The 115,343-nt window shown below is 37.6% G+C and carries 97 protein-coding genes, 1 pseudogene and 1 riboswitch (1 of these 99 running past the window's edge); of the genes and pseudogenes, 55 read left to right on the top strand and 43 right to left on the bottom strand.

Going from position 1 to position 115,343, the window contains the following annotated elements; genetic code table 11:
* Positions 1–2,507, bottom strand: the 5' portion of a protein-coding gene (locus D0T08_RS22315) for a VCBS repeat-containing protein (RefSeq protein WP_116984971.1). 799 nt of this gene lie to the left of the window's left edge; 2,507 of the gene's 3,306 nt are visible here — the first part of the coding sequence; it begins with the start codon at positions 2,505–2,507; its stop codon lies off the left edge, out of view.
* A gap of 122 nt (positions 2,508–2,629) precedes the next feature.
* On the opposite strand from D0T08_RS22315, the gene D0T08_RS22310 reads away from it, so the two are divergent.
* Positions 2,630–2,968, top strand: coding sequence for a transmembrane 220 family protein (locus D0T08_RS22310; protein WP_116984970.1), 339 nt, complete (start codon positions 2,630–2,632; stop codon positions 2,966–2,968).
* Positions 2,969–3,085: 117 nt separating this feature from the next.
* On the opposite strand, the gene kdsB is transcribed toward D0T08_RS22310, so the two are convergent.
* On the bottom strand, positions 3,086–3,820 hold the full coding sequence (gene kdsB / locus D0T08_RS22305) for a 3-deoxy-manno-octulosonate cytidylyltransferase (RefSeq protein WP_116984969.1): 735 nt from the start codon (positions 3,818–3,820) through the stop codon (positions 3,086–3,088).
* Between the two features lie 106 nt (positions 3,821–3,926).
* On the opposite strand from kdsB, the gene D0T08_RS22300 reads away from it, so the two are divergent.
* The 4 genes from D0T08_RS22300 (at position 3,927) to D0T08_RS22285 (ending at position 7,329) form a co-directional block, all read left to right on the top strand.
* Complete coding sequence (locus tag D0T08_RS22300) at positions 3,927–5,018, top strand: LysM peptidoglycan-binding domain-containing protein (protein WP_116984968.1); 1,092 nt, start codon at positions 3,927–3,929, stop codon at positions 5,016–5,018.
* A 31-nt stretch (positions 5,019–5,049) separates the two neighbouring features.
* A complete protein-coding gene (locus D0T08_RS22295; RefSeq protein ID WP_147322831.1) occupies positions 5,050–5,244 on the top strand; it encodes a hypothetical protein in 195 nt (64 codons plus the stop codon).
* 55 nt (positions 5,245–5,299) lie between these two features.
* Complete coding sequence (locus D0T08_RS22290) at positions 5,300–6,070, top strand: TIGR02757 family protein (RefSeq protein WP_116984966.1); 771 nt, start codon at positions 5,300–5,302, stop codon at positions 6,068–6,070.
* Between the two features lie 74 nt (positions 6,071–6,144).
* Positions 6,145–7,329 carry an acyltransferase family protein gene (locus D0T08_RS22285; RefSeq protein WP_229239026.1) on the top strand — a complete coding sequence of 395 codons (1,185 nt, stop codon included), beginning with the start codon at positions 6,145–6,147 and terminating at the stop codon, positions 7,327–7,329.
* 112 nt (positions 7,330–7,441) lie between these two features.
* Here the strand turns inward: D0T08_RS22285 and D0T08_RS22280 are convergent, their stop codons facing one another.
* Complete coding sequence (locus D0T08_RS22280; RefSeq protein ID WP_199538205.1) at positions 7,442–8,503, bottom strand: zinc dependent phospholipase C family protein; 1,062 nt, start codon at positions 8,501–8,503, stop codon at positions 7,442–7,444.
* A 121-nt stretch (positions 8,504–8,624) separates the two neighbouring features.
* Between D0T08_RS22280 and D0T08_RS22275 the strand changes: the two genes are divergently transcribed.
* The 7 genes from D0T08_RS22275 to D0T08_RS22250 all read left to right on the top strand — a co-directional run bounded on the left by D0T08_RS22275 (position 8,625) and on the right by D0T08_RS22250 (position 13,088).
* Positions 8,625–8,837 (top strand): hypothetical protein, encoded by a 213-nt coding sequence (locus D0T08_RS22275; protein WP_147322830.1) that lies wholly within the window; start codon positions 8,625–8,627, stop codon positions 8,835–8,837.
* A 20-nt stretch (positions 8,838–8,857) separates the two neighbouring features.
* Positions 8,858–8,995, top strand: coding sequence for a hypothetical protein (locus D0T08_RS27650; protein WP_158561331.1), 138 nt, complete (start codon positions 8,858–8,860; stop codon positions 8,993–8,995).
* Between the two features lie 349 nt (positions 8,996–9,344).
* Complete coding sequence (locus D0T08_RS22270; protein ID WP_116984964.1) at positions 9,345–9,755, top strand: Dabb family protein; 411 nt, start codon at positions 9,345–9,347, stop codon at positions 9,753–9,755.
* 212 nt (positions 9,756–9,967) lie between these two features.
* Positions 9,968–10,222, top strand: coding sequence for a 30S ribosomal protein S20 (gene rpsT / locus D0T08_RS22265; protein WP_116984963.1), 255 nt, complete (start codon positions 9,968–9,970; stop codon positions 10,220–10,222).
* 98 nt (positions 10,223–10,320) lie between these two features.
* Positions 10,321–11,001: a RadC family protein gene (radC, locus tag D0T08_RS22260; protein ID WP_116984962.1), complete on the top strand. Its 681-nt coding sequence runs from the start codon at positions 10,321–10,323 to the stop codon at positions 10,999–11,001.
* 75 nt (positions 11,002–11,076) lie between these two features.
* Complete coding sequence (locus D0T08_RS22255; protein WP_116984961.1) at positions 11,077–12,696, top strand: ABC-F family ATP-binding cassette domain-containing protein; 1,620 nt, start codon at positions 11,077–11,079, stop codon at positions 12,694–12,696.
* Positions 12,697–12,803: 107 nt separating this feature from the next.
* A complete protein-coding gene (locus D0T08_RS22250) occupies positions 12,804–13,088 on the top strand; it encodes a rhodanese-like domain-containing protein (protein ID WP_158561330.1) in 285 nt (94 codons plus the stop codon).
* Positions 13,089–13,363: 275 nt separating this feature from the next.
* On the opposite strand, the gene D0T08_RS22245 is transcribed toward D0T08_RS22250, so the two are convergent.
* The 10 genes from D0T08_RS22245 to D0T08_RS27645 all read right to left on the bottom strand — a co-directional run bounded on the left by D0T08_RS22245 (position 13,364) and on the right by D0T08_RS27645 (position 28,756).
* Positions 13,364–13,906, bottom strand: coding sequence for a hypothetical protein (locus D0T08_RS22245; protein WP_116984959.1), 543 nt, complete (start codon positions 13,904–13,906; stop codon positions 13,364–13,366).
* A 44-nt stretch (positions 13,907–13,950) separates the two neighbouring features.
* Positions 13,951–14,238, bottom strand: a complete 288-nt coding sequence (locus D0T08_RS22240) for a transcriptional regulator (RefSeq protein WP_116984958.1) — start codon at positions 14,236–14,238, stop codon at positions 13,951–13,953.
* Positions 14,231–14,836: a hypothetical protein gene (locus D0T08_RS22235; RefSeq protein WP_147322829.1), complete on the bottom strand. Its 606-nt coding sequence runs from the start codon at positions 14,834–14,836 to the stop codon at positions 14,231–14,233. Before D0T08_RS22235 ends, D0T08_RS22240 begins: the two co-directional genes overlap by 8 nt.
* 70 nt (positions 14,837–14,906) lie before the next feature.
* Positions 14,907–16,073, bottom strand: coding sequence for an NRAMP family divalent metal transporter (locus D0T08_RS22230; RefSeq protein WP_116984956.1), 1,167 nt, complete (start codon positions 16,071–16,073; stop codon positions 14,907–14,909).
* 96 nt (positions 16,074–16,169) lie between these two features.
* The gene (locus D0T08_RS22225; protein WP_116984955.1) at positions 16,170–22,514 is read right to left on the bottom strand and encodes a LamG-like jellyroll fold domain-containing protein; all 6,345 of its coding nucleotides are present in this window, start codon (positions 22,512–22,514) and stop codon (positions 16,170–16,172) included.
* 318 nt (positions 22,515–22,832) lie between these two features.
* Entirely contained in the window at positions 22,833–25,706 is a 2,874-nt protein-coding gene (gene gcvP / locus D0T08_RS22220) for an aminomethyl-transferring glycine dehydrogenase (RefSeq protein WP_116984954.1), read from the bottom strand.
* Between the two features lie 410 nt (positions 25,707–26,116).
* Entirely contained in the window at positions 26,117–26,974 is an 858-nt protein-coding gene (locus D0T08_RS22215; RefSeq protein ID WP_116984953.1) for a sugar phosphate isomerase/epimerase, read from the bottom strand.
* Between the two features lie 121 nt (positions 26,975–27,095).
* The gene (locus D0T08_RS22210; RefSeq protein ID WP_116984952.1) at positions 27,096–28,013 is read right to left on the bottom strand and encodes a sugar phosphate isomerase/epimerase; all 918 of its coding nucleotides are present in this window, start codon (positions 28,011–28,013) and stop codon (positions 27,096–27,098) included.
* Positions 28,014–28,117: 104 nt separating this feature from the next.
* Complete coding sequence (locus tag D0T08_RS28005) at positions 28,118–28,270, bottom strand: hypothetical protein (protein WP_229239025.1); 153 nt, start codon at positions 28,268–28,270, stop codon at positions 28,118–28,120.
* A gap of 330 nt (positions 28,271–28,600) precedes the next feature.
* Entirely contained in the window at positions 28,601–28,756 is a 156-nt protein-coding gene (locus D0T08_RS27645; RefSeq protein WP_158561329.1) for a hypothetical protein, read from the bottom strand.
* A gap of 519 nt (positions 28,757–29,275) precedes the next feature.
* Here D0T08_RS27645 and D0T08_RS22200 point away from each other — a divergent pair.
* The 13 genes from D0T08_RS22200 (at position 29,276) to D0T08_RS22140 (ending at position 46,808) form a co-directional block, all read left to right on the top strand.
* Positions 29,276–29,902 carry a hypothetical protein gene (locus D0T08_RS22200; RefSeq protein WP_116984950.1) on the top strand — a complete coding sequence of 209 codons (627 nt, stop codon included), beginning with the start codon at positions 29,276–29,278 and terminating at the stop codon, positions 29,900–29,902.
* 148 nt (positions 29,903–30,050) lie between these two features.
* Entirely contained in the window at positions 30,051–31,466 is a 1,416-nt protein-coding gene (locus tag D0T08_RS22195; RefSeq protein WP_116984949.1) for a hypothetical protein, read from the top strand.
* Between the two features lie 285 nt (positions 31,467–31,751).
* On the top strand, positions 31,752–33,398 hold the full coding sequence (locus D0T08_RS22190) for a TldD/PmbA family protein (RefSeq protein WP_116984948.1): 1,647 nt from the start codon (positions 31,752–31,754) through the stop codon (positions 33,396–33,398).
* 29 nt (positions 33,399–33,427) lie between these two features.
* On the top strand, positions 33,428–34,744 hold the full coding sequence (locus D0T08_RS22185; protein WP_116984947.1) for a TldD/PmbA family protein: 1,317 nt from the start codon (positions 33,428–33,430) through the stop codon (positions 34,742–34,744).
* 458 nt (positions 34,745–35,202) lie between these two features.
* Entirely contained in the window at positions 35,203–36,843 is a 1,641-nt protein-coding gene (locus D0T08_RS22180) for a TldD/PmbA family protein (RefSeq protein ID WP_116984946.1), read from the top strand.
* 126 nt (positions 36,844–36,969) lie between these two features.
* Positions 36,970–38,307 carry a TldD/PmbA family protein gene (locus D0T08_RS22175; RefSeq protein WP_116984945.1) on the top strand — a complete coding sequence of 446 codons (1,338 nt, stop codon included), beginning with the start codon at positions 36,970–36,972 and terminating at the stop codon, positions 38,305–38,307.
* A 140-nt stretch (positions 38,308–38,447) separates the two neighbouring features.
* Positions 38,448–39,062: a DUF4159 domain-containing protein gene (locus D0T08_RS22170; protein WP_116984944.1), complete on the top strand. Its 615-nt coding sequence runs from the start codon at positions 38,448–38,450 to the stop codon at positions 39,060–39,062.
* Between the two features lie 3 nt (positions 39,063–39,065).
* Positions 39,066–40,046, top strand: coding sequence for a MoxR family ATPase (locus tag D0T08_RS22165; RefSeq protein ID WP_116984943.1), 981 nt, complete (start codon positions 39,066–39,068; stop codon positions 40,044–40,046).
* Positions 40,047–40,327: 281 nt separating this feature from the next.
* A complete protein-coding gene (gene tnpA / locus D0T08_RS22160; protein ID WP_116984942.1) occupies positions 40,328–40,789 on the top strand; it encodes an IS200/IS605 family transposase in 462 nt (153 codons plus the stop codon).
* 17 nt (positions 40,790–40,806) lie between these two features.
* Positions 40,807–41,667 carry a DUF58 domain-containing protein gene (locus D0T08_RS22155; RefSeq protein ID WP_116984941.1) on the top strand — a complete coding sequence of 287 codons (861 nt, stop codon included), beginning with the start codon at positions 40,807–40,809 and terminating at the stop codon, positions 41,665–41,667.
* A 2-nt stretch (positions 41,668–41,669) separates the two neighbouring features.
* Positions 41,670–42,896 carry a BatA domain-containing protein gene (locus D0T08_RS22150; protein WP_116984940.1) on the top strand — a complete coding sequence of 409 codons (1,227 nt, stop codon included), beginning with the start codon at positions 41,670–41,672 and terminating at the stop codon, positions 42,894–42,896.
* Positions 42,893–45,112: a DUF4175 family protein gene (locus D0T08_RS22145; RefSeq protein WP_116984939.1), complete on the top strand. Its 2,220-nt coding sequence runs from the start codon at positions 42,893–42,895 to the stop codon at positions 45,110–45,112. The genes D0T08_RS22150 and D0T08_RS22145 overlap by 4 nt, the downstream gene beginning before the upstream one ends.
* Before the next feature lie 160 nt (positions 45,113–45,272).
* The gene (locus D0T08_RS22140; RefSeq protein WP_147322828.1) at positions 45,273–46,808 is read left to right on the top strand and encodes a hypothetical protein; all 1,536 of its coding nucleotides are present in this window, start codon (positions 45,273–45,275) and stop codon (positions 46,806–46,808) included.
* 12 nt (positions 46,809–46,820) lie between these two features.
* Here D0T08_RS22140 and D0T08_RS22135 read toward each other — a convergent pair whose 3' ends face one another.
* Together D0T08_RS22135 and D0T08_RS22130 are read right to left on the bottom strand one after the other, a co-directional pair.
* A complete protein-coding gene (locus D0T08_RS22135; RefSeq protein WP_116984937.1) occupies positions 46,821–47,264 on the bottom strand; it encodes a hypothetical protein in 444 nt (147 codons plus the stop codon).
* Positions 47,265–47,269: 5 nt separating this feature from the next.
* A complete protein-coding gene (locus tag D0T08_RS22130) occupies positions 47,270–47,629 on the bottom strand; it encodes a hypothetical protein (RefSeq protein WP_116984936.1) in 360 nt (119 codons plus the stop codon).
* A 133-nt stretch (positions 47,630–47,762) separates the two neighbouring features.
* Here D0T08_RS22130 and D0T08_RS22125 point away from each other — a divergent pair, with 133 nt between their 5' ends.
* Positions 47,763–48,230: a DUF3299 domain-containing protein gene (locus D0T08_RS22125; RefSeq protein WP_229239024.1), complete on the top strand. Its 468-nt coding sequence runs from the start codon at positions 47,763–47,765 to the stop codon at positions 48,228–48,230.
* A 55-nt stretch (positions 48,231–48,285) separates the two neighbouring features.
* Here D0T08_RS22125 and D0T08_RS22120 read toward each other — a convergent pair whose 3' ends face one another.
* The 3 genes from D0T08_RS22120 to D0T08_RS22110 all read right to left on the bottom strand — a co-directional run bounded on the left by D0T08_RS22120 (position 48,286) and on the right by D0T08_RS22110 (position 52,738).
* Positions 48,286–49,527, bottom strand: a complete 1,242-nt coding sequence (locus D0T08_RS22120; RefSeq protein WP_310586287.1) for a DEAD/DEAH box helicase — start codon at positions 49,525–49,527, stop codon at positions 48,286–48,288.
* Between the two features lie 177 nt (positions 49,528–49,704).
* Positions 49,705–50,766, bottom strand: a complete 1,062-nt coding sequence (locus D0T08_RS22115) for a YncE family protein (RefSeq protein WP_116984935.1) — start codon at positions 50,764–50,766, stop codon at positions 49,705–49,707.
* 4 nt (positions 50,767–50,770) lie between these two features.
* Positions 50,771–52,738 (bottom strand): TonB-dependent siderophore receptor, encoded by a 1,968-nt coding sequence (locus D0T08_RS22110; RefSeq protein ID WP_147322827.1) that lies wholly within the window; start codon positions 52,736–52,738, stop codon positions 50,771–50,773.
* Between the two features lie 23 nt (positions 52,739–52,761).
* Positions 52,762–52,960: riboswitch (cobalamin riboswitch) on the bottom strand.
* Positions 52,961–53,106: 146 nt separating this feature from the next.
* Between D0T08_RS22110 and D0T08_RS22105 the strand changes: the two genes are divergently transcribed.
* The 5 genes from D0T08_RS22105 to D0T08_RS22085 are packed head-to-tail and all read left to right on the top strand — an operon-like array spanning position 53,107 to position 57,298.
* On the top strand, positions 53,107–53,646 hold the full coding sequence (locus D0T08_RS22105) for a 5' nucleotidase, NT5C type (RefSeq protein ID WP_116984933.1): 540 nt from the start codon (positions 53,107–53,109) through the stop codon (positions 53,644–53,646).
* A 36-nt stretch (positions 53,647–53,682) separates the two neighbouring features.
* Positions 53,683–54,552, top strand: a complete 870-nt coding sequence (locus tag D0T08_RS22100; RefSeq protein ID WP_116984932.1) for a hypothetical protein — start codon at positions 53,683–53,685, stop codon at positions 54,550–54,552.
* Positions 54,553–54,590: 38 nt separating this feature from the next.
* Complete coding sequence (locus D0T08_RS22095) at positions 54,591–55,736, top strand: M28 family metallopeptidase (protein WP_116984931.1); 1,146 nt, start codon at positions 54,591–54,593, stop codon at positions 55,734–55,736.
* Positions 55,737–55,749: 13 nt separating this feature from the next.
* The gene (locus D0T08_RS22090; protein WP_116984930.1) at positions 55,750–56,397 is read left to right on the top strand and encodes a lysoplasmalogenase; all 648 of its coding nucleotides are present in this window, start codon (positions 55,750–55,752) and stop codon (positions 56,395–56,397) included.
* Positions 56,398–56,452: 55 nt separating this feature from the next.
* Positions 56,453–57,298 (top strand): DUF4846 domain-containing protein, encoded by an 846-nt coding sequence (locus D0T08_RS22085; RefSeq protein ID WP_116984929.1) that lies wholly within the window; start codon positions 56,453–56,455, stop codon positions 57,296–57,298.
* 62 nt (positions 57,299–57,360) lie between these two features.
* Here D0T08_RS22085 and D0T08_RS22080 read toward each other — a convergent pair whose 3' ends face one another.
* The 6 genes from D0T08_RS22080 to D0T08_RS22055 all read right to left on the bottom strand — a co-directional run bounded on the left by D0T08_RS22080 (position 57,361) and on the right by D0T08_RS22055 (position 63,426).
* A complete protein-coding gene (locus D0T08_RS22080) occupies positions 57,361–57,807 on the bottom strand; it encodes a nuclear transport factor 2 family protein (protein ID WP_116984928.1) in 447 nt (148 codons plus the stop codon).
* Between the two features lie 14 nt (positions 57,808–57,821).
* The gene (locus D0T08_RS22075) at positions 57,822–58,415 is read right to left on the bottom strand and encodes a DinB family protein (protein WP_116984927.1); all 594 of its coding nucleotides are present in this window, start codon (positions 58,413–58,415) and stop codon (positions 57,822–57,824) included.
* Between the two features lie 176 nt (positions 58,416–58,591).
* The gene (locus D0T08_RS22070; protein ID WP_116984926.1) at positions 58,592–59,413 is read right to left on the bottom strand and encodes a helix-turn-helix domain-containing protein; all 822 of its coding nucleotides are present in this window, start codon (positions 59,411–59,413) and stop codon (positions 58,592–58,594) included.
* A gap of 131 nt (positions 59,414–59,544) precedes the next feature.
* The gene (locus D0T08_RS22065; protein ID WP_116984925.1) at positions 59,545–62,196 is read right to left on the bottom strand and encodes a 3-coathanger stack domain-containing protein; all 2,652 of its coding nucleotides are present in this window, start codon (positions 62,194–62,196) and stop codon (positions 59,545–59,547) included.
* Between the two features lie 195 nt (positions 62,197–62,391).
* Entirely contained in the window at positions 62,392–62,844 is a 453-nt protein-coding gene (locus D0T08_RS22060) for a DUF2721 domain-containing protein (RefSeq protein ID WP_116984924.1), read from the bottom strand.
* A 144-nt stretch (positions 62,845–62,988) separates the two neighbouring features.
* Positions 62,989–63,426 (bottom strand): CBS domain-containing protein, encoded by a 438-nt coding sequence (locus D0T08_RS22055; RefSeq protein WP_116984923.1) that lies wholly within the window; start codon positions 63,424–63,426, stop codon positions 62,989–62,991.
* Positions 63,427–63,608: 182 nt separating this feature from the next.
* On the opposite strand from D0T08_RS22055, the gene rplU reads away from it, so the two are divergent.
* The 3 genes from rplU to D0T08_RS22035 all read left to right on the top strand — a co-directional run bounded on the left by rplU (position 63,609) and on the right by D0T08_RS22035 (position 64,968).
* Positions 63,609–63,920 carry a 50S ribosomal protein L21 gene (gene rplU, locus D0T08_RS22045; RefSeq protein ID WP_116984919.1) on the top strand — a complete coding sequence of 104 codons (312 nt, stop codon included), beginning with the start codon at positions 63,609–63,611 and terminating at the stop codon, positions 63,918–63,920.
* A 70-nt stretch (positions 63,921–63,990) separates the two neighbouring features.
* Entirely contained in the window at positions 63,991–64,248 is a 258-nt protein-coding gene (rpmA, locus tag D0T08_RS22040) for a 50S ribosomal protein L27 (protein WP_116984917.1), read from the top strand.
* 123 nt (positions 64,249–64,371) lie between these two features.
* Positions 64,372–64,968, top strand: a complete 597-nt coding sequence (locus tag D0T08_RS22035; RefSeq protein WP_116984915.1) for a NifU family protein — start codon at positions 64,372–64,374, stop codon at positions 64,966–64,968.
* Positions 64,969–65,041: 73 nt separating this feature from the next.
* Here the strand turns inward: D0T08_RS22035 and D0T08_RS22030 are convergent, their stop codons facing one another.
* The 5 genes from D0T08_RS22030 to D0T08_RS22010 form a co-directional block, all read right to left on the bottom strand.
* Positions 65,042–65,959 (bottom strand): AraC family transcriptional regulator, encoded by a 918-nt coding sequence (locus D0T08_RS22030; protein ID WP_116984914.1) that lies wholly within the window; start codon positions 65,957–65,959, stop codon positions 65,042–65,044.
* A gap of 113 nt (positions 65,960–66,072) precedes the next feature.
* Positions 66,073–66,948 (bottom strand): SDR family oxidoreductase, encoded by an 876-nt coding sequence (locus D0T08_RS22025; RefSeq protein WP_116984912.1) that lies wholly within the window; start codon positions 66,946–66,948, stop codon positions 66,073–66,075.
* Between the two features lie 210 nt (positions 66,949–67,158).
* The gene (locus D0T08_RS22020; RefSeq protein ID WP_116984910.1) at positions 67,159–69,840 is read right to left on the bottom strand and encodes an MGH1-like glycoside hydrolase domain-containing protein; all 2,682 of its coding nucleotides are present in this window, start codon (positions 69,838–69,840) and stop codon (positions 67,159–67,161) included.
* A gap of 59 nt (positions 69,841–69,899) precedes the next feature.
* Positions 69,900–70,706 (bottom strand): SDR family oxidoreductase, encoded by an 807-nt coding sequence (locus D0T08_RS22015; protein ID WP_116984909.1) that lies wholly within the window; start codon positions 70,704–70,706, stop codon positions 69,900–69,902.
* A 189-nt stretch (positions 70,707–70,895) separates the two neighbouring features.
* Positions 70,896–71,819 carry a phosphatase gene (locus D0T08_RS22010; protein WP_116984908.1) on the bottom strand — a complete coding sequence of 308 codons (924 nt, stop codon included), beginning with the start codon at positions 71,817–71,819 and terminating at the stop codon, positions 70,896–70,898.
* Positions 71,820–71,978: 159 nt separating this feature from the next.
* On the opposite strand from D0T08_RS22010, the gene rpsU reads away from it, so the two are divergent.
* The 3 genes from rpsU (at position 71,979) to D0T08_RS21995 (ending at position 74,167) form a co-directional block, all read left to right on the top strand.
* Positions 71,979–72,173, top strand: a complete 195-nt coding sequence (rpsU, locus tag D0T08_RS22005; protein WP_116984906.1) for a 30S ribosomal protein S21 — start codon at positions 71,979–71,981, stop codon at positions 72,171–72,173.
* A gap of 111 nt (positions 72,174–72,284) precedes the next feature.
* The gene (locus tag D0T08_RS22000; RefSeq protein WP_116984904.1) at positions 72,285–73,178 is read left to right on the top strand and encodes a tyrosine-type recombinase/integrase; all 894 of its coding nucleotides are present in this window, start codon (positions 72,285–72,287) and stop codon (positions 73,176–73,178) included.
* A gap of 65 nt (positions 73,179–73,243) precedes the next feature.
* Positions 73,244–74,167, top strand: a complete 924-nt coding sequence (locus tag D0T08_RS21995) for a bile acid:sodium symporter family protein (RefSeq protein WP_116984903.1) — start codon at positions 73,244–73,246, stop codon at positions 74,165–74,167.
* Positions 74,168–74,230: 63 nt separating this feature from the next.
* Here D0T08_RS21995 and rfbB read toward each other — a convergent pair whose 3' ends face one another.
* Together rfbB and galE are read right to left on the bottom strand one after the other, a co-directional pair.
* Positions 74,231–75,295 (bottom strand): dTDP-glucose 4,6-dehydratase, encoded by a 1,065-nt coding sequence (gene rfbB / locus D0T08_RS21990; RefSeq protein ID WP_116984902.1) that lies wholly within the window; start codon positions 75,293–75,295, stop codon positions 74,231–74,233.
* 62 nt (positions 75,296–75,357) lie between these two features.
* A complete protein-coding gene (gene galE / locus D0T08_RS21985; protein ID WP_116984900.1) occupies positions 75,358–76,377 on the bottom strand; it encodes a UDP-glucose 4-epimerase GalE in 1,020 nt (339 codons plus the stop codon).
* 183 nt (positions 76,378–76,560) lie between these two features.
* Between galE and D0T08_RS21980 the strand changes: the two genes are divergently transcribed.
* The gene (locus D0T08_RS21980; protein WP_116984898.1) at positions 76,561–77,397 is read left to right on the top strand and encodes a transglutaminase-like domain-containing protein; all 837 of its coding nucleotides are present in this window, start codon (positions 76,561–76,563) and stop codon (positions 77,395–77,397) included.
* Between the two features lie 15 nt (positions 77,398–77,412).
* On the opposite strand, the gene D0T08_RS21975 is transcribed toward D0T08_RS21980, so the two are convergent.
* Positions 77,413–78,045 carry a 4'-phosphopantetheinyl transferase superfamily protein gene (locus D0T08_RS21975; RefSeq protein ID WP_116984896.1) on the bottom strand — a complete coding sequence of 211 codons (633 nt, stop codon included), beginning with the start codon at positions 78,043–78,045 and terminating at the stop codon, positions 77,413–77,415.
* Between the two features lie 135 nt (positions 78,046–78,180).
* Here D0T08_RS21975 and D0T08_RS21970 point away from each other — a divergent pair, with 135 nt between their 5' ends.
* The 3 genes from D0T08_RS21970 to D0T08_RS21960 all read left to right on the top strand — a co-directional run bounded on the left by D0T08_RS21970 (position 78,181) and on the right by D0T08_RS21960 (position 83,530).
* Positions 78,181–78,651, top strand: coding sequence for an SRPBCC domain-containing protein (locus D0T08_RS21970; protein ID WP_116984894.1), 471 nt, complete (start codon positions 78,181–78,183; stop codon positions 78,649–78,651).
* 392 nt (positions 78,652–79,043) lie between these two features.
* A complete protein-coding gene (locus D0T08_RS21965) occupies positions 79,044–82,121 on the top strand; it encodes a TonB-dependent receptor (protein ID WP_116984892.1) in 3,078 nt (1,025 codons plus the stop codon).
* A 65-nt stretch (positions 82,122–82,186) separates the two neighbouring features.
* Positions 82,187–83,530: a RagB/SusD family nutrient uptake outer membrane protein gene (locus D0T08_RS21960; protein ID WP_116984891.1), complete on the top strand. Its 1,344-nt coding sequence runs from the start codon at positions 82,187–82,189 to the stop codon at positions 83,528–83,530.
* A gap of 82 nt (positions 83,531–83,612) precedes the next feature.
* Here D0T08_RS21960 and D0T08_RS21955 read toward each other — a convergent pair whose 3' ends face one another.
* Positions 83,613–84,524: an SMP-30/gluconolactonase/LRE family protein gene (locus D0T08_RS21955; protein WP_116984889.1), complete on the bottom strand. Its 912-nt coding sequence runs from the start codon at positions 84,522–84,524 to the stop codon at positions 83,613–83,615.
* Between the two features lie 265 nt (positions 84,525–84,789).
* On the opposite strand from D0T08_RS21955, the gene D0T08_RS21950 reads away from it, so the two are divergent.
* Positions 84,790–85,332 carry a ferritin-like domain-containing protein gene (locus D0T08_RS21950; protein WP_116984886.1) on the top strand — a complete coding sequence of 181 codons (543 nt, stop codon included), beginning with the start codon at positions 84,790–84,792 and terminating at the stop codon, positions 85,330–85,332.
* A gap of 90 nt (positions 85,333–85,422) precedes the next feature.
* Here D0T08_RS21950 and D0T08_RS21945 read toward each other — a convergent pair whose 3' ends face one another.
* From D0T08_RS21945 to D0T08_RS21935, 3 genes are read right to left on the bottom strand one after another with little or no spacing between them, the layout of a single operon-like run.
* Positions 85,423–87,573 (bottom strand): catalase, encoded by a 2,151-nt coding sequence (locus tag D0T08_RS21945; protein ID WP_116984884.1) that lies wholly within the window; start codon positions 87,571–87,573, stop codon positions 85,423–85,425.
* A 41-nt stretch (positions 87,574–87,614) separates the two neighbouring features.
* Entirely contained in the window at positions 87,615–88,820 is a 1,206-nt protein-coding gene (locus tag D0T08_RS21940) for a DUF748 domain-containing protein (protein WP_116984882.1), read from the bottom strand.
* A gap of 32 nt (positions 88,821–88,852) precedes the next feature.
* Positions 88,853–89,842, bottom strand: coding sequence for a YihY/virulence factor BrkB family protein (locus D0T08_RS21935; RefSeq protein WP_116984880.1), 990 nt, complete (start codon positions 89,840–89,842; stop codon positions 88,853–88,855).
* Between the two features lie 429 nt (positions 89,843–90,271).
* Here D0T08_RS21935 and D0T08_RS21930 point away from each other — a divergent pair, with 429 nt between their 5' ends.
* The 4 genes from D0T08_RS21930 to D0T08_RS21915 all read left to right on the top strand — a co-directional run bounded on the left by D0T08_RS21930 (position 90,272) and on the right by D0T08_RS21915 (position 94,835).
* Positions 90,272–91,756, top strand: coding sequence for an alpha-amylase (locus tag D0T08_RS21930; protein ID WP_116984878.1), 1,485 nt, complete (start codon positions 90,272–90,274; stop codon positions 91,754–91,756).
* A gap of 36 nt (positions 91,757–91,792) precedes the next feature.
* Positions 91,793–92,638 (top strand): SDR family oxidoreductase, encoded by an 846-nt coding sequence (locus D0T08_RS21925; RefSeq protein WP_116984876.1) that lies wholly within the window; start codon positions 91,793–91,795, stop codon positions 92,636–92,638.
* A gap of 32 nt (positions 92,639–92,670) precedes the next feature.
* Positions 92,671–94,167 (top strand): MFS transporter, encoded by a 1,497-nt coding sequence (locus D0T08_RS21920; RefSeq protein ID WP_116984875.1) that lies wholly within the window; start codon positions 92,671–92,673, stop codon positions 94,165–94,167.
* Positions 94,168–94,301: 134 nt separating this feature from the next.
* Positions 94,302–94,835 (top strand): DUF421 domain-containing protein, encoded by a 534-nt coding sequence (locus tag D0T08_RS21915; RefSeq protein WP_116984874.1) that lies wholly within the window; start codon positions 94,302–94,304, stop codon positions 94,833–94,835.
* Here D0T08_RS21915 and D0T08_RS21910 read toward each other — a convergent pair.
* Positions 94,819–95,325 carry a CinA family protein gene (locus D0T08_RS21910; protein WP_116984872.1) on the bottom strand — a complete coding sequence of 169 codons (507 nt, stop codon included), beginning with the start codon at positions 95,323–95,325 and terminating at the stop codon, positions 94,819–94,821. The genes D0T08_RS21915 and D0T08_RS21910 overlap by 17 nt on opposite strands.
* Before the next feature lie 133 nt (positions 95,326–95,458).
* Here D0T08_RS21910 and mog point away from each other — a divergent pair, with 133 nt between their 5' ends.
* On the top strand, positions 95,459–95,983 hold the full coding sequence (gene mog / locus D0T08_RS21905; RefSeq protein ID WP_116984871.1) for a molybdopterin adenylyltransferase: 525 nt from the start codon (positions 95,459–95,461) through the stop codon (positions 95,981–95,983).
* A gap of 52 nt (positions 95,984–96,035) precedes the next feature.
* Here the strand turns inward: mog and D0T08_RS21900 are convergent, their stop codons facing one another.
* The gene (locus D0T08_RS21900) at positions 96,036–96,617 is read right to left on the bottom strand and encodes a hypothetical protein (RefSeq protein WP_116984870.1); all 582 of its coding nucleotides are present in this window, start codon (positions 96,615–96,617) and stop codon (positions 96,036–96,038) included.
* Between the two features lie 123 nt (positions 96,618–96,740).
* Between D0T08_RS21900 and D0T08_RS21895 the strand changes: the two genes are divergently transcribed.
* Complete coding sequence (locus tag D0T08_RS21895; protein ID WP_116984869.1) at positions 96,741–97,940, top strand: carboxypeptidase-like regulatory domain-containing protein; 1,200 nt, start codon at positions 96,741–96,743, stop codon at positions 97,938–97,940.
* Positions 97,941–98,335: 395 nt separating this feature from the next.
* On the opposite strand, the gene ychF is transcribed toward D0T08_RS21895, so the two are convergent.
* On the bottom strand, positions 98,336–99,439 hold the full coding sequence (gene ychF / locus D0T08_RS21890) for a redox-regulated ATPase YchF (RefSeq protein ID WP_116984867.1): 1,104 nt from the start codon (positions 99,437–99,439) through the stop codon (positions 98,336–98,338).
* Between the two features lie 143 nt (positions 99,440–99,582).
* On the opposite strand from ychF, the gene D0T08_RS21885 reads away from it, so the two are divergent.
* The gene (locus D0T08_RS21885) at positions 99,583–100,122 is read left to right on the top strand and encodes a hypothetical protein (RefSeq protein ID WP_116984866.1); all 540 of its coding nucleotides are present in this window, start codon (positions 99,583–99,585) and stop codon (positions 100,120–100,122) included.
* A gap of 184 nt (positions 100,123–100,306) precedes the next feature.
* On the opposite strand, the gene D0T08_RS21880 is transcribed toward D0T08_RS21885, so the two are convergent.
* On the bottom strand, positions 100,307–100,657 hold the full coding sequence (locus D0T08_RS21880) for a DUF3276 family protein (protein ID WP_116984864.1): 351 nt from the start codon (positions 100,655–100,657) through the stop codon (positions 100,307–100,309).
* A gap of 230 nt (positions 100,658–100,887) precedes the next feature.
* Between D0T08_RS21880 and D0T08_RS21875 the strand changes: the two genes are divergently transcribed.
* From D0T08_RS21875 to D0T08_RS21850, 6 genes are all read left to right on the top strand, one after another.
* Positions 100,888–101,529: a septal ring lytic transglycosylase RlpA family protein gene (locus D0T08_RS21875; RefSeq protein ID WP_116984862.1), complete on the top strand. Its 642-nt coding sequence runs from the start codon at positions 100,888–100,890 to the stop codon at positions 101,527–101,529.
* A 16-nt stretch (positions 101,530–101,545) separates the two neighbouring features.
* Positions 101,546–102,448 (top strand): DUF58 domain-containing protein, encoded by a 903-nt coding sequence (locus D0T08_RS21870; protein WP_116984860.1) that lies wholly within the window; start codon positions 101,546–101,548, stop codon positions 102,446–102,448.
* A gap of 42 nt (positions 102,449–102,490) precedes the next feature.
* The gene (locus D0T08_RS21865) at positions 102,491–104,395 is read left to right on the top strand and encodes a hypothetical protein (protein ID WP_116984858.1); all 1,905 of its coding nucleotides are present in this window, start codon (positions 102,491–102,493) and stop codon (positions 104,393–104,395) included.
* 124 nt (positions 104,396–104,519) lie between these two features.
* A complete protein-coding gene (locus tag D0T08_RS21860; protein ID WP_116984857.1) occupies positions 104,520–106,151 on the top strand; it encodes a sensor histidine kinase in 1,632 nt (543 codons plus the stop codon).
* Positions 106,148–106,894 (top strand): LytTR family DNA-binding domain-containing protein, encoded by a 747-nt coding sequence (locus D0T08_RS21855; protein ID WP_116984855.1) that lies wholly within the window; start codon positions 106,148–106,150, stop codon positions 106,892–106,894. The genes D0T08_RS21860 and D0T08_RS21855 overlap by 4 nt, the downstream gene beginning before the upstream one ends.
* Positions 106,895–106,955: 61 nt before the next feature.
* On the top strand, positions 106,956–108,377 hold the full coding sequence (locus D0T08_RS21850; protein ID WP_116984853.1) for a DUF4932 domain-containing protein: 1,422 nt from the start codon (positions 106,956–106,958) through the stop codon (positions 108,375–108,377).
* 81 nt (positions 108,378–108,458) lie between these two features.
* Here D0T08_RS21850 and D0T08_RS21845 read toward each other — a convergent pair whose 3' ends face one another.
* The 3 genes and pseudogenes from D0T08_RS21845 to D0T08_RS21835 form a co-directional block, all read right to left on the bottom strand.
* Positions 108,459–110,462 (bottom strand): T9SS type A sorting domain-containing protein, encoded by a 2,004-nt coding sequence (locus tag D0T08_RS21845; protein WP_116984852.1) that lies wholly within the window; start codon positions 110,460–110,462, stop codon positions 108,459–108,461.
* 513 nt (positions 110,463–110,975) lie between these two features.
* Positions 110,976–113,702: a DUF11 domain-containing protein gene (locus tag D0T08_RS21840; protein WP_116984850.1), complete on the bottom strand. Its 2,727-nt coding sequence runs from the start codon at positions 113,700–113,702 to the stop codon at positions 110,976–110,978.
* A 50-nt stretch (positions 113,703–113,752) separates the two neighbouring features.
* Positions 113,753–115,343: pseudogene (locus D0T08_RS21835) on the bottom strand (hypothetical protein); the annotation flags it as partial.

Genomic DNA, 115,343 nt, shown 5'->3' with positions numbered 1-115,343 from the left:
TCAAGCCAGGTATCATTGTCTATATCTACCCAGGCAGCATCTGTAACCATGCCGATTTTGGCGAGATCGGCTGAAGTTTGAGCAGTATAATTGCTGAAAATACCATAATCGTTTTTCAATAAATAGCTATCTCCTGATTGAGGGTATTGTAAGGGAGTTAAGCGTCCACCTCTGAAAATATCTAAATCACCATCTTTATCGTAGTCGGCAACAGCTACACAAGAGCCACTATGATTGATAACCGGCAATTGATTAGTGGCATTAGTGAAGTTCCCTTTGCCATCATTCAGGTATAGCCTGTCCTGATAGAATTTTGAGCCATCTGGGTATTCATTAGAGCCGCTTACTATGTATAAATCCAGATCTTTGTCGCGGTCTGCATCAAACAATACCATTTCTATGTCTTCTTCGCCTTTTAGCAACGATTCATCTGTATATGACTTCTGAATAAACTTGCCTGATGGTGTCTGTACAAAGAATTTTCCATAATTTTTATACGAACCGCCGACAAAAAAATCTTCTAGTCCATCATTATTAATATCTCCGGCGGCCATTTTCGGCCCTTGTTGCGATAGTTTATGTAGTAATAAGGTTTCTACATTATAATCTACATAACGTTCTTCCTTGGGTTGGAAATTGATATTAACTAATGAAGTTACATCTGCTAATAAAGTATTTTCTGGCTGCTTAGAAGTTTTATTAGATATGGTAGCATTCACATAATCTAATCTGAGTGTCTCATTCGCTTTTATATTTTTCAGCTTTTGTACCTTGCCATCTGTCCAGACTATTTCCAGCGAATCAATTTTATCATTGCTCCCAAGTCCAAAATGAATGACATAGTCTACCGATGAGGCATATCCTTTTGTAACAGCCTGATGATATTTCTGCAGATTACCTTTTGTATAAATACTTACTTCGCTTCCTAAACCATGAATATTTTTTGCACTGCCTTTCAATTGAATCTTTAAAAAATTAGCTTTCCCGGCATCATTCCGCATTATATAAGCAGGCTTATTGGTATTATTTACCACCAAATCCAAATCTCCGTCATTATCCAGATCAGCATAGGCAGCTCCATTCGAAACAGATAGAGAATCACCAAACCAATTTTGGGTAGTATTTGCAAAAGTCAAATCTCCATTATTTTTATAGAAACAATTTACATCATTCCACGAGGGTAATTCTAATGACCTGTCAATCATATACCTTCTCAGGTTGCCCAGATTACGCTGTTCATAGGCCACATTGTAGGAAATAAAATCAAGGTTGGTAATATCTCTCAGATAGCCATTTGATATAAATAAATCTTTTAAACCATCATTATCAAAATCAGCAAACAGAGGCGCCCAGCTCCATTGGCTGCTATGAACACCTGACAATTGCCCGATTTCCGAAAAAAGTAGTCGACCATCAGGTGTTTTACCTAAATTCACATGTAGCATATTCCGCATAAATTGCGAATGGTATCCGGTATTCAGTTCTACATCATATTGTTCAAAGTTGCCCGGCCCTGTCATCATTTTCCGTTGTTCGTTATTGGCGGGTAGCATATCTACTGTTATAATATCCATTCGTCCATCATTATTAAAATCGGCTACATCATTACCCATCGAAAAGCGACTATGGTGCTTCAGGTATTCTTTTGCCATTTCCTTAAATGTACCGTCATGGTTATTTATATACAGCAAATCATTAGGCAGAAAATCGTTGCTTACGAAAACATCTTCCCAGCCATCATTATCAATATCACAGATGGATAAACCCAGGCCATTACCATCGTGTAAAATACCTGCCTTTTTGCTTACATCAGTAAATTTAGCATTGCCATTATTCTGGTATAATTTATCAGTTGAATACCCCGTTCCATCATTAACTGGCACGGTTATACGATTTGGGTTACGAACCATATTGGTTGTTGTCAATAAATACATGTCCAGATCACCGTCTTTATCAAAGTCAAAAAAGGCTGCCTGACTCGAATAGGTGGTATCTGCCAAGCCATATTCCTGCGCTTTTTCTTTAAAAGTCGGAATACCGTTTTGTCCGTTACCCTGGTTGATATACAATTGATTTGCACGCAAATCTCCTTTATAATTACCTGACTTACACACATATATATCTAATAAACCATCAGCATTCACATCTGCCAATGTTACTCCTGTTGACCACCCTCGTTTGATTATTCCTGCTTTCTCGGTAATATCCTCAAATTTAATTGAGCCGTTTTCTTTCTTGCTTATATTCAGATAAATACGATCACCGGACATATTTGAGGTAAAATACAAATCTGGCAGATTATCATTATTTAAGTCCCCAACAGACACACCTGCTCCATTATATACATTATGAAAATCGTAAAGATTAAACTGCTCATTTTCAATAACTGTATTCTGAAAGGTTACCCCTGTTTCAGAAGCAGGTAATAAGGTAAATAGTGTTTTTGACTTGCTTTTGCAGGAAAATACCAGAGGCAGTAAAAGGATCAAAAGGAATTTTGGATTCATGGCTCAAAGAAAAATACTGGGATAGGTGTTTAGCTAGAAAGTTATGAAACTTTTAACTTGACAGCAAATGTTTTTTTCGGTTGCTTTGATATGCCAATCCTAACGATAAAATGTTTCTACCAATGGTCAAAAAAATTACTTTATGGCTTTTTATGGCCTTTTTTGTCTATGCTGCTTTAGTTCAGTATAATGACCCAGACCCTTATGTCTGGATTCCAACCTATCTGATTCCTGTTTTTTTATGTTATCATAAGCTACAAGGTAAGGGAGAATCAATTGTTTATTTTGCTATCGGATTATTATATATGATGTGGTCTATCAATCAATTTCCACCTGAATGGGAAGGTATACGATTGAATGAAATGGGAATGAAAACCATCAATATTGAACTCGGAAGAGAGTCACTCGGCTTGGGTGTGTGTGCGATTGCCGTATGGGTTTGTGCTTTGTTGAAGAAGTAATTTAGAGGAGAAAGAAACGCGGAAAATGGAAAAAGTATTTGCAAATAATTCTCATTTCAAATGGAGGGAACCATTTCATCCTTTTTCCATTCTCCAGTCTCCTTTAACCAAATAAGTCTATAGATTTATTTTTTCAAGATCTTCTTTAGTATCAATGCCAAAGCTTTCATAGTTGGTTATAATTGCATAAATTTTATAACCATATCCTAGCCAACGAAGTTGCTCCAATTTTTCAGTATTTTCTAAAGGAGAAGTCGGAATATGCGAAATCTGTTCTAAAACGTCGCTACGGTAGGCATATATACCAATATGTTTATAGAAATCTGCATGTTCTAACCATTCGTCAGGCTCGAAGCCGCGTACATAAGGCACTACCTGGCGGCTGAAATACAAACATTGCTTACGCATGGTTAATACTGCTTTTACCACATTCGGGTCACGCAAAGTGTCATAATCCTTAATTTTCTTAACCGCCGTTGCAATTTCAGTCTTAAAATCTAACAAACCTGAAATCTGGTCAATAGTCTCAGGGTCAATAAAAGGTTCGTCCCCCTGTATATTAATAGCATAGTCATACTTTGTAACACCACCCGCCTTTTCGAGCGCCTCAAAACAACGGTCTGTACCCGTCGGATGACTACTTGACGTCATCACTGCATCACCACCAAATTCTAAAACATGATTCAGAATTCTGGCGTCATCAGTTGCTACCACAACTCTTTGTAAACTCTTAGCTTTTAATGCCTGCTCATACACACGCTGAATCATACTTTTGCCGTTAATATCGACTAAAGGCTTGCCCGGAAAACGACTTGAAGCAAATCTTGCCGGTATAATTCCAAGAATTTTCATAGGTTTCAATGTTTTATTCGGGGCGAATTTACACGAAAAAAAAAATATATGCGTTAATCTCTCGCAGAATCATTAAATTTGCGTTAAATCCAATCGCTTGACTACCATGTTAAGATACTTTTTTACTACGGCTTTTCTCGTGCTTTACCTGACAAAATCATTCAGTAATTCACTCCCAACCCCTCTCGATTCTATTGGTATTGAGAAAAAAAACGGCAGATTGTTTGTTCTACACAAAATAGAACAAGGCGAGACATTGTACTCAATTCTGAAACGTTATAATTCAACCGAAAAAGAATTTTATGCAGCTAATCCTGAATTCAGGAAAGATGCTGTTATAGCCAGCGAACAGGTAATCAGTATTCCTCTTAACACCAAAAGCAAAAGTATTCCCCGTCCAAGAGTAGCAGAAATACAACCTGCCTCGGATACTACCCGACCGAAAGGAATCGTGGATGAAAATGGCATAGAGGTAATTGATATACCAGAGGCAACGCCTAAAGAAGCTTCACCCAAAAAAGAAGACAGCCTGAAAAATGCAGTTGCCGACAATACTACTGATGTAAAAAATACAAAGTTGAAAACTTATAAGGTGGTGGCCGGTGATAAACTTTTTAGTGTAGCTACCAAACACAAAGTAAAAGTATGGCAGTTGAGAGAATGGAATAAGCTTACTACCGATGTATTAAAGATTAATCAGGTACTGGTAGTAGAAAAACCTGCCAATCTGGTGACAATAGCAGCTAAAGAAGAGAAAAAAGAAGTTGCCAAACCAAAACCTGTAGTAAGTCCTGTTGCAGCTGCTACTAAGCCTAAAGCACCCTCTGCAGCTTCTGGCCCTGCCGGAGATGTAGAGAAGACAAAACCCACAAATACGGTTGTAACTAAACCGTTGGCAAACAAACCACAAACTCCTGTGCCAAATGCACCTACAGGTAAAAAGTATAGTGAACAAGGCATTGCCGAAGTAATAGATGCTGGTTCATCGACTAATAAATATCTGGCTTTGCATCGTACAGCTCCTGTGGGTACATTGATTAAAATTGCCAATGAAGCCAACGGGCAAAGCGTTTGGGTAAAAGTAATTGGCAAGTTATCAGGCTCAGGTGATGCTATTATCAAGATTTCACCAAAGGCCTTTGAAAAATTACAGCCCAAAGATAAACGAATTCGTGCATCTTTGAGTTATGCATTATAGAGTCATTAACGAGTACACAAATTACAATTTCATGCATCCGAGTCAGTTAAAAGATAATACGCCAAAACCTGTTACAGCTACTGCAAAGAATAAGATATGGACTATATTCTTTGCTATTATGTATCCCATCATTACGGTTTTTGGCCTTTTATTTACAGGTATTGTAGCTGTATTTTCTGCTATTTCAAGGATTTGTGTGTTTATTTTGAGGCTAATTAAGAAATAAATCATTCTGCTTATTTTGACACTCCAATCCTATTGGAGAAGTTTCGCGTTTGCTTATGTCAGACTATATTTTAGATTTACTGAACGAAAAATACGAGCAGTTTAATCAACCCGGTTTTATTCCTAACGACCCCGTAAGTATTCCCCATCGGTTTACGCTGAAACAAGATATTGAAATTACCGGCTTTATTGCGGCGACTCTAGCTTGGGGACAGCGTAAAACCATTATCAATAAATGCAATGAATTGATACAATTAATGGATGGTGCACCCTATGATTTCATCAAAAATCATCAGGGTGCTGACTTAAAACGTTTTCTTTCATTCAAGCATCGCACTTTTAATACCACAGATACACTCTATTTCATAGAGTTTTTTAAAGATTTCTATAACAGAAATGATTCTCTGGAAGAGGCATTCATCCAGGGATTAATACCTGAATCAACTGATACAAAAATTGCCTTAGAGAATTTTCAGAAAGCTTTTTTTAGTTTGGAAGATTACCCCACTCGCACCAGAAAACATATTGCTACACCTGCCAAAAATTCTTCCTGCAAACGAATCAATATGTTTTTGAGATGGATGGTACGGAAAGATGATAAAGGTGTAGATTTCGGTATCTGGAATAAAATTTCTCCTAGCCAATTGGTTTGTCCATGCGATGTACATGTAGAAAGAGTAGGTCGTAAGTTAGGCCTGATAACTCGCCCGAAAGCCGACTGGCAAACGGCAGTAGAACTTACGCAAAATCTCAAACAGCTAGACCCTATTGACCCCGTAAAATATGATTTTGCTTTGTTTGGCCTAGGAGTAGAGGGATATATGTAAGAATAAATAGTTTTAGTAGGCTGACTTAGTAAAGAAATTTCTATTTTTACTTTCCTTATCTCAACCTCTATTCTATGACCACTAAAACTACCCCTACCCGCCTGGCATCGGCTGATGTCTATCGTGGCTTTGTTATGCTGCTGATGATGGCCGAAGTCTTACGCTTACATAAAGTTTCTGAAGCCTTACCTGATAGCTCTTTCTGGCAATTCTTAGCATATCATCAAGACCATGTCGAGTGGGTTGGTTGTGCCTTGCACGACCTTATTCAACCATCATTTTCATTTCTGGTGGGTGTTGTGCTTCCATACTCTATTGCTAGTCGTTTGGGCAAAGAAAATAATTTCTGGAAGACCTTCCGTCATGCGCTTTGGCGTTCGCTGATTTTGATTCTATTAGGCATATTCTTACGCTCTCAATGGAAAGAACAAACCAATTTCACTTTTGAAGATACGCTTACACAAATAGGTTTGGGTTATCCTTTCTTGTTTCTATTAGGCTTTGCCTCGCACCGCGTTCAGGTAAGTGCTTTGGTAGTTATTCTAATAGGTTACTGGGCAGCATTCGCGCTTTATCCTCTTCCTGGTCCTGACTTTGATTATGTCAATGCAGGAGTTATTAAAGATTGGGAGCATAACTTGACTGGCTTTGCTGCACATTGGAATAAAAACACCAACCTTGCCTGGGCTTTCGACCGTTGGTTTTTAAATCTATTTCCAAGAGAAGAACCTTTCTTGTTTAATGGTGGTGGCTATGCTACATTAAGCTTTATTCCTACTCTGGGAACAATGCTATTGGGGTTAGTTGCGGGTAATTTCTTGAAATCAGACAAAACACCACAGGAGAAAATCAAAATATTTGTGATTTTAGGTGTTTCGGGGTTGGTTTTAGGTTTGCTTTTAAACTGGTCAGGTATTTGTCCGAATGTGAAAAGAATCTGGACGCCTACATGGGTTCTTTTCAGTGGTGGCTGGTGTTTTCTTTTCTTAGCCTTTTTCTATTGGACAGTAGATATCCTGCAAAAAGGTAAGTGGTTCTTTTTTCTGACTGTGATTGGCATGAATTCCATTGCTGCTTATGTAATTGCTGATGGATTTAATTCTTATGTGTCAAAATCTTTGAAAACACATTTGGGACAAAATTATGCCGCTATTTTTGGAGAGCCTTACCAATTCTTAGTTCATGGCTTTTTAATGCTTGCCATCGATTGGCTGATTTTGAAATGGATGTATAATAAGAAGTTGTTTATCAGAATATAGTGTGATTTTACCACGGAGGTTCACAGAGTTTTGTACGGAGTAACACAGAGTATTAAAGTTCAACTCTGCGTTACTCCGAGTTACTAAGTGGTTATAAAAAAAAACACCTAAATTAGTTATCACTTTCTTTTCTTACCTCAAATATTCTTCTCAACCAGTTTGCTTTCTCGGTTTTTTCTTCTTCATCTTCTTCTTTAGTAGGTTCATACTTTTTTAGTGGCAATAAATCAGGTTGGCCTGCATCAACCCAACAGGTAAACCAGAAATCTCCAATCATTTTTACAGATGCGCGCATTTGTCGCTCTACCTGACTTTTAAGCATCTGATGATACTTATTGGTAAATTCTTTTGAATATACTCGGACAGTAAGTCCATTGACTTCTTCAAAACTAAATTTCTTATCTTCTGAGAATTGAGTACTTAATTCTTTTTCAAATGACAACACCGAATCTAAAGCAGCATTAGCATTCATTACGGTTTGCCAGGCTCTTTTTTGAGGATATTCTTCATAAGCGGCCTGGCCAACAAAGAAATTATAGTTTTCGGCAAAAGTTTCAGGTAAACGGCTCTCCCAGAATCCATGTATTCCAACCTGATCACTTAATTGTCCATTATAATTTTTGGTCGTATGCAGTGGTACATGAGCATCAGCAATATAATGCCCTATATCCGCTGAAAGGCTCAATATCCTTTTGACGTCCCTTTTCCTGAACGCTTCAGTCAACTGGTACTTCATAGAATTAATATGCCAGGGCACAATGCCATGTGCATACAGGGAATCTTCCCCTATTTTATCAACCGCATCTTTCCATGTGGATTTAGCCAATTGTTTTCTGATAGAATCGGCGTAATTATCTAAATCAATAAAATGCTTTGGCGCCTCTCCTTTCACTGAATATCGTCTTTCGTCTGCTCTAATGGCATTTTCAGTAATGTACTCAATATTTTTCTTATAAAAGCCGAACATTTCGGCTGGTAGAGTAAATACTGCTAAACGATTTATCTTCTTATGCGCAAAGAATCCCCAGAGTGGACGCTCCCGGAGTGGACTCCCGGAAGAGTTTTCAATTAGTGAAAAGGAGCAAATAATTGGCCAGAGGGAGATTATCAATACCGATCTGGGTAGGTTAAAAATCTTTATTAGTCTTGCAAAAAGTGGTAATATTTGCTTCATTCGCAATAGTTTTAATTATTCCCCTAATATTATATCTATTTCATTAAATGAAAAAATTTCTATTGCTCTTTTGTTTTTTGCTACTCAAATCTATGCCCAGAATACCCTCAAAATTGCTTCCATGGGTCAGTTCAAAACACAAGGAGGTAAAACTATTCAAAATTGCAAATTGGGTTATCGTACTTTCGGACAATTAAACGCTGAGAAAAGCAATGCCATCTTATTTCCAACATGGTTTGGCGGCAAAAGTGAAAATTTGATAGGCAATGCCGGAACAATGGTGGATACAACCAAATTCTACCTGATTTTAGTAGATGCTTTGGGTAATGGGTAATAGTTGCGACACGAGATGCAATGGTGAATCCGCATACGGCTTCGGAATTTGCTAAGGCTTTGAATACCAACTATGTAGAGTTAACAGGCGACTGTGGGCATCTTGCCCCCGGTTGCGAGAGTGATAAAGTTAAAAAAGCAATTGCAACGTTTTTATAAAAGCACAAAATTTTATTTTTTATATTAAGGAATCGTAAAAAGCTGATTTTGTATCCTTAAAATCAGAAAAAATACATTTTTCATATTGAAACTCTCAAATCTGAAACCTTCATATTTGAGAGTTTTTATTTTTTGAACAAAAACCTCTAAAAATTAAACCTATTCTTCCTTTTTTACTATTTGTTCACATTTTCATTAATTTCGAAACTTCCCGCAAAAACAGAATATTATTCTGCAAAAACAGAAAAATATAAAATCAATAAAATATTTTCTTGAAAAAGTGCAATGATTTAAAATAATTTCAGTTATATTTGCAGTGTAATACAAAATATTATTCGGAAAAATCAAAATGAGTCATACACAGAAAAAATCGTTATTAAGATATGTAATGCCAGCAATAGCTCTGGGAGTGTTTGCTTTTTTAATGGTAGCCTATGGTTCAGCCTATACGCCACCAAAAGCGCAGAAACAAAGCATTGTTTGCTACAAGTTCAAAGAAGGAACTTCGGTAGAGGCTATTAAAAAACATTTGGAACAATTTCAGGATTTGAAACGCGAACTTCCTGAAATAGTTAATTATTCTGCTGGTAACACCATTTCAAATGGTTCAAACGCAGAGTATGACGTAATGCACTATCTCACTTTCAGAACTGATAGTGAATTAGCGAAATTCCGTGAGAGTGCCCAATATCAGGCATTTGAAAAATCAAATGAAGCTAATTGGGAAAAAGTATTGGTTATTAATTCAGAGATAAAATAATTTTATTTCTGTTCATCAAAGAATATTCAGAAAAAGCACGCGTTTTGTGTGCTTTTTTTCTTGTTTAGAGATAAAGAGCATTTTAAAGACACAAAATCGGATACTTACTGTTATATTTTTATAGTTCTGTTTTGTAGTTATTAAGAAAATTCTTATTTTTGCACCCTCAATTGGAATTCGAAAGAAAGAACAGACAAATTTTTTAAAATAAAATGGCAAATCATAAGTCGGCATTAAAACGTATCAGAGCGAACGAGGCAAAACGTTTGAGAAATCGTTACCAACACAAAACAACTCGTACTATTGTTAGAAAACTACGTGCTCTTACAGATAAAGTAGCAGCAACAGAGTTGTTTAAATCAGCCGCTTCTATGTTGGATAAATTAGCGCGTAAAAACGTTATCCACAAAAACAAAGCAGCAAACTTGAAATCTGGTTTAGCGAAACACATAGCCGCTTTGGCATAATCGGTGTGTGATACAATATTTTGCTCATGGAAACGCCTCCGTGGGCATTTTTTGTTTAGTATTGTATAAAAATATATTGCTGCAACCTTACTAAACTTATGAACAATATTCTTTCCTGGGCTGAAGAAGATCGTCCTAGAGAAAAACTAATGCTTAAAGGCAGAGCTGCCCTTTCTGATGCCGAATTAATCGCTATTCTGATTGGTTCCGGCACAAGAGAATTATCAGCTGTTGATTTATCAAAGCTCATCCTGCATAGTGTCGGCAATAATCTCAACGAATTAGCCAGGCTAAGTATAAACGACCTGATGAAATTTAAAGGAGTTGGCGACGCCAAGGCTATTTCAATAGCAGCAGCCCTTGAATTAGGCAGAAGAAGGAAAGAGAGTGAGGTAGTAAAAAAAGCAAAAATAACTTCGTCAGGAGATGCTTATCAGGCGATGAGACCATATTTGCTTGATTTATCACATGAGCAATTCTGGGTTTTATTGCTCAACCGTGCTAGTGAGGTAATCAGGCCATTTCAGATAAGTATAGGAGGCGTAGCAGGTACAGTAGCCGACCCTAAGATAATTTTCAAGAGCGCTATTGAGTATCTGGCCTCTGCCATTATTTTAGTACACAATCACCCCTCTGGAAATCTGACACCCAGTCAGGCAGATTTAGACCTGACTAAACGAGTAAAAGAAGCTGGACGTCTATTAGATATTCCAATCCTTGACCATCTGATTTTTGGTGATAACGGGTATTACAGCTTTGCCGATAAAGGTATTCTTTAGAATTTTATGCAAATAGCTGTTGTTCTTTACATATAAATCCAATCATAATCGACATTATAAATTCTTTTGATATAAATGCTAACAGTTTCAAATATTTCGCTTCGTTTCGGAAAACGCACACTTTTCGAAGAGGTTAATTTAAAATTTACTCCAGGCAACGTTTATGGGCTTATAGGCGCTAACGGAGCAGGAAAATCAACTTTTGTAAAAATTCTTTCAGGTGAAATTGAGCCGACTTCTGGTAACGTAAGTATGGATCCGGGCGAAAGGATGTCAGTTTTAAAACAAAACCAGAATGCCTTTGACGATGAAACTGTTTTAAACACAGTTATCAGAGGGAATGAACGTTTATCTGAAATCATTGTAGAAAAAGACGCCATTTATGCCAAACCTGATTTTTCAGAAGAAGATGGCAACCGGGCCGCAGAGTTAGAGGCTGAATTTGCCGAAATGAATGGCTGGGAAGCAGAATCAGATGCCGCTTCATTGTTATCAGGTTTAGGAATCAAAGAAGATTTGCATTACAATATCATGGCAGATATGAACCCTACTGATAAAGTAAAGGTTTTGTTGGCCCAGGCATTGTTTGGTAACCCTGATATTCTGCTTTTAGATGAGCCTACTAACAACTTAGATATTGAGTCTATCTTGTGGTTAGAGAACTTCCTGATGAACTTCAAGAATACCGTTATAGTAGTATCCCATGACCGTCACTTCCTTGACAATGTGTGTACTTATATCGCTGACCTTGATTATAAAAAGATTACCCTTTATGGTGGTAACTATTCGTTCTGGTACGAATCCAGCCAATTAGCGGCACGTCAGAAAGCTGATCAGAACAAAAAAGCTGAAGAGAAAAAGAAAGAGTTGGAGGAGTTCATTCGTCGTTTCTCTGCTAACGTGGCTAAGTCGAAACAAGCTACTGCCCGTCAGAAGATGATTGAGAAATTGAATATTGAACAGATTCAACCTTCTTCACGTAAATATCCTTATATCGGTTTTAAACCTGAGCGTGAGGTTGGAGACCAGATTCTATTGGTTGAGAACCTAAGCTACAAACTAGAAGACGGAACTTACCTATTCAAGAATCTAAGCTTTCAGGTAGGTCGTAACGAAAAAATTGCTTTCCTTAGCAAAGATGGGCTCGCAGTAACGGCTTTGTTTGATATTCTGATGGGAGAAAGAAAAGCAACAGGTGGTTCGTTCAAATGGGGTATTACTATTACCAATAGTTATTTGCCTAATGATAATACAGAGTATTTCACTGATGGCAGTCTTGACCTTGTAGATTGGTTGCGCCAGTATTCAACTGAGAAAGATGAGACCTTTATCAGAGGATTCCTGGGTAGAATGTTGTTCTCGGGTGAGGAAGCCTTGAAAAAATGTACGGTACTATCAGGGGGAGAAAAACAACGTTGTATGTTCTCCAGAATGATGCTTTCAGGAGCCAATGTATTGCTTTTCGACGAGCCTACCAACCACTTAGACCTTGAATCGATTCAGGCACTTAACAAGGGCATGGAAGATTTCCCAAGCAATATTCTCTTTACTTGTCATGACCACCAATTGACTCAGACTGTAGCTACGCGTGTGATAGAATTAACACCAAATGGCTGTTTAGATAAACTGATGGACTTTGATGATTATCTGACTAACGAAAAAGTAAAAGCGCAAAGAGACGCATTATATGCCTGATATTAGTTATTCTCATATATAATAAAATCATATCTTAATCTTGCGATTTCTTTATCTGGGTTAAGATATGATTCCCTTAAATACAAAAGTTCAATAATACTAATCAATTGTCTGACTTCACTGAAATATCACAGCAAGACCTCGAAGCTGCTCTTACCAAACCTAAAACGTTGCTATTAGATGTACGGGAAGTATGGGAATTTGCTGATTTTAATATCGGGGGTATAAATATCCCGCCACATGAGATTACTGAAAGACTTGGAGAGCTAAGTAACTATGATACGATTATTGTTGCTTGCTCGAATGGTACAAGAAGTAGTATTGTGGCACGTCTACTCACAAAAAAGTTACCAAACAAAGAAATATTACACTTAGAGGAAGGGATTTTCTGATAAATATCAATAAGCAATCTTCTGACTACTTATTGATACTTACCTATAACTTTTGGGCTCAAAGTCCATCGTAATTTCTGTCTTTTTTAACTAACCATTTACCAACGGCAAAAGAAATAACTAATAAAACAACAAAAAATAAGATAGCAACCCAAGTAGGATATTGATAACCGAACATATTAGTCTGAGTTTTAAGTTTCAACGCTGCAAAAATACAATAAAAACCTATACGCAGGGGAGATTGATTGTAAAAAAACTGAAAAATTTAAAGTGAGCTATTTAACTTTAGCTAATGACATTTCAAAGAATTGCATCCAGCTTTGACCATCTCTACTAATTTCTCCTTTTTCAACCCATTTATTGTCTATTAATCGAATCGTATACTTAATCTCCCCTGCCTGCGGGTTTTTAAATTTCCATTCAATCGCTCCATCAGCTAAAACGTTAAAATCTGCATCTACATGCCCACCATCTCCTCTGATGGCTCGCATCAGGTACTTGTTATTATACAAATCATAAGAGACAGTAGCATATGCTTGATGAATTACTATACTGGTATCTTCAGCGGCTACTCCCCTGCCTTCAATCTGAACGACTGTATTATTGGCTTTTAAAGAGACATCTTCTGTCTGGATAAAATTGTTCTTTTTAGGGCCAAACTGAATCCACCCAGTGCCTTTCCACTTTCCCACCAAAAAATAGGTTTTATTCATTGCTTCCAGCAATTTTGGGCTTGGTTTCAAAGTAGGTTGTGCCATTGGTGTAAAACCTACACATAATAAAAATAGTAATAACAAATAATCAAGATAATTCTTCATTTTTATAAAGTAGTTTATAATGTAAACTTTATTTGTAAAAAAATTTAGGTATTTCTTAAATAAGCTTGTAAGTCTTTTACATATCTACTGAAAGCCTCTCCACCTTGAGTAGTTATCCTGCAGATAGTAAGAGGATATTTCCCTTTGAATGTTTTTTCGATACTGATATAATTAGCTTGTTGCAATTTTTCTAATTGAACGCTCAGATTTCCTGAGGTTGCATTGGTTTTTTCTTTCAGATACACAAATTCAGCTTGCTCAACCCCGACAAGGATAGACATAATAGCTAAGCGTAATTGTGAATGAATGAGAGGATCTAAATCGTTAAACATTTTTCTGTGCCTTATTAAACAAAATATGCCCTGGTATAATATAGGCAATCACTACAACGGCTGCTGTAACCAATAGCTGCTCTTTCATTTCTACCCTAAAAGCAATGAAGCAACCTATCCAGGCAACTATAGCTCCTATAATCTGCGGCGTAAATTTTAGTATTCCTCCATTAACAAATAATGCAATGCCATATAGCAGCAAAATTAACGGGATAATCTGGAAATTGATGAATTGCATATTCAAAATCAGAATTAAAATGCAAATCATAAAACCTGACCATAGGAATATCAGTACTTTATCAAAGTAGGTAGATATTTTCTGGCTTTTTTTTTGTTTAAGCCCCAAAGCAAGACTTGCTACTGCTCCCACAATCATCAGGCACCATGCCAGATAGGATTGATTGCCATAGCCTGTGCTAAGTAAATAATAGTTCAGAAAACTGGCAATTAAGACTAGATAACCCCACATAAGCGAGTAATAACTATCCAATTTTGTTATTTTCTTTTTGGTTGTCTCAATCATACTTTCGATGATGAGCAGACTTTCATTCCGGGTAATTGGTTTTTCCTCCATTGTAAAATTGATAAATTCTTTCACAATTATAAAGTAGTTTATAAAATAAACCAAATTATTAAATAGAAATTTTCTCACCCTTACTTTTATCTATCTAAATGAAAGCCTTAATTGCCATTCCAAGCATAGCCAACACCACTATCCAGCCGATTATTTGAAGAAAGATTGAATGTTTATAAGCACCCATTAATCTTGTTTTTGTGCTTGCTAGTAAAATAATTGCCAGCCCCACAGGTAAAATAAAGCCGTTAAGCGTACCCACCCAAACTAAAATCCTGACCGGATTACCCACAGAAACAAAAACAACGGTTGAAAAAACAATGAAGCCAATAATAATTTGCTTATGAAATTTTTCGAAGACAGGGTGAAAAGTGCGAAAGAAAGAAACTGAAGTATAGGCAGCTCCAACTACCGAAGTGATAGCCGCACACCAGATGACTATACCAAAAATCTTATAGCCTATATTTCCTGCTGCCTGCTGAAATACAGAAGCCGCCGGATTATCTTTATTTAAACTAAAACCTGCAACAACTACCCCTAAAGATGCTAAAAAGAGCAAATAGCGTACTATGGCCGTTACCAGAATACCAGTGGTAGCACTTTTGTTAATCTGAGGCAGGTTTTCCTGGCCACCTACGCCTGCATCAATTAAGCGATGTACTCCTGCAAAAGTAATATATCCGCCTACTGTCCCTCCAACTAAGGTAATGGTAGCCAAGGCATCAAATTTTTGAGGAATAATGGTGTGATGTATCGCATCAAAAAAAGGGGGTTGAGCTACAAATACTACATACAAAATCAAGATTATCATCACAAAGCCCAGGATTTTGGCAAAATTATCCATCACTTTTCCTGCTTCTTTTGATAGAAATATCCCAACAGCAATAATAGCACTGATTATCGCTCCTATTTTTACATCTATCCCAAAAAGTACCTCAAATCCTAAACCAGCTCCTGCTACATTACCGATATTAAAAGCTAAACCTCCGATTACAATCAAAAAAGCTAATACATAGCCAAGCCCCGGAATTAAATCATTAGCTAAATCCTGTGCTCTTTTATTGCTTACGGCCACTACCCGCCAGATATTCAATTGTGCGGCAATATCTAATAGAATCGATAATACAATAACAAAACCAAAACTTGCGAATAGTTGACCTGTAAAGACTGTAGTTTGTGTAAGAAATCCAGGCCCTATAGCAGAGGTCGCCATAAGAAAAGCGGCACCTGTAATGGCTCCTTTGTAGTTGTTTTTTGTCATGAGAGGATGGTTTAGATTTTATTATCAAATAAAACATAAACCATCCAATAAAAACATGCTCACTTTAATATTTTTAGTGAAGAAAGACACACTTAATTAATCAATACAACCTTCGCCCGGTTTAGCTGTGAATATAGTATTAGCTTCTGTTTTAAAGCCTGGTGTAAGTAAAATTGAGTTTTTGGCATCAAAATAAATATTTGCACCTGTCTGAATAGTACTACTTCCGGTTATTTGATTTTTAACCGATAATACTTGTTTCCCTTCTAACATTGAGTTATAAGTAATATCGGCTAGACAAGTAAATTTGGCTGCATCGAAACATGCGTTAGAATTATTTGTACTGTTTTTATATAAAGCCTGTACCTGTCCTGGTGATAACGCATTTCTATAAATTTGTAGGTCATCCATTTTACCTTTAAATACATAGCCTAAAAAACTTTCAAATGCTCTTCCGATATATCCTTTTAAATTGCTTACGTTCAGATTGCCTGATGTATAAGAGATAGTTTTTAATAGAATCCCATTAGAGTATAATTTTATTATATTGTTTTGTTTAGTAATTACCAAATTATACCAAGTATCAATAGCAGTAATTGGAGTATTTCCATCAATTAAATGTTGATAATCTCCTGCAGCAGTACCATAGTAAATGGCAGACTGACTCGCTCCCATATTCGTTCTAAGAATCAAAGACTCAGTTTTTCCACGGTATAGCTCAGGCTCAGGTGCACCATAAGGTGGCATTACAACAAAGATATTCCGCCCATTTTCATAAGCATCATGTATTGGAACATTAATCCAAATCGAAAAGGTATAGGCAGACAAATTTGATAATTCATCTAAAGGAATTTCACCATAGTTGCTACCGCTTCCTTCAAAAGATAAAGCACTATTCGGTTTATTAAAGCGGTCTGTAGTATAAGAGGCTCCAAAAAGGGTTCCATTATTGTTTCCCTTACCATCTGTCATATTTCCATTAAACGAATAACAGGAAATCAAAAATGGTATATTCAAGACAGTAACAGGAGCACTACCACTTGCAGTACCATTACCACAGGTATTTGAAAGGGAAGTAATAGTATAAGTAGTGGTAACTATCGGGGTAACGTTAAGAGTCAACGAAGATGTACTTGTTGTCTGACTTGTTCCGTTGTTAATTTTATAAGTCCATGGAGCGCTTCCAGTAAAATTGATGGTAAGATTTGCTGATTGACCCTCATTGATGGTTGCATTACCCATTAGTATAGCTGTACTGGTACTATTCACAGAAAGTGCCTGAGAAAAATTACTTATTACTGCAACATTATCAGATAGAACTAACCTGATTTTATAGCCGGTTCCAAGTTCCTGATTTGCCGGAATTTGAGCAACTATAGGGCTGGTAGTTCCGGAACCTATAACAATTGGTGATGCAAAACTTCCATTAGCATCAGATAATTCCGCTGTTATTGATCCTGTAATTTTCTGGGAAGAATATTGAATAGAGACATTCTGTCCCTTACACATAGTACTTGTTGAAACTGACAATAAATTAACAAAAGATATATCAACAATATCATCACAATTAGTCTGATTATATAAGGCTGAGATTTGAGAAGCATTTAAAGCTCTTCTATATATTTTTAAATCATCAAATTTACCTTTGAAACCATCACCTATTCCCTCATCCTCAAGAGACTTACCAATGTATCCTCTTAAACTACCCAGATTTGAATTGAAGGCAATAACTGAAATAGTTTTTAAAAGAGTCCCGTTTCTATACAATTTTACTACGTTATTCTCTCTTGTTACAACTATATGATACCAGGTATTAAGCGTAATTATATCAGTCGGTGTATTAAAGGGTGTAAAACATTGGCTATTATTAACATTACATACAGTTCCGTAATATAAGGCACTTCTTGCCTGCTCTTCACCAGGAAATGTGTTTTTAAGAGATATCGATTGAGATTTGCCATAATTATAATTAACACTTTCTCCAGGTGGAAGCTCAGGCATAACTGTAAAAATATTTCTCCCCCAGTTATTACCATTTATATCATAAGCAGCATGTTCTGAAGCATTAAACCATAGTGAAAATGTATACGCCGAACCATTTATTAGTTCGTCTAAAGGTATATCTACATAACTATTCTGGTAATTCCCATTCATTAATATGGCACTATTTGGGTTATTAAAACGGTCTGTTGTAAAACTTACTCCCGAACCCTTTGTTCCATGATTATTACCTTTGCTATCATTCAAATCTCCATTAAACAAATAACAAGAAACCAAATAAGGTTCATTAGTTACTGTAACCACCGCACTTCCGCTGGCAGTGCCACTACCACAAGCATTTGATATAGATGTAACAGTATAAGTGATTGTCGAAGTAGGTGAAACAGTTAAAGATAAAGGATTAATACTTGTAGTTTGGTTTACCCCATTATTAATTTTATATGTCCATGGGCCGCTTCCTGTAAAATTGACAGTAAGCGTTGCTGACTGCTCTTTTTTTATAGTTGTCGTACCCGATATAGTTGCTGTTGGCTTAGCTATTACAGTCAAATTTGTAAACTCAGGACTCGTATAAGCGGGTGAAGTAGTTACAATCCTGATTTTATAGGCTGTGCCACCAGGTGTATTAGCCGGAATAGTAACAGAGATTGGCGAGCTTGTGCCAGTTCCAATAGTAGTTGGACTTGTAAAATTGCCGCTGGCATCCGATAACTCTGCTTTGAAATTAGGACTAGGTGTATAGTTTGCTGTAAAAGGTACTGCGAAAGTTTGTCCAAAGCAAAATGAACTAGCAATATTACCTAAAATAATATTAGGATTCACTGTTACTACAACGCTTCCACTTACGGTACCGTTGCCGCAACTATTCGAAACTGAAGTAACATTATAAGTAGTAGTAGAAGTTGGTGAAACCTGAACTGTCAGAGGATTCGTACTAGTAGTCTGGCTCGTGCCATTATTAATTTTATAAGTCCAGGGGCCCGTTCCGCCAAAAGTAACGGTCAAATTTGCTGATTGTCCGTAATTAATAGTAGTTGTTCCAGAAATAGCTGCTGTAGCTTTACCTATTATGGTCAAACTTGCAGATTCTGGACTAGTATAGGCTGGTGAAGTAGTTACAATCCTGATTTTATAACCTGTACCATCAGCTGTATTAGCAGGAATAATTACTGAAATTGGAGAGCTTGTACCTGTTCCAATGGTAACTGGACTTGCAAAGCTTCCTATAGCATTTGATAATTCTACTTTAAAACTAGAAACAGGTGTATAGTTTGGGGTAAAGGATACATCAAAAGATTGCCCATAACAAAATGAATTAGCAATACTACCTAAAATAATATTTGGTGCAACAGTAATAGTTGCACTACCACTTACCGTTCCTATACCACAACTATTAGATATACTTGTAACTGCATAAGTAGTGGTGCTGGTTGGAGAAACCGAAATTGTAAGCGGATTAGTACTTGTGATCTGGCTTGAACCATTATTAATGGCGTATGTCCAGGGAGATGTACCTGTGAAGGTAATAGTCAGATTAGTACTTCCACCGTAAGGGATATTCCCTCCGCCCGATATAGTAGCTGTTGGTAGTGCTCCGCTCACATTAAGTGTAGCAGTAGTAATGCTTGTTAATGGAGATCCTCCACTTGAAACAATTCTTACTTTATATAAACTACTGCTTGGTGCATTAATAGGAATAGTAGCAGTAATAGGGCTGCTGATTCCGCTTCCAATCACAGTTGGATTAGCAAAGCTTCCGTTTTGGTCTGATAGCTGAACTTTAAGCGGCGAGCCTACTGTTGGGCTTATACTACTTGATGCATAATCTACACTAATGGTATTACCTGCGCAAACTGTTGTTGGCGATAGAGATTTTACCAGAATAATTGGCGAATTCTCAATGGTAGGGCAATTGCCTGTGTTAGCATATAGAGCATATACTTCTTCGTCATTCAAAGCACCTTTGTATAATCTTACATCATCGATTTTTCCATTAAAATAATTACCTAAGTTTGAACTATTGGCACCAATCCGGCCAATATCTGAGGTTTTAAAAGGAATATTATCTAAACTATAAGTAGTAGCCACCAGATTACCATTTACATACAAACGCAACTGCTGATAGGTTCTGACAGCCGTCAGGTGTACCCATTGGTTAGCGGCCCAGTTAGTAGTTGAGGTAGCTGTATAAGCTCCCCCGTTAGAATAAGAAATAAACTCCCAGCCTGAATTAGTCAAAGCTAAACCCTGAAAAGTATAAGTGCCCGCTTCTCCTTGTGATAATACATATTGTGTCCCACCTGAAATATTATTAGCCAATACCCAGGCAGACATAGTATATTCACGTTTACGCAAAAGGTTGGTAGTATATTCTATATAATTACTGGTGCCATTAAAAGAAAATGCTGAATTGGTTTGCCCATATCTGTTTTCGGTCAGTAATGCGCCAATGACGGTTGTTGTATTATTTGCTTTCTGATCACTAGCATTACCGTTAAAAGGCAGACAGGTTACATTCTGCTTTGTAAAATTAACTGTAATAGTTGCGCTAGTATTTCCATCTGGAGCAGCGTTACTACATACATTCTGTACTGATACAACCGTGTATGTTGTACTTTGGTCAGGTGTTACAGGAATGACCCATGGGCTTGTAGTGGCTGCACCACTCAATCCGGTTGACAAAACATAATTCCACGGGCCTGTCCCTGTAAAATTCAAGGAAATATTAGCCGATTGTCCGTCATTAATAGCGGTAGTACCGGTTATATTATAAGTTGCTGATTTATTAACGAATATATCAAAAGTGTTAATACTGATAATTGAGCCGTATCTGATTCTGAGTTTATGACTCCCGCCAGTTACGGTATTAGGAATGGTGACTGTCAGTGGCAAGAATTCAGAAGAACCAATGACTGTTGGGTTACTAAAATTACCACTTTCATCAGAAAGTTCTGCCACAAATGAAGTTCCCGTTTCGATAGTTAAATTATTAGTGATTCCTCTTACAATAAATGGGCTATTAGTACATATAAGATAAGTACTGACACTTTGAATTGAAATATAACTATCTTGAATTACATCATTACAATCAACAGAATTCTGAAGTAATAAAATCTCAGGATCAATCAATGATCCGTTGAAAATCTTAATGTCATCTACTTTACCTTTCAAAAACTTACTGCCTGCAATACTGCTTCCTATCCTGCCTGATAACGGACTACTATAAGTAGCTGTTCCGGAAGCAAAGGTTGAGCCTGTCAAAACCCCATCTATGTATAGTTTTAAAACTCCTCCGGTTCTCACAGCAACTAGTAAGTGCCAATCATTATTAACAATGGCAGTTGAATATACTTTTGAGTCATTTGAAAAGAATTTCCATGAAGGCGCACCATTGTAATATTCAACACCCAGATAATGGTCATCACTTGTGCCTCCCAATGACAAGATAACTTTTTCCGTATTAACACTTGTAGGCAATTCATCTAATTTTACCCAAGCAGCAACTGAAAAAGTAGTATTGTTTAGCTGATTGGTCGGTATACTGACATAATCGTTTATACCATCAAATTGCAAGGCTTTATTGGCTTCACTATTTCGGTTAGACGTAGTTAAAACACCATTCTGCAGCGTGCCATTATTTATTCCTTTTGAGTCAGTTGCATTTCCATCAAGCGGGAAACAGGATTTCATTAAAATGTTTCTTAGAACAGAGATCCCGACACTACCCGTACCGCTATTGGTACCGCAAAGGTTGCTTACCGAGTTAATGGTAAATGTTTGTGACGCAGTAGGATAAACATTTATGTTAACCGGAGAAGCATAGGCTGTTCCCATTGTTCCGTCTGAAAGCGTATAATTCCAGGGAGCACTTCCTGTAAAACTGAGGTTAAGTGTAACCGGCTGCCCTTCCGTAATAGTAGTACTTGTACCACTTAAAGTTGCTGTAGGTATGATTGTACAGTTTGGCAGATTGACCATGGCATAAGTAACGTTTCCACCAGTGGGCTGATTAATATTAATAGTTGTATTGGCATTCGAATAATTCGATACTACCATCACATATTTCTGTCCTGCCTGCGCATTACTAATATATAAATCTGGCCGGGTACCATCGAAATCACAGCTTATAGGTGTATTAAGTGTAGCTGCACAGGCATTAGCCATATCATTATTGCTAATTGGTCCCCAGATGGCTGCATCAACATCATAGTCATTTGTGTTAGAGAAATTAAACGACAAATTCCCTCCCGTATTAACTGTGATTACAAACCACGCCTGATTGGGTACCGAATACAAACAATCATAGTTAGCACCATTCGGGCCTGTCAGGTAAGAATTGTTATTGACAGGTGCACTATAAGAAAATGATGAACCTGTTGCATAATTGTTGGGGTCTGTAAATAACGAACAACCGACGCGATAATTCGCATCAGTAACCATACGTGGTATTGGTTAAATTGAACGTTTTTGTTGCGCTTGAGCAGAGATAAGACCGAAAATAAGCAAAATTGGTAGGAGTCTTTTCATTAAAAGTCACAAATTAATAATAAAGTGTATTAGGTATAATAAAGACAAAAATAATGTTTTTGCTAGAATTATAATAATATGACCAACTAATATTATGATAAATTAAATGGCCTAGTTAAATAAAGTAAAATACAAAACGCATAACCTACGACTTTGCTACATCTATATCAAACAAAAGAGGTGCAGCCAAAACTACACCTCTATCTGTATTCATATAAATTTCCTTAGAAATCACCCTTCATATTCCTCAACCGGAGGGCAAGCACACACTAAATTTCTATCTCCATATGCAGAGTCAATACGGCTTACGGTTGCCCAGAATTTGTTGGCTTTTACGTATGGTAACGGGAAAGCCGCTTTCTCTCTGGTGTATTGTTTGTCCCAGTTTTCGGCTAATACTACTGCCGCCGTGTGTGGTGCATTTTTCAATACGTTATTGGCTTTATCGGCATTGCCTGCTTCTACCTCACTGATTTCTTCTCTGATGTTTAACAAAGCATCACAGAAACGGTCAAGCTCTGCTTTTGATTCTGATTCTGTTGGCTCAATCATCAAAGTTCCTGCAACTGGGAACGACAAAGTTGGTGCATGGAAGTTGTAGTCCATTAAACGTTTGGCTACATCTTCCGCCTCTACTCCTGCCGATGATTTGAACGGACGTAAGTCAACAATCATTTCGTGCGCACAACGGCCATTGCTACCCGTATACAAAATCTGATATTTCTCTTCCAGACGAGCCTTGATATAGTTGGCATTGAGAATAGCGTATTTGGTAGCATTCGTTACACCTTCACCACCCATCATAGCAATATATGCATAAGAGATAGTCAGGATACTGGCACTACCATAAGGTCCTGCCGAGATAGCATGTACACCATCATAACCCGAAACAGGCACTACTTTATGGTTTGGTAAGAAAGGTACTAAGTGTTGCGCTACTCCGATTGGCCCCATTCCCGGGCCACCTCCACCATGAGGGATACAAAATGTTTTATGAAGATTCAGGTGGCAAACGTCCGCACCAATAGATGCTGGAGAGGTTAAACCTACCTGCGCATTCATATTGGCACCATCCATATATACCTGCCCACCATTTTGATGGATAATCTCACAGATTTCTTTGATTGATTCTTCAAAAACACCATGCGTTGATGGATAGGTCGCCATCAGACAAGAAAGTCTGTCGGCATATTGTTCAGCTTTCGCTTTTAGGTCTTCTACATCAATATTACCTCTTTCATCACATTTGGTTACAATCACCTGCATACCTGCCATCACAGCTGATGCAGGGTTGGTACCGTGTGCCGAAGATGGTATCAAGGCAATATTACGGTGTCCTTCTTCACGGCTTTCGTGATAGGCTCTGATAACCATTAAGCCTGCATATTCGCCCTGTGCACCTGAGTTTGGTTGCAACGACATTCTGGCGAAACCTGTAATAGCGCATAACCAATCGTTCAATTCCTGAAATAGTTGTTGATAACCTTGTGTTTGTTCCTGAGGGGCAAATGGGTGTATCTTACCAAACTCAGGCCATGTAACCGGAATCATCTCGGCAGTGGCATTGAGTTTCATGGTACAGCTACCCAAAGAAATCATTGAATGCACTAAAGACAAATCTTTGTTTTCCAAAGATTTCAGGTAACGCAACATCTCATGCTCGGTATGATAAGAACTGAACACCGGATGCGTCATGTATGTTGACGTACGATTCAGGCTCGGCGCAAAAACAATATCAATCTCATTTTTCAGGTTGATTTTTGCTTCTTTGCCACTAGCTTCTGCGAAGATGCTCAGCAATTCTTCTACATCAGCTAAGGTCTTGGTTTCGTCGAAAGAGATACTTACATTACCTTGTTCAAGGTATCTGAAGTTTACCCCTTTTGCTTCGGCAATTGCACGAAGAGCAGTGCTATCTTCTGTATGAAGTGTAACGGTATCGAAATAATTATGTGTCAATAACTGATAATCCAGACCTTCTACTGATTCAGCAAATAGTCTGGTTAAACCATGTACTTTAGCCGCTATATTTTTCAAGCCTTGTGGTCCATGATAGATACCATAAGCTGCTGCCATTACCGATAGTAGTACCTGAGCAGTACAGATATTAGAAGTAGCTTTTTCGCGACGGATATGTTGCTCACGGGTTTGTAAAGCCATACGCAAAGCACGATTACCTTGTGCGTCTATTGATACCCCAATGATACGCCCTGGAATCTGACGTTTAAAGGCATCTTTCGTTGCAAAATAAGCAGCATGAGGGCCACCATATCCCATAGGTACACCTAAACGTTGCGCAGAACCTACAACCACATCAGCACCCATTTCGCCTGGAGGAGTCAATAAGGTCAATGCCAATAAATCAGCTGCCACGGCTACTGTTACATTCAATTCATGTGCTGAGGTGATTAAATCAGTATAATCATAAACCTCTCCGTTTGTAGCCGGATATTGTAATAAAACCCCATACACATCTTCCTGTGTCAGGTCGAAAGTTTCATGGTTGCCTACCACAACTGTAATACCCAGCGGTTTTGCACGACCCAATACCACATCAATGGTTTGAGGGTGACAAAGCTCTGATATAAAGAAAGTATTAGCGTTTTTCTTCGCAGCCGGACGGATATTGTGCAACATCGTCAGGGCTTCTGCTGCCGCTGTTCCTTCATCTAGTAATGAAGCGTTAGCAATTTCCATACCTGTCAGGTCGATGACCATGGTCTGGAAATTCAGAAGCATTTCTAAGCGGCCTTGAGCAATCTCGGCCTGATATGGTGTATAAGCTGTGTACCACGAAGGGTTTTCTAGAATATTTCTTAGAATAACATTTGGTACTATGGTATCATAATATCCGGTACCGATATATGATTTAAAAATCTTATTTTTTTGTGCCAGCACTTTAAAATCGGCTAAGAAGTCAGCTTCTGATTTAGCCGCAGGCAGGTTTAAAGGAGTTTGCAGACGAATCTGTTCCGGAACTGTTTGATTGATGAGTGTGTCAAGCGAATCGGCGCCGATGGTTTTCAACATTGCCTGTAAATCATGTTCGCTTTTGCCTTGATGTCGGCTTTCAAAGGATTCTTGAGTATTGAGATTGATTTTCATCGGGAAGTTAAAATGTGTTATTGAACGACCCGCCGCAGCGGTAAATGACCTATTGTTAATACAACAATGAGTTCATTCCAGATTGTTCTGCAAATATAATAAAAATAGAAAATAGTTGTCGAAACAATTGAGCTGAATAGCAGATAAATTTTATTTGAATAAAATATTTAGCAGTTTGTTTTACTTTATGACATTTCTTTTTTAGATAAAATATCTAGCGAATTGGTAGAGTTATAGATAAAATATATTTAGTGAATGAGTGATTTAGTGAATGAGTGATTATGATATTTTATCTTGAACTGTGATTTAACTGATTTAAGTATTTCACTGATTCTAATTTACTAGTTAGCGACATTATTCCTTTTTCATGTAGAAGAATCAAGTAAATCAAAGTTCAAGATATTTATCACTCATTTCATTAGCCCTCTCACAAATTCATTATTCTGCAGATAGCTTTCGAACATGCTTTTTCCTTCGGGTACTGCGCCTTCTATCTGGATATTGCCTTTATAGCCTATTTCATCGATACAGCGTCTTACTTCTGCAAAATCAACTTTGCCTTTACCTAAGAGAGAGCCATTCTCTTTGAAGTGAAACTCGCAAATCTGGTTTTGCTTCCCCAACCACCGAATCTCTTTATAAATATCATAACCCATATGGTTCGAATTGGCTACATCATAATAACACTTCACAGCCTTTGAGCCTACCGCATCAATGATATGCATATGTTCTTCTGCACTTAGCCATGATTCTATGCCTAGCGTAATGCCCAATCTCTCTGCTTTAGGAGCTACTTGTCTGAATTTTTTAATAACAACTTCTTGACCTTTAGGGTCATTTTTTAAATCGCCATTATAGAAAAAGGCTAGTAAGATTACCTTAATGCCTAATGCTTTGGCTACATCTATACTATCAGAAACCCACTCGTCGGTTCGGTCGTCTGATTTATACGGGATGTTGTTCAACTCTCCTATACCTAAGCCTGTGAAACCTACCTTAAAAATATCAGCCAAAGCTTTGTAGGCTTGTTGTACTTCTTTCTGGCGTAGGTGCATATTGTTTTCTGCTGAACCCAGACTTACCTGTACGCCGTCTAAACCAATACGTTTAGCCATTTCCATGGCACCCAGATTACCGGTATTATTAATCGACCAGTCGCAGGCACCTATGCGAAACGGACTGTCTGCGGTGGCAGCAAACAGTTCATTATGGAAAAAGGAGGCCATCATGCCTCCCCCTATTCCTTTGATAATATTTCGTCGGTTCATGTGAGAAATTTATTGAGTGATTGTGTGAATTAGTGATTGAGTGATTAAAATTATGATTCATATTTCTTTGAATAACAATACTTTAATCACTCAATCACACACTCACTCATTCACTAAATTCTTACTTATATCCCCATTTATTGATGATCACTAAGTCTTCTTTGATAGAGTCTAACGGAGCTTTGCCTTGGTATGACTCCTGTTCGATGATGAAATGTGTTGTACCACCTGATTTTCTACCCATATCAATGATTTCCTTTACATTGATAATACCTGTACCAAGCACCGCACTTTCATATTTTTCGCCTGCTCCTGCCACTGTTCCAGCTACTGCAATTTCATCCTTTACGTGCATTGATTCAAAACGCCCAGGAAATCTTTTCAATAAATCGGCTGCTCTACCGCCACCACCATACATATTACCTATATCCAATTGTTGAATTACCAACTTCGGATCTGTATTTTGTAGAATAAGGTCATAAACTGGTATAGCATTCAATTTAAGGCTAAATTCAAAATCATGATTGTGGTAGCCAAATTTCATTCCTGACTTCTGACATAATTCACCCGATTTATTAAATACATCCATAAAACGTTTTAGACTATCCATATCTTTACGTAAGCTTACATCTAACCAAGGGCTGATTACATATTGCTGTCCGCAAATAGCTGCATCTTCAACCGTTTGTTTCCAGAGGTCAGTAAAGTCTCCTTTGGCTTCATCCCAGTGCTGTTTACCCATTACGGTATGTCCACTTGGCATTTTCAAACCTAAGTCATCCAATACTTTCTTAAATTCTGTAGCCGAATATCCGTAGAATTTACGATTGATATAGTTGGCGTGCTCGACGTTTTTATAACCCATGTTGGCTACTTTTTTCAAAGTACCTAATGCGTCTTTTTTCATATCGTCACGCACCGAGTAGAGCTGCACTCCTACTATTTCTCCTTTCTTTTTTGCTGCAAATAACTCATGAGATAAGGCAGTGGAGGCTGCAAGAGCCATAGCTCCTTTTTGCAAGAAGTCTCTTCTTTTCATAGTAATACTGATAGGTTTTTTGAAGATTACGGTAATGTCCGCTTGGTTGAATTCTTAAATTTACTAATTGTCAATAGGATAAATAAATAAATCATTAAAAAATTTTACAAATAAGGCGAAACCGCTGTTTTCAACGACATAATCAGTTCTTCATCCATAAACTGGTATTCGTCAGGAATATCCAGCACAACAATTTCTTTCTCATTAACGAGGTTTGGAAACTTTTGTTGAATGCGTTGCTTATGTTTTTTCTCCATTACAAAAACGATGTCTGCCCACTGTAAAAGTTTTTCAGTCAACTTGATACGTGCAGAGGGTTCTGTACCTGCTGATTTAGTTTGGTGAAATTCGTGATTTTTAAAGGGGACGCCTAGTCAACAGCTTCAGCAGTCGGACTACGCCATTGGTTCCGGCTACAGACAAAAAGGAGGTTCATCAATTGTTCAATTACTTATTTTTTAATTTAACTACTATTAATATGAGATTGTGCAGTCTTCATCAAAAGGTTCCTACCATATTGGCTACCTTTTCTTGCTCCGTTTGAGGGGTCGTAATTCTGATTTTTCTCGAACCATTCCTGTGCTCATTCAAAAGGTTCCCACCATATTGGTAACCTTTTTCTGCTCTGTTTGAGGGGTTATTACTTTACCAAACTCCAAAACTACTTGATGATAAGCGTAGCCAATCGCTCTTTTAAAAATACCTCTGTTCTCTGCATGAATCTTGTTTCCATCTACAGTCATAAATTTGTTATTATGTGGATTCTAACCAGGACTGGCGTCCTTAAGTGGGTATTCCCTAACCGGGCGTCCCTAAATTTCTGTCTTTATTTTGGATTTTCAAAGGGGTGAGAAAGGTTTTGCATAGAATCATACTGTTGTATACCCAATGGGATGGCGATTATACCTTCACTATCCAACAATACAATTCTGGTGTACTGATATCCCCTTCCCTCTTGAAAAAGGTGCACCACTTCAGTCTACATTAAAAAATGTTCGCTCGAAACCACATTCTTTTTAGAGACTTTCTGAATGCTCGACCACTACTTTTTTGTTCAAATCAATACCTGAATTTCCAAAGTCTTCTTCGTCTATCACTAACCAAACCTTTCACTTACCGTTTAGTAAAATAATAATAAAACTCATGGAAACCCTTTGTCTTTTGGCGAACTTTGGAAAAATCTTTTAATTAAAGACAAAAAAACATGACTTTTCGGCTTTATCACCCCGTTTGATAAAGGTATTTTTAATTACGTAATAGCTATGAAAAATTCACAAATTTTACTACTTGGAATTATTGCCCTGAGTAGTTGTAAATCCTCTGACCCTACTCCTGTTCCGGTTGAAAAAACCGAATTCACAGTTGAAAGCATTATCGGAACCAATACCGGAAATATTGTTGCTTCACGGAAAGGTTTTTTTAGTCTGTCTGATGGTAAAGTGTATTCGCAAACAGAAGCGGTTGCTGTTTCAGATCAGATTGATTTTGCATACAATTATCATGGAGGTGGCTGTAATACCTGTCGTTTTTTTGAAAACGCAAAACAGATGTCAACCCGAACCGGCTATGTTGGTTCATTCAGCACTATTACCGATTCACGGATAATGAATGTGGAAGAAAATAACAAAATGTCGGTAGCCGCTTTCGATTCTGTTCAAACATCCGTTGATTTTGAACGAGTTGTCAAAAACTATAAAATCGACTTTGACAAAATGTATGGTTCTGCTGATGTAACCAACCGAACCACCGATGCAGCCACCGGAAAGGTCTTTGGATTTAAGGACAAAAAGGGTAGAGTTGGTTTTTTTAAAATAGGTAACTATACAGCCAATGTGGCTACCGGTAGTACCGCTCCTTTAACCATTAGTGTCAAACTGAAACCTTTGTAAAATCTATAAAACGGCTTCCTGAAATAAATTTAAGAGTAATGAACCTGACCGAAAACAGACATTACTCTTATTTGCTTCCGTAAATATTGTGAGCTTGCAATAGTCTTCTTATCTTTCCTCTCTCGGCTTATTCAACCACATTTCATGTATGCCCCGCAATTTCTATTCCTCTGCCATTACCTTTACTGCTATTTATGCTGTTCTTATTTTGTTTAAGAGCATTGTTTATCTGGTGGTTGGTGTGCACGCCAATAATCTATCATCTATTAATGGTTGGTTTACTTTTGAGTTTCTGGTATGGTTGGTGTGGTCGGTTATTTTGTTGAAATATTTTCATTTCTATCAATATTCGTTTGCTTTTTGGGCACTTATTCTGTCCATTACTGCCTCTACCTTTCATTTTTTCTCTTTTCTGCGACTCATGCAGACCAGGGAGATACTTAATTATCATATTCTTTTCATTATCATTTCTCTGGCAGCAGGTATATTGTATGCGATAAGCCTGCTCAATTCTGGTATAGGTAAAAAACGATGGCTAAGAATAGCGGGGATTGTACTATTGGTTGAAGGAATCGTTATGACCTCAGCTATTATTTTGACGATAAACTCTACTAGTTTTATGCAAAGTGGCATGATGATGCGGGTGGAACAATGGGTGGGATTAGCCGGAACATTAGTGCCGATTGCCTTTATTTTTCATTTTCGGGAAGAAAAGAAAATAAGTAAAGATATACCTGCCTCTGGTATGGAATCATGGATAAGCACTATGAGTTTTACTATATTTATTATATCAATGGGTGGGTCATATTTCTGTTTTATTCTATTGATGGATAGCCTTGATATTGATAAAAATGCCAGACGAGAAGACGCTCATCTCAAAAAAATCGCTGAACCCTTCGAAGCAGGCATCTATGTCAACAACCAAAAGGATACACTCCGCTATCGATTATTGAAACCCCTTAATTACGACTCAACCAAGCAATATCCATTGGTAGTGTGTTTGCATGGAAGTTCGGGATGTGGGATTGATAACTTAAAACAGATTGGTTCCTCTCTTCTTGTACCTTTGCTTTCAAAACCTGAAAACAGGGCTAAATATTCTGCTTTTCTTTTTGTACCTCAATGTCCTGTGGGCTCCACCTGGGGAGGAATCCCTAATTTCCCGGCTGTTGATTCGTTGGTTTTTGAAACAATTGCTTCATTAGAACAAAAACTCCCGTTAGATACAAATAGATATTATGTAGCAGGCAATTCATTGGGTGGCTATGGTGCCTGGCATTTTATCTCCACACGCCCTACCCTGTTTGCTGCGGCCATTCCGATTTCAGGCGCTGGCGATGCTTCATTAGCCCAAAATGCTGTCAATGTGCCTGTCTGGGCTTTTCATGGTGCTAACGACAGAAATGTTCCTGTAATCGGCTCACGGGTGATGATTGATGCTATAAAAAAAGCAGGTGGAAATCCTAAGTACACTGAATATCCTGATAAAGCCCATAATATCTGGAATGAGGTAAGTGATACTCCGGGATTGTTGGATTGGCTGTTTGACAAGAAGAAAAAATAACACATTATATGACCACCCAGCTCGAATAAATCCAATTCTATCCTTATCTATACGTATACTTAAGTCGCTGAAAACCCTCATTTGGTCGTAGCTCAATGGCAGTGTTTTAATTTTTGGTTATGTTTAAGAATGTTTTTTTAACATAAACTAAACTTATACCCTCTACAAGAACCTGCTATTCACCCATATTGGGGGAATTTTAGAGTAAAAATTGCGAAGTATAGAGTTTTTTTTCATTTTTACGAATAGTATTTCATCTTTCAAACTTCAATTACTCACCCAATTATGAAAAGACGGGATTTTATCCAATTGTCGGGTATGGGTCTGGGGGCTATGATGGGTTCAACCATACCTGTTTTAGGTAACATAGTTCCGGTTGAACACCTGCTCGAGCCCGGGGCTGACGCCGCTACGAAAAAGAAAATGGCCGATGTGGCACTCAATGCCGCTAAATCCAAGGGAGCTACTTATACCGACGTACGTATCGGTCGTTACCTGCAACAGTTCCTCTTTACCCGTGAAAACAAAGTACAGAACATCGTAAACGCTGAGTCTTATGGTGTGGGTATCAGAGTAATAGCCAATGGCACATGGGGATTTGCCGCTACCAGTGATGTAAGCAACGCAGGTATTGCCAAAGCAGCCGAAACAGCTGTTGCCATTGCGAAAGCCAATGCAAAAATCCAGACAGAGCCAGTGATATTGGCCCCTCAAAAGGGCGTGGGCGAAGTTACCTGGAAAACGCCAATCAAAAAGAATGCTTTTGAGATTCCGGTACAGGAGAAAATCGACTTGCTGATGAAAGTAAACAGCGAAGCCATGAAAAATGGTGCTGGCTTTGTTACTTCCAACCTGTTTTTTGTAAACGAACAAAAGTATTTCGCTTCTTCAGATGGTTCATATATTGATCAGGACGTACACCGTATCTGGCCAACATTTACTGTAACAGCTGTTGACCGTCAGGCAGGAAAATTCAAAACTCGTGATGCTATCAGTTCACCCATGGGTATGGGTTATGAGTATTTAGATGGCTTAGCGAGTGAGAAAATACCTGGACCAAATGGTTTGGTAGGTTATCGCAACTCTTACGATATGGTGGAAGATGCGATCAATGCTGCCAAACAAGCCAAAGAAAAAATGACAGCCAAGTCGGTATTGCCAGGCAAATATGATTTAGTGCTTGACCCTAACCACTTAGGATTAACCATCCATGAGTCGGTAGGTCACCCAACAGAACTTGACCGGGTATTGGGTTATGAAGCCAATTACGCCGGAACCAGCTTTGCTACTTTAGATAAATGGAAAACCAAGAACTTTAATTATGGCAGCAAACAGGTAAACATTGTTGCCGATAAAACGCAACCTTATACTTTGGGTACTGTAGGATACGACGACGAAGGTGTGCCATGCAAAGAGTGGGATTTGATTAAAGATGGAATTCTGGTAAACTATCAGGCTATCAGAGACCAAGTGAATATTCTGGGAGAAAAAGAATCGCATGGCTGTTGCTATGCCGATAACTGGAACTCGGTGCAATTCCAACGTATGCCAAACGTATCGCTTCGTCCGGGTGCAGAAAAACTGAACGTGATGGATATGATTAAAGGCGTTGAGAAAGGTATCTACATTATTGGTCGTGGTTCGTATTCAATTGACCAGCAACGGTATAACTTCCAATTTGGCGGCCAGCTATTTTATGAAATCAAAAATGGTGAATTAGCAGGAATGCTTGACGATGTGGCTTATCAATCAAATACGCAGGAATTCTGGAACTCATGTGCACAGATTTGTGACAAAGACGACTACCGTACCTTTGGTTCATTCTTCGATGGAAAAGGTCAGCCGTCTCAGGTAAGTGCGGTATCGCATGGTAGTTCTACTACTCGTTTTAATGGTGTCAATGTCATTAATACAGGCAGAAAACTTGGTTAATCTAAAACCTCTCAAAAAGAACATTCACAATGGCAATATTAACAAAAGAAGAAGCTAAAAAGATAATCGACAAGGTTTTAGCTTTCTCAAAAGCAGACGAAATGAGTGTTGGTCTTACAGGCCGTCGCACCGGAAATATTCGTTATGCCCGTAATACCGTTTCTACCAGTGGCGAATCAACAGACTTATCATTGGCGGTAACAGCAGTTTACGGCAAGCGCTCTGGTACATCAACTATCAATGAGTTTGATGATGCCTCTTTAGAAAAAACAGTTCGCAGGGCAGAAGAAATAGCCAAACTGGCTCCTGAAAACCCTGAGTATATGCCTATGTTAGGGCCGCAAACCTATTTAGAGTCTAATACTTTTGCTCAAAAAACTGCGGATATTAACCCTGATTTCAGAGCAAAAGCCGCTTTCGATAGTATTGACCCATGTTCCAAAAAGAATCTGGTAGCGGCAGGTTATCTTGAAGATACCACTGGCTTTTTTGCTATCGGTAATAGTAAAGGTCTATTTGGGTACAATAAAGCAACGTCAGTAGATTTCTCAATCACCGTTCGTACAGCAGATGGTTTGGGTTCAGGGTATGCAATCAAAGATTTCAACGATGTATCGAAACTGAATACTAAATCGACTACCGAAGTAGCTATGCAAAAGGCAATGGCTTCGGTAAATGCACAGGCATTAGAGCCGGGCAAATACACCGTTATTTTAGAACCTGCAGCATCGGTTGAATTATTACAAAACATGATGCGTAGCATAGATGCCCGTAATGCCGATGAAGGAAGAAGCTTTATGAGCAAAAAAGGTGGCGGTACTCGTTTAGGAGAAAAACTATTCGACGAAAGAGTAAATATCTATTCTGACCCTACCAATGGAGAAGTACCAAACGCAGGGTTTTCAGGTGATGGTCGTCCACAAGAAAAAATCTCATGGATTGAGAATGGTGTGGTAAAAAACCTGACTTATTCAAGATTCTGGGCAGATAAAAAAGGCGTTAAGGCGGTTCCACCACCAAACGGATTCCTGATGCAAGGTGGTACACAGTCATTAGCTGATTTAATTAAAGGTACTGAAAAAGGTATTCTGGTGACGCGTTTCTGGTATATCCGCGCCGTTGACCCTCAAACCTTGCTATATACAGGTCTTACCCGTGACGGAACTTTCTATATTGAGAAAGGACAAATCAAGTTTCCGGTAAAAAACTTCCGTTTCAACGAAAGTCCGGTTATCATGTTGAACAACCTTGAAGCGATGGGAGCTCCGGTACGTGTAGGTGGTAACATGATTCCACCGATGAAAATCAGAGACTTTACGTTCTCATCGCTTTCTGATGCGGTGTAAGAGTTGTTTTTTAATATAAAACGGATATGATTTAGTTTTTGAGGTTTTAATCCCGTAGGGATGATATATCGGTAGAAAAAACAAGGGAATTATGCTTTGTATCCCGCAGGGATAATATATTATTATTCGTCGATTTTAATATATCGTCCCTACAGGACTTAATACTCCTCATATTCAATATTTCTACCAATATACCGTCCCTAACGGGGCTAAAGAACAGAATTTGCAGTTAGTTCTTCAATTCGACAATCTGCATCGCAACGGCGAACCGTTTGACAATCGAAATTAAAAAGCCTTAAACACGCTATTTAACATCATTTAACGGGCCTCTCAGCACATTTATTGGGCCATTTATCAAAATCCCCCTTACTGGGTTAGTATTTAGTTCATTTTAATTCTTACTTTTATAGTTACACTAAAATTAATCTTTCACTAACAAATAAAAAACTGAAAAAGCTTTGAAAAGAAGAGACTTTATCCAATTATCTGGTATGGGATTTGGTGCAATGATGTTGCCCAATATTCCGATTATAGGCAATTCGGTTTCACAGGAAGCCCTTTTAGATGGAGGCATAGATGTGGCACTGAAGAAGCGTTTAGCTGATGCTGCCCTGAATGCTGCCAAAGCCAAAGGTGCTACCTACACCGACATACGTATCGGTCGATACCTGAATCAGTTTGTCGTAACACGTGAAGACAAAGTGCAGAATATCGTCAATACTGAGTCTTATGGTGTAGGGGTACGTGTAATTGCCAACGGTTGCTGGGGATTTGCCGCTGTGGTAGATGCCAAAACAGAAGCCGATACAGCCAAAGCTGCCGAAGAAGCGGTAGCTATTGCAAAAGCCAACTCTAAATTATTGAAAGAGCCTGTACAACTAGCTCCACAAAAAGGCTTTGGTGAAGTAAGCTGGAAAGCTCCGATTAAAAAGAATGCCTTTGAAGTACCTATTAAAGAGAAAGTAGATTTATTATTAAGTGTTAACGATGCTGCCCTGAAAAATGGGGCGAACTATGTTAACTCGGTATTATTCATGGTGAATGAGCAAAAATACTTTGCTTCAACTGATGGTTCATACATCGACCAGGATATTCACCGTATCTGGCCTATTGCCTCAGTAACGGCTATCGATCCTAAAACAGGTAAGTTTGAAACCCGTCAGGCATTAAGTGCTCCGGTTGGGATGGGTTATGAATACTTACAGGCCAATCCGTCAGATAAAATAGCAGGTATCACTACCCGTTACAATAAAGGCTACGATATGTTAGAAGATGTAACGGCAGCAGCTCAACAAGCCAAAGCAAAACTGACAGCCAAATCGGTAGAAGCAGGTAAATATGATTTAATATTAGACCCATCGCACTTGTGGCTGACAATCCATGAGTCGGTAGGTCACCCATTGGAGCTTGACCGCGTCTTAGGTTATGAAGCCAACTTTGCTGGTACCTCATTTGCTACGTTAGATAAATGGCAAAGCAAAAATTTCAACTATGGTAGCAAACAAGTAAATCTATTTGCTGATAAAACACAGGTAGGTTCACTAGGCGCTGTAGGTTGGGATGATGAAGGTGTACAGACCAAACGCTGGGACTTGGTGAAAGACGGAACGCTGGTAAATTATCAGGCTATCAGAGATCAGGCGCATATCATTGGCGAAAAAGAATCACACGGCTGTTGCTATGCAGATAGCTGGTCGTCAGTTCAATTCCAACGTATGGCTAATGTATCATTAGCACCAGGTAAAACCCCGCTTTCGGTAGAAGAAATGATTAAAGATGTGAAAAAAGGAGTATATATTATCGGAGATGGTTCGTTCTCAATTGACCAACAACGCTATAACTTTCAGTTTGGCGGGCAATTGTTTTATGAAATCAAAGATGGTAAAATTGAAGGAATGTTAAAAGATGTGGCGTATCAGTCGAATACGCAAGAATTCTGGAATTCTTGTACGCAGATATGCGACGAAAGAGACTATCGTTTAGGCGGTTCGTTCTTTGACGGCAAGGGGCAACCCTCGCAATCAAGTGCGGTATCTCATGGTAGTTCAACGGCTCGTTTTAATGGGGTAAATGTCATTAATACGGCTCGTAAAATCTAAATCTTTTAATTTTCGGAGAAAGGAAAAAGGAGTAAGGAAAAAGTATCAGTTTGATTTATAAAAAATGCTTGTTCCTGTATCCCTTCTCCTTGTTCCATGTTCCTTTAACCATTAAATCTTAAATCAATGGCTGTTATACTAACCGAAGCAGAAGCTAAAGCCTTGTTACAAAAGGTTTTAAAATATTCTAAAGCAGATGAATGTGAAGTAAATCTGCTGGGTGAAACACGTGGTAATATAAGATATGCTCGTAATGAGGTATCTACCAGTGGTGCACTCACCAACGTAAACTTACAAGTGCAATCTGCCTACGGTAAAAAAGTAGGTGTCGCTACTATAGACGAATTAGATGATGCGTCTATCGAGAAGGTAGTACGTCGCTCTGAGGAGTTAGCACAATTGGCTCCTGAAAACCCTGAATATGTAGGTGTTTTAGAGCCTCAACAATATGTAAAATCGAGTGGTTATTTTGACTCTACTGCCAATATCACCCCTGCGACGCGTGCAGATGCAGTAGAAAAAAGTCTTAAACTCACCAGAGATCAGAATCTGATTGCGGCAGGTTTCTTAGAGGATCGCAAAGGCTTTAATGCCATGATGAACTCTAAGGGTTTATTTGCCTATTATCTGGACTCAAATGTTAATTTCTCTTTGACTGTCCGTACTCAGGATGGTACAGGCTCTGGTTATGTAGCCAAAGGGTACAGCGATGTTAATAAATTGGATACAGCCGCTGCCACCAGGATCGCTATTCAGAAATCAAAGGGTTCTGTAGGAGCAAAAGCGCTAGAGCCAGGTAAATACACCGTAATTCTAGAGCCAACTGCCGGAGTAGTATTGTTGGAGAACCTTTATTTTGACATGGATGCCCGTAGCGCTGACGAAGGACGTTCGTCGATGAGTAAACCGGGTGGAAAAACCAAATTAGGGGAAAAAATAGTAGATGAGCGCGTAACTTTCTACTCAGATCCTCAACATCCTGAATTACCTGCTGCGGCATGGTCAGGTGATGGACAAGCGCAAAAGAAATTATTCTGGGTTGAAAAAGGTGTTGTTAAAAACTTAGCCTATTCAAGATTCTGGGCTAAAGAAAAGGGTGTAAAACCTGTACCTTTCCCAAATAACATGATTATGGAAGGCGGTACTGCTACACTTGAGGATATGATTAAAAGTACCAAAAGAGGCATTTTGGTTACTAAATTATGGTATATCCGCTCGGTTGACCCTCAGACATTATTACAAACAGGTCTTACACGTGACGGGACTTTCTATATTGAAGACGGTAAAATCAAACACCCAATCAAGAATTTCCGTTTTAATGAGAGTCCGATTATCATGCTCAATAACCTTGAAACACTAGGTAAACCAGAGCGTGTAGTAAGTACAGAATCGAATCAGAATTATATAGTTCCGCCAATGAAAATCAGAGAATTCACCTTCTCTTCACTTTCGGATGCGGTTTAATTAGTCGGAGAAAGGAGAAAGGAGAATGGAACAAGCATGATGGAGAAGAAATTATTACCTTCTTTTTGTTCCATTCTCCTTTCTCCAAACCCAATTCTCCAAAACACCAAAGAAAATTGATTAATAATACTTCATCAAACTTGAAACCATTCGTTTTCACTCGGATTCAATACACTTCGGGGGATTGGGATACTGACCAACGCATGCCCGTTAATATCCTGAATTCGCTGGTGGAATATACTACTATACCAATCGACGAAAAAGAAAAGGTAGTATTATTGAGTAGCAACGAAATATTCAAAAGTCCTTTCTGTTACCTGAGTGGTCATAAACTAGTCGAATTTTCAAGTCAGGAAAGAGACCATTTCAAGAAGTACGTAGAAAACGGCGGCTTTGTCTTTGTTGATGATTGTAATCATGACGTTGACGGACTCTTTGCCAAATCTTTTGAGCAGGAAATGGCTCGTACTTTTGGCGCCAAAGCACTGCAAAAAATACCCAATACACATCCTCTTTACCATTCGTTTTTTCATTTTGATGGACCTCCTACTACCAGTTTCGAGCTAAATGGCTGGGGTGATGACCTTGTACATGATTATCTGAAAGCCATTCAGATTAACGGAAGAATCGGTGTATTATACAGTAATAAAGATTATGGTTGCGAATGGGATTATGACTTCAGAAATAAACGGTGGTTAGCCGAAGACAATACTAAATTTGGTGTAAACATCATTACATACGCATTAACAGTTTAAACATTGGAAACACAAGCATTAACCCACTATAAATTACTGGTAGCTAAATTACCACACTTAAAAAAAGAAATCGGTAAGGTCATTGTTGGTCAGCAGGAGGCTATCAATGAGATATTAATCAGTCTGTTGGCAGGTGGACATTGTTTGCTGGAAGGTGTACCCGGACTGGCTAAAACATTAATGGTAAAAACCATGTCAGAAGCCCTTGAGATGAAATTTAAACGTGTGCAGTTTACACCCGATTTAATGCCCGGCGATATTATAGGCACCGAGATTCTGGAAGAAGACCATGAAACAGGCAAGAAGTTTTTCAAGTTTAACCAGGGGCCAATCTTTGCCAATATAGTTCTGGCTGATGAGATTAACCGTACGCCTCCTAAAACACAAGCAGCTTTATTAGAGGCCATGCAGGAGTATAAAGTTACTTATGCAGGTACGAATTATGATTTACCCCTACCCTTTCTGATTATTGCTACGCAAAATCCTATTGAGCAAGCAGGTACGTATCCATTACCCGAAGCCCAATTAGACCGTTTCTTATTATATATCAAATTAGGCTATCCGTCAGAGCAAGAAGAATTAAATGTTCTGAAGAGTACTACAGGTATTAGCAAACAAACCTTGCAGACAGTATTGACCGACAAAGAAATTATTGACCTACAGAAATTAACCCGACAAGTTCATATCAGCGACGAGTTAATTTCTAGAGTGAATTCTTTGGTAAGAAATACCCGTCCGGCTAATAGTAACTCTGCCTTCGTAAAACAATGGTGCAATTGGGGTGCAGGGCCACGCGCCGGGCAAGCTTTGATTCTCTGCTCAAAAGCAAGAGCTGTATTGAACGAACGTTTTTCGGTAATTCCGGAAGATATTGAGACTTTAGCTTATCCGGTATTACGCCATAGAATAGCATTGAATTTCCGTGCTGAGGCTGAGAATATTACCACGGATGATGTGATTGGGGAATTGTTGAAGAGCAAGTAAGGAGATTTATAATAAATGGGCAAAATATCCCGTAGGGATAATATATCGGTAGAAAGAAACCAGCACTTAAAGGTTCTAAGTCCCGTAGGGACGATATATCGGTAGGAAAAGATAATGAGTGCGATTGGGTATCCCGTAGGGATGATATATTAATAATTCGACAATTAGTTTAATATACCGTCCCTACGGGACTTGAAATCTTGAGAAGTACAATATTTTCTACCGATATATCGTCCCTACGGGACTAAAATCAAAAGTTAAAACTTACTCATATTTATATTATGGCAAATACTTATACTCAAATTCATTTGCATATAATATTTGCCGTAAAATATCGGGATGGGCTTATTCAAATCTCTTGGAAAGATGAGCTTTATAAATACATCACAGGAATAGTACAGGAACGAAAGCACAAATTAATCATTATCAACGGAATGCCTGACCACTTACATATTTTGATAGGAATGCATCCGACACAATCAATTGCTGATTTATTACAAGACATAAAAGGCAATTCATCAACATGGATTAACAAGAGGAAATTAGTAAGAGGAAAATTTGAATGGCAAGAAGGATATGGCGTTTTTTCTTATGGGAAATCTCAAATAAAAGACGTAATCAAATATATTGAAAACCAGGAAGAACATCATCGGAATAGGACTTTCAGAGAAGAATACCTGTGTTTTCTAGAAAAATTTGAGGTGGAATATGATGAAAAGTACATTTTTAAAGAACTGGTTTAAGTAATAAAAACTCATTAATGCTCACTACCGAACTCATTAAATTAAATAATCTGCAACTGGCTGGGCGATTGGTTAGTGAAGAAGTCATGCTGGGAATTCATGGCAGCAAGCGTTCGGGGATCGGAACAGAATTTGAGCAATATAGGCACTACGAACCGGGAGACGACCCCAAAAGAATTGACTGGAAACTCTATGCCCGTACACAAAAACATCTGGTTCGGGAATCGTCTACTGAAAGCAACCTCCATATCCGTTTTGTTTTAGATTTATCAGGTTCTATGAATTATCAGGAGAAAGCGATAAGTCGTCTACAATACTGCAAAATCCTTTTGGCATCCTTAGCTTATTTAGGATATCGCCAAAGTGACCAGATGAGTTTGTATACCTTACAAAATGGTGATTTGCAGACATTAGTGCCCTTTGGCAAGCAATCATTTCAACGCATTTTATATTCACTGGAAAAAGCTGAAGCAAGTGAGCAATGGAAAAACAGCAATCCTAAATTCCCTGAGTTTCAACAAAAGCAAAAAGAACTGATTGTATTGGCATCTGATTTTTTGCAGGCAGATGACGAATGGCTAAAGTTGATTAAGAATATCGCTAATCCAAGACGGGACATTGTGATTTTTCAGGTCTTAGGTGAAGACGAAGTAAATTTTGATTTGAAGGGTTTTTATCGTTTTAAAGACTTAGAAACACAAAAAGAAATAGAATTACAAGCAGAGACGATTAAAGATGAGTTTAAATCGGCAGCTCAAGCCTACCTTAATAATCTGGAAGAGGCACTGCAGATACCAAATGTAAATTTAATCAGAATCACACTCAATGAACCCATTGCAAGGGTGATTACGGATTCATTAAAGAAAAGAAAATTGTAAGTATGGAATTGTTAAATCCTTTGATGTTGTGGGCAGGTCTGGCTATTGCCATACCAATTGTACTCCACTTCTGGCATCAGAAAAAAGGGAAAGTAATAGAATGGGCTGCTACACAATGGCTAATCGAAAAGAACTTGCAACAGTCAAGGGGTATTCGCTTAGACAATCTCTTATTGCTATTACTTCGTTGCTTACTTATTCTTTTACTATGTTTTTTTCTGAGCAAACCGCTTGTTAATTGGGTAAGTAATGAGAGTGCTAATAAAAAAATCCATTTAGTCCAACCCAGTAGTCTGGTTGTCAACAATTTCAAATTTGAGATAGAAGAAGCACAGAAAAAAGGGGAGAAATTGTACTGGATTCAAGCTAATCCAATACCTATTGAAGATATCAGCCAATTACCCACAAATAAAGATTTTAACCCGATTATTTTCCAGACTTGCCTGAATAAGATGGCAACATTCACAGATAAAGAAAATCTGGAGTTATACTTTATTAATCAGCAGAGCTTAGTACAAACGGGTAATATTTTCGTACCCAATCCTTTCAGTTTGCATACCATTGTTGATTCTTTAAATAAAACGCCTAAGCCTTATTTAGCTATTGCCCACAATAATCAAAAATTATTTGTGAATGCTACTAATCAGTTAATAGCAAATACCGAATTAGATAAAAATAGTAAATATGCTGATAAACCTATTCAGAATAGCTCTATCAATGTATTAATATTAAATACTGACAAAGTAGAGAAACAAACTATTACTGCTTCGTTAAAAGCTTTGGCAGAAGTTTATCAGATGGATTTGAGTATTGATGCAGAGTTGGTAGCTAATAAGAAATATGATTGGCTATTCAGCGATAGGGTGCCTACAGAATCAATGGTCTTTTCAGCATCGACTTTATATATTTTATCCAACACTAATCAGATATCTGGTAGTCAATTAACGTATCAAAAAAACATTGTACAAATTCCGTTTAGCTTAAATCCGCAATCGTCAGAATTTGTTTTTAATGGAGAATTGCCTGAATGGTTGGGAGAAGTCATGATTAAGCACTATCAGTTAAATCCTGCTTCTTATGCTTTGAGTCAACAGCAGTTGAATGGATTATTTAAGTATGCCAGGCATAGCCAGGCACCGGAAGAGAGTGAGTTTTCAAAGCTCATACTCTTCGCATTCATCATTATTTTAGGTATCGAACGTACTATAGCCATTCGTAAAAACGCATGAATCACGTTAAACATATCATATCAGGAGTTCGCTACCAGTTATATGCCACTGCTTTATTGACGTGTGCCCTGATAGCTCTTTCCTTATTTTTCTTGCTTTTGGTGTTCAGCCAATCCTTTGTTTTACCATTGATAGGTGGTGTGAGTGCTTTTGCTATTAGTGCTTACTTCACCCGACTTTTTCAGGATAAACAAAGCGATGCCGTGCATTTCATTCATCAGAATATTGATGATGCAGAATATAGCCTTCAATTATTGAATGTGTCTCAACCTAATATTGCCGAGCAATTACAGTTAGAAAGGTTAGCAGACAAGCTTAGCAATCAGAAAATTCCAACCGCCATTAACTCTAAGATATGGATACCAATAGTATCGCTTCTGATGTCTATAGGTATTTATTATGGTTACCCATTTTTGCAGCAAAAACAATCGATCTCAACGACTAGCAATACTCCCAAGATTAATCAGCCAGCAGAAAAAATGGCTGCACCTCCGGTTTTCAATAAAGCTCAATTAACTATAACCTCTCCTGCTTATACTAAACTCCCGATTAAATCAACTACGGATTTAAATTCTTCTGCTATTAGTGGTTCCACTTTAAAATGGCAATTAGAATTTAGCCATTCACAAGCTTTAACTGTTAAATTAAGCAATAACCGAGGCGAAGAGTTAGCTTTCAAAAACGTTGGTGAGGTATTTGAATATACGGATGTTCTCCAGGGCTCGGGTCTATATGCTTTTAAAGCCTATTGGAAAGATTCTTTAATCTATCAATCAGATTATTATAGACTGGAAGCTATTCCTGATTTAGCACCTAAAATAGACCCGGCTTCTAAAGAACTCTACAAATTTCATTACCTGAAAGACCCCAAAACTGTACAGATTTCAGCCAGAATGTCTGATGATTTTTTAGTAACACAGGCATTTATTGTAGCTACGGTTGCCAGAGGTTCTGGTGAAAACGTGAAGTTCAGAGAAATAAAATTACCCATCAACCAGGCCAATTTTAAAGAGGCTAATATCAGTAAAAGCATTGATCTAAAAGCGTTAAATTTTGCACCAGGTGATGAATTGTATTATTACTGGGCAGCCTTTGATAATAAACGACCTGAACCAAACTATACTAAATCTGACACCTATTTTATTGTCTATAAAGACACTTCTAAGACCGAAGAAGCCGAAATGGCAACAATGGCCATGAATATTCTGCCCGAATATTTCAGAAGCCAACGGCAGATTATTATAGATACCGAAAAATTGATTGCCAAGCGAAATAAAATCAATCAGAAAGATTTTAATAGCACATCTAACGAAATAGGGTTTGACCAGAAGGCTCTCCGCTTGCGCTATGGCCAATATTTAGGCGAAGAATTTGAAAACTCTATTGGTGGCGGTAGTGCACTTCCTGAGGGAACAAGTAATGAAACAGCTGATTTATTGAAAGGTTTCTCTCACGCCCATGATGAAGGAGAACACGACCATGAGGATGGAGAAAAACCACATAATGATGCCCATAACCACGGCGGAGGAGCAAAAGGAAATCAGGAGAATGAAGACCCTTTGGCAGCTATTCTGAAAGATTATGTGCATAATCATGATGATGGTGAAGCCAATACATTCTATGAACAATCTACCCGTAGTTTGTTAAAAATGGCTTTGGAGCAAATGTGGCAATCTGAATTGCATTTGCGTTTATACGAGCCTGAAAAGGCTTTGCCTTTTGAGAAAAAAGCTTTGGAGTTTTTGAAATCAGCTCAACAAAAAGCCCGGACTTTTGTAAAGAAAACCAGCTTTGACCCACCTCCAATCAAGGAAAAAGAAAAACGCCTGACTGGGGAATTGAAGAAATTCAATGAAGCTTTCAGCTACGAAAAAAATTTCTCTCAACAACAAATAGAAAATTTAGTGGCAGAAGTACTCGGTATAGTAGATACTAAAGTAGAAGCCCAAAAACTAAGCGGCCAGCAAAAGCAAAAAGTTCTGGTATTAGGTAGTTACTTAAGCACCAAAATTATGAATAGTAAATTGTCGAACTGGTCAGTATTGAGTTTGTTACAAAAATTAATTAATGATAAAGACTTATCAGCTGATGAAAAGACAGATTTAAAAACCAAACTTTATCAGTTAACAGGTACTAATCAACCAAAGGGGGTACTGAATAAGTCTTATGTAGGAGAAAAAAAATTAGAAAAGGCATTCTGGAAAAATATCCAATAAGCCAAACAGCTACATCTAAGCAATGACATTTATACTATTTATATTCTCAATTTTTCAATCAAACTTGATACTTTATGCTTGTCTAAGCATTGTTTTGCTTATACAAGTGTGGCTGCTTATACAATCTAAATCACTAACTAAAAAACGTTTCCGGATACGCTTGGGGTTAAATATATTTGTTTGGCTATTAATTTTCCTTTTCATTCTTCAACCTGGATGGAAGTACACTACAGATACCAATAAAGTATTATTGATTGATAAAACTGTTCCTACTGCTTATGTAAAGAAAATTAAAGATAGTTTACATATTGCCGAAAGCTTTGATACCAGAGATTTTAACAGATTAGCAGCTAAAAACGCTCATTTTGTTGAAAAACTGGATAATATCTATCTATTAGGTCAGGATTTTAGCCCTCAAACGATTAGTCAACTAAGCTGGAAAAAATTAAACTGGTTACCGTATTATGGTAATAATCAGTTACAAGACCTGCAATGGAAATCCATCGTAAGAAAAGGGGATATACAGGAAGTAAGGGGTAAAATATCGGTTGATGAAGTCAAAACTTTAACTATTAAATATGCTAATAAGGTCTTAGACAGCTTAAAACTACAAAAAGGATTGAATGCTTTCCATTTCAGTTTTCCAGCTTTTACGATTGGACAAACAGAAACTTTCTTAGCATTAGATAACGAATCTCTGCAAGACATTCATTTCTATTGCCATGCACCACAGCCTTTCAATGTATTATTTATTTTAGAAAACCCCGATTTTGAAAGCAAAAATCTGTCTGAATGGTTAGGTAAAAATAATCATAGGGTAGAAATTATTACTACCATTGCCAAGGATGCTCAAAGTAAGGTTTCCATCAATAAATCTATTCAATCAAAGGCTTTTATCCCTGATTTAATTATCACCGACCCGGGTAATGCAAACAATGGATTAGTAAAAAAAGCAGTTGCAGAAGGCAAAAGTGTACTGTTCATCAACAGCACTGCACCTGAACAGAACATTAAAACTATTAATCAGGCGTTGGGTACAAATTGGCGAATCAAGAAAATTTCTAACGAACAATTTATTACTATCAGCGAAAATCTCACTGCCGTACCTTATCGTATTGAAGAGAATATTAATCAAAAATCAATAGGTAATTACCCAATTGCAGTACAGAAAAAAGTCGGAAAAGTAGGATTAAGCTTACTGAATGAAACTTTCCCATTAAAACTGAGTGGAGATAGCCTGAACTATAATAAAATCTGGTCAAGTGTTTTTCAACAATTAAACCCGCCTTTTCAAAATAATATCAATATAGAAGCGCCTGTTTTTGCTAATACACAAACGCCAATCGTGTTGAATAATCTTTCTGTAGTATCAGGTAAACTCAGACTTGCCAATGATACTACTCAATTGATACAATCGGCCATTAACCCATCATCATTTACTTCTAACTACGTTTTCAGAAAAACAGGTTGGCAAACTTTTCAGGATTCCTTACAGGTTTTTGTAGAAGACAAACCCAACGTACTTCAGCAAAGCAGACAACTGCAAGAGAATCTATTGGCACATGAAACCTTTGAATCTGTAAGTAGTTCCGCTTCTGCTCAAACTTTGACCGCTACCCTACCCGATTGGGTTTGGTATATCCTAATTATATTGGGCTTGGCAGCGCTTTGGTTAGAGCCAAAGCTGAATTTTTAAGGTACAATATTACTATTTTAGCACTTTCTGCTCTTTTTCCAATGCCATATTGAGTTCTGTTTTAATGCGCACAATATTAGCTTTGATTTCTTTCTGGACTTCCAGCATTTTATCAGCAGGCAATTCCGGTGCGACTGCATGGTCGTGATGATGGTGAGTATTGTCATGAGTATGCTCAAATCCCGGCACGTCAAAGAAATTCTTTTTCCAATCTTCAAAATCGGCTTTCAGTTTAGTAAAATGATTGCCCAATGAATCTGCTCTAGGTGTTTTCTTTGCCAACAATAAGCTTTTCAAGCTATCTATCCTTTCTATTGCAGGTTCTATTTGCTCTTGTATAGCTTCCGCCTCAAGATGTATCTGATTCGCCTCCACTAAGATAGGATTGTCTTTTACTGATTTTGATGAACAGGCTACAGATGTAAGCCATAATAGTAGTATCCCTGTTTTTTTCATGATGCTTATTGAATTTTAGATTTGAAAAAGCGCTCCACTTGTACCTGTTTAAGTCTGGTTTCTTCCGACTTAAACCAATCCGCTGGTGGATAAAAGAATAAAACAATAGATAGAATTGAGATAGACCAGAAAATAATGCGCTGATTTCTGATTGCCTTTGTACTTCTGCCAGCAGGTTTATACAATTGATAGAAAGTAAAGCCAGATACCAAAAGCTGTATGCCTATCAGCAAAGGAGTAAAAGTCTGAAAAGCCGCAAAAACACTTAATCCTCCATTGATACTTATCAATATTGGCAACCCACAGCATAACAAATGAATGAGAGAAGAGGAAATAAGTTGGAATCCTAACAATACTTTGGTCATAATCAAATGATTTTATAGCAAAGAGTTATTCACGCTATAGGTTATGAAATTTAAATACAATATTTATGCAACAATGATGCAAAAATAAATCTCAATCATTATATTTGCAACAATGTTGCATAAAATAATTCTTATGAAGTCTTCTATCAATTCCTATTCGTTTAGCATCACTATGCTACTGGTCTGTAGTTGTATCTGCTTTTCATGGCAAATAAGTCCGCAAAAAATTACCTGGAAAGACTTACAGGACGTGCGATTCAGAAAAAAATTCAATAAACAGGAGAATATGATTTTTCTGTATCCTCTATTCGGCGAAAAAGTTAAAGCATTGGAGGGTAAAGAAGTGGAAATCAGAGGATATATGATCCCTGTTAACCCTAATGAAAATATCTATGTGCTATCAGCAAATCCGATGGCAGCTTGTTTTTTCTGTGGAGGCTCTGGCCCCGAGTCAATTATTCAGCTAAAACTAAAGAATCCTAAAAGGTTGGTAACTGATGAGATATGGACTGTGCGTGGCACATTAAGACTTAATGCAGATAATATAGATGAACTTAATTATATTTTACAATCGACAGAGCTGATTAGAAAATTCAACTAATAAATTACTTCTCCTGTAGCCATGTGAATCTCACATGACTATAGGAGAAGTGACTTCATGAAGATTTTTTAGCTGGCCGAAAGAATTTCCTTTTCGGTTTATTTTTATGGCTGTTTGATTTTTTAAAGCCGTTTTTTTCACCACCAGATTTAAACTCAGGAGCTGGGCCTAATCCTAAACTCTCAGTAATATTCTGTTTTTCTACTTCTTTCTCCAACAGTTTTTCAATACCTCTGATACGGTACTGGTCTTTTTCGTTGATAAATGTAATAGCTGTGCCTGTGGTTTCTGCTCTGGCAGTTCGCCCGATACGATGAATATAATCTTCTGCATCTCGTGGCACATCAAAATTAATAACATGACTCAGGTTATTAATATCAATACCGCGTGAAAGTACATCCGTGGCTACCAGGATTTTATATTGTTTATTTTTAAAGTCCCGCAATACATTTTCCCGTTCTTCTTGTGAATTATCTGACGAAATCCCTCTGGCATCCCATTTTAGTTTTGTTAATGATCGTATGATTTTATCTATCATCGCTTTCTGTGAAGAAAATATGATGACAGACTGAACATCGGCATCTTTCAACAAGTGTACCAATAATGGAATTTTCTGAGTATCATTAGCCAGATAAAATTGTTGATCTATCCCTTCTGCTGGTTTAGAAGTTGCCAGTCTTACTTCCTCAGGGTTATGAAGAATTTTATTGGCGAAATCTCTTATTTTCTTAGGCATTGTAGCCGAAAACATGAGATTCTGGCGTTTGGCCGGAAGACGTTTCAGTATAAAAAGAATATCATCAGAAAAACCCATATCAAGCATTTTATCAGCTTCGTCCAATACAAGGCATTTGATATGGTCGAATTTTACTTCTCCGGAGTTCATATGAGCCATCAGGCGACCGGGAGTAGCAATAATGATATCTGCTCCATGAACCAGTGCTTTTCGTTGCTGATCCCACTCTTCACCCTTACCGCCGCCATAGATAGCAATACTGGTGGCATTAATAAAATAACTGAAACCTTCTATTTGTTCATCAATCTGTTTGGCCAGCTCACGTGTGGGTACCAATACAAGTGCAGACGTCTGGTTACTTTGCGAACGTATGATATGATCGAGTAAAGGAATAAGATAAGCAGCCGTTTTGCCTGTACCCGTCTGAGCAGAAGCGATGAGGTCTTTTCCGGCAAGAATAATAGGTATAGTCAGCTCCTGTATGGGAGACATCTGAATATAATTCATGGCATCTACACCTGACAGCAGGTTTTCGTGTAGATTGAGTTCGTTAAATTGCAAGTTTTAGCTAGGAATTTTAAATTGGTAAAACGTAAATATAGTATTAATTAATGAAAAATGCGTAGAAAAGCGAAACATCCGCTCTTTTACGCATTCTTCATTTAGCTATCAATCTTTTAGCTAATTAAACTTTAAATACTTAATATTATAACCATGAGTAGGCCTGACGTCATAGTTTTACTTAAACAAAAACTTAATCGGAGCGATTTCAACTTTTACTGAATCAATGAGTATACCCGTTGGCTTGTATCTGAAAACATATCCTGCCTGTTTGTAAGATGGTGTAATAGCTGTATAAACTATATTTTCTTTTGCGTCAAATCCCAAAGCCGAAAACGTACGTTTGATTAAAGGTGTAGTTGTTGAAATGGCAGCATCATTTATATTAAAGCTATAAATTTCTCCACCTGTGCTCCAATGCGAATAATCAAAATAAATAGTTGTTTTATTAGCATTTAAGGCTAACATTCCCGGCACTTTTTCAGTAGTTTTTTCAGTGCTTATTGTGGCTTCTATTGCTTTAGTGGATGGATTAATTCGTAAAAATTCTTTATCAATCGAACACCAGATTTTATTATTGGCATCAACTATCAGGTTAGTAGTACCACCTTTTAAATTAATTTTTGTAGATACTTCATCCTTACTGATATCAATTACTGAAATTTCGCTTTTACCCGAATAGGCATTGTTTCCAACAAAAGCCTCATTTCCTACTACAACTATTCCTTCTGCTCCATTTTGTACAGTGATTTTCTTGGTTACTTTATTGGTCAATAAATCGATTACCAATACGTATCCCGGTTTGTAGGTATAATCAGCATTAAGTATATCCCAACAAACCACGTATGCTTTATTAGCAGCTACTTTTATAGCGCTACGTGGGTTTTCTACCTCTCTAATCCTGGCCTCTGATTTAAAAGTACGGGCATTAACAATTTCAATGGCATCCTGGCCATCTGTTGAGTTATCTACCAATATAATTCCTTTATTATCTATTACTGCATAATCAGTAATTCCTCCAGTAATAGTACGACTATTCTCTTTCTGAAATATGTCTATAACAGCTTTGGTAGAATCGCGTTTTAGTAAAGAAATTGTCCCATTATTATCAAAGAAGTTTCCGGCATTAATAACAAAAACACCTGAGTCATAAGGTTGTGCAGGTTCTGTTTCTTTCGTTTCGCAAGAAAAAAGCACTATCGAAACAAAACTAAGTAGTAATAATTTTTTAAAATTCATTGCATTATTTATTTATGTTAAATACTAAGTTGATTGCGTAATTTCTGCCCGGCATGGCATTGCGTTTAGAGTTCAGATACAATTCGTCAAACACATTATTGACCTGAAAGAATATTCTTCCATCCAGATGTTTCCATTTCAAGCCATTTTCAAAAATCACATTAAAAATCTGCTGACCTTCAAACCACTTGGAATTATCGAAAGTATAATATCGGCGACTATTGGCTTGCCATTGCAGCGTAGCACGGAATGGCATTCCGTGTTTTTTCAGGAACTCTCCTTTGCCCAACGATAAAGTTTGATAGAAAAGATTTGCTGTAAAATTGTGTTTGGGAATATAAATGAGTTGTTTACCTATTACATCGGCGGAAAAATTGTCATACGCCTTTTGTTGCGAAGAATGTGTGAATGCATACTGAGCAGTTAATCCCGAGGAAATTTGCTCATGTTGATAGAGAATCTTATTAGAAAACTCTAAGCCTTTGGCTAAAACCTGTTGCAGGTTTTGTACCCGATAACCCGTTTCGGGGTTCCAGTACACCCAATTATTAATCAGATTATGATAGACATTTAACGAAGAACTGAAACTGAAATCCTTTTTTGTCTGATTCCAGTTGATTCCCAGTTCTTTGTTAAAGCCATCTTCCGGTTTGAGGTCAGGGTTACCCAATTCAGACCAGTAACGTTCGTTCATAGTGGGGATTCGGTAACTGCGGGAAAGGTTACCTGTCAGTTTAATAGATTTAGCGAGTTGATATTCAAGCCCTAAAGCAGGAGCTATTGGCGGGTCAAAACTTTTAATAAGGGCTTGTCTGACATTAAGGGTAGTCAGGAGTTTTGCCGTAATCTGATATCTTAACCAAACAAATATATCCAATCTGTTTTCAGAAATATTGTTTTTATCGTATCCGTCTACATGAGCTATTACGTGGGCTGCTTCAGTGCCTATATGTGCTACCAGTTTCGAGAATTTCCATTCATGTTCGGCACGAATCAGAAAACGGTCAATAGTGGTACGACTCGGTTTAATAAAGTTACCTTTGCCATAGTTGGTTATATCTTGTACGAATCCTCCTCTGACAGTCAGATTTTTAATCTGATAGGTATTCTGAATCCGGATAGCCTGCGTCTGCAATACCTCTCTGGTATGGATTGATTGCGGCGAAATCTCGACATTATTGTCTGATACCCAGATATTCAAGGAAATCTGATTCTGCTTTTTTGTCAAAAAAAACAAATCCTGAATGAATCCTTTTGAGTCTGTAGTGGAGCGTTCAACCGGATAGTATTTTCTTTCGGTATACGGATAATTATTATTCAGAACACCTTTATAAAAAAGGGTTTTAGAAGAGACTCTTTTATCTGATAGTCGAACACTCAACTGGCTTTGCCAGTTATCAAAACTTGCTACCCGTTGTCCTAAGTTTACCTGCAGACTCTTCTCCCATATAGGCTTAGCATCCAAAAGGATACTCCCCCCCACTGCATCAGAACCTACCACGCAAGACGAAGAACCATATTGAATAGCCAGTAAATCGAAACCAGCAGCAGGCAGCGTAGAGAAATCACTCTGACCTGTGCTTGGGGAATTTATATTGATACCATTCCAAAGCACAGCTGTATGATTGCTTGATGTACCACGGAGTCCGATAGTTGTTAACTGCCCACTTCCATAAGGACGGAAATTGACGGGAGCTTGAAATGACAAAAAATCAGCCAGCGTCTGAAACTTTGCCTGCTGCAACGAAGCTGAATCAATGCTCTGAATCTTCAATCCTGCCATGAATCGCGTTGGTGCAAAACTCTTTACCGAAACCTCATCAAGCATTCTGGTAGAATCAGTTTGAGCAAAGACATAAACAGACGATAGTAAAAACCACGCCATGACCAAAGGAGAGACCTTCGACAAGAAGCATTTAGCTGAAATGCTCAATACTGAATAAATAAAGATGAATGATAATCTGTCGCTCACTTGTCTTCATCCGCCGTAAAGCACAAACAAGAATCGTCTTAGGCAGGTCTCCTGACTCGTTTCAACATTCCCGGCCTTCCCGTATTACAGTGGCCATGTAGAAGAAATGTACCGATGAAACTTACAGTTGCGGGGACAGTTCCCGATTTAAACGGGATTCCCTTTTAAGCCCTGAAATGATTATTGAAAACCATTTAAGGCACCTACGAACTGCCGCAAAGGTACGAAGTGATTTTTAAAAGAACAGCAATTTTTATAAAAAATAGTAGTTTGTTGAGTTTCCGGACTAATTATAAAAACTCGTTTAATTAGTTTTCGAATGTTGCGAAATCTATGTTTATATTCGCACGAACAAAACAAAAATACTTATGACCAAGAAAAGAATTGCCATTGATATGGACGACGTAATGGCGGCTACCGGAAGAAAAATTTTAAAAACTTATAACCATATTAACAGTACAGCTTTTACAGAAGAACATTTTGAAAACAAATCTTATTTTGAAATATTTGAAGAAAAAAACTACCACAAAATCAGAGAAGAGGTATTTAAACCAGGTTTTTTCAGAGATGTAGAAGTTATGGCCGACGCCATAGAGGTAGTAAAAAAATTACATAAAAAATATGAGGTTTTTATAGTTTCGGCGGCTACTGAATTTCCGAATTCCCTAAAAGATAAAATGGATTGGCTGGAAGAACATTTTCCGTTTATATCCTGGAGAAACATTGTACTTTGCGGAGACAAAAGTATTGTAGCAGCCGATTATATGATTGACGACCACGAGAAAAACCTGAAGACTTTTAAAGGCAAAACACTCATGTTCAGTGCCATTCATAACCAGAAAGTAGATGGTTATCAGAGATTCAAATCATGGAAAGAGATTGAGGCATTTTTTGATAGTGAAAACTAACCCGAATATTAACACTTCATTTTAAACTTTGAAAAAGTGACTGAAGAGAACCCAATAATATTACACCCAAGAAATAATTCATTTGAATTGGTTATTTCTTCGGTTTTCTGGTTAGCAGTTTTTATTGTATTCATACTTATTTCCGTTCTAAACGCAGCATGGCTGGGAATAATTGTTTCTTTATTTTTTCTCTTTGTTTTTCTAAATCTAATACCTCTGTTTTATAAAAGAACCTATGTGATTTATCCAGATAGAATCGTAGTAGAAAATAATAAAAATCAGAATCTCTATGAAATAACAATAGATGATATCATTTCATGGAATGAGGACAGTATTTATAGCAAAAAAAAATATTTTCATTACATGATAATCAAGAGTAAGGACAGAGACTTTGTAATTGAAAGAGGCGATTATGGAGACTATAAGTCTGCTAGAGATTACTTTAAAAATTCGAACATTCAAATTGATAAAGAGCTGAAAGTTAACGGTACTTTATATAACGGGAATATTATTCAGACCAGAAAGAGTATACTTTTTATATTTATTTTATCAGCTCTATTAACATTAACTGTATTCTGGTCGATCGTCAAAGAAAAGTCAGATTCTGAAGAAAAAATACATTTCACCGGTAAAATAACCGATATTAATTTTGGCAGGCGTAAGGTCAGAGCAGATTTACAAATAGAAGGCTATCCGAATTTAATATTTAAGACTCATAATCAAAGGTTTTTCAAGGCCTACTATTATAATGGTGGTAATACTAAATTAGTTAATTTAGGCAAAACCATAGAAATCAGTGTTTTGAAGAGTGATTATGACTGGCTTGTAAAGAATAAGTTTATAAGAAAACTCCAATTAACATCTAATATAAGTTTAGATGTTGAAGAATTTAAAATTCTTGATTGATTTTGATTTTATAGGCTCTTAATCTGATAAATTTCGATATGACACCCAAACAAATTGTAGAAAAACTGGCATCTTTTCCAAACAGAGGAGTGGCTACTCTACACGAAATCCCTGTGCTTGATTATTTAACCAGTTTGTTTGGTGAACAAGAAGTAACGAGAGAATCGTTCAAAACGCCTAAAACGTATATCTCCATCGTTTGGTGGTTGATTGGTGGTTTGGTTGTAGGTTTACTAGCACTCAACTTCTCTCCTATTATCGGGTTGTTTCTTACGCTTATTTTTGTAACGATGGCTATGCTCTATTTTAACTGGTACGCCTCACCCGTTATCAATTTTCCGCCATTAGTTACTTCTTATAATTTGATTGTCAAGCAAAAAAATAAGGAGCATATAAAGCCTAAGAAACTCATCTTAATGGCTCATTGGGATACTGCTCCTATTTCGGTGCTTTATCGCCCTGAAATGGTGGGTAATTTCAGGCAGTCGTTAAAAATCAGTTTGTTTCTGATGATTTTAGCGCAGTTTGTGGCTATTTCTCAGTTTCTTGTACCTAATGCTTTTATCTTGCTGGTAGGCAATATTTTAGCTTTTTATTTCCTGCTTCAAGGTGTTGTTGGCACAATTGATTATTTCCGCTTAGGGTACTCAAACGGGGCTTCTGATAATGCTACGGGAGCGGCGGCAGCTATTGCTACCGCACAGAAGTTATGGGCAAAGAATTTATCTACTCTTGAAGTGGAATTAGTTTTGACAGGTGCAGAGGAAGTAGGGATGATTGGTTCGAGAGCCTATCTGAAAAAACATTATACTGAGTTCAATAAAGAGACTTATCTGGTGAATTTTGATACGCTAGGTAATGGGAATCTGAAAATTATTACCCAGACAGGTAGCTGGTCAAATATTGTTTATGATAATAAGTTGATTCAGATAGCCAAACAATCGGTTTCAGAGCTATCTACTCTGAAAGAAGTAACCACCGGAGCATGGCATACGGCTGATTTTGATTCGGTATGGTTTCAGCGGGCAGGTATTCCGGCTGTAACTTTAGCAGCATTGGATAGTAGCGGTAGAATGCCCAATATTCATCGCCCGACTGATATTCTTTCTAATGTAGATTTCGTCCCTATGGAAAAGGCTATTATATTAGCAGAGAAAATCGGAGAACACCTCAACCAAACTTAACCTTCCTCACGCTATGAACCGTAACCAGACTGTAATTTTCTTTACTCTTTCTATCATAAATATAGTTTCGGGTATTATCGAAAACGAATGGCTTGGCTATATCACGAAACCCCTCCTGATGATTACGTTAGGATTTTTTTATTTTCAACATACCCAATCCACTCTTAATAAACGAGATAAGATTGTATTATTAGCCTTGTTTTTCGCTTGCTTAGGCGATACTCTTCTAATGTTTCAGAGACAAAACCAGTTATTTTTCTTATTGGGCTTAGGCTCATTTTTACTGGCACAGGTTTGCTATGTTATGCTTTTTCAGCAAGAAGGAGAATCTCGTCATTTCCGTTGGTTGCCTTTTATTTCATATTCTTGTTTATTGCTGTTTTTCTTATTAAACAAGCTACCCGGCGATTTCAAAATCCCGATTATTATTTATTCAGTAGTGATTACTTTGATGGGAATCAGAGCCAGTGAAAGAAAAGTGAATGATAAAAGTTATCAGCTAGTACTCATTGGCGCTATCTTATTTATCCTCTCCGATTCATTGATTGCCTTGAGCAAATTTGTAGTCAATATACCCCTTTCAGGTCTTTGGATTATGGCTACCTATGTAGTTGCACAGTATCTGATTATTCAGGGATTATTAGTTAGTCGACGGGCATAGAATACATAACTAAAGTTTTCGTTATAGAGAAAAGCTATTCTAAATCTCTTGTTCAATGAAAACTTTAGTTAATACAGGCTGTATAGCATTGTTGCTATTAGCCTTTATCTGTTGCACTCAATCGGTTAATTATACCTTAACGGTGAATCCTTTGATTAACGAAAGTGGCACAAGCGTGCTTTCAAGATTTAATATCCCAAAAGGTTATGAAAGAAGGGCGGTCAAGCAAGCTTCTTTCGCTCATTATCTGCAAAATCTTCCATTAAAAGCCGCAGGTTCAAAAGTGAAATATTATGATGGAAGCATTAAATACAAAGATGTATATGAAGCTGTAGTAAATATAGACATCGACAACAAGAATCTACAACAATGCGCTGATGCCATTATGCGTTTGCGTGCCGAATATTTTTACGCACAAAAATCCTATAATAATATTTCATTTAATCTTACCAATGGCTTTCTTGTAGACTATACCGAATGGATAAAGGGAAACCGGGTAATATTGAAAGGTAATCAGACTTATTGGCAAAAATCTGCCGCTCCATCTAATACTTATAAAGATTTCAGAAACTATATGAACTTTGTTTTTGTCTATGCAGGGACGCTTTCACTTGAAAAAACGCTTTATAGGAAAGAATTTGAAAATATAGCTATTGGCGATGTATTTATTATTGGTGGTTCACCAGGCCACGCAGTAATTGTTGTTGATGTAGCAGAAAATCAAAAGAGAGAGAAAGTATTTTTATTAGCTCAAAGTTATATGCCTGCTCAGGAAATCCAGATTCTGAAAAATCCGAATAATAAGCAACTAAGCCCGTGGTATTCGGCTAATATAATCAATGAATTGGTAACACCAGAATGGGCTTTCAGAACCCATCATTTGAGGTCATGGGAGAAATAATTAAAAATAAGTAGCAATCTCCCATTCAGGGTTCCTGCTACTTACCTAAAAGGTTTTTATGGCTATACTACACCTAATTGTCTGGTAAAACTTTCATGATTCCAATCAACAGATAGGGAAGTCGCTTTATCGTCTTCATTAAATTCAAATACAAAAACATGGTCGCTCTCAAATTTTAAGCCTTTGCTTGGTATTCCGGCAAATTCTTTGACTTGGGTGCCAAAAATTACTACCTGGCAGGTAATTGCATCTCCATTTACATCAAATGTATCAATGGTATTATCAAGGTCAGGAAAGGCATCTATTAAAGCACTCCATAAACCTCTTCCTAATTCATTTACTTTGCCTTTTCCGCTTTCGCCCAATGGTTTGAAATCAATGGTAGCATCAGGCGTAAATAAGCCTACCATGCGGTCAATATCAAGGTCCTGATAGGCTGAAAAAAACTCAATGCAAGTTCCTTTACGGGTAAGGTCTGTCGTTGTTTCTAATTGTTCGATCGTTTTCATAATATTATTTAAGATTATAGTGCCGGATAATTGGGATGGGTTTTCACTTTTTTAATTTGTCTGATATGGCGGGATACGTGGCCATACTGAACAATAAATATCTGATGCACATTGCGATAATTTTCGCCGCCTACAGGTTCGAAATGTGCTTTTAAGTCTGCCTGAGTAGTTTCAACAAAGCGAATCGTTTGTTCTCTGATTTTCAAAAAGGTTGTCAGGTTATCTTTGCCTAGTGCAAAACCCATCGGGCGGGCATAGTCGGGAGCATTATGGACTTTTTCTTCCATCATAAAGTCTATGTACCAACTATCCGGTTTTGAGGAGGCGTTCAATTCCGGGGTTGGTTTGCTTCGCAAGGCAATATTCGTTTCACGTGCAAAAATCCGCTCCCATAAACCTAAATGCTCTACTATTTCTCCGATTGTCCAGCGCTCAGGTGATTCTCTGAAATTCCACTGTTCAATACTCAGGCTCTGAGTTTCTTTAATCAGGCTGTCTTTTGTTTTTTTCAGATTGGCGATTAATTCCTGCCGATCATTTTCTGTCCATAATTTGTTCTGCGCAGTGGCAGACATAGAAATCAATAAAAAAAGAATTAGCTTTTTCATAATAAAATGGTACTTATCCAATTAAAATATTTGTTAAATATTACTGTTCTGAATTTTATGAGTAAAAAATACAGCTGTTTATTTCTTACGCCCTAAAACCGATACAAAATTGAATAAATGCTTATTGAATCTATTGTAAAAATGCGACATCTTTCATTTGGCATACAATATCGTGCTTACGATTGCAGGTAATTGCTTAATTCGACGTTATTTTTTAAGTAGAAAGAGGGTGATTTGCTTGTAAAGGCTGTAAATTCTTTGATGAAATGTGATTGATCGTAATACCCCATCTGGAAAATCAAATCGTGCCAATCGGCTACCTGCCATCGCTTATTAGCCATAATTGAGCATAGGTAACTTATGCGGCGTATTCTGGCGTAGTATTTCGGACTAACTCCTACCTTTTGCAAAAACTGACGCTCTAACTGTCTGCGACAAACGCAGAGTTCCTCCATCATTTTTGATACATTGATAATACCATTCTGCGATACAATTAAATTAGCAGCAAAATCAGTATGATTCGGTTGGCCTTTGCAGTTGAGTAGTTTAAAAAGCAAAAACTGATCAATAATATCTATCTTTTCCTGGTTAGTACGCGCCTCAATGATACGTTCCTGAATAGGCTCAATTTCTTTGCCTAATACAGAGCTCAAATCTAATCTCTCATCATTCAATTCATACATCTGAATTCCAAATAAAGTATTGATAGCGGTAGGACGAAAAACTATCCCAATCATACCTATTTTACCCTCTAATAAAAGCTTATAGGTCTTTGTAGCTTGCCCCGCAATAAAATTTCTTGGTGCTGACTTAAAATCTGAATTATCTGTTGAAGAGGTCTTATAGCAATCGCCATAATTGAATACCATGGAAGTAAAACCTGATGGTGGTGACTCAATGGTTATAGATTCACCCATTAACTCATTACACTCCCAGATGTAATAACATTCTACGAGTGTCTGCAAAGGAGTAGCAGGTATGATTTTTCTATAAAACATTTGATAAAAATGAATAATAAAACTATCTTTATCATCCTGTCACTACTCATTTCTTACTAAAATTCTATTGATTGGTCATTATCCTGATGACCGATTATTTTTTACGCCATCTATACAGCCCTAATAGAAAACTAATAACTCTCACATTTACCTATTTCTGCCTTAAAAACTCCTCCACTTTCAACTTTAAAACCTGAGTTTAGTAAAATTGCATCACCTGAACGATAAGTTAAGTTACCACCTGAGATACTATTACTGGCAGTAATCATATAATTTGCACTCAATTTTGTTGTTGAGTTTATATATTTAGTAGTAATATTCAATTCATTGGGGCATTTTGGAAATCTAATTACCCAAAACTCAGTGCCATGAGTTAAATCAGTAGCTCTAAAAAATATCAGATTATTGACTTTTTTGTAAGTCGGACTATTATATCTGTCCAATTTCTTCAAAAGGGTAGTTTTATTATCTCTTGCGTCTAATAAGGCCAGAGATGTAATATCATAAGCATCTTGAAACGAAAACACCAAATTGCGTTCATCAAAAGCAAATAAAGTTTTGGCATTTATATAACTTGCGGGTGCGTTTAATGGGTTACTAGCAGGCGTTATCACATCATTCTGAATACTATAAATTATATCTCCATAATTTGGATTCTGAGCGATAAAGTACAACTTACTATTACTTATACTAAAATTAGGTGAGCCATATACAGCAGAGTAAGTTCCATTTAAAAATTTGGTTTGTTCTAGTGTACCATCAGTTACACATATTTTACGATCAGTTATAAGGTAACATTTATTATTAAAAACAATAAAATTATCGTAGCGACCATAATTATTTTCAAGATTCTCGGAAATGCAAAATGTCCCTGCTTCTGTTCCATCAGTACGCCATAATTCATATTTATTAGTATATATTTCAAATAGCAATAAATTATTATACACAAACTTTTTGTAAATAATAATACTAGAAGTACCTGTAAATATATCCTTTATAAGATTAGTGCCAGCCATAGTTCCATCAGATACCCAAAGCTCTGTTCCATAATTGGGATGATATGCAGTCACTATAAGCTTATTATTAATTACTCCGAGTGTCCTTGGAGACGAATTTCCTGTAGGATTTATATCCTTAACAAGATTGAAGTTAGTACCATCATAGTTATATAGTTCATCATCCTTACTTAAAAATATTTTATTCTGAAAAACTGTTGGAGAAGAACAATAAGGACAAAAATAATCTATTCCTGTTAAATTAGTATTTGTTCTATATCGGCCATCCAGATAGATTCTATCATTATAAGCAAAAGGTGATGAATCATCTCCTATATCAGCTAAAAAGGTAGTTGTCTTTGTTGTAGTGTCAAGAGCGTAAGTTGTATTATTATCCTGTATAATAAATTTTCCATCAAATTCTAACATCCGATATTGAGCTGTACTTTCATTAACATTCGGTGCACCTAAATTTTTCACAATGCCGGTACCTGCATTTGTGCCATCAGATTTATATACTTCACGACCATTGAGTCCATCATTTAAATAAAAAAACAACTTGCCTTGGCTCTCTTCAAATGTATCATTCACATAGTTGTAATTTTTAACAATATTGGGGTATTCTTTTACAATAATACTCCCAGCCTTTGTGCCATCTGTTTTCCATAGCGCATAATAGTATTTTCCCCCTACAATTTTATGCCTTAGATAATAAAGGTATGAGTTAAATATTTTTCCATTTTTAAGAGTACCTATGTTAAAATAATATCCATTTGTATCGTTAAAATCTGATACGCCAACAGTACCATTAACGGTTCCGTCTGTTTTAATCAAACCATACAAACCGCTACAATAAACATTTCCATTATACACAATCAATTCATTAAAAAAACTGATAGAACCATTTTCTATAAGTCGGGTAAGATTATTGCTTAATAAATTATACTTATAAAGATTACCGTCAACAAGACCTACACCAATAACATACAAATCGTTATCTTTAATTAGAAAATCTTTTGGTGTTTTATAGTTATTGAAGGTATTAATTAAAGTTACAAACACTGTACTTATTTGTGTGAGCATATCAAACTTTATAATAGAATAGTTCAGATTATAATATAGGCAGTTCTGATGCATAATAATTTTTGAAGTAGGCTGAATACCATGCTCTGCTCCTGAACCAAAATCGACCACCATATTAGTGCCTGCTTCTGTACCATCACTTTTCCAGAGTTCATAACCGGTCGCGGATGAATATCCTACAAAATATAGTGTATTATTAAAACTATAAAAATTGCTTACGCTTATATTATTTTTTACTAATATTGTTCCTGCACTTGTGCCATCTGTTTTCCATAAAGAATTACCTCCTATTGTAAAATAAATAAACCCATTATTTTCGATAAAATTTGAATATTTAAGGCTAGAATTCTGATGTATTAATAATGTACCTGCGGTTGTTCCATCACTTATATACAGTTTATTATCAATATTTTCAATACTACTGAATATAATCTTGCTTGTTCCTGCATAAATCCCTGTACAATTACTACTATTGAAATTGTATAAATTTTTTAATAGAACAGTACCCGCGTCCGTCCCGTCAGTTTTATAAATCCCTTTATTCTTACCATTCGTTTGTTCATAGAAATAAATACTTCCATTAAAAGAAGTAAGAAAATTGAGTTCAGTATCAATTTCATTTTTTTCTAAATCTGCGAAAAGTTCGATTTTTTGCCCATAACTTTGAGAAAAAATCAAAAAAAGCAAGAATGTAACAATTCTCATTCGTATTGAATTGATTAGTGGTGTAAAAGGTATTATGTTAATAATAAATAGAAGTATTCAAGAGGATATTTTTACATTTTAGTCAACAGCATCATCAGATGTAGAATAAGCCTTTTGAAATTTTAATTCAAGTACAAAAATAGCTATTTGTTTTAAGAAAACAATTTGGAAAAGTTTAGTAATTACAAAAATTTATTAATGAGGTGAGTCAGGAGCTGTCTCCTTTTTACGCTTTCTATGAGAAACCGGAGCGATCAATTCTGCTATATCACTAAGTTCGAGTTCGAGCGCATTCATGGATAGAGTTATTTCCCGAACAGATAAAGTAAGAGCAACTATTTGTAGAGTCAAAGCTCCACCAAAAAACCATTTAGCGGCTAATTCTTTCTCTAAAAAAATCAAGAGCATACATACGGCACTCAGAAGCAAGCTTGAAATAGCAATGATCTGAATATTTCTTACAATTCTGATACGCCGTTTTAATCCTACAATCTGAGCAATAATATTTTCCTTTTCTTCTTCAGTTTTATATTTGACGTGCAAATCCCGAATCAGACTTGCTAAAGCCAGAAACCGATTAGTAAAGGCAATCATCAGTAATGAAACTGTAGAAAAAAGGAGTGCAGGTGTACTGATAGTAAGTTCCATTATACATGAGTAAGCGAAGCCAATGGCCTCGCTTATATTATTAATATCAAAATAAATTTGCTACAAAATTTATGGAACTAACGAATTAAACAATTAAAGACTTTAATCACTAAATCGCTCATTCACACAATTACTCAATTGCCACTACGCATAGCTACCCGAAATATAGCTTTCCAGCGAGGCAATCTGCGATTTTTGCTCATTGATGAGCGTAGTAACCAAATCGTTGATTGAGATGATACCTACCAGTTTGTCACCATCATTTACGGGTAAGTGTCTGATATGCTTATCAGACATAATCTGCATGGCATCTTCCAGTTTATCTTCCAGGTCAATAGTAATCACCTTAGAGGTCATTACATCTTTTACCAATGTCTCATCAGAATGCAGGCCTTTCAGCACAATCTTGCGTGCATAATCACGTTCAGAGAAGATGCCGGCAAGTTTTTCATTATCTATTACCAAAACTGCTCCAATGTTTTTGTCTGCCATTTCTACCAGGGCATCGTATACAGTTGTATCAGATGAAACCGAGAAAAGGGCATTTATTTTCTTTTTTTGCAATATCTGACGGATTTTCATAGTTTCTGCGAGTTTTAGATGAATAAGCGATTACAATTTTATAAAAAAAAACATAGCATGCAACAATTTGAAAAACAAAATTATATTATTAACTTTGCACCCCGAATTAGTAAGTCTATCTCAATAGAAACTGCTAACGAAGATAAGAAAATAATATTCATTGTAAATTTAACATTTAAAAAATGTACGCAATCGTAGAAATCGCAGGTCAGCAATTTAAAGTTGAAAAGGGTCGTACGCTCTATACTCATAGATTAGAAGGCGAAACGAACGCTGAGCTTGTATTCGACAAGGTTCTTCTTGTTGACAACGGTGGAACTATCTCAGTAGGTGCTCCAACCGTAGAAGGTGCTTCTGTAAAAGCAACTATTTTAGAACACCTTAAAGGCGAAAAAGTAATCGTTTTCAAGAAAAAACGCCGTAAAGGATACGTTAAGAAAAATGGTCACCGTCAGTATTTGACTAAAATTCAAATCGACGAAATCGCAGCGTAAAACATTTGGTTGTGAAATTCAACCGCAAAATTATTTCATTGCAATTCAAAATTAAAAGTAGAATAAGGTCATGGCACACAAAAAAGGTGTAGGTTCGTCGAAAAACGGTCGCGAATCAGAAAGTAAACGTTTAGGCGTTAAATTGTTTGGCGGCCAAACGGCTATCGCCGGAAACATTATCGTTCGTCAACGTGGTACCAGACATAATCCTGGTGTCAATGTAGGTGTTGGTAGAGACCATACACTTTTCGCATTAGCTGACGGAATCGTAGAATTTAAAAAAGGACGTGACGGAAAATCTTTCGTTAACATTGTTGCAGAAGCATAAGCCTTTGTAAAGACTTTTTAGAACCTGCCTCAATGGCAGGTTTTTTTTATGCCCCGCCAAACTTATTCTGGTAGAATACTGTTCTAAAACAGACACTATTCATTTAATATATATTCGATTGTCATGCTTCAACGCCAAACAATGATTTATACTGAGCTAAGTCCCAATCCAAACTCTATGAAGTTTGTATTGAATTTTGAATTAGCTCCAGAAGGCTTATCGTTCGATTATCCGACTATTGCATCTACAGCAGAAGAAGGCAAAGCATCACCATTGGCTGCTGACTTGTTCCAGTTTCCATTCGTAAGAAGAATTTTCATCGCTTCTAATTTCATTACGATGAGTAAAGATGATGACACCGAGTGGGAAGATGTAGTATATGATGTAAAGAAATTTTTAAAGATATATTTCGAGCAGAATCATCCAGTTTTTGCTCAAAAAACGATTGACAAAAACACATTGATTATTGACGCGAACGATTCAGCGGTAGTTGCCAAAATCAAATCAACACTTGATCAATATGTTCGTCCAGCCGTCGAGTCAGATGGAGGCGCCATCAATTTTGCCTCATTTGATGAAATAACCGGACAGGTAAAAGTATATCTGCAAGGCTCTTGCAGTGGTTGCCCGTCGTCAACAGTTACCCTTCGTGATGGTATCCAACGTCTATTGACAACAATGGTACCAGAGGTGAAAGAGGTGGTTGCAGAGGGTGTGTAATATCTTTTAGACGATATAAAATGGTAGAGACAAGTCATTGACTTGTCTCTTTTATTATATGGTATATATCACCTTAATTAAACGAACTACGAAATTCTAAAGGTGTTTGTTGCGTTTTACTTTTGAATAATTTGCTAAAGGATTGCGAATGCTCAAAACCTAATTCATAGGCGATTTCACTTACAGTTAGCTGCGTGGTAGAAAGCTTTTCTTTAGCTTTTTCAATTAATTTTTCATGAATATGTTGCTGTGTATTCATGCCTGTAAGCGACCTCAGCAATGACCCAAGATAACCCGTGGATACATTGAGTTCTTCTGAAATAGATTTTACAGTTGGCAATCCATCAGATAAAATCATTTCGCCATTAAAATAGGTTTCCAAAAATGCTTCCACTTTCTCCAATAACTGATGCCCTGATTTATGACGTGTGATAAACTGGCGCTGATAAAATCGTTCGGAATAATTTAGCAAAGTTTCAATTTGTGAGATAATAATGCTCTGGCTGAATTTATCAATCGTATTCTGATATTCTTCTTTTATACTATTTATAACAGTGTTTACGGTTGCTTCTTCTTTTTCTGATAAAAACAATGCTTCGTTTACAGCATATCCAAAATAATCATATTGTTTGATGCTTTTTGCCAAAGGAGTGTTCCAGATAAAGTCCGGATGAATCAATAACATCCATCCTGAGCGAACAGTGTTTGTATTTTGTTTTTCTATCTTTAACAATTGATGCGGTGCCATAAAAGACATCACCCCCTCATCATGATCATATATCTGCTGGCCGTATTTTAACTTTACGCCTAGTCCTTTTTTTAACGATATGAGGTAAAAGTCGAACAACAATCCACCACTTTCGTCAGTCCCAGAGGCTATCATTTTTGAGTAGTCTATTACACTGATAAGCGGATGCTCTGGTGCAGCCAATCCACGCAATCTGTGAAATTCTCTGATACTCTTTATTTGTATCGGCTTTTTATGTTCCATTGTTTAGTATTGGATCAGGGGGTCTTAAAACCGGATATGTTTTTAGAAAGATACGGTTTTTACTTAAAATGCTCAAGTGGGACTAAAAACCACTGCCCACTTGAGTTCTTTATTTAGAAATAATTTTCAGACATATCTTCTAATAAATTTGCATGGGAAGGTCGCCACCCTAAGGCTTCCTGTGTTTTAAATCCGGTAGCAGGGCTATCGAATCCGATAAATCTACTCATCCATTCAAAATGGGTAGCCAGTGCTTCTCCTTCTATTGAGGCTACAGGTAGGTTCAGTTTTTTGCCAATCAATTCTGCAATTGCCTTTATTTCAATGCCTGTTTCTCCTATTGCGTTGTATAAAGCTCCTTTTTCAGCCTTCTCTAAAGCCAATCGGAATAAATTTGCTGCATCTAACCGATGCACTGCAGGCCAATGATTAAGTCCATAGGCCGGATAAGCAGATACTCCATTTTTTTGTGCCTGATTAATAATAAAAGGCACAAATCCTTTGTCACCCTTATCATGTACAGATGGAGGTAACCGAATCACTGAAGCATTAATCCCTTGCGTTGCTAAAGCCAAAGCAGCGGCTTCAGAGCCTCTTGGGCTATTGATGGCGTGGCTCTCTTCAGTGATATATTCCCCAGTTTTAGGAAGGCCCAGAATACCAGCTGTTACTATCAGGGGCTTGTTCGTACCGCTAATGGCTTCACCCATTGCATGGATAGCGGCTTTATCGGTTTCAGCAGCTTTGGCATATTGCGTAAAATCATGAATAAATGCCGTGTGAATAATTCCATCTGCCTGAGAAGCCCCTTGCTTAAGTACATCAATATCTTCCAAACCGCCGATCAATACATTAGCACCAGCCTCTCTTATTGCTTTGGCAGAAGCTTCGCTGCGTGCCAGACCTGTTACTTCATGGCCTGCCTCAATTAACTCTTTCACTACGGCAGAGCCAATAAAGCCCGATGCCCCTGTTACAAATACTTTCATATCCTTATTTTAATTGGTAAATGACTACTAATTATTTTGATAAGGCAAATGTCGTGAAGTATGAAAAAGCCATTGTAGCCGAATCAAACTTTGTTGTAGTCAAAATCAATGTGGCAGGTTTTTATTAATAAAATGAGAAGTATTTAAAGGTTAAACACTTGGTTATGGGTATTAGAATGTTGAATAATTCCAAAAAAATAAGAGGAATTGCTATTCTTTAGTCTCTTTCTCCCAAACAGTCTCATTAATCAATTCGGCTACTACGGCTGTCCAACCTGTCTGATGAGAAGCCCCTACCCCACGCGCAGTATCGCCGTCAAAATATTCGTAGAACAATACTAAATCTTTGTTATCAGGTCGTTTATAAAACTCCTGATAGGCACCATGTACCAGACGGTCTCCCGCTTCGTTTCGCTGAAAAATCCCTGTTAATCGATTGGCTAATTCTGCTGATACTTCGTTCAAATTCATCATTTTGCCCGAGCCTGTCGGAAGTTCTACTTTGAAACTATCGCCATAAAACTGATAGTATTTTTTTAAGGATTTGATGATTAAATAGTTAATGGGCATCCAGACTGGTCCCCGCCAATTAGAATTCCCTCCAAACATCCCGGAGTCAGACTCTCCTGACATATAATTAATACTATAATCGACCTCCTGTACATTGACTGAATACGGGTTCTTTTCATAGTACTTTGATAAAGCACGAATACCCCCTACCGACAAAAACTCATTTTCATCAAGCATTACTTCTAAAAGCCTTTTCAATATCGTTCTGTTTACCAGCGAAAGCAAAATATTCCCATCGTCAGCCATTTGCTCACTAGCCAAAAACTTATTGGCTTGGGTACGGTAATCTCTGATATAAGTAATGCGTTTTTTGAAATCGGGCAAATTAGCAATTTTCTTCTGATCAATAATGGATACAGCAAACAGGGCACTTAAACCTACAATGGAACGCACTTTCATAGGGGTAATTCTGCCGCCTTGCGTGTATAGCAAATCGTAAAAGAAGCTGTCTTCTGTATCCCACAAACCTTTATTTAATGATTCCGCTATCAGCACAAAATGTTCATAGAATTTAGTAGCTACATCTTCAAAACCTGGGTCGTGCTGGACAATTTCTAAGGCAATATCCATCATATTGAGGGCATACATAGCCATCCATGCGGTGGCATCAACCTGCTCTAAATGTGAATTGAGTGGGAGATTATCCCTGTCAATCACTGCAATATTATCTAAACCCAGAAAACCTCCGGTAAAGATATTGTTGCCATTATCATCTTCGCGATTTGCCCACCAGGTAAAATTAATGAGTAGTTTCTGAAATATCCTTTTCAGGAAATTGACATCTTCTCTGCCATGTAAGGTTTTTTCGATACGATAGATTGATAAAGCAGACCACGCATGTACAGGCGGATTGACATCTGAGAAATTCCATTCATAGGCAGGAATCTGTCCGTTGGGACTCATGTACCACTCTCTTGTAATAAGAATGAGCTGATTTTTGGCAAAGGTTGGGTCAAGCATGGCCATGGGCACACAGTGAAAGGCTAAGTCCCAGGCAGCATACCAGGGATATTCCCAGGTATCGGGCATTGAAATCACATCCTGGTTTTTAAGATGTGTCCATTCAGCATTTCTTCCCAGAAAACGCTCATCTGGTGGGGCAATCTGATTGGGGTCTCCTTCAAGCCAACGTTCTACATCGTAATGATAATATTGCTTGCTCCATAAAAGACCTGCAAACGCTTGTCTTTGTATATTCTTTAAATCGACTGACCTGGGGTCTGCGGGTTTAGAATCAGATGATTTACTGTTTTCTGATTCTTTATTTTCGGATGGCACATATCTTTTATAGAATTCCTCAGCTTCCTGAAATCTATCTGAAAATATCTGGCTAAAGCTATGATTAAAAGGGTCAACATTTTCTGTACTGGTTAATCGGAGCAAAATCTTCTGCGAAGACTTCGGTTCCAAGCTTAATTCATAAATCGGGGCAAATTTTGTTCCCTGCTGATTATTCTTTAACAAATTGTAGAGATCTTTATTGCCCTGGCAAATTGCCTCGTGAAAAGCATCTTTTACAAAGGGGCTATTATTGGTACCGTCAAAAATCCGCTCTATGTTTGTTTCATTTTCAGTAAATAAGGTTACTTCTGCCGACTGAAAATAAAGGAAATAATCTTCCAGAAACTCATGGTTTGTCCGAACGCAACCATTTGTATGGGCTTGAATCAATGGCTTTTGCGTCAAATCTCCACAAGCCCATCTGTTTCGAAACCATAACGTCGGCAAAACCCAGATAGTTGCACTTTCATCCCCTCTATTCCAAATCTCAATCTGAATACAAATATCTTCAGAGTTGTTTTTAGCATATTCTACAAACACATCGAAGTATCGATTATTGTCATAGATACCAGTATCCAACAGTTCATATTCCGGTTGTTTTTTAGTACGATTCCGGTTTTCTTCCAGGAGTTTCTCATAAGGAAATGCTTCCTGAGGATATTGATAGAGGAATTTCATGTAAGAATGTGTCGGAGTATTATCCAGGTAGTAATACAATTCCTTTACATCCTCACCATGATTTCCTTCACTATTGGTTAATCCGAAAAGTCTTTCTTTTAAAATGCTGTCTTTACCGTTCCAAAGGGCTAAAGCAAAGCAGAGGTTTTGTCGCGCATCTGAGATTCCTCCCAGACCATCTTCTCCCCAACGATACACTCTCGAACGGGCATGGTCATGTGGAAAATAGCCCCAGGCATCGCCATTGGCACTATAATCTTCTCTTACCGTTGCCCATTGCCTTTCTGTCAGATAAGGCCCCCATTTTTCAAGTGGGACTTCTTTATGAGCATTCGCATTTAGCCTTTCTTGTTCCGGATTCATGCAGGCATTTTAAATTTGTCTATAGTATGACAGTAGATTTAGTAGCTTGACTAGGACAATTATCCTCCGGTAGCAAAGCCTTCAAATACCGTCATACCTCCATCAATAAAGATGCTTGTTCCGGTAATGTAGTCTGAATCATCTGATGCCAGGAAGACTGCTAACTTTCCAATGTCACCTGGCTGTCCGATGCGGTTATATGGTATCAAAGTCATCAGACTATTCAAAGCTTGCGGTGTTTCCCATGCAGCTCTGTTGATGGGCGTCTGGATAGCACCAGGGCAAATGCTATTCACACGTATTTTTCTATCGCCATATTCCTGCGCTAAACTTTGCATAAGCATTTTGATAGCTCCTTTAGACGAAGCATAATTCACATGTCCCGCCCATGGAATTAGTTCATGCACTGAGCTCATGCAGATAATTTTTCCGGTAGCTAAGGAGCGTTCCGCCACCGGGCCTCGGCGGAGAAATTCTCTGATAGCTTCTCTGGCACAGAGGAATTGGCCTGTCAGGTTAATATCTATCACTGTTTGCCATTGGCTTAATGTCATTTCATCAAATTTGGCATCTTTCTGTAAGCCTGCATTATTTACCAGAATGTCAATCGTGCCAAATTCTTCAAACATGTTTTTGAACATGGATTGCACCGACTCTTCTTTGCTTACATCGGCTTGTATAGCTATGGCTTTGCTACCAAAAGCCCTGATTTTTTCGACTACTGTATTGGCCGCATCAGGATTAGAATTATAATTGACTACCACATTGGCACCTGCTTCTCCCAATGCCAAGGCTACTCCTTCGCCAATACCTGAACTTGCTCCTGTAACCAGAGCTGATTGTCCTGCTAATTTTTTCTCTGCCATGTAATGATTATAAATAGATTGTGTTTGTGAAACTACCTAAATTAAGATATGAACATTATCTTAACCAAAATGACAGACATCTTGTTGAAGCAAATTAAGGGCAGAGAAGTAAAAAGAGGATTGAAGATATATTAAAGGATGGTTAAAATGTTGTGGATGACGATTTAAAAAATCGTCATCCACAACATTTTAAAGCGAATTATCAGCTAAAATCTTAGCCAGAATCCCTTCTTTCAAAGAGTAGTTAGATACTCTGATGTGGGTAATTTCAAAAGTCTGTATAATGTATTTAATCAGGCAAACGGCCACTACTATCATATCTACGCGTAACTCAATCATGCCCGGAATAGCCATTCTTTCTTCGTGACTTTTAAATAATAATTCGTCATAGGCTCTATAAAATTCCATCAGAGAATATTCAAATCCGACCTGGTCTGATGGTGGTAATTCACCTTTTTCTTTCATGAAAAACATATCTACCAACGTATCAAAAGAACCTGAAGAGCCTATCAAAGTCTGAGGAGCATATTGATGGCAGGCATTGGCGAGAGGCAATAGCTTTTCGCGAAAATAATCATCCATTTGTTGTACTGAGCGCATGGAAATCGGGTCATTTTTCATGAATCTATCCATCAGCCGCTGCCCTCCTATTTCAAAACTCTGCTTCCAGAAAATCTTGTCGTGATTACAGATAATAAACTCTACGCTACCCCCGCCAATATCCATAATCATTGAAGTTTCATTGATTTGAAGTGCTTCTTTTATTCCATAATAGATGAGTTCTGCTTCTTTATCTCCCGAAATTTCTTGAATATTTATGTCCGTTTCTTGTGCCACTTTTGCTATAAACTCTTCCTTATTTCCGGCATTTCTTACAGCGCTTGTGCCGATAGCAAAGATGTTTTCAGTACTTATCTCATGCTTATCAATTATTTCTTTAAAATGCTTTAATACACCTAAAGCTCTTTGAATACCCTCTTCAGAAATAATCCCCTGACTGATACCTCCTTTTCCAATTTTAGCCGGAATTGACTCTTTATATAGCTTTTGGTTGTTTTCAACAATTAATAAATGGAAAGTATTTGTACCTAAATCAATGATGGCGAGTTTCATGAAAAAACATTTTGATGATAATGAATGCGCAAAACTACATTATTTCAGAAAATACAGAGAATGGTACTCGATTTAATTTCCTCAAAATCAAGAAACTATTTGAAAAACTCAATTATTCTTCTTACTTTTGCAACCCCAAACAAAAGGAGGTGTATTAATATGTTAGTAGTAAATGTAAAAGAAAACGAGTCTATTGATAAAGCGTTGAAACGTTTTAAAAAGAAATTTGAAAAAACGGGTGTATTGCGCCAGTTGCGTAAACGTCAGGCTTTTGAAAAACCTTCTGTAGCTCGTCGTAACGAAATCATTCATGCTCGTTATGTTGGTCAATTAAGAAGCAACGAAGAAATTTAGTCAATAAGCAGTTGGCTCAGACGATAAATTTCGTTTGGTTAATTGTTTCCTGATATATTTTAAACCATATTAGCAGTTCTATTTGCATAAAGTAAATAGTTAATTGTTAGTATGGTTTCTTATTTTCTACAGCATATTCAATTCGAAAAAAGGCTCAGTCATCATACAATTACTGCGTATGAAAGCGACATGAAGCAGTTTTCTCTCTACCTCCAATTTCAATACGAATTAAAGGAGCCTGAAAAAGCTGACTCCCAAATGATCAGGTCGTGGATTGCCAGTATGGCCGAAGAAAAGATGGATAACCGGAGTATCAATCGTAAAATTGCTACCCTTCGCAGTTATTACAATTTTCTACTTCGCCGAAAGACTATCGCTGCCGACCCCATGCTTAAAGTAAAAGCACTTAAGACCGACCGCAGCTTACCTAAGTTTGTAGAAGAAAAACCCATGCAAACCATGTTGGATGATGTTGAGTTCGCCAATGATTTTGCAGGAATGCGGGATAAATTGGTATTAGAACTACTGTATGGCACAGGTATGCGTTTGGCCGAATTGATAGGCTTAAAAATAGGAGATATTAATTTTTATAATAACAATCTGACTGTATTAGGTAAGAGAAACAAGCATCGGGTAATTCCTATTAACAAAACTTTGGTAGAAGCAATTAATATTTATCTGAAATGCAGGGAAGAAGTCCTTATCGAAAACCCGGAAAACAAGGATAATCATTACCTGATTCTCACCGATAATGGTACTCAGGCATATCCTATGTTTATTCAACGTCTGGTTAAGAGATATTTATCTTTGGTTACGTCTCTCGAACAACGAAGCCCACACGTATTAAGACATACCTTTGCCACTCATTTATTAAATCGCGGTGCTGACCTGAATGCCATTAAAGATTTATTAGGCCACACAAGCCTTGCCGCAACCCAGGTTTATACCCACAATACCATTGAAAAACTGAAGAAAGTCTATCAACAGGCTCATCCTAAAGCCTGATTAGATTACTATATTTACTTACCACACAAAACCTATACTATTCAACCTAAAACACTATCTATTTCATGAGAAACTATATCTATACGCTACTCCTTATAGTGGCAGTTTCTGTTGCCTATTTCTTCCCTGAGTACTTTATCGAGGTCAATGGTTTTCAATTGAAAGAATTAATCATTCCGCTTTTGCAGATTATTATGTTTGGTATGGGTACGACCATGAGTTATGATGATTTTTTAGGAGTGATAAAAATGCCTAAGGCTGTTATTGTGGGCCTAATCTGTCAGTTTACAATCATGCCTTTTTTAGGCTTTGCCATTGCTAGTACTTTTAACTTCCCTCCTGAAATCGCCGCAGGTGTAATTCTGGTTGGCTGTTCGCCTAGTGGTCTGGCATCTAACGTGATCTCTTATATTTCTAAAGCTAATGTAGCACTTTCAATTACCATTACTTCTATAGCCACTATTCTGGCACCTTTGCTTACACCATTTCTAATGAAACTTCTGGGTGGTCAGTTTATTGATATAGCATTCTGGCCTATGGTAATTGATATTTGTAAAATGATTATTGTACCCATCGCTATAGGCTTTTTGATTAATAAAATCCTGAAAGACCGTAATGACTGGTTACAAAAAATATTACCACTTATTTCAATGGGCGGTATAACTGTTATCATTGTCATTATAACAGCAGCAGGTCAAAAATCACTGCAAACAGTTGGGATAGCTTTAGTTTTTGCTACTATCTTACATAATGTTGGCGGTTTCATCTTAGGCTATTGGGGAGCAAGATTATTTAAATTACCCGAGCAGGATTGCCGTACAGTAGCTATTGAAGTAGGTTTACAAAATGCAGGATTGGCCTCAGGTTTAGCTAAAGCGATGGGTAAGTTAGCGACTGTTGGTGTAGCCCCAGCTTTATTTGGGCCTATTATGAATATTAATGGCTCGCTACTAGCCAGTTTCTGGAGTAGGAAATCTGTGGATAAATAAAGCTCTTAAGCAAGAAAAACACGAGGGTCTCGTGTTTTTCTTGCTTATATAGTCAGATAGTTATTATCTATTGGTATACATACTATCGTAATAATTCAGGTAATCACCACTGGTTACATTTTTTAGCCAATTCGTATTAGCCAGGTACCAATCTACTGTAATCGCTAGGCCTTCTTCAAATTGTAGTGATGGTTTCCAGCCTAATTCATTCATTAGTTTAGTGGCATCAATGGCATATCTTAAATCATGACCTGCACGGTCTTGTACATAAGTAATGAGTTTGACAGAGGTACCTTCCGGGCGTCCCAATTTCTCATCCATCACTTTGCATAATGTATGCACTATATCAATATTTTTCCATTCATTGAAACCACCTATATTGTAAGTCTCCCCGTTTACACCATTATGGTAAATCACATCAATGGCACGCGCATGGTCTTTTACAAAAAGCCAGTCTCTCACATTTTCACCTTTACCGTATACTGGCAATGGGAAGTTATGAATGATATTATTAATCATCAACGGAATCAATTTCTCAGGGAAGTGATTTGGTCCGTAATTATTTGAGCAGTTAGAAACTACTACAGGCAATTTATAAGTATTGTGATATGCTCTTACAAAGTGGTCAGAAGAAGCTTTAGAAGCTGAATATGGCGAACGAGGGTCGTAGCTGGTAGTTTCTAAGAAGAATTCTTTAGGGTCGTGCAATTCGCCATATACCTCATCGGTAGATACATGATAGAATCGCTTGCCTTCATAATTACTTTCTTTCCAGGCCTCACGGGCAGCGTTCAATAGATTTACTGTACCTATTACATTGGTCATCACAAAGGCCATTGGGTCAGAGATAGACCTGTCTACATGAGACTCAGCTGCTAAGTGAATAACCCCATCAAAATTATATTTCTTAAACAATCCATTGATGAAGTCAGCATCAACGATGTCTCCTTTTTCAAAAATATAATTCGGAAAATCTTCTATGTCTTTCAGGTTTTCAAGATTACCAGCATAAGTTAATTTATCGAGATTAACGATTTGATAATCAGGATATTTAGTAACAAAAAGGCGAACCACATGAGAACCGATAAAACCTGCGCCGCCAGTTATTAAAATGTGTTTTGATTGCATTTTTATTCTTTCTTTAAATAAGTCAAACACTTAGACAAATCATTTGTTATGCTTTGATCCGCTTATTTTTTATTTTTTGCTATTTTCTTTTCCCATCTCCAGGCATCTTTCACGCTATCTTCCAAAGTTTTTTCGGTCTTCCAGCCCATTAGTTTCTCCGATTTCTCTACGCTTCCGTATATTTTCTCTACATCGCCTGCTCTGCGTGGGCCTATTTCGTAATTCAGTTTTACCTTATTTACTTTCTCAAAAGCCTTGATAATCTCTAAAACTGTATTACCCCTACCTGTACCAATATTGAACACATCGTAGTAATTGTCTTTTTGATTAGAAAGCAATTTTAGTGCCGAAACATGTGCCTTTGCCAAATCAACTACATGAATAAAATCTCTGACATTTGTACCGTCTGAGGTATTATAATCATTGCCAAAAACTGTTAATTTTTGTCTGATACCAATAGCTGTTTGAGTAATAAAAGGCACGAGGTTGCTTGGTACTCCTCTTGGTAATTCACCAATGTTGGCAGAGGGGTGTGCACCTATAGGGTTAAAATAGCGAAGGGCAACGATTTTCAGCGGATTTCCGGCTGTAATTGTGTCTCTCAGAATATCTTCACAGATAGTTTTCGTATTACCGTAAGGAGAAGCCGCAGGTTTGCGCGGAGTATCTTCAGTAACAGGAATTTCATCAGGTTGACCGTATACAGTACATGATGAAGAGAATACAAGATTCTTAATACCTAATTTCATCATCACTTCTAAAACTCTCAGGGTTGAACCGATATTATTCTCATAATATTTCAAAGGTTCTGCCACTGACTCTCCTACTGCTTTATAGGCAGCAAAATGGATGATACCCTCAATATTTTCTTTCTTGCAGATTTGCTCTAGTGCTTTTACGTCGTTACAATCTTTCTCATAACACTTCACAGGTCTTTTCAGGATTTTTCTCAGTCCTTTTAGTACAGTTTTTTCAGAGTTATTAAAGTTGTCAATAATTATAGGTTCATAGCCAGCGTTAATCAGTTCGACTACTGTATGGGAGCCAATAAATCCGGCTCCGCCTGTTACTAAAATTTTCATAAGCTAGAAATATCCTGTTAGTGTGAAAAAAAAGTTTTTATAAAACTATTTGTTTTTTTAACAAAAGTATGAATTTAGAGGTGTAATTAGCAAAATTTGAGCTTTGGAATTTCATTTTGTTAGTAAGCGGTAGGTTAATTTACTGGCAATCAATTAATTATGATTTAGAAAGGGGGAATAGCTATGAAAGAATCTGAAATAAAAGCATTAGTTACACTACTTGATGATGATGATCTGGAAGTAGTGCAACACGTAGAGAAGCAATTGCGAACGATAGGTGGGGCTGTGATTCCACTATTGGAAGACCATTGGCAGGAAAATGGGTTGAATCCTGTATTACAGAAGAAAATAGAAGACTTGATTCATGATTTACAATATAATTTGCTGACTACCCGCTTATTGGAATGGAAAAACAGCGGGCACCAGGACCTTCTGGAGGGTATGTGGATGCTAGCAACGTATCAGTATCCTGATTTGAGTTTAGAAAAATTAAGGCAAAGTATTAACGACATTTATTTTGATGTCTGGCTGGAATTCAGAGATGATTTACACCCCCATGACCAGATAAGAATATTGAATCAGGTATTTTTTGAGAAATATAAGTTCGTACCCAATACCAAGAACTTTCACTCACCTGCCAACTCAATGCTCAATCAGGTTTTTGAGCAGAAAAAAGGGAATCCCATTTCGCTTTGTGTCATTTATATGCTCATTGCCAGGCGTTTAGGATTACCAATTAGTGGGGTTAATCTGCCGAGCTTATTTGTATTAACTTATAAAAATCCGCAGATACAGTTTTATATTAATGTATTTAACCGGGGGCTTATTTTTTCTAAGGCGGACATAACCAATTATATCAAACAAATGCATCTGTTGCCGCAAGATAGTTTTTTCCAACCTTGCACCAATCTGGATATAGTTTGCAGGGTATTACGTAATCTAATAGTATCGTTCGAGAAAGTATCGGATGTTGAACGTGTGCATGAAATGGAGAATATCTTAAAATTATTATCTGAGTAATTGCTGAAGGCGTTTCTAACAAACTGTAACTAAATAATATTGCGCTATCTTCTCGACAATCAATGAGTATTGTTCATCAATATCGTTGATTCTCAATCGTCCTTTGATAACCTGTTGGTCTTTGCTGAATGGAGAGATCAGCAGGTTATCAATAAAAATCACTTTCCTTTTCCCATATAGTTTATACAAAGCTTCTTTGGCCGACCAGTAAATACAGAGTTTGTCTAAATCATTATTAGCGGCATTTTTTTCGGTTTCAGATAAATACTTATGGGCAATTCTCAGAAGCTTTTCGCTTGGTTGTTCCATATCAATACCCAATGATTGGCTTTCGTGTATTACTACTGCTATATATTCGGCTGTATGTGTCAATGAAAATTGCCACGTAGAACCTACCAGATAAGGTTTACCGTATTCATCCTTTTTAATTCCCAGATATTTAATTCCTAATTTATCTGCCAGATATTTGATAGTTAATCTGCTACAAAAAAACTCTATTTGCTTTTTTGGGTGGTGTATACTTGCCAATTCGGCATCTGTCAGAATTTCAGAAGGTAACATGGCCTGCAATTCATTATGAGACTCAGTAATATGCCACACAGCTAAATAAGAATGATTATTATATTGTTTTTCTATGATGATAGGCATTGCAAATATCTTTTCTACTCCGAACTATTATTTCAATTGTAAATAAAAGATAATAAACCGAAACCCTGAATTTGATTCAGAATATTTTTTACATTTGCCATCATTGCATATAATCACTTTACTACTAATCTATCCATGAGCGTTACTCAAGAACCTATTACTGATGACGTGCCTGCAATTATTACTACCCGTGTTATCGAGGTATCAAAAGGAACATTATTTAAAGCGTATTCAGACCCTGAAATCTTAGCCCAATGGTGGGGGCCAAAAGGATTTACCAATACTTTTCATGAATTTGATTTTAATCCTGATGGTCAATGGAATTTTATTATGCGTGGCCCTGATGGCAAGGACTATAAAAACAAAATTGTTTTCAGAGAAATTGTGCCTTTAGAGAAAATTGTCTTTGATCACGCCAGTGGGCCTTATTATAAAGGAACTGTTACGTTTACTGATACTGATCAACCCAACTGTACACAATTAAGCTATGCTATGATTCTGGAATCACCAAAGGTTTACAACAATCTTAAGGATTTTATTGCAGGGGCAAACGAGGAAAATTTTGACCGATTAGAAGAGACTTTAAGTAAATTAACAAAAAAATAAAAAAATGTTTCGATAATTGACAGCACATTATTTTATTTTCTCGTCTTTTGTCTGTACGATCTGCTTTTTTGTAGGCATTCTCTTGGCATACATCTAATTTTTTTTGATATTTGGACAGACCATTTTATGATATAAAAAAACAACTATTTTACCCTATGATTATTAAAAGATATCAATTTAATTCAAACTAAACAGGCTATCACTTTTACTCATCTGCTATTTATTTTATTAGTCTCAATATTTACTTTTTTTGAATTTTTACAAGTTTCTCTTGTATATAAAGCGTATTATTAGCATTTGTTGCCACTTTTGACTCCTATATGTGAGGTAATTATCTATTTTTAATTTAACTTTAATTTCTTTAATTAATCCTATAACAAACTAAAATGCGAATGAACAAACTTTTACGGGTTTCATTAGGTTGTCTATTCCTCTTTATTTCTTTCTGGGGAAATGCACAGGATGTTGATGTAACAGGGAAAGTTACCTCAACTGAAGATGGTAGTCCACTACCGGGAGTTTCTATTACAGTCAAAGGTACAACAAGAGGTACAACCTCCAACGTAGACGGAAGCTACAGAATCAGTGTTCCGGCTAACAGTGTTCTTCAGGCCAGTTTTATTGGCTTTACTACTTTAGAGCAAACGGTAAACAATCGTAGTATTGTAGACTTTGTGCTTGTTCCTGCTACACAAACATTGAACGAGGTGGTAGTAACAGGGTACGGTTCTCAAATTAAACGTGACCTGACCGGTAATATCGTTAAAATCAAAGGAAGTGATGTAGCAGATATGCCTGTTACTACTTTCGAACAAAGTATCCAGGGTAAAGCTGCCGGGGTTCAAATCAACCAGGGTACTGGTAAATTAGCTCAGGGTATTCAGATTCGTGTACGTGGACAGTCTTCAGTATCGGCTTCAAACGAGCCTTTGTATGTAATTGATGGTATTCCGATGACACAAGGTGACCTATCTATTGCAGGCGGTGCCACTAACCCAACAGTAGACATCAACCCACAGGATATTGAGTCAATCGAGATTCTGAAAGATGCTTCTGCCGGAGCTATCTATGGTGCACGTGCGGCTAATGGGGTAATTCTGATTACCACTAAAAAAGGTAAAGCAGGCAAAACTAACGTTACATTTGGTGTGCAATATGGAAAAAGCAAGCCTACCAATATATTACAGTTTTTGAATACTGAGCAATATATCGACTTTTACCGCAAAGCAGCAGCCAATTCTGATGCCATTGAAGGGTATTCAACTACAGATCCTGATTCATATTCTCAGTATATGGAAAGTTTCTTCCAGACACAAAGTTTAGGAACGTTGGGGACTGCGAAACAAGCAGATACCAGATGGGCTGATCTGGCCTATCAGGATGCGCCATCTCAACAATATGATTTAAGTGTGAGTGGTGGTTCAGAGAAAACTACTGTTTTCTTATCAGGACAGTTTTTAGATCAACAAGGTATTCTGGCTGGTAATGCTTTCAATCGTTTATCTGGTCGTTTAAACCTATCTCATAAAGTTACAGACAAACTAACAGTAGGTATGAATATGGGTCTTACCCGCTCATACAACCAACGTGTATCAGGTGACCGTCAGTTTGACAACCCTCAACAATTGGTAGCTCTTCCTCCAATGACTCCTGCTAATGACCCTGAAACAGGTCTTCCTGTAGGTATGCCTCCGGGAGATATTTCAATTCCTTTGTATTATAATGCTCTGATCAATATAGGCAACGCATACTATAATACGAATGTACACCGTAATATTGGTAACGCATTTGGTGAATACAGATTCTTTAAGGGTCTGAAATTCCGTACAGAGGTAGCGATAGATTTATTAGACCAACAAGAAGAACAATACTACAATAGCAAAACACAACGTAATTTCGGTGCTCCGCAAGGATACGGATATAACCGTTTTGTAAGGGTTGAAAACTACAATACCAACAATTATTTTGTGTATGACAATGTGATTGGCGTGCACGCATTTGATGCAACCGCGGGTATGTCATTCCAAAGCTCAGAAATAAAAACAAACGTGGCTGAGGGTAGAGATTTCCCATCTGATGCTTACCGTATGATCGCCAGTGCTGCTCGTAAAACAAATGCAAGCTCAAGCGAAACCAATTATAATTTCCTTTCTTATTTTGCCCGTGTAAACTACAAATTTAATGAAAGATACCTGATTGGCTTAAGTGCACGTACTGATGCGTCTTCTCGTTTTGGTAAAGACAATCGTTATGGTTTCTTCCCGGCGGTATCTGCAGGCTGGATTCTGACTGAAGAAAACTTCCTGAAAAATATCGAAGCTATCAGTTTCTTGAAATTGCGTGCAAGCTGGGGTAAAACGGGTAATGCTGAAATTGCTAACTTTGGTCACTTAGGCCTGTTTGCAGGTGGCGCGGGTTATGGCACTTTACCTGGCCAGGCTCCTGCCCAATTAGCGAACCCTGATTTAAGTTGGGAAACTACGCAGCAAATTGATGTCGGTTTAGATTTTGGTATCCTGAAAAACCGTATCAATGGTGAAATTGACTACTACGAAAAAAATACAACCGGTTTATTGTTGAATGTGAACGTACCGGGTACTACAGGTTTTGCTACGCAATTGAAAAACGTTGGTGGATTAACTAATAAAGGTTTTGAATTTGTATTAAATACAGATAACCTTGTAGGACAATTCAAATGGAAAACAAGCTTGAATGCATCAACCAACACTAACAAAATTACTAACCTGCAAGGACAAGTAATTGAGGGTGGGCTAAACAACATGAGCCGCGCAGTAGAAGGCCAGCCACTAGGTGTATTCTACACTGTAGAGTATGCTGGTGTTGACCCTGCCAATGGTGATGCTTTATTCTACAAAAACACACCAAATGCTGATGGTTCGTTAAGCAGAGAAACAACTAATAACTATTCTCAGGCACAACGTACAATTATAGGTAGCGCGCTTCCTAAATGGATTGGAGGTGTTACTAATACATTCAGCTACAAAGGTATCGAGTTGAGCGTGTTCTTTAATGGTGTGTTTGGTAATAAGCTGAATTTCTATGGTGTAGGTCGTTACTCTTCTGCTAACGGTCGTTTTGAAGACAACCAGACTGTCAACCAATTAGATGCATGGACTCCTCAAAATACGAATACAAAAGTTCCTCAGGCACGTTTGTATTACAATAATGGAGCACAACCTTCAAGTCGTTTCATTGAAGATGGTTCATTTGTTCGTCTGCGTAATGTAACCTTGGCTTATAACCTTCCGAAATCTCTTTTGAGCAAGGTTAAAATAAGTAATGTAAGATTATATTTAACCGGACAAAACCTTTTGACTTTCACTAAGTATACTGGTTGGGATCCTGAAGTAAACGCCGATGACGTTGTATCTAATATTGCTTTAGGTTATGACTTTTATACTACGCCACAAGCTAAAGTTATTATGGGTGGTTTAAATATCAGTTTCTAATTTCTATTTCGTTATTAAATAGGAAGCAGCGATCTTTTTTAAATTATTTAAAGCAATCAGACAAAATGAATAAAAATATAAAAAATTGGTTATTTATTGGTGCAACTGTCGCATTTATGACAAGCTGCGACAGCCAATTAGACGTAAAACCAACGGCATCGATTGATGAATCAGAAGCGCTTGCTAATTCACAAGCTGTAGAAGTAACGCTTACAGGTGCTTATGATGCCCTAAGTGATAATGACCTTTACGGAGGTGCTATTCAATATTCAGGTGATTTATTGGGTGATGAGTCCGAAGTAAGATTTGGTGGAACATTCACTACAATGGATGAACTATGGCGTAAAACTTTTACAACAACCAATGGTCAGGCTCAGTTAACATGGTTAGCTGCTTATAATACTATTAATATTGCTAATAACGTATTATCAGCCATTGATAAAGTTGACGCAGATAAAAAGAATAGTGTAGAAGGTGAAGCACGTTTTATTCGTGGTTTAGTTTATTTCGATTTAGTAAGACTTTGGGCAAAAGCCTGGGGTGATGGCGATGCGAACACTAACCCTGGCGTACCTTTGGTTACTACTCCTACCCGTGGAGTAAGTGATGCAGATTACCGCCCAAGAGCAACTGTAGCCGCTGTTTACGCACAAGTAATTGAAGACCTTACTAAAGCTGAAAGTCTTTTAGGTAATCCTTCAAATACGGGTTTTGCTTCAAAAAGTGCAGCACAGGCAATTTTGGCCAGAGTTTACTTGCAACAAAGTAACTATGCTGCTGCACGCGACGCTGCCAACAGAGTAATTACTGGTCAGCAGTTTTCATTGACTGAAACTTTTGATGAGGCGTTCTCTGATGAAACGAATGATAGTGAGATTATCTTCAAAATTCTCGTGACAGATCAGGATGGTGCAAATGACTTGAATCTATATTATGCCCCTGCAACTTATCAGGGTCGTGGTGATATTCGTGTACAAACCAAACACCTTAACTTGTATCAATCAGGTGATTCAAGAGGTGTCTTTTTCGTAAGAGCATCTGGCAATACATTTACAGCTAAATTCTTAGATCAGTATGGTGATGTTCCAGTAGTTCGTTTAGCAGAAATGTATCTGGTTCGTGCTGAAACTAATCTTCGTTTGGGTACAACTACTGGCGCTACTCCATTAAGTGATGTAAATCTAATCAGAGCAAGAGCTGGTGCTAGTGAATTAGCTACAGTTACTATCAATGATGTTTTAGCGGAACGTAAGTTAGAACTAGCTTTCGAAGGCCAACAAATTCATGATGCCAAACGCGTTAAGAAAAACGTAGGGACTTTACCATTCAGCGATAATAAATTAGTTATTCCGATTCCACAACGTGAGATTGATACTAATAAATCTCTTGTTCAAAATCCTGGATATTAATCATTGCATATCAATACAAAACCAGGGGCATTGCTAACGTGATGCCCCTGGTTTATTTATTAACTGATAGTATTATTAAATGTTATCTTACGCCTTTCACTTTCATCGGCAAGATAAAAACTGACTCAGAAGCTGTAATAAACAGTGTGTCCATGTTTTTGCCTCCAAAACATACGTTTGCCGTCCATTTGGCTGGCACTTCAATCTGTTCGATCTTTTTCCCTTCAGGGTTATAAACCGTTACTCCTTTACCTGCCAGATATACATTCCCTTGATTATCAATGGTCATACCGTCTGAAAGGTCTTTAGCAAATTCTTTTTTGTTTGTTAATGTCCCATCTGAATTAATATCATATCTCACAATTGCACGGTTCCCCATATCAGAAACATATAGATACTTGTTATCAGGTGTACCTATCAGACCATTAGGTTTTTTAATTTCCGGGTCAACCAGAATAGCCTCTTTTTTACCTTTTGGCAGATAATAAAGCTTTTCTCCTCCTATCTGTGGGTCAGGGCTTTTTCTTTCCCAATAATCTCTCTGAAAATACGGGTCAGTAAAATACATACCTCCTTTTTTATCAATCCATAAATCATTTGGGCCATTAAATACGTGTCCATTGTGGCTTTTCAACAACACGGTTACTTTTTTATCAGGATCGATAGACCAAATTTCATTATGCTCATCGGCACAGGTAATCAGGTTGCCTTTTTTGTCAAAGTATGTCCCATTGGAGCGCCCGGCTTTGTCCATAAATACTGACAGGTTTCCATCGGTATCATATTTCCAGATTTTATTATTGGGTTGATCGGTAAAGAAGACGTTTCCCTTTTTATCAACGGCAGGCCCTTCGGTAAAAGAAAACTGATTGGAAATAAGTTGTGGTTTTGCGCCCTCGGCAATAATACCCGATTGCTGGCTGATTCCTTTCATAGCTATACTTGTCATTAAACACATCAATATAACTGTGGCTCGCTTTAGATTGTTTTTCATTGAGTAATTAGAATTATTTGAATAGATAACGTAAAAATATAAATATCTCTTTATAGTCAGGTGCGAGTCTCTAAATTTTAACCCTAATTCAATACTTATCTTTATTCTTAGGCATCTGGCATGATGAAATAATCCTACATTTTTTAACTAAGAATTCAACTACTCTGAGGAAAATCAAGCCGATTTAAACCCTTTAAGGCTATGGTATAGTTTTTTTACTTTTTGCTATAAACCTTTCTTTTAAAATCACTTAAATGAATTTACTATGAAAACTCACAGCAAAAATTTTGGTTCGAGCGATAATACCCATCACGAGGGAGAAGATTTAAGAAGATTATTTTTAGATGGTCTGAGAGATATTTACTGGGCAGAGATAAGACTAACTAAAGCGCTTCCGACTATGGCACAAGCAGCCACTTCTAAAGGATTAACACGAGCTTTTGAATCTCACTTAAGCGAAACAGAAGAACATGTGAATCGTATAGAAAGAGTTTTTAAGTTGTTAGACGAACCAGCTCAGGCTAAAAAATGTGCAGCCATGATAGGATTAGCTGAAGAAGCCGAAGAAATCATTAAATCAACTAAAGATGGTTCATTAGTAAGAGACTGTGGTTTAATTCTAGCGGCTCAGAAAGTAGAACACTATGAAATAGCCTCTTATGGTACGCTTAGAACCATAGCAGAGATATTGGGCTATGAAGAAGCAGCTGATATACTCCAAATGACATTAAACGAAGAAGAGGATACTGATAGTAAACTAACACAATTGGCACAATCGCACATTAATGTAGCCGCAGCGCAGGAATAAAATTAATAGTGGAATAATAGTTCCAGTGTAATATGTACGAAAGAAGCCTTGTCTGTTGACAAGGCTCTTTCTTTGTTATGAGGTCAAATATTAGTTGAGATTCTTATCTTTCTTCTCTCTTTCCCAGAAACGATGTTGCGCAATGGCATTGACAAATTCCTCAGGCGATTGATCAACGAGTACGCCTATTGAAGAAACTGTTCCTTTCTCTAGATGTTTTCTGAGTTGGTTTGATGCTTTTAATAACTCAATACCCTCCCCTACTGTTGCAATGGGCTTACAATGCTTGAAAGCTTCATCAACGAACTCAACAGCACTTGGTTCTTCCAGAAGCGTTTCTACACCCACGCTTCCACCACAAACAAATACTGCATCAAAAAGTACTGAAGAAGCCGTTAATAGAGTTTGATCTACCTTGGTTTCAATCCCTTTTGCACCTTTAATTGTACCAAATTTCGGAGCAACAACACTAATCATGGCACCTTCAGTCTCTAAAGCCTTTTTAAAGTTTTGCAATGATTGCTCTTCAAAACCATCAGCGGCTAGCAAAGCTATCTGTCTTGTTTTAATGGTATTCTTGCTGGTATTAGCCATACTTAACGCATCTGATTTCTTAATGGATGGCTCAACATTAACTGGTTGATAATCCTCAGGATTACCATCGGCCGGAATACTATGGTTGATAGGATACTCTAAAGCTTCTGGTACTGTTAGTCCTAAACCGTCAGCTACATTTTTGGCCAGGGTTTTATTGACCTGCGATAGTAACCCTACCATTCGCTGTCTTATCTCTATGGTTTCTACTTTGCCTAATTCAAATCTTAAAGCATTAGTCAGGTGTTGTTTTTCAGCTTCTGATTGACTTTCGTAAAACAATTTAGCCTGGCTGAAATGGTCAAAGAAACTTTTGCTACGGCCACGTATTTTTTTACCGTCTATTCTTTCAGTATAGCTTTTAAAACCACCTTGCATTGCTCCAGCCTGAAACGGACAACCACCACCTAAGCTATTAGGATTATAACTCACTCTTCCTTGATTAATGGTTTGTCTCATAAAACCATCCCTTTGGTTGTTATGTACAGGAGCAATAGAACGATTAATAGGTATCTCATGGAAATTCGGCCCACCCAAGCGTATCAATTGGGTATCGGTATAAGAAAATAATCTACCTTGAAGCAGTGGGTCATTCGTAAAATCAATTCCCGGCACTACATTTCCTGCATGGTAAGCTACCTGCTCGGTTTCGGCAAAAAAGTTATCGGGATTATGGGTTAACACCAGTTTCCCTATCCTTTTTACCGGAACTAATTCTTCCGGAATAATCTTGGTTGCATCCAATAAATCAAACTCATATTTGAATTCGTCTTCTTCAGGCACAATCTGAACACCTAATTCCCATTCAGGGAAAGCACCACTCTCTATAGCTTCCCACAAATCTCTCCGATGAAAATCCGGGTCTTTACCTGAAATTTTCTGTGCTTCATCCCAGCAAACTGAATGCACACCCAATAAAGGTTTCCAATGAAATTTCACAAAATGTGATTGTCCTTCGGCATTAACAAACCGAAAGGTATGAACGCCAAACCCCTCCATCATGCGATAGCTTCTCGGGATAGCTCTGTCGCTCATCAGCCACATAATCATGTGCGTACTTTCGGGCATTAAAGAAATAAAATCCCAGAAAGTATCGTGGGCTGAAGCAGCCTGCGGAATTTCGTTATGAGGTTCGGGTTTTACCGCGTGAACCAAATCAGGAAACTTGATAGCATCTTGTATAAAGAAAACAGGTATGTTATTACCCACTAAGTCATAAACCCCTTGCTCGGTATAAAACTTTGTGGCAAAGCCTCTCACATCTCTCGCCAAATCGGTAGAACCTCGGGAGCCCGCTACGGTAGAAAATCTAACAAAAACAGGCGTTTTTACACTTGGGTCTTGCAGAAAATGTGCTTTAGTATATTTTTCCATCGACTCATATACCTGAAAATAGCCATGAGCCGCCGAACCTCTCGCATGAACAACCCTTTCAGGAATCCGCTCATGGTCAAAATGTGTCATTTTTTCTCTAAAGAGAAAATCTTCCATTAAAGTAGCGCCACGCTCGCCGGCTATTAAAGAGTTCTGGTCATCATTAATAGGCACGCCCTGATTACTAGTAAGCAATTGGTCTTTCGGATTTTCAGTATTAATACTTAAATCTTCTGTTTTCTTGTTTACTGCAAAAGAATCTTTTTGCTTCATCGCTATTCAGTTTAAATTGTTGAAAATACCTGTTTTTTATACTACTTCTTATCCTTTTTCTTGTCTTTTTTATCTTTCTTTCCGCCGAATATTTTCTGCAAAAAAGTCTTTTTCTCAGGCTCAGCCTGCACATTTCCTATACTAATGGTATTATCAACCGATGGTTTCAGGGCATTTACAAAGGCATTTCTTAATACATAGGTAATGGCTGTCCACAAATTCACATCGGGGTTCTCAAACCTACCTTGAATAGGTAGCTTGGTAGCTAGCTGGTCTTTAGGATGATTTGTGAAGATTTCTGCTACTGTCCCAATCAATGTTTCCCAAAGTATCTGGCCCAGATTTCCCTCTTCTTTATTAAACTCTACTATATCTAAATCTTTGATCAGCGGTTTTACATAGCCATTAAATGCGCCGTCTTTGGCGGCAAACTCAGTGTATAAGCCAAAAGTGCCTTTGTTTACATCAAATCTACCGTATGCTCTGAAGAAGTTATTAAGTAAAACCATATTCATATCAGTGAGCCGTGCATTCAAATCAAACGTAGGCTGCTTTTTTAGTGGGTCAAGGTTCACATTTAATTCAAACTTACCCTCGTATACATCTCCTGTCGCTCTTATTTTGCCGGGTAGGAGTTTTGTACTGTCGTTTACATTCGTCAGGTTTTCTGCTACGGCGTTAATGCTTTTCATGGATACATCCACTAGTGGATTTGTATTCTGGTCGATATAGTGAATCTGTCCATTATTAATTTCAAAGTGGTTTACCTTTAGTGGCATCAGGTCTTTAATCAAATCTCTGAAATCAGCAGTATCAGCTTTAATATCCTCTCCCTTATGCTTACCTTTTACGAAATTCAATACAGGTTCATTGACATAAATCTCCCCCACTACTGAACCTTTAAAGACTGATTTCCACTCGACCGATAAATCTATTTCGGGACTTTTAAAGAACGGAATCGTATCCCGTTGCTTAGTTTCGCTGTTTATCTTTTCTATTTTTATATCATTAATAACATATGCGCCTCGTATCAAAGCAATATCAATGTCTTCCACGTGCCCATAGTATTGCTCCATTTCAGACAATGTCTTGTTTACATATTTCAGCACTATATAGGGCAAAGCCAAACGCAGGGCAATCAGAAGTACCAGAATACTTCCAAGAATGATAAATAATCTTCGTCTTTTGGGAGGTTTGGTAGAAACAGCATGTTTCTTCTCTGGTGTTAAAGTTGTGTCCTTTTTCATACATCAGTTAAAGTTTGTGTGGTGCAGTCTTATTAAGCTTTTTCAGCCTTTCTGGCTTTATCAGCTTTTTCTCTTTGCTTGATAGTCTTATCTACTATCAACTCTTCTTCTTCCGATAACTCTACTAAAATGGCATCCTTACTAGGTTCAATGCCCCGACCAAAATGAGTAGCGTATTGTTTGGTAAATTCGGCGCCGAAAAAGACAATCATACACGAGTAAGATACCCACAGCATTACTAAAATGATAGATCCTGCAGCACCATAAGTAGAACCAGGCTCGGCTTTGCCAAAATAGATGCCTAAACCAAATCTACCCAATATAAAAAGTAGGGTTGTAACCATAGCTCCAACCCAGACATCCTTCCATTTGATTCTGGCATCGGGCAAGATTTTATACATGAGTGCGAATAGAACTGATATAACCACAAAAGAGATAATGAAATTGATGGCTTGAAATAGAAACAGCATGAAATCTGGCAGATGCGCCTTTATCCAGGTACTAAATGCAGCTAAAGCAGTAGTTAATATTAAAGATACTAACAGAAGAAAACCGATAGAAACAATTAATCCGAAAGAAAAGAGTCGGTCTTTTACTAATTTCACCCATTTTTCTTTTCCTTTCAGTTCGGGTTTTACTTTTACTTCCCATATCTGGTTAAGAGAGGTTTGTAGTTGCAGAAATACTCCCATTGCACCAAAAATAAGCGTGAAAATACCAATTATTGTAGCCCATATTGATTTCTTCTGTTCACCTGCTTTAGCAATAATCTCTTCAATTTGTTTGGCAGTATCAGCACCCATAGCCGAGCTGATCTGGTTAGAGATTTCACCCTGCACAGCTTCTTTACCAAAAGCCAAACCGGCCAAAGCAATAATAATAACTAATAAGGATGGGATAGAGAAAATAGCATAATAAGCTATAATAGCACTTTGCCGGAATGGGTCTGCTGCATTCCAGGCTTCAAATGATTTTTTTGTAATTAACCATAAATTCTTTGGACTGGCTTTCGAATTGCTCATAATAGTAAATGGGAAAAACGGTTCGACAAATCTTGAAATTTTACTACTATACGTACTCTTTTGCTAAAATTCTAGTCCATCTCTTTTTTGTGGAATTACTTACGCATGATTCTTAAAAGGTAAGAATTGGTTTAAGCAAAAAAATCTACAAGGGGAATAAATGTCAACGCCATTAAAAATATGCCTGCTACTTAGCATTTTTGGCTAGTTTTCAATAAAAAATGTAAAATTCTATCACTATTAAAATATACAATAGTAGAATATTAATACTACTCTGCCTGGCTCTGCTTTGGACATATGCACTTCGCACAGATTTTTTGCATTACCTATTGATTACGGCTCATTTTAACCTCAGGAGGCCGAGAAATAACCTATTGAGTAGATTACTTATTTAAAGACAACTGTAGGTAAACACGAAATAAAAGAATTATGAATGAGGTAATGTTTCAATTTTTCGAATGGTACTATCCGGCTGATGGCACGCTTTGGAAAAAGGTAAGCCAAGAGGCAGAACAATTAAAAAAATTAGGTATCACAGCCGTTTGGTTGCCACCAGCCTATAAAGGTTCAAGCGGTGGATTTTCACAAGGATATGATGTATACGACCTCTACGATTTAGGAGAATTTGACCAGAAAGGAACTATAAGAACCAAGTATGGCACCAAAGAAGAATACATGTCAGCAATTCATGCACTTCATCAACAAAACGTCAGTGTTTATGTTGACATTGTTTTGAATCATATGGGAGGTGCTGATGAAACTGAGAAAGTGATGGTGAGAAAGGTAGATCCTGAAAACCGCAACAATTTCATCAGCACCTCCTTTGAGATTGAAGCCAATACGAAGTTTAGTTTTCCAAATCGTAAAAAGGAATATTCTGAGTTTGTATGGGACTACAATTGCTTTTCAGGAGTTGATTGCGCTGCCAATGTTCAGGAACCCGAGAAATGTATTTATAATATCATCAACGATTACGGCGATGATTGGGAAGAGGTGGTTGGCGATGAAAAAGGGAATTATGATTACCTGATGTTTTCGGACATAGAGTTCAGAAATCCGTCTGTGCGGGAAGAACTAAAGCGTTGGGGAAAATGGTATCATGAAACCGTTGGTTTTGACGGAGTGAGGTTAGATGCCTTAAAGCATATTTCACCTGCTTTCTATAATGAATGGCTTGATTATATGCGCACCCATGTCAAGCATGATTTATTCGTAGTTGGAGAATATTGGGCACCTGACAATGTACAGGTATTGGAAGAGTATATTAGAGCTACAGAATCTCGTGTCCATCTATTCGATGTTCCTCTTCATTATAATTTTCATAATGCTTCTAAAGCAGGAAAAGAATATGACTTGAGGGGTATTTTTAACAATTCGTTATTAAGCATAAGGCCAGATTTAGCCATTACGTTTGTTGAAAATCATGACACACAACCCTTTCAGAGTTTAGAATCTACGGTAGATGCCTGGTTTAAACCTTTGGCTTATGCCTTAATACTACTCCGAAAAGATGGGTATCCATGCGTTTTTTACTGCGATTTATATGGTACCTGTTATTCTGAAAAAAGACATGATGGTCTGGAGGAGAAGATAGTTTTACCTAAGATTTCAGCACTTGAAAAACTGCTTTCAGCCCGCAAAGAATATGCCTGGGGAGAGCAGTATGATTATTTTGATAGCCCCAATTGTATAGGTTGGGTAAGAACAGGAGATGATAAACACAAAGGGTGTGCAGTATTACTATCAAATGGAAAAAAAAACAAGAAAGCTATGCAAGTAGGTGCTCAATATGCAGGTAAATATTTCATAGATGAACTTGGAAAAGATACGAGAGAAGTACGGATTAATAAAAATGGTATCGGAAATTTTCACGTAAGTGCAGGTTCAGTTTCCATTTGGGTTCCTAAAGATTGATTAGTAACAGATATAAATACTAAAAATTCATATAACATGAAATCTTCAAAAAAAGCAATTGATAACGCCGAATCGGCTGAAAGTGGCATGGAACAAAAGCCAATTTTTGAAAGAGCTTATGACCGACAAGATAAAAAACTTGCGAATAAAGTAGCGATAGTTACAGGTGGTGATAGCGGCATTGGAAGGGCTATTTGTGTAGCTTTTGCCCGTGAGGGTGCCAATGTGGCGATTGTTTACAGAAAAGAAAGTTCTGATGCCAAAGAAACCAAGAAGCTTGTAGAAGCAAAAGGTACGAAAGCTATTATTGTAAGTGCTGATATAAGTGTTGAAAGCAATTGCAAGAAAATAATTGATACAGTAATAAAGACCTGGGGAAAGATTGATATTCTGGTAAATAATGCAGCTGTACAGTATCCTCAAACCGAAATAGAGAATATAAAGGAGAAGCAAATTCTGCAGACTTTCAGAACCAATATATTCTCGCAGATATTTCTGGTTCAGGCTGCTTTACCGCATCTGAAAGAAGGAAGTTCTATTATTAATACAACGTCGGTTACAGCCTATAAAGGGAATCCGTTCCTTCTGGATTACTCGGCTACCAAAGGAGCTATCGTTTCTTTTACCCGTTCATTATCCGGAATATTAAATGGCAGAAAAATTCGGGTTAATGCAGTAGCCCCCGGCCCAATCTGGACACCACTGATTACGACTACTTTTCCCGATGAATCATTAGATACCTTTGGAAAAGATACACCTATGCAACGAGCAGGTCAACCAGCCGAAGTAGCACCTGCCTATGTATTTCTTGCATCAGAAGATGCCAGTTATATTACCGGACAAGTAATCCATGTGAATGGTGGAGAGATTGTCAATGGCTAAGTTATATTTTTTAGTAAACTAATATCCACAACATGAATCTGCAACCAAAAGAAATATTGACCGAAAAGGAAGTGGAGTGCGGAATGAAACTCGGCATAAGAGAGGGTTTGGCTACAGAAACCATGAACGTAATGACAACCGGGGCTTTCTTAACTGCTCTAAGTTTATTATTAGGTGCTTCAAACCTACAAATAGGGTTAATAGCGTCTTTACCGGCTTTTTCTAATATTTCTCAGTTATTAACTATCTGGTTAGTAAAACGCTATAACAACCGGCGTGCTATTAGTGTGTTTTTTTCTGTGCTGGCTCGTGTGCCTATAGTAATCATAGGTATCATTGCCTTATTCTTTCCGAATGGTATTTCGGTTCAATTTATTATACTCTTCCTATTTTTCAACTTCTTTTTTGCCTCTATGGCAGGTTTAAGCTGGAATGCCTGGATGAAAGACTTGATACCGGAGAAAATAATGGGTACTTATTTTTCGAAACGAAGTGGCTATATACAAACCCTCAATGTGTGCATGAGTCTGATTATAGCCCTGGGTATCGACTATATGAAACATCATTATCCTAAATTAGAATTAGATGCTTACGGAAGCATGTTTATCCTGGGTGGGATCAGCGGTTTATTAGGGGTCTTTCTACTCTCACGCATACCTGAACCCAAATCTTTTTTAGGCAACGAGAATGTTTTTAAGCTTTTTATTATGCCATTAAAAGACAATAACTTTTTAAGGCTCTTGGTATTCAACTCATTCTGGGTGTTTTCATTAAATATTGCCATACCGTTTTTCACGGTATTTTTAATGAAACACATGAATTACTCACTTTCTTATATTATTACTCTGACAATCACTAGCCAGCTATGTAGTATTGCTACCATTCGTAGCTGGGGGATTTTTGCGGACCGATATAGTAATAAAACTATTCTTTCTATTTGCGCTCCCATCTATATTATCTGTATTGCAGCCTGGTCTTTTGTAGGGATTTATACAAATTTCATTTCGAATTTTGCCTTGTTAATAGTCATCTATGCTTTAATGGGGGCAGCCACGGCAGGTATCAACCTTTCGCTAACGAATATCGGTTTGAAACTTGCCCCACGAAAAGAGGCCATTGCTTACCTGTCTGTTAAAAACACCATCACAGCTATTTTCTCTTTTTTAGGCCCACTAATCGGTGGGTTTCTGGCTGACTATTTTGCTAACAGACACCTGAATATTCGTATTGAATGGATAACTCCAAATATGGACAAAGTTTTCCGATTGTTGTCACTGAATCAATGGAACTTCTTATTTATCATAGGCGCAATATTAGCGCTGATTTCACTTGAATTTTTGGTGAGGGTGAAAGAAGTTGGTGAAATAGAGAAGAACCTAGTGGTGAAAATCATGCGAAGCAGTATTAGGAATAACCTGAAAGATTATTTTGTATTAGGCAATATGTTGAACTGGCATAATCACCTGATGGCTATTATCAAAAGAAAGAAGCATCAAACTTTGCCAGACGAAATCCCCAAGGAAGCTTAAGCTAATGAAAGATTGTCAGGAAACTGTTTGAGTTAAAAAACATTAACTCAAACAGTTTCCTGATTTATAGGTTAATACAGAATTCTGGAACGGAAATTTTAATGGTAGAAATCGGATTTAACACCAATACTTAAATGGAAACGCTGCAAGAAATTTTCAGTCATGAAGTAGAATTGACGGCTCTTCAGATGGCTTGCCGGGCAATTGCAATCTTTTTTATCGCCTTTGTCTTGATCAGGATAGCCGGTCGGCGCTCCTTTGGTCTTCGTACACCTATTGATAATATTATAGTTATTCTCTTAGGCGCCATTCTCAGTCGTGCAGTAGTGGGTGCTTCTCCTTTTATTCCTATCATATTTGCCAGCTTCATTCTCTGTGTATTGCATAGAGTTTTTGGATGGTTATTTACGCGTTATAATAATTTTGCAAGAATAGTTGAGGGCGAGAAAATTATCCTCTATGAAAATGGTCAATTTATTGACCAAAGTATGAGAAGAGGCCTTGTACGCGAAGAGGACATTATGCAAGCTGTAAGAAAAGCTACCTTTTCAGATAGCATAGATGGAATAGATAAAATATATCTTGAACATAATGGCGAAATAAGCATTATCAAAAAGATAAACGTTAAAACAGATACCCCTAAAACCAGAGTTATTCATGAGAATTAACCAGTTCATGAATACATCTGGCTAAATCTGATAAGGTTTCATTCACGTAAAATAATTGCACTTCTACTGAATCCCCTTGTTTGACTGATACTCTTTTAGTGCTCAATATCGTGCTGTTATGTGCAATAGCATAATAAGCATAGAGTTTATTATCAGATTCAGGTACAGGTGCGGCATAGCCTGTAATGCCCATCCCCCACTGGCTATGAAATAAATCGCACACATGCAGAGCCATCTCTTGTGCTATTTTCTCTGAAACACAATTACAAGCCAATGCCTCCACAGGTTCAACGCGGAGGTGACGGAATTTTTGACCGACATTATAAGCAGTAACACCACCCTGATAAAATTTAGAAGCCTCCTCGGCTGTAGAAAATGCTGCCTGAATAAAACCAGAGGTAACACTCTCGGCTACTGCTATGGTTTCCTGATGTTCTAATAAATAACTACGTATGGCTTCAATCGCCTTTTTATCGAATAATTCTTTCATGAATGTATGATAGCTTGATTTCAAGTTGTTTAAATAGAAAAATGAAAAATAATAGACCACCTATTTAGGTGAGGAATTAATTACACTATCTTTAAAGCAGTTTTTATAATGCTAATTCAGACCAACATTCTTTATGATAAAAATTGGGGTTATCAATGTTTCAGACCGGGCGAGTGCAGGTATTTATGAAGATATTCCAGGAAAAGCTGTTGTAGAAACTTTGAAAGAATATCTGATTTCTGAATTTGAGACTGTCTATAGGGTAATACCTGACGAACAGAATTTAATTTCACAAACCTTAATTGAAATGGCAGACGAACACAATTGTTGTTTGATTGTAACAACAGGAGGGACAGGTCCTGCCTTGCGAGATGTAACACCAGAAGCAACAGAGGCCGTTTGCCAGAAAATGATGCCCGGTTTTGGAGAACTGATGCGTATAGAAAGCCTTAAATATGTACCAACGGCTATTCTATCCCGGCAAACAGCAGGTATCCGCAATCATTCTCTAATCATCAATCTTCCCGGGAAACCCAAAGCCATTCGCCAATGTCTTGACGCTGTTTTTCCAGCTGTTCCCTATTGTATTGATTTAATAGAGGGTCCCTATTTAGTTTGTAATCAGGAGGTGATGAAAGAATTCAGACCTAAGAGCTAAAAAAGTCTCAACCGATTCAGGATTGAGACTTTTATCTTATAAACTTATTGTATTAAAGTTTGGTATCAGCTTTCAGGTAAGTTTTGTTACCATTTGAATTGATATAGTACTGGCCACCACGAGGACCTTCATAGATTGTACGTCCTTTTTCGTCTTTCCCGATTTGCTTGTCAGCACCGGCTACTTTTTTACGTGTAGTTCCGTCGGCTTCTTTGCCGTCGTCTTTTGTATTAGGTTTTGGTGCAGGCTTAACGGTATTGTCTTTATCTGTTGCTTTTTTCTCTTTCTTTTCAGCAATTTCCTTCTTCTCTGTTTTTTCTTTTTTATCTGCTTTTTCCTTCTTCTCTGCCTTGTCAGCTACTTTATCAGCTTTTTCTTTCTTTTCAGGTTTTTCCTTTTTTTCTGGCTTCTCTTTCTTTTCAGTTGTTTCCTTTTTCTCGGTTTTTTCTTTCTTTTCAGGCTTTTCTTTTTTCTCTGGTTTCTCTTTCTTTTCAGCTACTTCTTTTTTTTCTGGTTTTTCTTTTTTCTCCGCTTTTTCTTTTGCCTTACCTTTGCTCTTAACTTCCTGAGCAGTTAAATCAAGTATCGAAAGACTTAACAAACTCATAAATAATAGGACGAATAATTTTTTCATTGCTTTAGAGTGTTTTGGTTTAAACTGGTATCAAATGTATGCAAACTATAAAAAAAAATGCAAGCCTTTTAAGTAAAATTTAATATTCGTCGTTACTATAATTAAATTCCTTAATTGAAATCTATGAGAATTAACTCCTTTTTAATTTTATTCTTATTTCCCACCATAGTCTTTTCACAAGGTTACGTCTCAATATCAGGAAAAATCATTGATAAAGCGACCCAACAAGCGCTTCCTAACGCTTATCTCAGTATCCCAAGTAAAGGTTTTTCAAGCCAGACGAATGCCGTTGGTGAGTTTAAATTCTTTTTTCCAAAAATTGACCTTGACTCCGTGCTGATTGTTTCTGCCATTGGCTATAAGAGCCTTAGCAAAAAAGCATTGGCCTATGATTCTACTAGTGTCATTGAGCTAGAAAAAGCTGAAACCCTGGCTTCAGTACAAGGTGGAGATCCAAAAACTTTATTAAAAGAGGCGTTTAATCTAGTTAAAAAAAATAACCCCTCTTATCCTACTTACCAGATTGGTTTTTACTTAGAAACACTTGAAATGGCTAAACTGGGGTTTGTAAAAATCACAGAGGGCATTCTTCGGGTAGAGCGTCCGCACACAGCTAAAGAGATTGGTATTGAAAAAGCCAAATTGCTGAAAGGCCGGAAATATGACTGGACAGGACAAACAGCCAAACTTGATGGTTGGGGCTTTATGAATGGAGCAGCTATTGTTACCCGTTCGTTAGAGGGAGGTATCCCTGAATATCTGGATAAAGGAAGTATCAATGATTATGACTTTAAAATTGATTCATTAATGACCTACTTTAATGATAGCCTCGTGTATTCGATGAGTTTCTGGCCAGTCAATAAACGCGTGAAGGCAGCACGTAACGGTAAGGTGTATATAGATGTAAATAATCAGGCCATTGTGAGAATTGAATATGAAATGACGCCCGAAGGTGTGAAAGATGTGATAGGCAGAAGTTTTGTAGACAATACCAAGAAGGTGGGTAAAGTAGTAAAAGGCTATACGCAGTTTTTACCACTAAATGGCAAATGGCACTTGCAGGATAGTAAGCTGACGTTTGTGGCTGATTTTGAAGATAAACTCGAAAAGAAATTTACAACAGAAGCCACTATGACTGTACAGTTTATGGCCAACGAAAGTATGCGAATGGGAAGAAGTGCCATAAAATTTGATGATGAGCTACTGACCACTAATAATTTCCCGAAGGGAGGTAAATATGAAGAGAAATTCTGGTCGCAAAGTAATTACCTCATTCCAACGCCAGCTATGCTAGAAATGATGGATAAGATGGTGAAAAAATAGCCTTCGACTCTACTTAGGCATATATATAAAGCAAAAGCGCTATAAGGAGTACCTTATAGCGCTTTTGCTTTATATAAGTAAGGGCACAAAATTAATTGAGAATATTAGTACAAAAATAACAACTAAAAATTGTATCCTTAAAACATCATTTCCTGTCTGAGTACGATTAAAAAACTTGAAGAGAACTATCCCTTAAGAAAAGATTTTTCAGTTTTTTAATTGTATGAGTTTAAATGATGCCTGCTTTTTTGTTTACTTTTTTTCAGGTAAAAAAAGTAAAAGCCTTCCAAATAAAAAATAATGAGAAAACTATGAATAAGCAGGTTTATAAAATTAACTGATAGTGAATTGGTTTGAAATTTTAATGTCAAATAATATTTTCTTGGTACTTATTATTATACATTAAACCTAAAATGCATGACGTCTCCATCGGCTACTACATATTCTTTACCCTCAATACGTAAACGACCAACTTCACGGCAAGCAGCTTCAGAACCGTATTTTACATAATCATTATAGCTAATAACCTCTGCTTTGATGAAACCTTTCTCGAAATCAGTATGAATCACCCCTGCGGCTTGTGGAGCTTTCCAACCCTCCTGAATTGTCCAGGCTCTTACTTCCTGAACACCAGCAGTAAAATACGTGCGAAGCGTTAATAATTTATAAGCTGCTCTGATTAAACGATTCAATCCTGCTTCTTTCATTCCATACTCTTCAAAAAACATAGCCTTATCATCCGGGTCTTCCATTTCAGTAATCTGTGCTTCGATAGAGTTATTAAGAATAATCATCTGTGCACCCTCTGCATCAGCTACTTTTTGTAAAATATCCGAAAACTTGTTACCCGTGTGCATAGAAGCTTCATCAACATTAGCCACATATAGCACAGGTTTGATAGATAGTAAGAACAAGTCTGCTACAGCATACAATTCTTCTTTTGCCAAGTCTAATTCACGCACATTTTTACCTTGCAATAGCCACTCCTGGCAACGTTTCAGGATGTCAAATTCAGCCTTTGCTTTGGCATCACCTCCTACTCTGGCTTGTTTTTCAATCTTCTGAATCTTCTTCTCAACACTCTCTAAATCTTTCAACTGTAATTCAGTATCGATGATTTCTTTATCACCTATCGGGTTAATCGCTCCCTCATCACGAAGAATGTTCTCATCTTCAAAACATCTGATTACATGGATAATCGCATCTACTTCTCTGATATTTCCTAAGAATTTATTTCCCAGACCCTCACCACGGCTGGCTCCTCTTACCAATCCGGCAATGTCTACGATTTCAATCTGAGTAGGTACAATTTTATTAGGTTTTACCAATTCGGCCAATTTATCTAATCTTTCGTCTGGCACATCCACCAGGCCTACGTTTGGGTCAATAGTACAGAAACGATAATTGCTTGCCTGAGCTTTGGCACTATTTGATACGGCATTAAAGAGCGTTGATTTTCCAACGTTGGGAAGTCCCACAATTCCGGCTTGTAAAGGCATATAATCTGATAAATTATTCTAAATAAAAATTTCCGCAAAATTACGCTAAAAGCAGGAGAAAGGCAAAAGTAAATGATAATGCTAGTGGTAATATGCGACAAATTTGTTCGTTTTATAAGCAGACTGTGACACAATGCTACTTTATGAAAAAACTATCTTTACTCACAATTTCTATTTTCTTGTTGCTATATTTTAATGCTTACTCCCAAACTTTTAAGTCTTTTCAAACCAGATATAATTTTGGTGTTAGCCTTGAATTTCTGGGTACAAGTCCATTAGGAAGCGCCAATATTGAATTTATGGCATTGAAACGACCAAAGAGTTTTGTTAATATACAGGCAGGAATAGGTCTCATTTCATATGCCAATGATACCTGGTCTTTCCCACAAGTAGTTACCTACAATTATTGGTTGAATCAGCGGAATAATACGAGAAGAAAAGATTGTAATCCGGAAAAGAAAGAGAGGAGAGCAGAATATTTTCTTGAGGCAGGAATAGGTAGTTTAATAGTACCAGAGCTACTACATGGCGAGCAAAGGCATTTTCTTATTGCTGTTACAGGACTGCGGACTCATTTCCCACTCAGTCGTAAGTCGGTGCTTTTCGCTAAATTGCGATTTATTCCTTATACTAAATACATTTACCAGCAAGAGTTCGGTATGGCATTAGGGGTAAGCCTATAATAGCAAAGCCTTTGAGAATTTCCCAAAGGCTGAATGTCTTTAACTCCCCTACGCACACTACAATTATCAATCATAAAGGGTAGTAACAGATTCCAGGCGTAAAGAAGACCAAGCAGAATCAGCAGCAAAAATCGATAATTGATAAGATGGTAAGAACTACCAGGAAAGGATTACCTTTTAAAGGTTACTCCCATTTTAAATCAGAACTACCACCCGACGCGTAATCATCGGTTTCTTCGTTCGAAACAGAAACTTGTTCGTTTTTGTACTGGTCAAAGTCGAATTCTGGCATAAGCTCGGTTTTAATGTGATCAATTGTTTCTTGTAGAGCTTCAAGGAATTTGTTAAAATCCTCTTTGTAAACAAACATCTTGCTCTTTTCGAATACAAATCCTCCATCTTTCTGAAAACGACGGCTCTCGGTGATAGTTAGGTAGTAATCATTTGAACGGGTACTTCTTACGTCGAAAAAATAAGTACGCTTACCCGCTCTGACACGTTTAGAGTAAATTTTGTCTCTGTCTTCTCTTTCCACAATCCTTTTAAGTTTTAGAGGTTTAGAATGATTTTCAAATATAGGTTTTTATTGCTGTATGCAAAATATTTTATTAGGATTTTCAAACAAAAATAATGTTATTTTCATTTCAAATAAGAAATTTCCCACATAAATATTTTAATTATGTTTTATATACAAAATTTTTGATTGTTTTTGCTCTTGCCGAAATTTTTGTATCTATGCAGTTCGAAATCAAATTTTAACCGGGAATGACACTTAAAACAGTATCTTTTTTATGTTTACTCATTCTATTTAAACCTACTCTAGCATCCAGTCAATCATCATTTATCGGAGTCGAACTGTTTGGAAAAGCATCTTATTACGAAAACAAGTTTTATGGTAGAAAAACGGCCAGTGGAGAAATTCTGAAGAAAAATGTGCTCACTTGTGCACACCCGACTTTGCCTTTTGGTACAATGATTGAAGTAACTAACCTGACAAACAATAAATGGTGTATTGTGCGGGTTAATGATAGAGGTCCTTTCGCTAAAGGACGACTACTTGACTTATCTCATGTGGCAGCCAAACAATTGGATATGTTTCGTCATGGCATAGCGAAAGTAAAAGTGACTGTAGTAGGTGAGAATGATACGATTTATATTGAACGGCCAGACTCTATGATTAAGAGTGCCTCTGATTTAATAGTAGATGAACCTGAAGAGGAAGAAGTACAGGTGCCCTTAAAGCCTAAGCCCAAAACAATCAGAACGAAAGCTTCTAAGTCTTTAAAAAAGAAGAGGGCAAGCCGACGAAAAAAAGGCACATCAATTGCCAGGAGTAAATCAAAGAAAACATTGGCCAAAAAAGGGACTAAGTCCAAGACATCTAAAAAGCCATCAACAGCAAAATAGACATAGAGTTGAATATATGTTAGATTTAGTAAAAATTCGAGAATACGGTAACATTGAATTTCTTGCCAAACAACTAGTAGAGGGGTTTATCACAGGTTTGCATAAGTCTCCTTTTCATGGTTTTTCGGTAGAATTTGCTGAACATCGCTTATATAATACGGGCGAAAGCACGCGCTATATTGACTGGAAAGTATTTGGCAAAACTGACCGATTGTACGTAAAGCGCTACGAAGAAGAAACCAACCTTCGTTGCCATTTACTGATAGATACGTCGTCGTCTATGTATTATCCCGAAAAATCTAATGGCAAAATGACTTTCAGTATCATGGCGGCAGGTGCATTGGCTTACACTCTACAAAGACAACGTGATGCGGTAAGTCTGACTACATTCTCTGAAGGTATAGAAATTCAAACTCCTATTAAATCGACTCCATCTCATATACATAAGATATTCGTGGATTTAGAGTCGCTCTTACAAAGACCAAAATCTAATAAAAAGACCTCAGTAGTAGAGACCCTGCACGAAATTGCGGAGAAAATTCATAAGCGCTCGCTTGTCGTGATTTTTAGCGATATGTTTGATGATATTACTAATACTGAACGTCTATTTTCAGCTATGCAGCACTTGCGGCATAACTTGCATGAGGTTTTATTGTTTCATGTAACAGATAAAAACACCGAAGAAGAATTTAATTTTGACGAACGTCCTTACGAGTTCATAGATTTGGAAACAGGTGAAAAGGTAAAAGTGCAACCCTCACAAGTGAAAACGCATTATCAGACGGCAATCAAAGAATTTTATCATGACTTGCGTTTGAAGTGTGGTCAATATAAAATTGATTTTGTTGAAGCTGATATTTCACAGGGGTTCGACCAGATTCTTACAGCATTTTTAGTTAAAAGAGGAAAAATGAAATAATTTTTTCATCTTTCATATCCATACCATAAACTTTTACATTCTATGAATACAGGCAGACGTTTCTTTCTGGGTACTTCTGTGGCGGGTTTTATGTTCCTGCTTTACAGACGCTTATTTGGAGGCGAACCTGTTAAGTCTTCCCTCAGTGATACTCAATTAACAGATGTCTCTGTTCCTCTTGCCCCCAAAGAAGTTATTCAGAATGGCTCATTCACCTCGTTTGAAGTAAATCAGTTGCCTGCTCTAGTAAGTGGCATGAATGATATGCCTGCAAAGAACACTTTAGATTTTGAGGTTTTCCCGAATATAAATGGGAGACCTACGCAAAAATTCAGTAGCCGTTTTCTATGGGGGAATGGCGTAGAGTTTTTAAATCATAGTGGTGATAACTCTCCTATTGCCTTAACGAAAGGTCTGGCTACCGGTTTTGATAATTGTTTTTTGAATACTCTGAAAGGTGTACCCGGCGAACATCGCTACAAATGGACGCTTTTTAATGATTTTATGTTCTGGCAAAAAAGCCATAGTGAACTAGAGAAACAAGGCGCTGAAAACTATGTAGCCATGCAATATCAATCTTTAGATGCTACTGGCAAAAGAGTGCCTTTTGCCTATACCATGCTTGATATTGAAGCGGGAGTAACCGATTATTCTAAAATCAGCTCTTTTTTGAAAGGCTATTATACAGCCGCAAAAAAAGATAACCCCAAACATGTAGTGATTCTCTATAGCTATGCCCCCAACAAAGGTTTTACCTATTGGCAAAGTGGTTACTATTATGATGGTGACAATGTATCTTTAGACGAAAAGTTCTTCCCTTATAGCAAGCATGCTTATAATGAGAGTAAAGCTAAGGTCAGCAGTGGCATCATCAATAATTATTTTCGTGGAAAAGATTTGATGTATAATATTCTAGTGAGTTACCCGAAAGTTAATTTGCCTATTACCACACCTATGTATAAGAAAGATGCCCGTGGGCGTTTTATGGTAGATAAGTCAGGCAACAGGGTATTAAGAGACGATACTTTTCAGGAAAATCAGAGAGGAGAACGTATCAATTTTTCAGCAGCGGGTGAAAGAAAAGATATATCTCAATCAGAGGGACACAATTATGGGGAATACCGTCTGAAATCTGAATTATATCATGGCATCAATCAGTTTGGGGGTTATTACTCTGAAATTTTCTTCCGTTTACAGATGCTTGCCAAGGATTGCGGATTGAAAGATGATTTTCAGAATATACATGCTATTAATAATCCATATCAGACTTGTGGAATTCTACGGCATGATTTAGAATCCAACCCTTTCACCAATCTTTACCGCCCTATCGACCGGGTAACTTCCGAATGGCATGCGGCATTGGTTTATACCCTATTAAATAATCTGCTCATCTGGACGAATGTAACCGGAGGGAATGTTGGGTTGACTCTTAGAGGCGCTTGGCTCAATGGAAATTTCATCCCCGATTTACATGTATCCACTCAGGAAGGAACTCCATTTGGACAAGATTATTTTGGTGATGGTGCCGGACAACCCAAAAGAGAAGGGCATCTGGGTAATTACCGTCAATGGGCCGCCAAGATGTACCAGATGCAAGCTGAAAACAGAGTATATGGCTTATGGCAGAAAACTGATAAAATACTGGCATTTGCCCACCCGGAACAAATTATTAATGGGCAGTTCCCAGCTGTCGGGCGTCTACAGGGAAATATCTTAAAACTCAGTGCAGTTGAATCAAAGCTTGAAATCGGAGAAAGTTTTGAGATAAAAATTCGTAATAAAAAGAATGATGCTGTTTTTACGAAAACGCTATCTGCTAAAACAGTTTTAAATGAGGTTATTGTACTACCTGCAGATCAATACAATGCGCAGGATATTTATCTAGAATATACCAATCCGGTAAAAGGTGGTTTGCAAAAAGTAAATGGACGTGGTGAAAAAGTCTGAATTTTATAAAAATCTGGCATTCTAAACTAATTTCCAGCCACATTCACAGTTATCACTACCAAATTCACAGTTGGCAAAAGTCTCTAAAGAAAATGCTATACCTTTGAAACATAACATTAACGCTATGAACAGGGTACGCTTATTTTTCTTTTTACTTATTCTTATTCCGACCTCGATTTATGCTCAAATTAACTGGGGTGATTATTCCCAGAGTTTTCAGAGTGGAGCATTGGACAAGCCTGAAACTATAGCGCTAATTTTAGCCATTCCCAAAGACAATAATTCGTTTTGGACAATTCAAGGAAACAGTGCTCATTTTGATGAATTTACAAAGCATAATTCTTTCAAAGATTTGCGTCTTGGTAATATTATTGCCCGCACAACTTTTGATACGGCCAAAGCTCAATTCTTCTTGCATGGTGTAAATATCAAGAATGCCCAAGCTTACCAGTTTCGTGTGATAGAATACCCGAGCCAAAAGGTAATTGCTCCCTGGCAATCCATTATTCAGTTTACAGATGCCCGTGTAGTCAAAGATTCCGGTTTACCCCAGATGGCCTACTTAGGGGGTTATAAAGCTCCTTTAGGAAGTATGCTGGTTGTGGATGTTCGGAAAAAAGGAAGTCGACCCATTATTGCAACCAACTTAGTAGCCTGGGAATCAATTAGTCCCAAGGTATCAAAGGTTTATACTTCTGATAATTTAGACATTTTCCTGCAAAAGTTGCAGTATCCGTGGGCTAAGACAAGGACCGACAATACTAAACACTTGCTTGACAAGCTTAAACTACCAGCTACTAATACCAATTTGGTCTTTGTATTAAACGCCGAAATTTACTCCAAAAGTCAGGTACAATATCAGTTGTTACGCAATGATAAGATAATAAGACCCTGGCAAGACAACGAATTTGATAATAGTTTTATCTGGTTGAGAGATTTTTCGCCCGGGCGATATCAAATTCATATTCGTTACATGGCCCAACCACAACATATAACCAAATATAGTTTTGAGGTAGAGCCTAACTGGTATCAAACCCTCTGGTTCAAGTTTGTACTTATAGGAATTGGTATTATTATCGTTGCGCTCATTGTATTTATGTTTTTATTGTTTCGCCAACGAAACAAAACCAAACTGGAAACAGAAAAGAAACAAAAATTATACTTCGAGCTTCAAGCGGTTTATGCACAACTTAATCCTCATTTTGTGTTTAATGCGCTCAGTTCAATTCAAGGACTCATCAACCAACAAGATATAAAAGGAGCAAATGAGTATCTATCTGATTTTGCACGGTTAATGAGGGAATCGTTGGCTAATGGAAATAAAGATGAAAATCCACTCTGGCAGGAGTTGCAAATGATGGAAACGTACCTGAAACTAGAACAACTCCGGTTTGGCTTTAGCTATACTATACAAGTAGATGAACAATTAGATGTTTACAGTAATAATCTTCCTCCCTTATTATGGCAACCTTTATTGGAAAATGCAGTGAAGCATGGTGTGGCTCCATTACAACAGACAGGTCAAATCAGCATTAGAATAGAGAAGCGCAATGATAGCATTGTCATCAGCATTGCTGATAATGGCAAGGGGTTAACTGGCTCAGAAACAACTCACGGCTTTGGCTTGAAACTGACACGCAATCGAATCCAACTATTAAATGACTTGAAGCCTGAACAACCCATTTCTTTAAATCTCACTAACGGTTTAACTACAGGAACGGAAGTAACAATAACCTTTATCCATTGGCTATTATGAAAGCGGTTTTAATTGATGATGAGTTGAATAATCTGAACAATTTAAGGGCTTTATTGGAAACCTATTGCCCTCAAATTGAAGTATGTTCCATAGCGCAGTCGGCAGAACAGGGAAAAGCGGCCTTATATATGCATCAACCCGATTTACTTTTTCTTGATATTCAGATGCCAGATCAGGATGGATTCTCATTGCTAAGCAGTTTAACCAAATATGACTTTGAAGTAATTTTTGTAACAGCCTATGACCAATATGCTATTCAAGCTATGCGATTTTCGGCGATTGATTACCTGCTCAAACCGGTAAACATCATCGAATTACAAGCTGCGGTGGCCAGAGCACAAAAACAGCGGCAATTGAAAGTTGAGAATAAACAAGTGGCACATCTGATGCAATGGATTGAAGCACAATCAAGAAAAGAAGAACTTCAGATTGCCCTCTCAACAACACAGGAAACCCGCCTTGTGAAGACCAATGAGATTATTCGTTGCGAGTCCTCAAACAATTATACTACGTTCTTTTTAAACGATAAAACAAATCTATTGGTTAGTAAGCCCATTTATGAATATGATGAGTTATTGAGTGATTATGGCTTTTTGCGTTGCCATCAATCACATCTGGTCAACCAATCATTTATCAGAAGCTGGCAAAAAGAATATGGCGATTTCTTATTACTCATAGATGGTACCCAGGTGCCTATTTCGAGAGGTAAAAGAGAGGTCGTCAAAAAAGCCCTACGCCTTTAACAAATGCTGTTGTTCTAGCAGCAGAAATCTCCTTTAACATACATTTAAACATTATACTCTGATGAAAAAATTATCAGTCCTCTTTTTTATGCTCTTTTTGAATGTTTTTTGCCTAAAAGGGCAAGCTGATTCACCCATCAGATTATCTGAAACTTATGAATTGGCCAATATTATTCTGGCGCTGACTGAATATGGCAAAACGGATCAATGGGAAGTATCGCAACAATCGGCATACTATACCGAAGTAAGAGCTTACTTTGCTCAATTCAGTAATCATCCCTTACTAACAAAAGTGAACTATTCCAGACAAAAATGGGAAAGCTATCTCAGTTTCCGAACTGACTCCTATGCTTTTTCATTTAATGATGCGAATCATCTCATTAGAAAGTTTCCAATGGTAACCAATGAAGGATTTAATCCTTTTGAGGAAAATCTGTCATTAATTGAAGATTTTGCCAAAATATCAGAATTCAGGAAGTTTTACCAGGCTCATCTGTCCTATTATCAGAATTTAGCGAAAGCCTATCTGGTTTCTCAACATTACCCTGAAATGCGCCAGTTTTTAGAAAAAGAGTTAGGTAAACAAGTTATTACTGGTTCTTATACTATTGTTATGTCGCCTCTGGTAGGTAGAATGAATTGCCATCGAAAAGTTAATGGAATTGATACAGACTTTATCACTTTACCTGGTTTTCTGTTAACTGGCAAAACCGTGAAGGAAGCGAGTCAGGAAGAAATTGCCTCGGGTACTCATATGTTATTTACAGAATTAGATCATGCCTTTGTTAATCCGCTTACCTACAAGCATCGTTTATTAGTAAGAGCCAATTTCGACAATAAATTATGGGATGCAGGAAGTGGCTATGAGACAGATAGCCTGGCAACATTTAACGAGTACATGACCTGGGGACTATATGATATTTTTGTAGAACAATATTTCCCTTCAGTAGCTAACAAAGTAAGTACTGACTGGACACTCCAAAACGAAACCCGTGGATTTTATGCAAGCGCATTATTTACAAAAGAATTGACTACTCTTTATCATAATCGCAAGTCCGGACAAACCATTAAGGATATTTATCCGACATTTATCAGACAACTTGGCTTACTAAAAACTTCCTTAAGTAAGCCTCTCATTCAAGCATGCAATCTTGATAATCAAACGATTTCTGATACTACTGCCACTTTTGTCATTGAGTTCTCAGAACCCATGAATCAACTTCTATCATTTGAGGTAATACGAGTAGTGGAAGAAAATGGCAAAACAAAGTCAGAAAAATTAATAGTCACTGCTGAGGGGAATAATGTGGTATGGTCAGATAAGGGTAAAGTCGTTAGTTTCCAATTAAGGCTGATAAAAAATGTAGCCAATCATTTGATATTTAACTATCCATGGAAAACTTTAACTCCTCTTAGTAGTGTTCAAGGGATTGATTTGCCTCCCTATTCAAAAATTAAAACAACCGTAAAAAGCGATAGGTAATTTTTAAACATGCTCTATTGTAAACGGAGGAAAAGTCGATTCAATCTGATTCAAACAATAAACACAATTGTCAAAAGTCTTTTAGTTGTGTATAACAATAAACTTATTACTTACAAGCCTTTTATTATTAATCACTATCTGGTAAACATACGTACCAGCTGTCCAGTCGGCAGTAGGTATTGTTATTTTTGTATCAGAATTTTCTATGGTATAAGTACCGATAATTGTTCCGGACAAATTAAAAACCACTAATTTAGCTGACGGAATATTATCCGGTAAACTATAATCAAAATTTACGTCTTTATCAGCAGGATTTGGATACAAAGCAGAAACTGTCACTTTACTGAAGTCATCGTCTGCTTTCATTGTGGCGCTTTCACACTTACATACCTTAGTCGAAAACATTTCTTCATCAGTATCGTGCACCTCTGTCATTGTCAACTCTCTCTTTTCGCTCACTACTTTGGTCTTTTTATCTCGGGCGGCTACATAATAAGTTCCTCCTCTTTTAGGTGTAAATTCCAGCCCTGTTGAGATAGGTCTTTCGGCTTTTTCATCATCATACCAGAGCACTTCGGTATTTTTAGCTGCATTTGTTACACTAAAGGCAGGCATTGCAGAGCCAGGCGAGAATGTCTCATTCTGATTCAATACCAGAGGAATCTGCACGGCGGGTAATTCGCAGTTAGGTGCGTTAATTATCTTACTAGTACTGCATTGACCCGTAATATCTGTTGCTATCAAAGAAACATTCGGCATAAAAGCCGGTATATTCTCAATGGTATAAAAGCCATTATTATGTGCTACTACATACCCGGCACTAGATTGCAACGGTAATTTATTCAGGCGTTTCAGATAATCGTAAGCGGTAGGCATTCCGATATTGGTAACTCCTGCATAGATTTGTTGCACGAGTGCCCAATCGTCGCCCTCTAATTTTACTCTGATACTGTAACTATCCACTTTCTTGTTGCAATAGATAGAATCGACCACGATTTTAGGGCCGGTACAGCCTTGCACAAGAATAGGGCAACAACTGGTAATATTGCAGGTACCCGAGGCTTTTGAAAAAGTATACTCCCCTCCTTTGGCAATACTCAGGGAACTATCTTTATTAATAATAGCAATATTGGGCGAAGTATCTTTTGTAATTTCTTCATAAAGCCCTGAGGCCGTATTTTTATAATACCACTTTACGCCTTTATATCTTTTCAAGGTAACCCGATAGGTTTCGTCCTTCTTCAATTCTACTGGTACACTCACACAACTCACACCATAATCACTTTCATCGGCATTAGCTACTGGATTTTTCAAATCCTTTTCTACCCCATTCTGCCGCCAAATATAGGATGTGCAGTAAGATAAACCCGGTTGGGTTACTTTCGCTTTGATAATTAACTTGATGGTTTCGCCACCATTCACATTTCCTACCCCCCACGAACCACCGGCTGATTCAAATATACCCTTATCGGCGTAGAAATAAACAACTTTCAAACTATTACTCAATATATTCTGTACAGCTACATTCGTGGCTGTTTTATTCCCTTTGTTAACAATAAGTGTGGTGAAAGTTACCACCTCATCCAGTTGAGGCGTATGTATATCAACTGCCTGAATCAGTTCTAATTTGCTGTAGTCGGTCAGGTTAGCAAAGTTTACGTGTTCTAAAACAATTGTCTGGTCGGCGTAGCAGGTTTCTGAATTATAAACCCGTATGGTATAAGCTTTTATTGTGGCTGGATTTGGTACGTTCTTGATTTCTATTTCTCGCTTCCCCGAAATCAGTATTGATTTAGTATAGTCTATTCCTGCGGCACCGTTTTCTGAAATAGTATATCTGGTTGCATTATCTATATTAGAAATTATAATTCTGGCATCATTACTATTGGCTTGTGTGACATCAATACTACGAACCGAGAATGTAGGGGGATAACACTTATCAGGCAAGGCCACTTTTCGGAAACCAGTTAACAATTCATTGGAATCTCCTTTATTGAAACCTAACAGTATAAATGCCAATATAATAAATCCCGCCCTGAAAAGACCGGAAAACTTACTCCTTGACAAACTTAAAAAGTTTTTCATCGTAATCTCAATAGCTAAAAATCACTCGATAGCAACGTCAGTAAAGTATATTGAAATTTTTAAAATCTTACAAAGCACTCAAAATAAAAAGGACATGCGTAGCTTTAAATTTTTACAATAAGCCAGGCCATTGTAAATTCTGGTATGGGCGGGAACATCAGATGATGTATAACAAAAACTTAATATGCCTCCATAAATTAAGTTTTTATTTGCAAGAAAAAGAAATTTCAGAAGAATTGTTTTCTTTTATTGATTCCCTTTTTCTCCATTTAGGTTCAATTCATCGCTAGTGTCCAATTTACATATATTTAATATTTTTATGCTATTTTTTCGACCAATAGGCTGAAACAGCCTTTTTTTGGCGTACTCCAACGGCATTAAAATATCGAAAGCGTAATATATATCACACAAACTTATTGCCTTTATATGGCTAGTCTGTTGATATAACCAGCTAAATCCTGTAAGACTTATGCCTTACAGGATTCAACCAATTATTTATTTTAAGCTATGTTACTATTTTGTTTTTGTAACAGTTGCCGGTTCGCAATAACCGCCAGGACAATCACATTTTTTCTGAGTAATGGTAGCTATACGGTCAATTGTACAGTCGAAAGAGTTCTTGATTCTTACTGTATAAGCTTGATCAGCTCCAGTTGGATTAGGCAAGTTGCTTGCAAACACACCACCTGTTAAAGTTGATCCTTCTACAAAAGCGGTTGCCGTTTGGTCATTATAAGTACTACCTATAATATAAGAAACCTTATCAGTGTTACGATATCTAGTCAGAACTAACTGTGCGTTGTCTTGTGAAACAGAACCCACACAAAGAGCATTTACTGCAATTACAGTTGCAACAGGTTTAGGATTAACCGTTACAGGTATTGTTGCCCATCCCGACTCGCAACCCGTTCCAGATACTTTTTGTGAAACGTAGAACATAGTTAATCCTGCTACACTGGTATTAACCGATGGTGGCGTATTTGATGGTGTGCCACTAGTATACCATTCAAGGGTAGTCCCGTTATCTTTAGCTTTAATCTGCAAGGCAAGGTCCTTAGGTGCATCACCCTCGCAATAAGTAATTCCTTCGATAGTAGGTGCCCCAGGCGTAGTATTTATGTTTACAACTGCAGGAGCACGATTTGATTCGCAACCAGTGCGATCATCCTTTTGAGAGGCATAGAAAGTTAACGTTGTGACAACATCCGTACTCGGAGTCGGACTTGCTAAACTAGCCGTCCCACCTGTTGCATTCTGACCATACCAATAAATTGTGTGTTGTGCATCGGCTATCGCCACCAATGAATCTGCTTTTGCAAACTGGCAATAAGTTACAGGATTGGCTTTTGGCGCATCAGGTTTAGCATTAATAGTTAATACTAAAGTATCCCGATGAGATATACAGCCGTTAGCATCTGTCTGGCTTACGTAATATCTTGAAATACCTGCAGTGGCCACAGGAGGTGTCGGTGCTACAGGCGATCCAGAGCCTCCCGATGCTACTGTATACCACAATAATGTATTACCCGGATTAGCCGGATCTTTCGCAGCACTTAATTCAACCGGTGTGTCTCCGGCACAGACTTCTATGTCTGTTGCCTTTGGTGCTGGTGGTAATTCATTAACTACTACAGCTACTGATGCTGTTGCAGAACAAGCACCTACATTGCTTACCGTTACTGAATAAGTTCCTGCAAAATCAGTTGTTGCATTTAATCTGTCAGGATTAGCTACAGAAGCGACGAAATTTTGTGGCCCTGTCCAGCTATAAGTATCTCCAGTAACTGTTCCTACAATATTCAAACTAATGGTATCTTCAGCACAAACCGGCTTTACAGGAGCAATTGATATAACCGGAATGTCTCTGATAGTGAGTGTAATGGTTGTTTCGGCCGCGCAATTTTTATGGTCTTGCTCATAGGCCTTTAACTTATAATTATACACACCAACTGCAGTAGGTTTAGCAGTGAATGTCAAAGATGTCTGACCGTTAATAGCTAAGGTATCAGCGTTATTGGCTCCGTTATTATTATACCATTGGTAAATGAAAGGGCTGTTTGGAGCAGTTTCTGTATTCTGAGCAATTACATCGATGAAAGTAGCATCTAAACAGATACTTTGGTTGGTAAGGGCAACCAATACAGGTGGTTTACCAGGTTCAACTTTAACTGGGCAACAATCTCCACTTAAACAAGCACCCTGACCGACTAACTTGGTATAAGAATATACACCTACGCCAAGTATAACTAAAGAACTGTCTGTAGTATTCCTCTTGACAGTTGTAATAGAGCTGTTTCCTTGTGGGTCAAATATAATTTCAACACCATCCTTAAACCATTTTACTCCTTTATAATTCGGTAATGTGACGGTATATGCATCGTTTGAACAATAATCGAATGGTGTAGAAATACAGATACTACCCTGATCGTCTTCACCTGCATAGTCGGTGGTAGGGCTTGAGTCTACATCCTGTTCGATTTCAGCCGACAAGTTAGCTGTTACATATTTCACACCTCTTGTACTTACTGTACCGGTTAATTTTAATGTAACAGGCTGACCACCAGCCGGAAGATTTCCGATTGTCCAGGTTGTACCGCTATAAGTTCCTGTAGCTGTCGTACCAGTTACTGCGGTAAAACCTGGTGGAATACCTATTGTGTATACCACTCCGGTAGCGGTTGCAGTCCCTGTATTCGAAACCGCGACTGTAACGGTAACTGTTCCGTTAAGCGCTACATATTCGTCTCCATCACGCGTTACAGCCACTGAAATATCAGGTTGTTTTGGAGTTTCATTGAAGTTTACATACTCCAATTTAAAGGTTTTGTCGGTATAACAGCTTCCATCTGCTGAATAAACGCGGATGGTATAATCCGTACCTGCCTGATTGGTTGGAGTAGGCAGGGTTTCAGAAATATAACTGTTTGTTAAATCTGAAATCTTGGTTGCAGCCGCAAAGTTAGGCCCGGTATAGGTAGTCCCTACCGAGTAACCAACCTTGTTATTGCCAGATAACGCTCCTGAAATACGGATTTTAGCGTCATTAGCAGTTGAACTTGTTGCGTCAACGCCTACCAGTGTAAAAATTATCTGATCAGGACCAGTACAAGGTACAGGCGTCTGGGCAAAGACGTTTTGGTTTATAAATAATAGGAGGACACCTATAATCGACAGCAATACCCATGGACGGGTGCGTCTAAAACCAGATTGTAAAATAATCTTGGGTACTTTGTTTTCCATTTGACAAACTGTTAAAATTTGGATATGTAAAGCTTAATTAAATTGAGTACTTATTTTGTTTTGGTTACTGTGGCAGGTGGACAATAATTTTGCGGACACCCTTCACATTGTTTGGTTAATAAAACAGTTCTATCGATGGTACAACCATCAACATTTTTTACTCTAACAGTGTAAGCTTGGCTACTTTCTGTTGGGTTTGGTAGATTAGAAGCTGGTACTAATCCCCCCGACGGTATGGTTACAAAAGCTGAGGCTATGGCACTATTATATGATGCTCCGATATTATAAGAATACTGGTCATCATTTCTATATCTATTTAGCAAAAGTTTGGCATTATTCTGTGGATTATCCACAATACAAGTAGAGTTTACAGGAATAAGCTCAGCATTTGGGGCAGAGTTGATTCTTGCTAAACCCGCTGTACGGGAAGGGCTTGAACAATTATTTGTGGAGCACGAAGCAAAGTAAAATGTACTTTGCGTTAACGGATTTGTAGCAAAAGTTATGCCAGTTCCTACCAGATTTCCACCTGTTTGGGCATCAAACCACTCAATTGTACCTCCTACGCAACCATTAGCAGTAAGTGTGACCGAACCTACACCACAACGGCTTGCTCCCGTAACGGTTGGAGGTGTAGGTAAGTCATAAATTACTACATTAATGGTTGCCGTAGCACTACAACCGAGTGCGTTTGTTACCGTAATAGTATAGATACCGTTAGCCGCTGATGTTACATTAGTAATACTTGGGTTTTGAATAGTTGAAGTAAATAAATTCGGTCCTGACCACGAATAATTAATACTTCCAGATGCTGTTAGATTTAAAGTCTGCCCCTTGCAAACAGGGCTATCTGAACCTGCACTTGCCACTAAAGCTGCTGGCTGAGTGATGGTTACGGTTGCTGTTGCTGTACAACCTTTAGCATCTGTAACTGTTACTGTATAAGTTCCTGCGCTTCGGTTAGAAGTTGTTGCTGCTGTGCCACCACCTGGTGACCATTGATAAGTGTATGGTGATGTACCACCATTTGGAGTTACTGTTGCACTACCATTGTTTCCTCCATTACAATTGACATCAACCTTTGTGATGCTCGCTGTTAAGACATTTGGTTGAGTGATAGTTACCGTGGCTGTTGCTGTACATCCTTTAGCATCGGTAACTGTGACTGTATAAGTTCCTGCACTTCGGCTAGAAGTGGTTGCAGAAGTGCCTCCACCTGATGACCATTGATAAGTGTATGGTGATGTTCCGCCAACTGGGGTTACTGTTGCACTACCATTGTTTCCTCCATTACAATTGACATCAACCTTTGTGATGCTCGCTGTTAAGACATTTGGTTGAGTGATGGTTACGGTTGCTGTGGCTGTACAACCTTTGGCATCTGTAACTGTTACTGTATAAGTTCCTGCGCTTCGGTTAGAAGTGGTTGCTGCTGTGCCACCACCTGATGACCATTGGTATGTATAAGGCGATGTCCCACCACTTGGAGTTACTGTTGCACTACCATTGTTCCCACCGTTACAGCTTACATCAACTTTAGTGATACTTGTTGTTAGTACATTTGGTTGGGTAATAGTTACTGTGGCCGTTGCTGTACATCCTTTGGCATCAGTAACTGTGACTGTATAAGTTCCTGCACTT

Source organism: Emticicia sp. C21 (assembly GCF_003418935.1).
Classification (GTDB): domain Bacteria; phylum Bacteroidota; class Bacteroidia; order Cytophagales; family Spirosomataceae; genus Emticicia.
This window is presented reverse-complemented; position numbering and strand designations above follow the sequence as displayed.

Coding starts and splice junctions, on each gene's coding strand:
- D0T08_RS22310 (WP_116984970.1), top strand. CDS start 2,630: ATGGTCAAAAAAATTACTTTATGGCTTTTTATGGCCTTTTTTGTCTAT.
- kdsB (WP_116984969.1), bottom strand. CDS start 3,820: ATGAAAATTCTTGGAATTATACCGGCAAGATTTGCTTCAAGTCGTTTT.
- D0T08_RS22300 (WP_116984968.1), top strand. CDS start 3,927: ATGTTAAGATACTTTTTTACTACGGCTTTTCTCGTGCTTTACCTGACA.
- D0T08_RS22295 (WP_147322831.1), top strand. CDS start 5,050: ATGCATCCGAGTCAGTTAAAAGATAATACGCCAAAACCTGTTACAGCT.
- D0T08_RS22290 (WP_116984966.1), top strand. CDS start 5,300: ATGTCAGACTATATTTTAGATTTACTGAACGAAAAATACGAGCAGTTT.
- D0T08_RS22285 (WP_229239026.1), top strand. CDS start 6,145: ATGACCACTAAAACTACCCCTACCCGCCTGGCATCGGCTGATGTCTAT.
- D0T08_RS22280 (WP_199538205.1), bottom strand. CDS start 8,503: ATGAAGCAAATATTACCACTTTTTGCAAGACTAATAAAGATTTTTAAC.
- D0T08_RS22275 (WP_147322830.1), top strand. CDS start 8,625: ATGGGTCAGTTCAAAACACAAGGAGGTAAAACTATTCAAAATTGCAAA.
- D0T08_RS27650 (WP_158561331.1), top strand. CDS start 8,858: ATGGTGAATCCGCATACGGCTTCGGAATTTGCTAAGGCTTTGAATACC.
- D0T08_RS22270 (WP_116984964.1), top strand. CDS start 9,345: ATGAGTCATACACAGAAAAAATCGTTATTAAGATATGTAATGCCAGCA.
- rpsT (WP_116984963.1), top strand. CDS start 9,968: ATGGCAAATCATAAGTCGGCATTAAAACGTATCAGAGCGAACGAGGCA.
- radC (WP_116984962.1), top strand. CDS start 10,321: ATGAACAATATTCTTTCCTGGGCTGAAGAAGATCGTCCTAGAGAAAAA.
- D0T08_RS22255 (WP_116984961.1), top strand. CDS start 11,077: ATGCTAACAGTTTCAAATATTTCGCTTCGTTTCGGAAAACGCACACTT.
- D0T08_RS22245 (WP_116984959.1), bottom strand. CDS start 13,906: ATGAAGAATTATCTTGATTATTTGTTATTACTATTTTTATTATGTGTA.
- D0T08_RS22240 (WP_116984958.1), bottom strand. CDS start 14,238: ATGTTTAACGATTTAGATCCTCTCATTCATTCACAATTACGCTTAGCT.
- D0T08_RS22230 (WP_116984956.1), bottom strand. CDS start 16,073: ATGACAAAAAACAACTACAAAGGAGCCATTACAGGTGCCGCTTTTCTT.
- D0T08_RS22225 (WP_116984955.1), bottom strand. CDS start 22,514: ATGGTTACTGATGCGAATTATCGCGTCGGTTGTTCGTTATTTACAGAC.
- gcvP (WP_116984954.1), bottom strand. CDS start 25,706: ATGAAAATCAATCTCAATACTCAAGAATCCTTTGAAAGCCGACATCAA.
- D0T08_RS22215 (WP_116984953.1), bottom strand. CDS start 26,974: ATGAACCGACGAAATATTATCAAAGGAATAGGGGGAGGCATGATGGCC.
- D0T08_RS22210 (WP_116984952.1), bottom strand. CDS start 28,013: ATGAAAAGAAGAGACTTCTTGCAAAAAGGAGCTATGGCTCTTGCAGCC.
- D0T08_RS28005 (WP_229239025.1), bottom strand. CDS start 28,270: ATGGAGAAAAAACATAAGCAACGCATTCAACAAAAGTTTCCAAACCTC.
- D0T08_RS27645 (WP_158561329.1), bottom strand. CDS start 28,756: ATGACTGTAGATGGAAACAAGATTCATGCAGAGAACAGAGGTATTTTT.
- D0T08_RS22200 (WP_116984950.1), top strand. CDS start 29,276: ATGAAAAATTCACAAATTTTACTACTTGGAATTATTGCCCTGAGTAGT.
- D0T08_RS22195 (WP_116984949.1), top strand. CDS start 30,051: ATGCCCCGCAATTTCTATTCCTCTGCCATTACCTTTACTGCTATTTAT.
- D0T08_RS22190 (WP_116984948.1), top strand. CDS start 31,752: ATGAAAAGACGGGATTTTATCCAATTGTCGGGTATGGGTCTGGGGGCT.
- D0T08_RS22185 (WP_116984947.1), top strand. CDS start 33,428: ATGGCAATATTAACAAAAGAAGAAGCTAAAAAGATAATCGACAAGGTT.
- D0T08_RS22175 (WP_116984945.1), top strand. CDS start 36,970: ATGGCTGTTATACTAACCGAAGCAGAAGCTAAAGCCTTGTTACAAAAG.
- tnpA (WP_116984942.1), top strand. CDS start 40,328: ATGGCAAATACTTATACTCAAATTCATTTGCATATAATATTTGCCGTA.
- D0T08_RS22155 (WP_116984941.1), top strand. CDS start 40,807: ATGCTCACTACCGAACTCATTAAATTAAATAATCTGCAACTGGCTGGG.
- D0T08_RS22150 (WP_116984940.1), top strand. CDS start 41,670: ATGGAATTGTTAAATCCTTTGATGTTGTGGGCAGGTCTGGCTATTGCC.
- D0T08_RS22145 (WP_116984939.1), top strand. CDS start 42,893: ATGAATCACGTTAAACATATCATATCAGGAGTTCGCTACCAGTTATAT.
- D0T08_RS22135 (WP_116984937.1), bottom strand. CDS start 47,264: ATGAAAAAAACAGGGATACTACTATTATGGCTTACATCTGTAGCCTGT.
- D0T08_RS22130 (WP_116984936.1), bottom strand. CDS start 47,629: ATGACCAAAGTATTGTTAGGATTCCAACTTATTTCCTCTTCTCTCATT.
- D0T08_RS22125 (WP_229239024.1), top strand. CDS start 47,763: ATGAAGTCTTCTATCAATTCCTATTCGTTTAGCATCACTATGCTACTG.
- D0T08_RS22115 (WP_116984935.1), bottom strand. CDS start 50,766: ATGAATTTTAAAAAATTATTACTACTTAGTTTTGTTTCGATAGTGCTT.
- D0T08_RS22105 (WP_116984933.1), top strand. CDS start 53,107: ATGACCAAGAAAAGAATTGCCATTGATATGGACGACGTAATGGCGGCT.
- D0T08_RS22095 (WP_116984931.1), top strand. CDS start 54,591: ATGACACCCAAACAAATTGTAGAAAAACTGGCATCTTTTCCAAACAGA.
- D0T08_RS22090 (WP_116984930.1), top strand. CDS start 55,750: ATGAACCGTAACCAGACTGTAATTTTCTTTACTCTTTCTATCATAAAT.
- D0T08_RS22085 (WP_116984929.1), top strand. CDS start 56,453: ATGAAAACTTTAGTTAATACAGGCTGTATAGCATTGTTGCTATTAGCC.
- D0T08_RS22080 (WP_116984928.1), bottom strand. CDS start 57,807: ATGAAAACGATCGAACAATTAGAAACAACGACAGACCTTACCCGTAAA.
- D0T08_RS22075 (WP_116984927.1), bottom strand. CDS start 58,415: ATGAAAAAGCTAATTCTTTTTTTATTGATTTCTATGTCTGCCACTGCG.
- D0T08_RS22070 (WP_116984926.1), bottom strand. CDS start 59,413: ATGTTTTATAGAAAAATCATACCTGCTACTCCTTTGCAGACACTCGTA.
- D0T08_RS22065 (WP_116984925.1), bottom strand. CDS start 62,196: ATGAGAATTGTTACATTCTTGCTTTTTTTGATTTTTTCTCAAAGTTAT.
- D0T08_RS22060 (WP_116984924.1), bottom strand. CDS start 62,844: ATGGAACTTACTATCAGTACACCTGCACTCCTTTTTTCTACAGTTTCA.
- D0T08_RS22055 (WP_116984923.1), bottom strand. CDS start 63,426: ATGAAAATCCGTCAGATATTGCAAAAAAAGAAAATAAATGCCCTTTTC.
- rplU (WP_116984919.1), top strand. CDS start 63,609: ATGTACGCAATCGTAGAAATCGCAGGTCAGCAATTTAAAGTTGAAAAG.
- rpmA (WP_116984917.1), top strand. CDS start 63,991: ATGGCACACAAAAAAGGTGTAGGTTCGTCGAAAAACGGTCGCGAATCA.
- D0T08_RS22035 (WP_116984915.1), top strand. CDS start 64,372: ATGCTTCAACGCCAAACAATGATTTATACTGAGCTAAGTCCCAATCCA.
- D0T08_RS22030 (WP_116984914.1), bottom strand. CDS start 65,959: ATGGAACATAAAAAGCCGATACAAATAAAGAGTATCAGAGAATTTCAC.
- D0T08_RS22025 (WP_116984912.1), bottom strand. CDS start 66,948: ATGAAAGTATTTGTAACAGGGGCATCGGGCTTTATTGGCTCTGCCGTA.
- D0T08_RS22020 (WP_116984910.1), bottom strand. CDS start 69,840: ATGAATCCGGAACAAGAAAGGCTAAATGCGAATGCTCATAAAGAAGTC.
- D0T08_RS22015 (WP_116984909.1), bottom strand. CDS start 70,706: ATGGCAGAGAAAAAATTAGCAGGACAATCAGCTCTGGTTACAGGAGCA.
- D0T08_RS22010 (WP_116984908.1), bottom strand. CDS start 71,819: ATGAAACTCGCCATCATTGATTTAGGTACAAATACTTTCCATTTATTA.
- rpsU (WP_116984906.1), top strand. CDS start 71,979: ATGTTAGTAGTAAATGTAAAAGAAAACGAGTCTATTGATAAAGCGTTG.
- D0T08_RS22000 (WP_116984904.1), top strand. CDS start 72,285: ATGGTTTCTTATTTTCTACAGCATATTCAATTCGAAAAAAGGCTCAGT.
- D0T08_RS21995 (WP_116984903.1), top strand. CDS start 73,244: ATGAGAAACTATATCTATACGCTACTCCTTATAGTGGCAGTTTCTGTT.
- rfbB (WP_116984902.1), bottom strand. CDS start 75,295: ATGCAATCAAAACACATTTTAATAACTGGCGGCGCAGGTTTTATCGGT.
- galE (WP_116984900.1), bottom strand. CDS start 76,377: ATGAAAATTTTAGTAACAGGCGGAGCCGGATTTATTGGCTCCCATACA.
- D0T08_RS21980 (WP_116984898.1), top strand. CDS start 76,561: ATGAAAGAATCTGAAATAAAAGCATTAGTTACACTACTTGATGATGAT.
- D0T08_RS21975 (WP_116984896.1), bottom strand. CDS start 78,045: ATGCCTATCATCATAGAAAAACAATATAATAATCATTCTTATTTAGCT.
- D0T08_RS21970 (WP_116984894.1), top strand. CDS start 78,181: ATGAGCGTTACTCAAGAACCTATTACTGATGACGTGCCTGCAATTATT.
- D0T08_RS21965 (WP_116984892.1), top strand. CDS start 79,044: ATGAACAAACTTTTACGGGTTTCATTAGGTTGTCTATTCCTCTTTATT.
- D0T08_RS21960 (WP_116984891.1), top strand. CDS start 82,187: ATGAATAAAAATATAAAAAATTGGTTATTTATTGGTGCAACTGTCGCA.
- D0T08_RS21955 (WP_116984889.1), bottom strand. CDS start 84,524: ATGAAAAACAATCTAAAGCGAGCCACAGTTATATTGATGTGTTTAATG.
- D0T08_RS21950 (WP_116984886.1), top strand. CDS start 84,790: ATGAAAACTCACAGCAAAAATTTTGGTTCGAGCGATAATACCCATCAC.
- D0T08_RS21945 (WP_116984884.1), bottom strand. CDS start 87,573: ATGAAGCAAAAAGATTCTTTTGCAGTAAACAAGAAAACAGAAGATTTA.
- D0T08_RS21940 (WP_116984882.1), bottom strand. CDS start 88,820: ATGAAAAAGGACACAACTTTAACACCAGAGAAGAAACATGCTGTTTCT.
- D0T08_RS21935 (WP_116984880.1), bottom strand. CDS start 89,842: ATGAGCAATTCGAAAGCCAGTCCAAAGAATTTATGGTTAATTACAAAA.
- D0T08_RS21930 (WP_116984878.1), top strand. CDS start 90,272: ATGAATGAGGTAATGTTTCAATTTTTCGAATGGTACTATCCGGCTGAT.
- D0T08_RS21925 (WP_116984876.1), top strand. CDS start 91,793: ATGAAATCTTCAAAAAAAGCAATTGATAACGCCGAATCGGCTGAAAGT.
- D0T08_RS21920 (WP_116984875.1), top strand. CDS start 92,671: ATGAATCTGCAACCAAAAGAAATATTGACCGAAAAGGAAGTGGAGTGC.
- D0T08_RS21915 (WP_116984874.1), top strand. CDS start 94,302: ATGGAAACGCTGCAAGAAATTTTCAGTCATGAAGTAGAATTGACGGCT.
- D0T08_RS21910 (WP_116984872.1), bottom strand. CDS start 95,325: ATGAAAGAATTATTCGATAAAAAGGCGATTGAAGCCATACGTAGTTAT.
- mog (WP_116984871.1), top strand. CDS start 95,459: ATGATAAAAATTGGGGTTATCAATGTTTCAGACCGGGCGAGTGCAGGT.
- D0T08_RS21900 (WP_116984870.1), bottom strand. CDS start 96,617: ATGAAAAAATTATTCGTCCTATTATTTATGAGTTTGTTAAGTCTTTCG.
- D0T08_RS21895 (WP_116984869.1), top strand. CDS start 96,741: ATGAGAATTAACTCCTTTTTAATTTTATTCTTATTTCCCACCATAGTC.
- ychF (WP_116984867.1), bottom strand. CDS start 99,439: ATGCCTTTACAAGCCGGAATTGTGGGACTTCCCAACGTTGGAAAATCA.
- D0T08_RS21885 (WP_116984866.1), top strand. CDS start 99,583: ATGAAAAAACTATCTTTACTCACAATTTCTATTTTCTTGTTGCTATAT.
- D0T08_RS21875 (WP_116984862.1), top strand. CDS start 100,888: ATGACACTTAAAACAGTATCTTTTTTATGTTTACTCATTCTATTTAAA.
- D0T08_RS21870 (WP_116984860.1), top strand. CDS start 101,546: ATGTTAGATTTAGTAAAAATTCGAGAATACGGTAACATTGAATTTCTT.
- D0T08_RS21865 (WP_116984858.1), top strand. CDS start 102,491: ATGAATACAGGCAGACGTTTCTTTCTGGGTACTTCTGTGGCGGGTTTT.
- D0T08_RS21860 (WP_116984857.1), top strand. CDS start 104,520: ATGAACAGGGTACGCTTATTTTTCTTTTTACTTATTCTTATTCCGACC.
- D0T08_RS21855 (WP_116984855.1), top strand. CDS start 106,148: ATGAAAGCGGTTTTAATTGATGATGAGTTGAATAATCTGAACAATTTA.
- D0T08_RS21850 (WP_116984853.1), top strand. CDS start 106,956: ATGAAAAAATTATCAGTCCTCTTTTTTATGCTCTTTTTGAATGTTTTT.
- D0T08_RS21845 (WP_116984852.1), bottom strand. CDS start 110,462: ATGAAAAACTTTTTAAGTTTGTCAAGGAGTAAGTTTTCCGGTCTTTTC.
- D0T08_RS21840 (WP_116984850.1), bottom strand. CDS start 113,702: ATGGAAAACAAAGTACCCAAGATTATTTTACAATCTGGTTTTAGACGC.